116 protein-coding genes, 2 tRNA genes, 1 pseudogene and 1 other annotated feature are annotated in these 113,197 nt (G+C 55.5%); of the genes and pseudogenes, 53 read left to right on the top strand and 66 right to left on the bottom strand.

What is annotated here, in order from left to right:
- Positions 1-463 precede the first annotated feature (463 nt).
- Positions 464-712 (top strand): DUF1158 domain-containing protein, encoded by a 249-nt coding sequence (locus B498_RS20570; protein WP_008499390.1) that lies wholly within the window; start codon positions 464-466, stop codon positions 710-712.
- A 54-nt stretch (positions 713-766) separates the two neighbouring features.
- Here B498_RS20570 and B498_RS20575 read toward each other — a convergent pair whose 3' ends face one another.
- Both B498_RS20575 and B498_RS20580 read right to left on the bottom strand, forming a co-directional pair.
- Complete coding sequence (locus tag B498_RS20575; RefSeq protein WP_010428317.1) at positions 767-1,108, bottom strand: RamA family antibiotic efflux transcriptional regulator; 342 nt, start codon at positions 1,106-1,108, stop codon at positions 767-769.
- Between the two features lie 32 nt (positions 1,109-1,140).
- The gene (locus tag B498_RS20580) at positions 1,141-2,244 is read right to left on the bottom strand and encodes an MBL fold metallo-hydrolase (protein WP_032622650.1); all 1,104 of its coding nucleotides are present in this window, start codon (positions 2,242-2,244) and stop codon (positions 1,141-1,143) included.
- 190 nt (positions 2,245-2,434) lie between these two features.
- On the opposite strand from B498_RS20580, the gene B498_RS20585 reads away from it, so the two are divergent.
- The 3 genes from B498_RS20585 (at position 2,435) to nfsB (ending at position 4,157) form a co-directional block, all read left to right on the top strand.
- Entirely contained in the window at positions 2,435-3,025 is a 591-nt protein-coding gene (locus tag B498_RS20585; protein WP_008499387.1) for a TetR/AcrR family transcriptional regulator, read from the top strand.
- Complete coding sequence (locus B498_RS20590) at positions 3,015-3,383, top strand: MmcQ/YjbR family DNA-binding protein (protein ID WP_008499386.1); 369 nt, start codon at positions 3,015-3,017, stop codon at positions 3,381-3,383. Before B498_RS20585 ends, B498_RS20590 begins: the two co-directional genes overlap by 11 nt.
- 120 nt (positions 3,384-3,503) lie before the next feature.
- Positions 3,504-4,157: an oxygen-insensitive NAD(P)H nitroreductase gene (gene nfsB / locus B498_RS20595; protein WP_008499385.1), complete on the top strand. Its 654-nt coding sequence runs from the start codon at positions 3,504-3,506 to the stop codon at positions 4,155-4,157.
- 27 nt (positions 4,158-4,184) lie between these two features.
- Here the strand turns inward: nfsB and B498_RS20600 are convergent, their stop codons facing one another.
- The gene (locus tag B498_RS20600; RefSeq protein ID WP_008499384.1) at positions 4,185-4,787 is read right to left on the bottom strand and encodes a hypothetical protein; all 603 of its coding nucleotides are present in this window, start codon (positions 4,785-4,787) and stop codon (positions 4,185-4,187) included.
- A 149-nt stretch (positions 4,788-4,936) separates the two neighbouring features.
- Entirely contained in the window at positions 4,937-5,806 is an 870-nt protein-coding gene (locus B498_RS20605; protein WP_008499383.1) for a helix-turn-helix transcriptional regulator, read from the bottom strand.
- A 107-nt stretch (positions 5,807-5,913) separates the two neighbouring features.
- Between B498_RS20605 and B498_RS20610 the strand changes: the two genes are divergently transcribed.
- A complete protein-coding gene (locus B498_RS20610; RefSeq protein ID WP_008499382.1) occupies positions 5,914-7,350 on the top strand; it encodes an MFS transporter in 1,437 nt (478 codons plus the stop codon).
- Between the two features lie 65 nt (positions 7,351-7,415).
- Positions 7,416-8,660: a mechanosensitive ion channel family protein gene (locus B498_RS20615; protein ID WP_008499381.1), complete on the top strand. Its 1,245-nt coding sequence runs from the start codon at positions 7,416-7,418 to the stop codon at positions 8,658-8,660.
- Here the strand turns inward: B498_RS20615 and B498_RS20620 are convergent, their stop codons facing one another.
- The 14 genes from B498_RS20620 to xisR form a co-directional block, all read right to left on the bottom strand.
- Entirely contained in the window at positions 8,661-9,632 is a 972-nt protein-coding gene (locus B498_RS20620; protein WP_008499380.1) for a LacI family DNA-binding transcriptional regulator, read from the bottom strand.
- Positions 9,633-9,707: 75 nt separating this feature from the next.
- Complete coding sequence (locus B498_RS20625) at positions 9,708-10,850, bottom strand: Gfo/Idh/MocA family protein (RefSeq protein ID WP_008499379.1); 1,143 nt, start codon at positions 10,848-10,850, stop codon at positions 9,708-9,710.
- On the bottom strand, positions 10,843-11,868 hold the full coding sequence (locus tag B498_RS20630; protein WP_008499378.1) for a sugar phosphate isomerase/epimerase family protein: 1,026 nt from the start codon (positions 11,866-11,868) through the stop codon (positions 10,843-10,845). The genes B498_RS20625 and B498_RS20630 overlap by 8 nt, the downstream gene beginning before the upstream one ends.
- 15 nt (positions 11,869-11,883) lie before the next feature.
- The gene (locus B498_RS20635) at positions 11,884-13,119 is read right to left on the bottom strand and encodes an MFS transporter (RefSeq protein ID WP_008499377.1); all 1,236 of its coding nucleotides are present in this window, start codon (positions 13,117-13,119) and stop codon (positions 11,884-11,886) included.
- Between the two features lie 246 nt (positions 13,120-13,365).
- Complete coding sequence (gene pheP / locus B498_RS20640) at positions 13,366-14,754, bottom strand: phenylalanine transporter (protein WP_008499375.1); 1,389 nt, start codon at positions 14,752-14,754, stop codon at positions 13,366-13,368.
- A gap of 103 nt (positions 14,755-14,857) precedes the next feature.
- Positions 14,858-16,831, bottom strand: a complete 1,974-nt coding sequence (locus B498_RS20645) for a PhoX family protein (RefSeq protein WP_008499374.1) — start codon at positions 16,829-16,831, stop codon at positions 14,858-14,860.
- Between the two features lie 126 nt (positions 16,832-16,957).
- Positions 16,958-19,141, bottom strand: coding sequence for a TonB-dependent receptor (locus tag B498_RS20650; RefSeq protein ID WP_008499373.1), 2,184 nt, complete (start codon positions 19,139-19,141; stop codon positions 16,958-16,960).
- 185 nt (positions 19,142-19,326) lie between these two features.
- Positions 19,327-19,602 carry a DUF1471 family periplasmic protein YahO gene (yahO, locus tag B498_RS20655; protein WP_008499372.1) on the bottom strand — a complete coding sequence of 92 codons (276 nt, stop codon included), beginning with the start codon at positions 19,600-19,602 and terminating at the stop codon, positions 19,327-19,329.
- A gap of 149 nt (positions 19,603-19,751) precedes the next feature.
- The gene (locus B498_RS20660) at positions 19,752-20,783 is read right to left on the bottom strand and encodes an ABC transporter ATP-binding protein (protein WP_008499371.1); all 1,032 of its coding nucleotides are present in this window, start codon (positions 20,781-20,783) and stop codon (positions 19,752-19,754) included.
- 1 nt (position 20,784) lies between these two features.
- Entirely contained in the window at positions 20,785-22,359 is a 1,575-nt protein-coding gene (locus tag B498_RS20665) for an ABC transporter permease (protein ID WP_008499370.1), read from the bottom strand.
- 24 nt (positions 22,360-22,383) lie between these two features.
- Positions 22,384-23,400, bottom strand: coding sequence for an iron ABC transporter substrate-binding protein (locus B498_RS20670; protein ID WP_008499369.1), 1,017 nt, complete (start codon positions 23,398-23,400; stop codon positions 22,384-22,386).
- 356 nt (positions 23,401-23,756) lie between these two features.
- A complete protein-coding gene (locus tag B498_RS20675; protein WP_008499368.1) occupies positions 23,757-24,587 on the bottom strand; it encodes a CPBP family intramembrane glutamic endopeptidase in 831 nt (276 codons plus the stop codon).
- A 238-nt stretch (positions 24,588-24,825) separates the two neighbouring features.
- Entirely contained in the window at positions 24,826-25,137 is a 312-nt protein-coding gene (locus tag B498_RS0121140) for an excisionase family DNA-binding protein (protein ID WP_032622647.1), read from the bottom strand.
- A gap of 8 nt (positions 25,138-25,145) precedes the next feature.
- Positions 25,146-25,397 (bottom strand): excisionase family protein, encoded by a 252-nt coding sequence (gene xisR, locus B498_RS0121135; protein ID WP_032622646.1) that lies wholly within the window; start codon positions 25,395-25,397, stop codon positions 25,146-25,148.
- Between the two features lie 28 nt (positions 25,398-25,425).
- Between xisR and B498_RS23475 the strand changes: the two genes are divergently transcribed.
- Together B498_RS23475 and B498_RS23310 are read left to right on the top strand one after the other, a co-directional pair.
- A complete protein-coding gene (locus tag B498_RS23475; protein WP_202801667.1) occupies positions 25,426-25,623 on the top strand; it encodes a helix-turn-helix transcriptional regulator in 198 nt (65 codons plus the stop codon).
- 62 nt (positions 25,624-25,685) lie between these two features.
- On the top strand, positions 25,686-25,913 hold the full coding sequence (locus tag B498_RS23310) for a helix-turn-helix transcriptional regulator (RefSeq protein ID WP_071530925.1): 228 nt from the start codon (positions 25,686-25,688) through the stop codon (positions 25,911-25,913).
- Between the two features lie 85 nt (positions 25,914-25,998).
- On the opposite strand, the gene B498_RS23460 is transcribed toward B498_RS23310, so the two are convergent.
- From B498_RS23460 to B498_RS20690, 4 genes are all read right to left on the bottom strand, one after another.
- Positions 25,999-26,313, bottom strand: a complete 315-nt coding sequence (locus B498_RS23460) for a tail fiber assembly protein (RefSeq protein WP_008499366.1) — start codon at positions 26,311-26,313, stop codon at positions 25,999-26,001.
- A 296-nt stretch (positions 26,314-26,609) separates the two neighbouring features.
- Complete coding sequence (locus tag B498_RS20680; RefSeq protein ID WP_008499365.1) at positions 26,610-27,128, bottom strand: hypothetical protein; 519 nt, start codon at positions 27,126-27,128, stop codon at positions 26,610-26,612.
- Positions 27,125-27,664, bottom strand: coding sequence for a lysozyme (locus B498_RS20685; RefSeq protein ID WP_008499364.1), 540 nt, complete (start codon positions 27,662-27,664; stop codon positions 27,125-27,127). Before B498_RS20685 ends, B498_RS20680 begins: the two co-directional genes overlap by 4 nt.
- A gap of 1 nt (position 27,665) precedes the next feature.
- A complete protein-coding gene (locus tag B498_RS20690; RefSeq protein ID WP_008499363.1) occupies positions 27,666-27,914 on the bottom strand; it encodes a class II holin family protein in 249 nt (82 codons plus the stop codon).
- Between the two features lie 827 nt (positions 27,915-28,741).
- Here B498_RS20690 and B498_RS23025 point away from each other — a divergent pair.
- The gene (locus tag B498_RS23025; RefSeq protein ID WP_129343773.1) at positions 28,742-29,008 is read left to right on the top strand and encodes a hypothetical protein; all 267 of its coding nucleotides are present in this window, start codon (positions 28,742-28,744) and stop codon (positions 29,006-29,008) included.
- A 426-nt stretch (positions 29,009-29,434) separates the two neighbouring features.
- On the opposite strand, the gene B498_RS20695 is transcribed toward B498_RS23025, so the two are convergent.
- Positions 29,435-29,511: transfer RNA gene (locus B498_RS20695), tRNA-Ile, on the bottom strand.
- A 119-nt stretch (positions 29,512-29,630) separates the two neighbouring features.
- Here B498_RS20695 and B498_RS23230 point away from each other — a divergent pair.
- Positions 29,631-29,792 carry a hypothetical protein gene (locus tag B498_RS23230; protein WP_171863022.1) on the top strand — a complete coding sequence of 54 codons (162 nt, stop codon included), beginning with the start codon at positions 29,631-29,633 and terminating at the stop codon, positions 29,790-29,792.
- Here the strand turns inward: B498_RS23230 and B498_RS20700 are convergent.
- From B498_RS20700 to B498_RS21905, 6 genes are all read right to left on the bottom strand, one after another.
- The gene (locus tag B498_RS20700) at positions 29,761-30,330 is read right to left on the bottom strand and encodes a hypothetical protein (protein ID WP_008499361.1); all 570 of its coding nucleotides are present in this window, start codon (positions 30,328-30,330) and stop codon (positions 29,761-29,763) included. The two genes, B498_RS23230 and B498_RS20700, sit on opposite strands and share 32 nt — an antisense overlap.
- A gap of 179 nt (positions 30,331-30,509) precedes the next feature.
- Positions 30,510-30,911, bottom strand: coding sequence for an antiterminator Q family protein (locus B498_RS20705; protein WP_008499360.1), 402 nt, complete (start codon positions 30,909-30,911; stop codon positions 30,510-30,512).
- Positions 30,912-31,014: 103 nt separating this feature from the next.
- Positions 31,015-32,394, bottom strand: coding sequence for a replicative DNA helicase (locus B498_RS20710; RefSeq protein ID WP_008499359.1), 1,380 nt, complete (start codon positions 32,392-32,394; stop codon positions 31,015-31,017).
- Positions 32,391-33,272: an ATP-binding protein gene (locus B498_RS20715; RefSeq protein WP_008499358.1), complete on the bottom strand. Its 882-nt coding sequence runs from the start codon at positions 33,270-33,272 to the stop codon at positions 32,391-32,393. Before B498_RS20715 ends, B498_RS20710 begins: the two co-directional genes overlap by 4 nt.
- Before the next feature lie 15 nt (positions 33,273-33,287).
- Complete coding sequence (locus B498_RS21910) at positions 33,288-34,100, bottom strand: helix-turn-helix domain-containing protein (protein WP_032622644.1); 813 nt, start codon at positions 34,098-34,100, stop codon at positions 33,288-33,290.
- 78 nt (positions 34,101-34,178) lie between these two features.
- Positions 34,179-34,391, bottom strand: a complete 213-nt coding sequence (locus B498_RS21905; RefSeq protein WP_008499355.1) for a helix-turn-helix transcriptional regulator — start codon at positions 34,389-34,391, stop codon at positions 34,179-34,181.
- 107 nt (positions 34,392-34,498) lie between these two features.
- On the opposite strand from B498_RS21905, the gene B498_RS21900 reads away from it, so the two are divergent.
- The 7 genes from B498_RS21900 to B498_RS20765 all read left to right on the top strand — a co-directional run bounded on the left by B498_RS21900 (position 34,499) and on the right by B498_RS20765 (position 38,500).
- The gene (locus B498_RS21900) at positions 34,499-35,161 is read left to right on the top strand and encodes a LexA family protein (RefSeq protein ID WP_008499354.1); all 663 of its coding nucleotides are present in this window, start codon (positions 34,499-34,501) and stop codon (positions 35,159-35,161) included.
- A 196-nt stretch (positions 35,162-35,357) separates the two neighbouring features.
- Positions 35,358-35,663, top strand: a complete 306-nt coding sequence (locus tag B498_RS20735) for a hypothetical protein (RefSeq protein WP_008499353.1) — start codon at positions 35,358-35,360, stop codon at positions 35,661-35,663.
- Between the two features lie 64 nt (positions 35,664-35,727).
- A complete protein-coding gene (locus B498_RS20740; RefSeq protein ID WP_008499352.1) occupies positions 35,728-36,114 on the top strand; it encodes a helix-turn-helix transcriptional regulator in 387 nt (128 codons plus the stop codon).
- Between the two features lie 106 nt (positions 36,115-36,220).
- A complete protein-coding gene (locus B498_RS20745; protein WP_008499351.1) occupies positions 36,221-36,571 on the top strand; it encodes a hypothetical protein in 351 nt (116 codons plus the stop codon).
- 2 nt (positions 36,572-36,573) lie between these two features.
- Positions 36,574-36,996: a hypothetical protein gene (locus B498_RS20750; protein ID WP_008499350.1), complete on the top strand. Its 423-nt coding sequence runs from the start codon at positions 36,574-36,576 to the stop codon at positions 36,994-36,996.
- Positions 36,997-37,215: 219 nt separating this feature from the next.
- Positions 37,216-38,076 carry an ORF6N domain-containing protein gene (locus tag B498_RS20760; protein ID WP_008499348.1) on the top strand — a complete coding sequence of 287 codons (861 nt, stop codon included), beginning with the start codon at positions 37,216-37,218 and terminating at the stop codon, positions 38,074-38,076.
- A gap of 1 nt (position 38,077) precedes the next feature.
- A complete protein-coding gene (locus B498_RS20765; RefSeq protein WP_008499347.1) occupies positions 38,078-38,500 on the top strand; it encodes a hypothetical protein in 423 nt (140 codons plus the stop codon).
- A 38-nt stretch (positions 38,501-38,538) separates the two neighbouring features.
- Here the strand turns inward: B498_RS20765 and B498_RS23225 are convergent, their stop codons facing one another.
- The 6 genes from B498_RS23225 to B498_RS20790 all read right to left on the bottom strand — a co-directional run bounded on the left by B498_RS23225 (position 38,539) and on the right by B498_RS20790 (position 42,359).
- Positions 38,539-38,712, bottom strand: a complete 174-nt coding sequence (locus B498_RS23225; RefSeq protein ID WP_008499346.1) for a hypothetical protein — start codon at positions 38,710-38,712, stop codon at positions 38,539-38,541.
- Positions 38,712-39,308, bottom strand: a complete 597-nt coding sequence (locus B498_RS20770; RefSeq protein WP_008499345.1) for a Rha family transcriptional regulator — start codon at positions 39,306-39,308, stop codon at positions 38,712-38,714. Before B498_RS20770 ends, B498_RS23225 begins: the two co-directional genes overlap by 1 nt.
- 103 nt (positions 39,309-39,411) lie before the next feature.
- Entirely contained in the window at positions 39,412-39,609 is a 198-nt protein-coding gene (locus B498_RS20775; RefSeq protein WP_008499344.1) for a helix-turn-helix transcriptional regulator, read from the bottom strand.
- Positions 39,610-39,825: 216 nt separating this feature from the next.
- The gene (locus tag B498_RS20780) at positions 39,826-40,608 is read right to left on the bottom strand and encodes a hypothetical protein (protein WP_008499343.1); all 783 of its coding nucleotides are present in this window, start codon (positions 40,606-40,608) and stop codon (positions 39,826-39,828) included.
- Between the two features lie 322 nt (positions 40,609-40,930).
- Positions 40,931-42,118 (bottom strand): tyrosine-type recombinase/integrase, encoded by a 1,188-nt coding sequence (locus B498_RS20785; RefSeq protein WP_008499342.1) that lies wholly within the window; start codon positions 42,116-42,118, stop codon positions 40,931-40,933.
- Positions 42,119-42,282: 164 nt separating this feature from the next.
- Positions 42,283-42,359: transfer RNA gene (locus B498_RS20790), tRNA-Arg, on the bottom strand.
- A 278-nt stretch (positions 42,360-42,637) separates the two neighbouring features.
- Between B498_RS20790 and B498_RS20795 the strand changes: the two genes are divergently transcribed.
- The 3 genes from B498_RS20795 (at position 42,638) to fimZ (ending at position 45,522) form a co-directional block, all read left to right on the top strand.
- On the top strand, positions 42,638-43,336 hold the full coding sequence (locus B498_RS20795) for an EAL domain-containing protein (RefSeq protein ID WP_008499341.1): 699 nt from the start codon (positions 42,638-42,640) through the stop codon (positions 43,334-43,336).
- Between the two features lie 24 nt (positions 43,337-43,360).
- Entirely contained in the window at positions 43,361-44,089 is a 729-nt protein-coding gene (locus B498_RS20800) for a helix-turn-helix transcriptional regulator (protein ID WP_008499340.1), read from the top strand.
- A gap of 800 nt (positions 44,090-44,889) precedes the next feature.
- Positions 44,890-45,522: a fimbria biosynthesis transcriptional regulator FimZ gene (gene fimZ, locus B498_RS20805; protein WP_008499339.1), complete on the top strand. Its 633-nt coding sequence runs from the start codon at positions 44,890-44,892 to the stop codon at positions 45,520-45,522.
- A 51-nt stretch (positions 45,523-45,573) separates the two neighbouring features.
- Here the strand turns inward: fimZ and sfmF are convergent, their stop codons facing one another.
- From sfmF to fimA, 6 genes are all read right to left on the bottom strand, one after another.
- Complete coding sequence (gene sfmF / locus B498_RS20810; RefSeq protein ID WP_008499338.1) at positions 45,574-46,095, bottom strand: fimbria assembly protein; 522 nt, start codon at positions 46,093-46,095, stop codon at positions 45,574-45,576.
- A 9-nt stretch (positions 46,096-46,104) separates the two neighbouring features.
- Entirely contained in the window at positions 46,105-47,112 is a 1,008-nt protein-coding gene (fimH, locus tag B498_RS20815; protein ID WP_008499337.1) for a type 1 fimbria D-mannose specific adhesin FimH, read from the bottom strand.
- Entirely contained in the window at positions 47,105-49,666 is a 2,562-nt protein-coding gene (locus B498_RS20820; RefSeq protein ID WP_008499336.1) for a fimbrial biogenesis usher protein, read from the bottom strand. Before B498_RS20820 ends, fimH begins: the two co-directional genes overlap by 8 nt.
- 14 nt (positions 49,667-49,680) lie before the next feature.
- Positions 49,681-50,373: a type 1 fimbria chaperone FimC gene (gene fimC / locus B498_RS20825; RefSeq protein ID WP_008499335.1), complete on the bottom strand. Its 693-nt coding sequence runs from the start codon at positions 50,371-50,373 to the stop codon at positions 49,681-49,683.
- Between the two features lie 34 nt (positions 50,374-50,407).
- Entirely contained in the window at positions 50,408-50,953 is a 546-nt protein-coding gene (gene fimI / locus B498_RS20830) for a type 1 fimbrial protein subunit FimI (RefSeq protein ID WP_008499334.1), read from the bottom strand.
- Positions 50,954-51,021: 68 nt separating this feature from the next.
- Entirely contained in the window at positions 51,022-51,585 is a 564-nt protein-coding gene (gene fimA / locus B498_RS20835; protein ID WP_008499333.1) for a type 1 fimbrial major subunit FimA, read from the bottom strand.
- Between the two features lie 309 nt (positions 51,586-51,894).
- Here fimA and folD point away from each other — a divergent pair, with 309 nt between their 5' ends.
- The 5 genes from folD (at position 51,895) to B498_RS20860 (ending at position 56,453) form a co-directional block, all read left to right on the top strand.
- A complete protein-coding gene (gene folD / locus B498_RS20840) occupies positions 51,895-52,761 on the top strand; it encodes a bifunctional methylenetetrahydrofolate dehydrogenase/methenyltetrahydrofolate cyclohydrolase FolD (RefSeq protein WP_008499332.1) in 867 nt (288 codons plus the stop codon).
- 1 nt (position 52,762) lies between these two features.
- Entirely contained in the window at positions 52,763-52,975 is a 213-nt protein-coding gene (gene ybcJ / locus B498_RS20845) for a ribosome-associated protein YbcJ (RefSeq protein WP_004143016.1), read from the top strand.
- A 283-nt stretch (positions 52,976-53,258) separates the two neighbouring features.
- Positions 53,259-54,758: a PTS transporter subunit EIIC gene (locus B498_RS20850; RefSeq protein WP_008499331.1), complete on the top strand. Its 1,500-nt coding sequence runs from the start codon at positions 53,259-53,261 to the stop codon at positions 54,756-54,758.
- Between the two features lie 83 nt (positions 54,759-54,841).
- The gene (malI, locus tag B498_RS20855) at positions 54,842-55,858 is read left to right on the top strand and encodes a Mal regulon transcriptional regulator MalI (protein WP_008499330.1); all 1,017 of its coding nucleotides are present in this window, start codon (positions 54,842-54,844) and stop codon (positions 55,856-55,858) included.
- A gap of 73 nt (positions 55,859-55,931) precedes the next feature.
- Positions 55,932-56,453, top strand: coding sequence for a metal-dependent hydrolase (locus B498_RS20860; protein WP_008499329.1), 522 nt, complete (start codon positions 55,932-55,934; stop codon positions 56,451-56,453).
- 86 nt (positions 56,454-56,539) lie between these two features.
- On the opposite strand, the gene cysS is transcribed toward B498_RS20860, so the two are convergent.
- Complete coding sequence (gene cysS / locus B498_RS20865) at positions 56,540-57,925, bottom strand: cysteine--tRNA ligase (protein ID WP_008499328.1); 1,386 nt, start codon at positions 57,923-57,925, stop codon at positions 56,540-56,542.
- Between the two features lie 174 nt (positions 57,926-58,099).
- Between cysS and ppiB the strand changes: the two genes are divergently transcribed.
- The 6 genes from ppiB to mnmH all read left to right on the top strand — a co-directional run bounded on the left by ppiB (position 58,100) and on the right by mnmH (position 62,567).
- A complete protein-coding gene (gene ppiB / locus B498_RS20870) occupies positions 58,100-58,594 on the top strand; it encodes a peptidylprolyl isomerase B (RefSeq protein ID WP_008499327.1) in 495 nt (164 codons plus the stop codon).
- A gap of 3 nt (positions 58,595-58,597) precedes the next feature.
- The gene (gene lpxH / locus B498_RS20875; RefSeq protein WP_008499326.1) at positions 58,598-59,320 is read left to right on the top strand and encodes a UDP-2,3-diacylglucosamine diphosphatase; all 723 of its coding nucleotides are present in this window, start codon (positions 58,598-58,600) and stop codon (positions 59,318-59,320) included.
- Positions 59,321-59,456: 136 nt separating this feature from the next.
- A complete protein-coding gene (locus B498_RS20880) occupies positions 59,457-59,666 on the top strand; it encodes a YdgH/BhsA/McbA-like domain containing protein (RefSeq protein ID WP_008499325.1) in 210 nt (69 codons plus the stop codon).
- Between the two features lie 171 nt (positions 59,667-59,837).
- Entirely contained in the window at positions 59,838-60,347 is a 510-nt protein-coding gene (purE, locus tag B498_RS20885; RefSeq protein ID WP_008499324.1) for a 5-(carboxyamino)imidazole ribonucleotide mutase, read from the top strand.
- Positions 60,344-61,411, top strand: a complete 1,068-nt coding sequence (gene purK / locus B498_RS20890; protein WP_008499323.1) for a 5-(carboxyamino)imidazole ribonucleotide synthase — start codon at positions 60,344-60,346, stop codon at positions 61,409-61,411. The genes purE and purK overlap by 4 nt, the downstream gene beginning before the upstream one ends.
- An 85-nt stretch (positions 61,412-61,496) precedes the next feature.
- The gene (mnmH, locus tag B498_RS20895; RefSeq protein WP_008499322.1) at positions 61,497-62,567 is read left to right on the top strand and encodes a tRNA 2-selenouridine(34) synthase MnmH; all 1,071 of its coding nucleotides are present in this window, start codon (positions 61,497-61,499) and stop codon (positions 62,565-62,567) included.
- Between the two features lie 87 nt (positions 62,568-62,654).
- Here mnmH and B498_RS20900 read toward each other — a convergent pair whose 3' ends face one another.
- The 3 genes from B498_RS20900 to ybbA all read right to left on the bottom strand — a co-directional run bounded on the left by B498_RS20900 (position 62,655) and on the right by ybbA (position 67,081).
- A complete protein-coding gene (locus B498_RS20900; RefSeq protein ID WP_008499321.1) occupies positions 62,655-63,800 on the bottom strand; it encodes a porin in 1,146 nt (381 codons plus the stop codon).
- A 183-nt stretch (positions 63,801-63,983) separates the two neighbouring features.
- Positions 63,984-66,398, bottom strand: coding sequence for a putative ABC transporter permease subunit YbbP (gene ybbP / locus B498_RS20905; RefSeq protein WP_008499320.1), 2,415 nt, complete (start codon positions 66,396-66,398; stop codon positions 63,984-63,986).
- The gene (gene ybbA, locus B498_RS20910; protein ID WP_008499319.1) at positions 66,395-67,081 is read right to left on the bottom strand and encodes a putative ABC transporter ATP-binding protein YbbA; all 687 of its coding nucleotides are present in this window, start codon (positions 67,079-67,081) and stop codon (positions 66,395-66,397) included. Before ybbA ends, ybbP begins: the two co-directional genes overlap by 4 nt.
- On the opposite strand from ybbA, the gene tesA reads away from it, so the two are divergent.
- From tesA to B498_RS20925, 3 genes are read left to right on the top strand one after another with little or no spacing between them, the layout of a single operon-like run.
- A complete protein-coding gene (gene tesA / locus B498_RS20915; protein ID WP_122008371.1) occupies positions 67,049-67,675 on the top strand; it encodes a multifunctional acyl-CoA thioesterase I/protease I/lysophospholipase L1 in 627 nt (208 codons plus the stop codon). The two genes, ybbA and tesA, sit on opposite strands and share 33 nt — an antisense overlap.
- A gap of 28 nt (positions 67,676-67,703) precedes the next feature.
- Positions 67,704-68,474 carry an SDR family oxidoreductase gene (locus B498_RS20920; RefSeq protein ID WP_008499317.1) on the top strand — a complete coding sequence of 257 codons (771 nt, stop codon included), beginning with the start codon at positions 67,704-67,706 and terminating at the stop codon, positions 68,472-68,474.
- 58 nt (positions 68,475-68,532) lie between these two features.
- Complete coding sequence (locus B498_RS20925) at positions 68,533-69,387, top strand: co-chaperone YbbN (RefSeq protein WP_008499316.1); 855 nt, start codon at positions 68,533-68,535, stop codon at positions 69,385-69,387.
- A gap of 49 nt (positions 69,388-69,436) precedes the next feature.
- Here the strand turns inward: B498_RS20925 and fetB are convergent, their stop codons facing one another.
- Positions 69,437-70,219, bottom strand: a complete 783-nt coding sequence (fetB, locus tag B498_RS20930) for an iron efflux ABC transporter permease subunit FetB (protein ID WP_008499315.1) — start codon at positions 70,217-70,219, stop codon at positions 69,437-69,439.
- Positions 70,212-70,883, bottom strand: coding sequence for an iron efflux ABC transporter ATP-binding subunit FetA (fetA, locus tag B498_RS20935; protein WP_008499314.1), 672 nt, complete (start codon positions 70,881-70,883; stop codon positions 70,212-70,214). The genes fetB and fetA overlap by 8 nt, the downstream gene beginning before the upstream one ends.
- Positions 70,884-71,026: 143 nt before the next feature.
- On the opposite strand from fetA, the gene B498_RS20940 reads away from it, so the two are divergent.
- From B498_RS20940 to B498_RS20950, 3 genes are read left to right on the top strand one after another with little or no spacing between them, the layout of a single operon-like run.
- On the top strand, positions 71,027-71,878 hold the full coding sequence (locus B498_RS20940; RefSeq protein ID WP_008499313.1) for a hypothetical protein: 852 nt from the start codon (positions 71,027-71,029) through the stop codon (positions 71,876-71,878).
- Positions 71,879-71,922: 44 nt separating this feature from the next.
- On the top strand, positions 71,923-72,837 hold the full coding sequence (locus B498_RS20945) for an SPFH domain-containing protein (protein WP_008499312.1): 915 nt from the start codon (positions 71,923-71,925) through the stop codon (positions 72,835-72,837).
- A complete protein-coding gene (locus B498_RS20950; RefSeq protein WP_008499311.1) occupies positions 72,834-73,286 on the top strand; it encodes an NfeD family protein in 453 nt (150 codons plus the stop codon). Before B498_RS20945 ends, B498_RS20950 begins: the two co-directional genes overlap by 4 nt.
- Here B498_RS20950 and cueR read toward each other — a convergent pair.
- The gene (gene cueR / locus B498_RS20955) at positions 73,283-73,693 is read right to left on the bottom strand and encodes a Cu(I)-responsive transcriptional regulator (RefSeq protein WP_008499310.1); all 411 of its coding nucleotides are present in this window, start codon (positions 73,691-73,693) and stop codon (positions 73,283-73,285) included. The genes B498_RS20950 and cueR overlap by 4 nt on opposite strands.
- 108 nt (positions 73,694-73,801) lie before the next feature.
- Between cueR and copA the strand changes: the two genes are divergently transcribed.
- The 3 genes from copA to ybaK all read left to right on the top strand — a co-directional run bounded on the left by copA (position 73,802) and on the right by ybaK (position 77,823).
- Positions 73,802-76,300: a copper-exporting P-type ATPase CopA gene (gene copA / locus B498_RS20960; RefSeq protein WP_008499309.1), complete on the top strand. Its 2,499-nt coding sequence runs from the start codon at positions 73,802-73,804 to the stop codon at positions 76,298-76,300.
- A 50-nt stretch (positions 76,301-76,350) separates the two neighbouring features.
- Positions 76,351-77,145 (top strand): TraB/GumN family protein, encoded by a 795-nt coding sequence (locus B498_RS20965; RefSeq protein WP_008499308.1) that lies wholly within the window; start codon positions 76,351-76,353, stop codon positions 77,143-77,145.
- A 198-nt stretch (positions 77,146-77,343) separates the two neighbouring features.
- Positions 77,344-77,823: a Cys-tRNA(Pro)/Cys-tRNA(Cys) deacylase YbaK gene (ybaK, locus tag B498_RS20970; protein ID WP_008499307.1), complete on the top strand. Its 480-nt coding sequence runs from the start codon at positions 77,344-77,346 to the stop codon at positions 77,821-77,823.
- Positions 77,824-77,913: 90 nt separating this feature from the next.
- Here the strand turns inward: ybaK and ushA are convergent, their stop codons facing one another.
- The gene (ushA, locus tag B498_RS20975; protein WP_008499306.1) at positions 77,914-79,566 is read right to left on the bottom strand and encodes a bifunctional UDP-sugar hydrolase/5'-nucleotidase UshA; all 1,653 of its coding nucleotides are present in this window, start codon (positions 79,564-79,566) and stop codon (positions 77,914-77,916) included.
- Between the two features lie 169 nt (positions 79,567-79,735).
- Between ushA and B498_RS20980 the strand changes: the two genes are divergently transcribed.
- Positions 79,736-80,944, top strand: a complete 1,209-nt coding sequence (locus B498_RS20980) for an MFS transporter (protein ID WP_008499304.1) — start codon at positions 79,736-79,738, stop codon at positions 80,942-80,944.
- A 232-nt stretch (positions 80,945-81,176) separates the two neighbouring features.
- A complete protein-coding gene (ybaL, locus tag B498_RS20985) occupies positions 81,177-82,853 on the top strand; it encodes a YbaL family putative K(+) efflux transporter (protein ID WP_008499303.1) in 1,677 nt (558 codons plus the stop codon).
- Positions 82,854-82,946: 93 nt separating this feature from the next.
- Here ybaL and B498_RS20990 read toward each other — a convergent pair whose 3' ends face one another.
- The 9 genes from B498_RS20990 to B498_RS21030 all read right to left on the bottom strand — a co-directional run bounded on the left by B498_RS20990 (position 82,947) and on the right by B498_RS21030 (position 92,312).
- Positions 82,947-84,251: an inosine/guanosine kinase gene (locus tag B498_RS20990; RefSeq protein WP_008499302.1), complete on the bottom strand. Its 1,305-nt coding sequence runs from the start codon at positions 84,249-84,251 to the stop codon at positions 82,947-82,949.
- Between the two features lie 62 nt (positions 84,252-84,313).
- Positions 84,314-85,276, bottom strand: a complete 963-nt coding sequence (gene hemH / locus B498_RS20995) for a ferrochelatase (protein WP_008499301.1) — start codon at positions 85,274-85,276, stop codon at positions 84,314-84,316.
- Between the two features lie 124 nt (positions 85,277-85,400).
- The gene (gene adk, locus B498_RS21000) at positions 85,401-86,045 is read right to left on the bottom strand and encodes an adenylate kinase (RefSeq protein ID WP_006809841.1); all 645 of its coding nucleotides are present in this window, start codon (positions 86,043-86,045) and stop codon (positions 85,401-85,403) included.
- 195 nt (positions 86,046-86,240) lie between these two features.
- Complete coding sequence (gene htpG, locus B498_RS21005; protein ID WP_008499299.1) at positions 86,241-88,115, bottom strand: molecular chaperone HtpG; 1,875 nt, start codon at positions 88,113-88,115, stop codon at positions 86,241-86,243.
- A 110-nt stretch (positions 88,116-88,225) separates the two neighbouring features.
- Positions 88,226-88,831, bottom strand: a complete 606-nt coding sequence (gene recR, locus B498_RS21010) for a recombination mediator RecR (protein WP_008499298.1) — start codon at positions 88,829-88,831, stop codon at positions 88,226-88,228.
- A complete protein-coding gene (locus B498_RS21015) occupies positions 88,831-89,163 on the bottom strand; it encodes a YbaB/EbfC family nucleoid-associated protein (protein WP_003858972.1) in 333 nt (110 codons plus the stop codon). The genes recR and B498_RS21015 overlap by 1 nt, the downstream gene beginning before the upstream one ends.
- Before the next feature lie 54 nt (positions 89,164-89,217).
- Positions 89,218-91,143, bottom strand: coding sequence for a DNA polymerase III subunit gamma/tau (dnaX, locus tag B498_RS21020; protein WP_008499297.1), 1,926 nt, complete (start codon positions 91,141-91,143; stop codon positions 89,218-89,220).
- Positions 89,824-89,888, bottom strand: a sequence feature (DnaX frameshifting element). Its footprint overlaps the gene before it by 65 nt.
- 88 nt (positions 91,144-91,231) lie before the next feature.
- The gene (apt, locus tag B498_RS21025) at positions 91,232-91,783 is read right to left on the bottom strand and encodes an adenine phosphoribosyltransferase (protein ID WP_000127359.1); all 552 of its coding nucleotides are present in this window, start codon (positions 91,781-91,783) and stop codon (positions 91,232-91,234) included.
- A 151-nt stretch (positions 91,784-91,934) separates the two neighbouring features.
- A complete protein-coding gene (locus B498_RS21030; RefSeq protein WP_008499296.1) occupies positions 91,935-92,312 on the bottom strand; it encodes a DUF454 family protein in 378 nt (125 codons plus the stop codon).
- A 50-nt stretch (positions 92,313-92,362) separates the two neighbouring features.
- Between B498_RS21030 and priC the strand changes: the two genes are divergently transcribed.
- Both priC and rsmS read left to right on the top strand, forming a co-directional pair.
- Complete coding sequence (priC, locus tag B498_RS21035; RefSeq protein ID WP_008499295.1) at positions 92,363-92,890, top strand: primosomal replication protein N''; 528 nt, start codon at positions 92,363-92,365, stop codon at positions 92,888-92,890.
- Positions 92,891-92,904: 14 nt separating this feature from the next.
- Positions 92,905-93,087, top strand: a complete 183-nt coding sequence (gene rsmS / locus B498_RS21040) for a pleiotropic regulatory protein RsmS (protein WP_008499294.1) — start codon at positions 92,905-92,907, stop codon at positions 93,085-93,087.
- Here the strand turns inward: rsmS and mscK are convergent.
- Both mscK and acrR read right to left on the bottom strand, forming a co-directional pair.
- Positions 93,084-96,431, bottom strand: coding sequence for a mechanosensitive channel MscK (gene mscK, locus B498_RS21045; RefSeq protein ID WP_008499293.1), 3,348 nt, complete (start codon positions 96,429-96,431; stop codon positions 93,084-93,086). The two genes, rsmS and mscK, sit on opposite strands and share 4 nt — an antisense overlap.
- Before the next feature lie 113 nt (positions 96,432-96,544).
- Entirely contained in the window at positions 96,545-97,198 is a 654-nt protein-coding gene (gene acrR, locus B498_RS21050; RefSeq protein ID WP_008499291.1) for a multidrug efflux transporter transcriptional repressor AcrR, read from the bottom strand.
- A 140-nt stretch (positions 97,199-97,338) separates the two neighbouring features.
- Between acrR and acrA the strand changes: the two genes are divergently transcribed.
- The 6 genes from acrA to B498_RS21080 all read left to right on the top strand — a co-directional run bounded on the left by acrA (position 97,339) and on the right by B498_RS21080 (position 104,174).
- Positions 97,339-98,532: a multidrug efflux RND transporter periplasmic adaptor subunit AcrA gene (gene acrA / locus B498_RS21055; protein ID WP_008499290.1), complete on the top strand. Its 1,194-nt coding sequence runs from the start codon at positions 97,339-97,341 to the stop codon at positions 98,530-98,532.
- Positions 98,533-98,554: 22 nt separating this feature from the next.
- Positions 98,555-101,701, top strand: coding sequence for a multidrug efflux RND transporter permease subunit AcrB (gene acrB, locus B498_RS21060; protein WP_008499289.1), 3,147 nt, complete (start codon positions 98,555-98,557; stop codon positions 101,699-101,701).
- 509 nt (positions 101,702-102,210) lie between these two features.
- Complete coding sequence (gene tomB, locus B498_RS21065; RefSeq protein WP_008499288.1) at positions 102,211-102,585, top strand: Hha toxicity modulator TomB; 375 nt, start codon at positions 102,211-102,213, stop codon at positions 102,583-102,585.
- A 27-nt stretch (positions 102,586-102,612) separates the two neighbouring features.
- Positions 102,613-102,831, top strand: a complete 219-nt coding sequence (locus tag B498_RS21070) for an HHA domain-containing protein (RefSeq protein ID WP_008499287.1) — start codon at positions 102,613-102,615, stop codon at positions 102,829-102,831.
- A 206-nt stretch (positions 102,832-103,037) separates the two neighbouring features.
- Positions 103,038-103,589 (top strand): maltose O-acetyltransferase, encoded by a 552-nt coding sequence (gene maa / locus B498_RS21075; RefSeq protein WP_008499286.1) that lies wholly within the window; start codon positions 103,038-103,040, stop codon positions 103,587-103,589.
- Between the two features lie 117 nt (positions 103,590-103,706).
- Positions 103,707-104,174: a YlaC family protein gene (locus tag B498_RS21080; protein WP_008499285.1), complete on the top strand. Its 468-nt coding sequence runs from the start codon at positions 103,707-103,709 to the stop codon at positions 104,172-104,174.
- Here the strand turns inward: B498_RS21080 and B498_RS21085 are convergent.
- Positions 104,146-105,606, bottom strand: coding sequence for a PLP-dependent aminotransferase family protein (locus B498_RS21085; RefSeq protein ID WP_008499284.1), 1,461 nt, complete (start codon positions 105,604-105,606; stop codon positions 104,146-104,148). The two genes, B498_RS21080 and B498_RS21085, sit on opposite strands and share 29 nt — an antisense overlap.
- 101 nt (positions 105,607-105,707) lie before the next feature.
- Between B498_RS21085 and B498_RS21090 the strand changes: the two genes are divergently transcribed.
- Complete coding sequence (locus tag B498_RS21090; RefSeq protein ID WP_008499283.1) at positions 105,708-106,418, top strand: GNAT family N-acetyltransferase; 711 nt, start codon at positions 105,708-105,710, stop codon at positions 106,416-106,418.
- Here B498_RS21090 and ykgO read toward each other — a convergent pair.
- On the bottom strand, positions 106,415-106,555 hold the full coding sequence (ykgO, locus tag B498_RS0121120; RefSeq protein WP_003859006.1) for a type B 50S ribosomal protein L36: 141 nt from the start codon (positions 106,553-106,555) through the stop codon (positions 106,415-106,417). The genes B498_RS21090 and ykgO overlap by 4 nt on opposite strands.
- 2 nt (positions 106,556-106,557) lie before the next feature.
- Positions 106,558-106,818 (bottom strand): type B 50S ribosomal protein L31, encoded by a 261-nt coding sequence (locus B498_RS21095; RefSeq protein ID WP_006176933.1) that lies wholly within the window; start codon positions 106,816-106,818, stop codon positions 106,558-106,560.
- Positions 106,819-107,037: 219 nt separating this feature from the next.
- Between B498_RS21095 and B498_RS21100 the strand changes: the two genes are divergently transcribed.
- The gene (locus B498_RS21100) at positions 107,038-108,603 is read left to right on the top strand and encodes an EAL domain-containing protein (RefSeq protein ID WP_008499281.1); all 1,566 of its coding nucleotides are present in this window, start codon (positions 107,038-107,040) and stop codon (positions 108,601-108,603) included.
- Here the strand turns inward: B498_RS21100 and B498_RS21105 are convergent.
- On the bottom strand, positions 108,596-108,868 hold the full coding sequence (locus B498_RS21105; protein WP_008499280.1) for a metal-sensing transcriptional repressor: 273 nt from the start codon (positions 108,866-108,868) through the stop codon (positions 108,596-108,598). The genes B498_RS21100 and B498_RS21105 overlap by 8 nt on opposite strands.
- A 132-nt stretch (positions 108,869-109,000) precedes the next feature.
- Between B498_RS21105 and B498_RS21110 the strand changes: the two genes are divergently transcribed.
- Positions 109,001-109,828: a nickel/cobalt efflux protein RcnA gene (locus B498_RS21110; RefSeq protein ID WP_008499279.1), complete on the top strand. Its 828-nt coding sequence runs from the start codon at positions 109,001-109,003 to the stop codon at positions 109,826-109,828.
- Between the two features lie 39 nt (positions 109,829-109,867).
- On the opposite strand, the gene B498_RS21115 is transcribed toward B498_RS21110, so the two are convergent.
- On the bottom strand, positions 109,868-112,957 hold the full coding sequence (locus B498_RS21115; RefSeq protein ID WP_008499278.1) for a beta-galactosidase: 3,090 nt from the start codon (positions 112,955-112,957) through the stop codon (positions 109,868-109,870).
- A gap of 103 nt (positions 112,958-113,060) precedes the next feature.
- A pseudogene (gene lacI / locus B498_RS23020) lies at positions 113,061-113,197 on the bottom strand (lac repressor); the annotation flags it as partial.

Below are 113,197 nucleotides of genomic sequence, written 5' to 3'. Positions count from 1 at the left end.
GAACAGAAGCCTGAATTCCTTTCGGGCTTAAATAAATCATTTTAAAGTCTTGCGGGTAAAATTGATCTACCGCAATATAATGACTTCTCGGTTATTCAAAACTGATTAAAACTATTTCGACGATCTGATTTTTACAAAATATTTCTAAACCAAAACTAAACGAGGGGGAACCATGTGGGGTATTTATCGCGGGCGCAGGCTGGTGTTATACGTTATCGCGGCCATTGTTATTGCCACGTTAATTGGTTATAGCACCTATACATTTGTAAAATTATTTTCCTGATGCGGACGTTTATTTACACTACGCGATAATTATTTAATCGCGTCTGGGATATTTATCTATTTCTGTTAATTATTCACAGAATAGCGCATTCGTTTTATCCGTAAACGTGCGCCGGGTTTATATTGCTTTACGTTCCGGGATGCCGGACAATGACATTTTTAACTGACGATTAACATTACGATGAAACACCCGCTAGAGTCGCTGCTCACCGCAGGCGGCATTTTATTGCTGGCACTGCTTTCATGCCTGCTGCTCCCTGCGCCTTCGCTTGGGCTGGTACTGGCGCAGAAGCTGGTTCAGACCTTTCACATGGTCGATCTTAACCAGCTCTATACCATTCTGTTCTGCGTGTGGTTTTTACTGCTCGGGGCGATTGAATTCTTTGTGCTGCGTTTCATCTGGCGACGCTGGTTTTCACTGGCGTCGTGAGCCCATAAAAAGGCCGGGTGGCGGCTACGCCTTACCCGGCCTACACGCGACAGGTTAATGTGTCTGGCTATGGTTCTCTTTACGGTACGCGCCAGGCGGCTGGTTGAACGTGCGGGTAAAGATGCGGGTAAACGTCTGCTGCGAGTCAAACCCGTAACGCAGGCAGATGTCGTACACCCGGGCGTCGGATTCACGGAGATCGCGCGCCGCCAGCAGCAGCTTGCGTTCACGGATATAGCGCCCCAGACTCTCCCCTTTGTACTGCATAAACAACCGCTGCAGGTGCCACTTCGAGTAACCCGCGTGGCGGGCAATCTCTTCTATTCGTAATGGCTGGTGCAGATTGTCGTCGATCCATTCGACGATAGTGTCGATGACTTGAGCGGAAATGGTCATACTGCTGTCCCCCTCTGCTTCTCGCTTAAACATTATTCCCACCACGCACGAAAGGTTTGCGCGGTGTCGCTTACCCGGACGGGCTCGCCCAGTTCCGGCGTCAGCAACCGATAATTTTTATCCTGGCTGGCTTTTGCCAGCTGGATCAGCGGATCGTTCCAGGCGTGTTTCGCCAGCACGAAGCGTCCGTTATGACCGGGCACCACGGCTTTCGCGTTCAGATCCGCCGAGGCCTGCGCCGTTTCCTCCGGCAGCATGTGGATGTACTTCCAGTCCTGGTCGTACTGGCCGTTTTCCATGATGGCGACGTCCACTTCGCCAAACTGTTCACCGATGGCCCTGAAGTGCGGGCCGTAACCGGAATCCCCGCTGTAGTAAACCTTCTGCTCTGGCGTGACGAACATGAAGCTGCCCCACAAGGTGCGATCGCGTTTGATGCCGCGGCCGGAGAAGTGACGTGCCGGCAGAACGTGCACCGTCAACGCATCGCTGATGCGCACCGACTGGTTCCAGTCACGCTCGTCAATAATCTCGGGCTTCATCCCCCAGTAACGCAGGTGGGAGCCGACGCCCAGCGGCGTCACCACCCGCTTCACCTTCGGCAGTAGCGCCCTGATGGTGGCGTAATCCAGATGATCGTAGTGATCGTGCGAGATAATCAGCAGGTCGATCGCCGGCATAATTTCTGCCCGCCACGGATACTCGCCGGCAAAGGCCTTATTGAGGAACGAAAACGGCGCGGCATAGTTGCCAAGAACCGGGTCAATCAGGATGCGTTTGCCCGCGAGCTGCAGATACCACGAGGAGTGACCAAGCCACACCAGGGTGTCCTGCTCCAGCGGCAGGTTCGCAAGATCGGTTTTCACCAGCGGCAGGGGCTGGGCCGGGCGGGCGTTTTCGGTTTTTTTGGTCAGAAACTCCCACATCGCGACCAGCATATTTTTGTCACCGTTATAACCCGGCGTCGGCAGCGTATTGTGGAATTTCCCCTCGCGATACTGTGGAGAGGCCTCCACTTCAGTAAGCCGTTCACCCTGCGGCGGCTGGCCGAATCCGGCATTCAGAACAAACGGTAAACTCGCGGCTGAAGCAATAATCATGATTAACACCACGCAGATGAAGAGAGGTTTTTTCATATCCTGACCCGAAAACGCGCCCCATCCGATAGCGTGCGCAGGGTAAACTTGATTATGAGTGAGTAAGCACTCATTATAGATGTGATGATAAAGTCGTCAAGACGTTTTCGATCTTTGACATTCCGCGTTGCAGCGTGTCAAAGCACGTGTTTCAATCAGGGTTTTTATAATTGACAGGAGGAAAAATTTAGTGGCACGTCCGAAGAGTGAAGATAAAAAACAGGCCTTACTGGACGCCGCAACCACGGCGTTTGCACAGTCAGGTATTGCCGCCTCAACGGCGCTCATTGCCCGTAAGGCGGGCGTCGCCGAAGGCACCCTGTTCCGCTACTTTGCTACGAAAGACGATCTGCTGAATGCCCTCTATCTGCACCTGAAGCAGGATCTCTGCCAGACCATGCTGGCGAACCTCGATCGTACCATCACGCTGCCCAAAGAACATACCCGCAATATCTGGAACAGCTATGTGGACTGGGGTATTCGTAACCCCGTTGCCCATGCGGCGATCCGCCAGATTGGCGTCAGTGAAAAGCTGAGCGCCGAAACGGAACAGGCGGTGAAAGAGATGTTCCCGGAGCTGCATGAGCTCTGCCGCCGCTCGGTGCGTCAGGTGTTTATGTCTGATGAATTTAAAACGTTTGGCGATGCGCTTTTCTTATCGCTGGCCGAAAGCACGATGGAATTTGCCACCCGCGATCCGTCCCGCGCCGTTGAGTTTAAAGCGCTCGGCTTTGAGGTAATGTGGCGCGGACTTGCCCAGGAAGAGAGTGATGGACAGTAAAACGTTGCAGGAACACGCAAAACGCGTGGCGCTGGAGCTGCCGTTCACCGAACACTGCTGGCCGTTTGGGCCGGAGTTTGACGTGTTTAAAGTGGGCGGGAAAATTTTCATGATTGTGGCCGTCGCCCACGGGCGGCCGCACGTTAGCCTGAAGTCAGACCCGGAAAAATCGCTGTTAAATCAGCAGATTTATCGCGGCGTTGAACCGGGCTATCACCTCAACAAAAAGCACTGGATTTCCCTTTACGGTACGGACGACGTGACGCCGGAACTGGTTACCGATCTCATCAATGATTCCTGGCATCTGGTGGTGGATAAACTGCCGAAAAAAGACCAGGAGTGGATCCGGCCGGTCTGATTGTTCGTCTGAGACGAACAGATTAAGCGCTCGAATTGCCCTTATCTTTTTCCGCGTCCCGCTGTAATCTGCTCACCTTTCGCGCCCGCACGCGGGCGAATTTCATCATCAGGAGTTGTTATGGATATCATTTCTGTTGCGCTGAAACGCCACTCCACCAAGGCGTTCGACGCAAGCAAAAAACTGACCGCTGAAGAAGCGGAAAAAATCAAAACCCTGCTGCAGTACAGCCCGTCCAGCACCAACTCCCAGCCGTGGCACTTTATTGTCGCCAGCACCGAGGAAGGAAAAGCGCGCGTGGCGAAATCCGCGGCGGGCACCTATGTGTTCAACGAACGCAAAATGCTGGATGCTTCTCACGTGGTGGTGTTCTGCGCGAAAACCGCGATGGACGACGCCTGGCTGGAGCGCGTTGTCGATCAGGAAGAGGCCGATGGTCGCTTTAATACCCCGGAAGCGAAAGCGGCAAACCATAAGGGCCGTACCTACTTTGCCGACATGCACCGCGTGGATCTGAAAGATGACGACCAGTGGATGGCGAAGCAGGTTTACCTGAACGTCGGTAACTTCCTGCTGGGCGTGGCTGCGCTGGGCCTGGACGCGGTACCGATTGAAGGTTTCGACGCCGCGATCCTCGACGAAGAGTTTGGCCTGAAAGAGAAAGGCTTCACCAGCCTGGTGGTGGTGCCGGTTGGGCATCACAGCGTGGAAGATTTCAACGCCACGCTGCCGAAATCTCGCCTGCCGCTGAGCACGACTGTGACCGAGTGCTAAACAAAACGGGCCGCTCTGTGCGGCCCGTTACGCTTTACTGATGACTAACCTGCGATGTGGGTGCACATCACGATCGTGTCCCCAGGCAAACGCAATCCAGCGCTCTTCCAGCTCGGCATATGAGCTCACCGGCGTTAAGTGCCACTCTTCTCCTACCGTACCGTCAGCCACGCTTATCCGATAATTCATGCTGAACGCCCAGTCTATCATGCGTAACCAAAACCGCTGTCCGTCGCCGGTTTGTTCGCTGTCAGACACAACAATGTCGTATTCGCTTAGCACCCATTGAAAGAAGGATTGTGGTAAACCACTTATAACCCGCTGATGGACAGCGCGTGGCGTACGCCACACCATGACCTGTGTCGCAGCACCGTGGGGGAACGTAATTTCTTTATGAAACGTCAGCTTGACCGCATACGCCGTATAGGGTTTTCCGTCCTCGGTAGTCACGAGACGGTATTCATCGCCGTAGCGCGATTTTAACAAGCGATATCCCACAGGCAGCATAAATCCGGGCAGATGAAAATCCACCGTACCCCGCGCAAGAAACGCTTCGGTATGTTCGACGTTTCGGGAGATAAGGCCTAATTTTTGGCTGAAATCTGCGGAATCAATCATCAGTGGCGACATGGTGGTTTCTCATGGCGTGAGTATAGACGACTTAACACCCCGTCGAAATGATGTCGATTCAGTGATGGGTTTAAGTTAACCCCCACATTACGCCAGTCTTCTCCACTTAGCAGAGACGGCTCTTATTCCCTGAAAGCCCCTCGCAAAAATTATTTCCCCTGCGCCGCCAGCCACGCCATCGCCCGCTCTCCCGCCTCATCCACCGGCAGATACACCAGAAGCCGCGATCCGTTTCGCGGCGCGGAATACCAGTACATCTGCTGCAGCGTAAAATCCCCCAGCTCGGGATGAGTAAACAGCTTGAGCTGGTTCTCCACGCCGCGCACGTCGTTGCGCTGGTGCCACAGGGTTTTAAACTCTTCGGACACTGCAAAGAAGCGCGCCAGCTTGGCCTCCCACAGCGGATCGCCCCGGTGTTCGGCCATCGCCGCGCGAAAATAGGAGACAAAGATGGGCAGCACGTCGTCGCGTCTGCCGAGGCGCGCGCGCCACGCCGGATGCGTGAGGAACAGATAAATACAGTTGCGATCTTCGGGAGGGATGTCATTGAAATCGACGCCCATCAGATGCCCGAAGCTGTCGTTCCACGCCACGATATCGAAGTTCGGTTTCTGAATGCTGGCGGGTTTCGGCATCAGCGTATCCAGCAGGCGGCGCGTGCCTTCGCTAATGCCCTCGCAGCAGACCGCCTGCGGCGCTTCACCCGGCGGTAAACCTGCTAACACAAACAGGTGCCGGGCCTCGGTCGGGGTACATTGCAGCGCTTTTGCCACGGCCGCCATCACCGCGCTGGACGGATTGACGTCCCTGCCCTGCTCAAGCCAGGTGTACCAGGTGACGCCTACATCAGCGAGCATCGCCACCTCTTCCCGGCGCAGGCCCGGCGTGCGGCGGCGACCGCTGCGCGGCAAACCTAAGCGCTGCGGATCGAGACTTTCCCGCCGGGCGCGTAAAAATGCCCCGAGCTGTTTTCGGGTGTCATCCTGACGTGAAACGACCGGTTCAGACATCAGCGCCATAAATCCCCCTGCATGGTAGTGCCAGTACCAGTATAAGCAAGAACTGGTACCCGTTTATCTGATGGTAGATGCTACGACCATCTGTTGAATGACGCAATGGAGTTACCATGAATACGTCAGTTGTTTCACCGGGTCGCGCTGGCTTGATATTGCTGTTAACCGGCCAGATGCTGCCCATGATTGATACCTCAATCACTAACGTGGCGCTGGATGCCATCACCCATTCACTGCATGCGACCGCTACCGAACTGGAGCTGATCGTCGCCCTCTACGGCGTGGCCTTTGCCGTCTGCCTCGCGCTCGGCAGCAAGCTGGGGGATAACTTTGGCCGTCGTCGTCTGTTCATGTGGGGTGTGGCGAGCTTTGGCCTGGCCTCGCTGCTGTGCGGAATGGCGGGGAACATTGAACAGCTGCTCGCCGCGCGCATCGTTCAGGGCGCGGGGGCCGCACTGATCGTGCCGCAAATTCTTGCCACGCTGCACGTCACGCTGAAAGGCACCGCCCACGCCAAAGCCATCAGCCTGTTCGGCGGCATCGGCGGGATTGCGTTTATCGTGGGACAAATGGGCGGCGGCTGGCTGGTATCGGCGGATATCGCCGGGCTGGGCTGGCGTAACGCCTTCTTTATCAACGTGCCGATTTGTCTGGTGGTGCTGGCGCTGAGCCGCCGCTTCGTACCGGAAACCCGTCGCGAGACGCCGTCACGCATCGACTGGCCGGGTACCGCGCTGCTGGCGGTCATGCTTTGCTGCCTGCTGTTCCCGATGGCGCTCGGCCCCCAGTGGCACTGGTCCTGGCCGCTGAAGGCGATGCTGCTCGCCCTTGTCCCGCTGGCCTGGCTGATGGCGCTGAACGCGCGCAAAAAAGAGCGTGAGAATGCCCACCCGCTGATCCCGCCGCGCCTGCTTGCGCTTCGCAGTGTGCGCTTTGGTGTCCTGATTGCGATGCTCTTTTTCAGCGCCTGGTCCGGGTTTATGTTCTGTATGGCGCTGACCATGCAAACCGGTCTGGGGATGGCGCCGTGGCAGTCCGGGAACAGTTTTATCGCCCTTGGCGTGACCTACTTTGTTTCGGCCTGGTTCGCGCCGCGGCTGATTGCCCGCTACAGCACCAGCACAATCCTGCTGACGGGTCTGGCGATCCAGATTACCGGCCTGCTGGCGCTGATCGCCACGTTCCGCGTTTGGGGCATGGAGAATACCACCCTGACGCTGGCACCCGCGACCGGACTGGTGGGCTACGGGCAGGCGCTGATCGTGAACAGCTTCTATCGCATCGGGATGCGCGACATTCAGCCTGACGACGCGGGAGCCGCGAGCGCCATTTTAAGCACCCTGCAGCAGGCCGCGCTGGGCCTTGGCCCGGCCATTTTTGGCGCCATTTTGCTGCACGCGCTTCAAAACCATCACGGGGATTACACCCAGGCGGTGAACGTCTTCCTGATGGTGGAAACGACCATGATGGTGGTGCTGGCCCTGGCGACGCTGCGTATCCGCCATAGCCTGTGCCTGCCGGTGGCGAAGATCTGTCAGGCCGCCAAATAAGTTCGTGAATTTGCATAATAGATCCGCAGCCGCCATTATGGGGCTGCAAAAATACAGGAGACGTTATGCAGGAATTGATTGCTCAGGTTGAAGAGTTAGGCATTGAAATTAATCACACCACCTCTTTAGTGATTATCTTTGGTATTATTTTTCTTACCGCCATCATCGTTCATTTTATTCTGCACAAAGGGGTACTTCGCGCATTCGAAAAGCGCGCGCAGGCCAGCAGCCATTTATGGCTGCAGATCATCACCCAGAATAAATTATTTCACCGTCTGGCCTTTACCCTACAGGGGATAATCGTCAACGTCCAGGCGGTACTGTGGCTGCAAAAAGGCAGCGAAGCGGCGGAAATACTCACCACCTGCGCGAAGCTGTGGGTGATGGTCTATGCCCTGCTCTCCTTCTTCTCGCTGCTGGACGTGATTTTCAATCTGTCGCAGAAAATGGCCACCGCGTCGCAGCTGCCGCTGAAGGGGATTTTCCAGGGCATCAAGCTGGTGAGCGCCATTCTGGTGGGGATATTGATTATCTCCCTGCTGATTGGCCAGTCTCCGGCGATTCTGATCAGCGGTCTGGGCGCCATGGCCGCCGTGCTGATGCTGGTGTTTAAAGATCCGATACTTGGACTTGTAGCGGGTATCCAGCTTTCCGCCAACGATATGCTCAAGCTCGGCGACTGGCTGGAGATGCCGAAATACGGTGCCAACGGCACGGTGACGGATATCGGCCTGACCACCGTGAAAGTGCGCAATTTCGATAATACGATTACGACCATTCCGACGTGGGCGCTGGTCTCCGACGCCTTTATCAACTGGAGCGGCATGTCGGCCTCCGGCGGACGACGCATTAAGCGCAGCCTGAACATTGATACCACCAGCATTCATTTTCTCGACGAGCAGGAGCAGCAGAAACTCATTCAGGCGAAACTGCTGAAGCCTTATCTGGCCGCACGCCATGAGGAAATTAGCCTCTGGAATCAGAAAAACGGTGAAGGGGAATCGGTATTAAACCTGCGCAAGTTGACTAATATTGGCACCTTCCGCGCCTACCTGAACGAATATCTGCGCAACCACCCGCGCATTCGTAAAGATATGACGCTGATGGTGCGTCAGCTCGCGCCTGACGCGAATGGCCTGCCGATTGAAATATATGCCTTCACCAACACGGTGGTCTGGGCAGAATATGAGGAGATTCAGGCCGACATCTTCGACCATATTTTCGCGGTGGTGGATGAATTTGGTCTGCGCATTCACCAGTCGCCAACCGGGAACGATATTCGCTCCCTGGCTGGCGTCATCGCGCAATAATCAGGTGCTGGCGCGGGAAATAAAGCGCCAGTCCATCATCACCCTTTCCGTGGGCGCGTCCGGGTTGTCGATCTTATTTAAGAGAAGATCGACCGCCTTGCGCCCGATATCCCGCGACGGCTGTTCGATGGTGGTGAGCGAAATCATGTCCGCCAGCTCCGTACCGTCAAAGCCGACCACGGCAATATCCTCCGGCACCCGAAGACCTGCCTGCTGAATGGCGCGCAGCGCGCCCGCCGCCAGCGTATCGGAAACGGCAAATACCGCATCCGGCGGATTATTTTTTAACAGGTTTTGCATCGCCGCCATGCCCGCCCCGGAGCTGAGATCGCTGGCATACTCCACCGCCTGATAGTCCAGATCGCGCAGGTGGATCACGCTCTTGTAGCCGCGTTCGCGCAGGCGGGCATATTTGTAGCTGAGATCGTGGTTGATCATCGCGATACGCTTGCGGCCGCCGTCGGCCAGCTGGCTGACGGCATGCTGTGAAGCGTCCACATCATTGATGCCGACGCAGGAGACCGCGCCCGCATCGGCATATTCGGCGCACTGCACCCACGGTGCAGAACCAATCAGCGCGGCAAGTTCCGGCAGCTTCGAGAAGGCGTCCATGGTGATAATGCCGTCGACGATTTTGCCGGAGAGCAGGCTTAAGCCCGAGCGGGAGCGCTCGATGTCCGAGCCGGAGTTGCACAGCAGAATGCGGTAGCCGTTTTTCTCCGCCTCGGCTTCGATGCCCTTCACCACTTCGGCGCAGAACGGGTTGGCAATGTTGGACACCATCACCAGGATCATATAGCTGCGAGCGGTGCGCAGCTGACGGGCGAGCAGGTTTGGCTGGTAGTTGCTCTCCTGAATCGCCCGCAGAACGCGCTCGCGGTTTTTCGCCTTCACGGTGTCGCTGTTATTCAGCACGCGGGAGACCGTCGCCACGGAGACCCCGGCCAGCTGAGCGATTTTCTGAATTGACATAGCGACGACACATCCTGCGGTTAGCGTTTTGTGCAGGCTACCATAAATTTATTGCCCGGCGAACCGGGCAACGCGTTATTGTTCCACGCGCACCCAGCGCTGCTGCTGATGGCTTTTCACAATAGCATCAATGATATACATCACGTTTGCGCCATCGTGAAACGTCGCAAACTGCGGCGTATCCGGCATCGCGCCCGCCTGCACGGCGCGGTAGAACTGCGCCATCATATTTTTGAAGGCGTCCGGCCAGCCCTCGATATGTCCGCCGGGGAAGTGGGCGCTGTCGGCCACGTCAGGGTTCATCAGCCCCGGATCGTCGGTGAGCGTCTGGTTGGCCTGCGCGCGATGGCCGATCCACAGCTGCTGCGGCACCTCCTGGTCCCACGCCAGCGAGCGCTCGCTGCCGTTGATCTCAAACGTCAGGCGGTTTTTACGCCCGGCGCTCACCTGCGAGATGCTAAAGCAGCCCTTGCTGCCGTCGTCAAAGCGGAACAGCACCGAGCCGAAGTCTTCGGTCGTGACCGGTTTGTCTACATACTCCGCCTGCTCGTCGTGGGAGAAGGTTTGATTCCCGACCTTGCTGGCCCTGCGCGTCGGCCAGACGATGGATAAATCAGCCATCACCTCGGTAATGCGCCGCCCGGTAACGAACTGCACCGTGTCGCACCAGTGGGAGCCGATATCCGCCACCGCGCGCGATGCGCCGCCGAGCGCGGCATCCACCCGCCAGTTGTAGTCGGTTTCCAGCAGCATCCAGTCCTGTAGGTAGCTGCCGTGTGAGGCAAAAATCCGCCCGAGGCTGCTTGCGCGCATCATGCTCGCCGCCTGACGCACCATCGCAAACTGGCGATAGACAAAGCTCACGCCATGCACCACGCCCGTCTGCTCCGCCAGCGCCACCAGCTCGCGCGCCTCGTCCGGCGTCATGCACAGCGGCTTTTCGGAAAACACGTGCTTGCCCGCGCGCAGGATCTGGCGGTTAATCTGTGCGTGCAGGTGGTTCGGCGTGCAGTTGTGCACCACGTGCAAATCAGGGTGCGCGAGCAGCTCCTCAACGCTACCGTACGCGTGCGGTACGTTTAGCAGGCGCGCCTTTTCCTGCGCCTTAACGAGCGAGCCGTCGCACAGCGCGACCACCTGAACAAACCCAAGGCGCCTGAGCGCCTCGATATGCGCCGGGCCGATAAACCCGCTGCCGATAATTCCGACGTTAATCATGCTTGCCTCCAGCGGCGAAATCATCAAACGCGCGTCCGGAGACCGGAATGATGTGGCGGCGGATAAACTCGCTGCCTTCACTCGCCCCGGTATCGCCATCCTTCAGGCAGCACTCCCACTCCAGCACCGCCCAGCCGTCGTAGTCGTACTGGGTCAGCTTGCTGAAAATGCCCTTAAAGTCGATCTGCCCGTCGCCGAGCGACCGGAAGCGTCCGGCGCGGTTGATCCACGGCTGGTAGCCGCCGTACACGCCGCTGCGCCCGTTCGGGCGGAACTCCGCATCCTTCACGTGGAACGCCCTGATGCGCGCGTGGTAGATGTCGATAAAGGCCAGGTAGTCCATCTGCTGCAGCAGCATGTGGCTCGGATCAAAGAGAATGTTGCAGCGCGGGTGGTTATCCACCAGCGCCAGAAAACGCTCGAAGGTCACGCCGTCGTGCAGATCTTCCCCCGGATGCAGCTCAAAGCAGACGTCCACCCCCTGCTCGTCGAAGGTATCCAGAATCGGCCGCCAGCGGTTTGCCAGCTCCCCGAACGCTTCCTGAAAACGCTGTTCGTTATGCGGCGGCCACGGGTAGAAAAACGGCCAGGCCAGCGAGCCGGAGAAGGTGGCGTGCGCTTTCAGGCCTAATCTGGCCGAGGCGACCGCCGCCTGTTTCAGCTTCTCCGTGGCCCACGCCCGGCGCGCCGCATCGTTACCGCGCACGGACGTGGGCGCGAAGTGATCAAACGCGTCGCTGTAAATCGGGTTTACCGCGACAAGCTGCCCTTCCAGATGGGTCGACAGTTCGCTGATAACCAGCCCGTGCGCGGCCAGCTTAGCGGTGATGTCATCGCAGTAGGCCTGGCTCTCAGCCGCTTTCTCGACGTCAAAAATATGCGGATGGTTGCAGGGGATCTGCACCGCTTTATAGCCCTTTGAAGCCGCCCACCCTGCAAGCCCGTCGAGCGTGTTGAACGGTGCTTCCTCGCCGATAAACTGCGAGAGAAAAATGCCGGGTCCTTTTATCGTCCTCATACCACCTCCTGAACATTACGCCTTGTCATCGTCATACTTAAACGTGAGAAGGAAAATCAGCGCGATCGCCGCGGCCGCTACCGCCGGGATCCACCAGAATGTCACCCACGCCTGCGGCACGGTCTGCCCGGCCACCAGGCGGTTATAGAGCGCGCCGGAAATCTGCGAGCCGAGCAGCATGCCGATGCCGTAGGTGAACATGACGATCATGCTCTGGGCCTGGCCTTTCACCTTCTCGCCCGCCACGCGGTCGGTGTATATAAAGCCGACGACAAAGAAGAAATCGTAGCAGACGCCGTGGAGCAGGATGCCGAGATACAGCAGGATGCGCCCCTCCTCGCTGACGCCCAGCGCGAACATGGTGTAACGCACAAACCACGCCAGCATGCCAATCAACAGCATGACCTTCACGCCCAGACGGCGGAACAGCAGCGGAATAACCAGCATGAAGACGATCTCGGACATCTGCCCGAAGGACATGGCGGTGCTGACGTCGGCAATTCCCGCATCCGCCAGATACGAGGCGGTGTAGGCGTAATAGGTGCCGAGCGGGACGGAGATCAGCATCGCGCAGACGGAGAAGACGAAAAAGTGGCGGGTTTTGAGCAGCGCAAAGGCATCCGCGCAGAAAAGATCGCGCACCTTCACCGGCAGGCCTTTCGCCGGAGCAGGCGTGTGCGGCAGCGTCAGGCTGTAAAGCGCCAGCAGCACGGAGCTGGCCGCCGCCACCTGAAAGATGGTAACGCTGGACGCCACGCCGGTGACGCCGATGAAAATGCCCGCCGCGATCCAGCCGATGGTGCCGAACACGCGCACCACCGGGAAGGTTTTATCCACGTTTGCCAGGCTGTGAAACGCGATGTTGTTGGTCAGCGCCAGCGTCGGCATGTAGCAGAGCGTGTAGCCAAACAGCAGGCCAATCAGCAGCGCGCCGTTCTCGGCAATCAGCGCCCCCGGCACGAACCAGAGGATCGCCGCGCCCGCCAGGTGCATCACCGCCATCACCTTCTGCGAGGCGAAGAAGCGGTCCACCAGCATGCCGAGCACGAACGGCGAGAGAATGGAGGCGATAGGCCCGGCGGAGAACGCATCGCCAATCAGCAGAGACATGTTGTGCTGGGTCATCACCAGGCCGAGCGTAACCGACCAGCTACCCCAGATAAAAAACTGCAGAAACATCATCAGCGACAGCCGCGGCACCAGCAGCCGATGCTGCGCTATCGTCTTTTCACTACTTTCAGTTGACACCATAATAAGCCTCACCCGGAAAAAAGTAATCGATTACAAATCAATTCAAATGAAAAAGTAATCGATTACAAAATAAAGATCCTGTGGATCGAAACAGATTTGGGAGGGGGGTCACGATAAAGATGAAGCAGTGTTTTGTAGGCCCGGTAAGCGCAGCGCCACCGGGCGTGAAGGCAGGTGCGGTCTGGTTTGGTGCGGTCTGTTGCCCTCACTCCGGCCCTCTCCCACAGGGAGAGGGAGAAAAACGGGCTACTTTTTACGTGAGAGCTTAAACGCGATAAACAGGAACACCACCCACACCGGCAGCAGCATCGCCGAGAGTCGCATCTCATCCATGGTGCACATCAGCACCAGAATCAACGCCAGGAACGCGATACAGAGGTAGTTCCCCGCCGGATAGAGCAGCGCTTTGAACTGCGTTTCGCGCCCCTTGCGGCGCATCGCGGCGCGGAATCGCAGGTGCGCGAGGCAGATCATGATCCAGTTCAGCAGCAGCGTAGCGACAACCAGCGCCATCAGCAGGCCGAAGGCCTCTTTCGGCAGCAGATAGTTGATCAGCACCACCAGCGAGGTAATCGCCCCGGAAAGGAACAGCGAGTTCACCGGCACGCCGCGACGGCTGACGCGGGTGAGGAATTTCGGCGCGTTACCCTGCACGGAGAGACCAAACAGCATGCGGCTGTTGGAGTAAACGCCGCTGTTATAGACCGACAGCGACGCCACCAGAATGACGAAGTTCAGCGCAGAAGCCACCACGTTGCTGTTCAGATCGTGGAAAATCATCACGAACGGGCTGCTGTCTGACTTCACTTCCACCCACGGGTAGAGCGCCAGCAGCACCACCAGCGAGCCGATGTAGAACAGCAGGATACGGTACACCACCTGGTTAACCGCTTTCGGAATGCTTTTATGCGGGTCGCGCGCTTCCGCGGCGGTGATGCCAATCAGCTCCAGCCCGCCGAAGGAGAACATAATCACCGCCAACGAGAGGATGAGCCCTTTCCAGCCGGTCGCCAGGAAGCCGCCGTGCTGCCACAGATTGTCGATAGTGGCCCGCTCGCCGCCGTGACCAGAGAACAGCAGCCACAGGCCGAAGCCGATCATGCCGATAATCGCCAGCACCTTGATCAGCGCAAACCAGAACTCGGTTTCACCATACAGGCGCACGTTGACGAGGTTAACGGCGTTAATGATGATGAAGAAGGCCGCCGCCCAGATCCACGTCGGGACATCCGGCAGCCAGTACTGCATATAGATGCCTGCGGCGGTCAGCTCCGCCATCCCCACCAGCACGAACATCACCCAGTAGTTCCAGCCGGAGAGGAAGCCTGCGAACGGGCCCCAGTATTTATAGGCAAAATGCGCGAAGGAGCCTGACACCGGCTCTTCAACGACCATCTCGCCAAGCTGGCGCATGATCAGGAAGGCGATAATCCCGGCGATACCGTAACCCAGCAGCACCGCCGGACCGGCCATCTGAATAGCGGGGCCGATGCCGAGAAAGAGCCCGGTACCGATTGCGCCGCCAAGGGCAATTAACTGAATATGTCGATTTTGCAAACCACGTTGCAGCGTCGGATTCTGATCCGACGAGGCTTCAGCGCGACCATGGCCTGAAGCGGATGACGCGTCTTTCACGTCCTACCCCTGTCTCTTTTTTAGAAGGGGCACGTTTTAACACTTCATGCTGGCGGTAGCAAGTTTAACGCCGGGGGCACGGCATGCCCCCGGCGATGCAAGGTTATGAGCCGATGATCCCGCCGTCCGCTTTGACGATGACCACCGTTGAGGAACGCGGGCGTCCGTTCGGATTCGCGTCTGGCCAGTTGGAAACAGCGCGAGGGTTAGCAGGGTCGGTGATATCATCCCCGCCCTCCCCCGGATGCTGAATGTTGATGAACAGCGTCCGGTTATCCGGCGTAAACGCAATCCCGGTAATTTCACACCCGCGCGGTCCGGTCAGGAAACGGCGGTACTCGTTGGTGCCCGGAATGGTGGCCACCATCTGGTTATTGCCCATCCCCTCGTAGGCTTTCTTATTGATGGTGCTGGAAGAGACGTCGGTCTGGATCCACAGCACGCCCTGATGATCGAACGACAGGCCATCGGGGCTGCCGAAGGCCGCCCCCTGCATGGAACCTTTAGCCTTCGGATCGTCGCTGTCGGTCCGCCCGCCCATCACCAGAATATCCCACTTAAAGCGAGCGGCAGCAGGATCGGCCCCCTCTTCGTGCCAGTGCATAATATGACCAAACACGTTATTAGCGCGCGGGTTGGCGGCATCAACCGGTGCCTTACCCTCCTTCCCGCGATCGCTGTTGTTGGTGAGCGTACAGTAGACGCTGCCGCTGGCGTGCGGGTCGACCGCTATCCACTCGGGGCGATCCATCTTCGTTGCCCCCACCGCGTCTGCCGCCAGGCGGGTTTTAATCAGCAGATCGCCCTGGTTTTCAAACCCGTTGCTCTTATCCAGGCCATTTTGCCCGAAGATCAGCGGCAGCCAGTCGCCGCTCCCGTCTTCGTTGAAGCGGGCAACGTACAGCGTGCCGGACGTCAGCAGCTGCATATTGGCTTCGCGGTTCGCGGGATCGTATTTTTTGTCCGAGACAAACTTATAGATGTACTCGAACTTCTGGTCGTCCCCCATATAGACCACCACGCGGTTATCGGCGGCAAGCGTGACGGCCGCCCCCTCATGCTTGAAGCGGCCCAGGGCGGTGTGCTTGCGCGGCGTGGAGGTCGGGTTGTAGGGATCGATCTCCACGACCCAGCCGAAACGGTTGGGTTCGTTAGGGGTTTTATCAACGCTGAACCGCTCGTCCACCTCGTTCCAGCGGTAGGATTCATCGCTGTCGCTGATCCCGTAGCGTTTTTCCAGCGGGTTGAGATCGGTTTTTTTGACAAAAATATCCGACCAGTTCTCCTCGCAGGTGAGATAGGTGCCCCACGGCGTGTGGCCGTTGGCGCAGTTCTGCATGGTGCCCAGCACGCGCTCCCCCTGCGGGTCGGCGGCGGTTTTCATTAAGTCCTGATGCCGCGCCGGGCCGGTAAGCTGCATCGGCGTATTGACGGTAATGCGGCGGGCATACGAAGACGGGCGAACCACCTGCCAGTCGCTGCCCGATTTTTTCACTTCCACCACCGACACGCCCATCGCGTTCTGCCCCTTGCGGGCCTTGTCGAGGCTCCAGTTCGCCGTACCGTCGGTAAACAGCATCCCGTTGTCGATGTACTCATGGTTCATTGCCAGCAGGCCATGCTCCGGGTTTTGCTCCCCCTGCGGCAGGCTAAACCACGCCATGCCGTCATGATGCATGCCCGCCTGCGCAGCCTGTTCGTCCGCGGTGTTGCTGGCGTCCGGCTTAAAGGCCGGCATGTTGTTTTTGATCCCCGTCGGGTCACCCCAGCGATAGAACGGGCGGGCGATATAGCCTTCCGGCACCCTCACCGTATCTTCCGTGGAGACGTCGATGCTGGTAAAGCCCAGGGAAACCGCTTTTGCCAGTGCAGAAGGCTTTGATACCGCGGCAATCGCATTTTCGGGTTTGATCAGAAAGGGGAATGAAACGGCAGCGCCCGCCACGGCGCCCATCTGGAGAAAACGACGGCGGGAGAGGAACACCTCTGCCACCTCGGAGAATACCGGGTTCGCGCTGCGGTTAGCGATGTCGTCGCGATGTTCTTTTTTAAAAACGGATTTGAGGGGTCTGCCCATAGCGGCTTCCTGTCATTGGCCAAGAGGTAAGGAGTCGGCGACCAGTCTAAGAAGCTTTTATTACAATTTTATAACACAACGGCGGAGGTGTGGGGCGTCCCTGCCCCGGATAACGAGGTGGAACGCTTAGAACTCGTAGCCAAGCGAGACCTTAAAGGTACGCGGCTCGCCCTGCGTGATGTAGGTGCCGGAATCGTCCACGCTGGCCCAGTAGTTTTCATTGGTCACGTTGTCGATGCCCGCGCGCACCGTCATCTGGTTTGCATTGTGGTTCACCGCGAAGCGATAGCGCATCCCCAGATCCAGCGTGGTGTAGCTGTCGATCTTTTTGGTGTTGGCAAGATCGGCGTACTGCGCGCCAGAGTGGTTGACGCGGGCGGTCGCCGTCAGGCCATCAATCGGCTTGATGTCATACTCTGCCCCCAGCACGGCGTAGACGTTCGGGACACCAATGGCATCGTTGCCCTGATTTACGCCGTTTTTGGTTTTGGTCAGCTCCGCCTGCAGCCAGGTGGCGCTGGCGTTGAGGCGCATCCCGAGCATCGGCTCGCCGAAGACGTTTAGCTCCACGCCGCGGTTACGCTGCTCGGCATCCAGGCCATAGTGATTGTTGCTGTCGAGGATCGCCGACGGCATCTTGATCTCAAACAGCGCAAGCGATCCGCCCACGCGGCCAAAGTCCGCCTTCACGCCCACTTCGTTCTGCTTAGAGTGAACAATGCCGGTGCTCTGGCCGTAGTTGGTGGCGGTGTTAGGTGCGGTTTTGCCCGGCTGCAGCGCTTCGGTGTGGTTGGCGTAGAGGGAAATTTCCTCCCACGGTTTGTAGACCACGCCGTAGGTTGGCATCCAGCGGCTGCCGTCGAAACCGTCCGCGTCGTTCTCTGCGCCAGTAATTTTGTTATACCCGCGAACGACCACTTTCTGATGGCGCGCGCCTGCGGTTAACAGCAGCTTGTCGTCAAGCACGCCCAGGGTATCGCTCAGCAGCCAGCCCTGGGTGCGGGTGCGCCCGCTGGTCAGCGGATCGCTGTACTTCCCGCCTGAGCCGTTGAGGTTGGTGCTGTCCGGCATATCGACGCCGGTGTTGTGGTAGATGTTGGTGGTCGGGTTATCCTTCGTCGCCGACATTTTCCACGCGATCTTTTCGTTTTTAGTCATCGCAGAATAGCCAACGTTGACCTTGTGCGAGACGAAGCCGGTATTGAAATTACCGCGAATGCCCGCCATGCCGCTGACGGAATCGCTGATGCGGTTGGTATCAAGGCGGCTGACCGTTGCTTTACCGCTTTTATCCAGCAGCTTCGGCGCGCTGTAGATCCCTTCCTCGTGCGCGTGCTGCGCGCCCAGGCCGGTATAGGCGGTCCAGCCGTCGGTGATGTCGTACTCGCTGCGCCACATCCCAAATTCGTTTTCGATGTTGCTGTAGGCCCACTTCTGCGAGAAGTTACGATCGTTTTTCGGCGGCTCGGGCACGAAATCCACCGCCGAAATATTGACGCTGGTCGGGCTGCCGTGGAATGTTTTCTTCTGATAACCCAGATCCAGCGAGGTGCGGAAACGGTCGCCTTTGTAATCCAGACCGGTGGAGAGCAGCGTGGTGCGGCGGCGGTCGTTCGGTATGCCGGTTTCCCCTTCGCGGTGGACCAGGTTCACCCGCGCGCCAAACTGGTCGCTGTCGCCGTAGCGACGGCCCGCATCCAGCGTGGTGCCAATCTGGGAGTCCGAGGTGTAGTCGACGCCCACTTTCGCCTGCGGGAGTTCGCCCGCGTGTTTTGGCTCAAGGTTGATCATCCCGCCCACGCCCGAGCTCGCCGCGCCGTTCATCAGGGCGTTTGCCCCTTTGAAGATCTCAATGCGCTCAACCATCTGCGTATCCACCACCTGACGCGGCAGCACGCCGGACAGACCGCCAAAGGTCATGTCGTCGCCGTCAAACTTCAGACCACGGATGCGGTAGGTTTCCGCGCTGTTGCCGTACCCCTGAACGAACTGTACGCCCGCGTCGTTGGCGATCACATCAGCAATGGTTTTCGCCTGCTGATCTTCCACCAGCTTCGAGGTATAGCTGATGATGTTGAACGGCACGTCCATGGCGTTCTGCTGACCGAGCATCCCCATACGCCCGCCGTTCGCCACCTGTCCGTCAAGGAAGGCCGGTACCAGCTGGTCCCCACCGGGTTTGAAATCGCTGACCGGTGCAGAGTGCACAACGAGGGTATCTTCTTTTTGATCGTCCGCCGCGAAGGCGGAATGCGTTACCGCGCCAACGGCGAGCGCCAGCAGCGTTTTGTGTATTCTGGTGTTGTTCATCGTTAACTCATTTGAAAGTGCGCGCAAAAATAGCCCGTTGTCAGGCCTTAGAATGTATTGATAGCAATGCAAATGAGAACTATACGCATTATCCATGAGTTAGCAAGCGTAACCGCGAACAACAGGAAGAGGTGGGGAGACAGGATGAGGAACAACCACCCCAAAATGGGGTGGCTGCAATGACGTTATTTTTTCTTGTAGATATTGGCCGTACCGTGAATTTTATTGTTGGTGTTCCCTGAGGTGAGCACCAGAACATCCGCGCCTTGCTTATCGGCTTTCTCAATCAGTTCTTTTTTTGCATCATCAACCGATACTTCATTTGAGGTGCTTACCGTACCGATTTTTTGATACTGAGACTCGACTTTCTTGAACTCATTTTTAGTCAGCAGTTGGGCAGCAAAAGCATTGGTCGTAAACACTAACGCCGTTCCCAACAAAATAGCAGTCGTCTTTTTCATAACCTTTTTCCTTGAGATTAATCAGCAACTACGAAAAACCTCACGCATGATGGTGAGGTTTTATGAGCATGGTAGAGAATCTCAGGAAATGCCATATATTCTGGAAAATTCTTTTATAACAACCCATTGCATGAAATTATTAATGAATATTAAGAATAGTCGAATACACGCGCGGTGCCAGCAATATCAATGCGAACCGCCGTGCCCGGGTTCCATCCAGGCTGGCTGACGGTCTTGAGGGTGACGGGCTGCGGCTGTCCGGTAAGCCCAAGGGTGAGCGTCGACAGGTGACCGGTAAAATCCACATCAAGAATGGAGATCGGGCTTTCATGTGAGGCGCATGCCGTCACGCTCAGCTGCTCCGGGCGCAGCATCACTCTGCCCTGCCCTGTCGCCAGCGGGTTGTCTGTGGGCACCTTACCCAGCGCGCAGAGGGCGTAGCCCGCGGTGAGCTGCGCAGGCAGGATCAGCGCATCACCAAGAAACAGCGCCGTCTCTTCGTCAACGGGACGGGTGTAAACCTCATAAGGCGTCCCGACCTGCGTGAAGCGTCCGGAACGCATGACGGCAACCTGCGTGGCAAAGGAGAGCGCTTCGTTCTGATCGTGGGTAACCAGAATCGAGGCCACGCCCGCTTCGGCCAGCAGATCGGCCGTGGCCTTTCGCGTCATGGCGCGCAGGCCAGTATCCAGCGCCGAGAACGGTTCATCCAGCAGCATCAGTGAAGGACGCTGGGCCAGCGCACGGGCAAGGGCCACGCGCTGCTGCTGTCCGCCGGAAATCTCGTGAGGCCAGTGCGTGGCGAGCTGCCTGTCCAGCGAAACCATCTCCATCAGCGCCTCAACGCGCTGGCGTTTTTCGTGGCGGGTCCCGTCCAGCCCCCAGGCAATGTTGTCTGCCACGTTGAGGTGGGTGAACAGCGCGCCCTCCTGCGGCACAAAACCGATCCCGCGCTGGTGGGCAGGGACAAAACGGTTTTCATCAAACAGGGTTCTCCCCTGCATAACAATACGACCGGTGTCGGGCGTCTCAAACCCGGCAAGAATACGCAGCAGCGTGGTTTTCCCTGACCCCGACGGCCCGACAATGGCCGTTCTGCTCCCCGGCGCAACGCTCAGGTTTAAGCTGTCGAGCACCTGCACATCAGCAAACGATTTAGAAATGGCGGTTAATTCAAGCATGTCATAGCCCTGCAATTTTCTTCGACTGCATATAGAGAATGGCGGTCAGCGGGAGGGAAATCAGGATCATCAGCATCGCGTAAGGCGCGGCGGCGACATAGTCAATTTCGCTGGTCAGCGCCCAGAATCCGGTAGAGAGCGTGCGCGTGCCCAGGGGAGAGAGTAACAGCGTGGCGGTCAACTCGTTGCTGACGCCGAGGAAGACCAGCGCGGCTCCCGCCGCCGCACCCGGCGCGGCCAGCCGCATCGTGACGCTCCAGAGCGCCTTCGCGGGCGTGCTGCCAAGGCTGCGCGCCACGTTTTCCAGCTCAACCGGCGCCTGCGCTATCCCCGCCCGCAGGTTGATGAGCGCACGGGGCATAAACATCAGCAGATAGGCAAGGAACAGGGTAATTTCCGTCTGGTAAATGGGACGGGCGTAGTGAATGGTGACGGTGACCAGGGCCAGCGCCGTGACAATGCCCGGCAGCGAACTGGTGATATAGATGCACCCTTCAAGCATCCGGAAGATACGATGCGGATAGCGGATACCGAGCCACGCAATGGGGATCACGCACGTCGTCGTCAGCAGCGCGCCGCCCACGCCGAGCATCAGCGTCTGGCGCAGCGAATGCCAGAGATCGGCGCTTATCCAGTTTTCCACACCGCCGAGCCAAATCCAGCGACACAGAACAGCTAACGGCACGCCCAGCGCCAGCACGATCAGCACGATGAAAAACAGCTGCCCCAACGCGGCAGCCGCAGGCTTCAGAGGCCAGCGTTTCTGTTCGCGCGCGGCACCGGCGCCAATGCGCGCGTAGCGTGCCTTTCCACGCGTCACGCCTTCCAGCACTAAGATAGCCAGGCAGCATAACGCCAGCACGCCCGCCAGCATGTTTGCCGCCGGGCCGCTGAAGGTAGACTGAAACTGGTCATAAATGGCCGTGGTGAAGGTATCAAAGCGGATCATCACGTACAGGCCATATTCCGCCAGCAGGTGCAGCGCCACCAGCAGCGCGCCGCCGCAGATAGCTAGCTTGAGCTGGGGTAGCACCACACGGAAAAAGACCTTCCACGGCGGGGTGCCGAGCGACGCGGCGACATCTTCGAGCGTCGGGTCAAGGCGGCGCAGCACCGCCGCAACCGGCATGTAGATAAACGGATAGTAGGCCAGAACGGAGAGAAACACGCCCGCGGAGAGCCCGTGCATCGACGGAACCACGCTCACCCAGGCATAGCTTTGCACAAACGCGGGAATGGCCAGCGGGGCGACCGCCAGCGCGGACCAAATGCCCCGTCCGGCAAGCTGGGTGCGCTCTGTGAGCCAGGCAATCGCCACGCCCGTCACGATACACAGCGGAACCGCCAGTGCCGTCAGCCACAGCGTATTACTGAGCAGCTCAGCCACACGCGGGCGAAACACCAGCGCCTTAATGGTTTCCCAGCCCGTCTCAATACCAATGGCAATGATAAAACCCAAAGGCAGAAGCGCCAGTAATGAAAACAAGACAGCTAACGCAACCATCGGCAGTGCAGGACGCCTGCGGGCAGGCTCCTGCACTCTGTTTTTTCCGATGTCGAGACTCAGACCAGACATAAGACCTTCACTTCACTCTCAGGATCACAGCAGGCCGGCTTGCGTCATCAGCTCGATAACTTTTTTACTGTTGAGCGTTGAAGGTTCAACTTTCGGCGCATCAAGATCTTTCAGCGGGACCAGTTTCGGGTTTGAGGCCGCGTTCACGCCCACGGCGTATTCAAAGGCGTTGTTGGTACGCAGGCTTTCCTGACCTTCTTTGCCGGTAATGTATTTGATGAAGGCCTGCGCCTGCGCTTTGTGCTTGCTGGACGCCAGCACGCCACCGCCGGAGAGGCTCACAAACGCGCCCGGGTCCTGGTGCTTAAAGTAGTAGAGCTGGGTATTTTTGCTGTTTTCACCGGTTTTGGACTGATCGACAAAGCGGTAATAGTGATAAATCACCCCGCCATCAATCTGACCGGCATTGACCGCTTTCATCACGGTGCTGTTGCCTTTATAGGCCACGAAGTTGGCTTTCATCGCCTTGAGCCATTCCAGGGTGGCCTGCTCGCCCTTCAGGGCCAGCATCGCGCTCACGATAGCCTGGAAATCCGCGCCTGACGGTGATGCCGCCCAGCGGCCTTTCCACTCGGGTTTCGCCAGATCCATCAGCGACTTAGGCAGCTGCTGTTCGCTCAGTTTCGCCGGGTTATAGACGAACACCGTGCTGCGGGCAGCAATGCCGATCCAGCGGCCATGCGCCGGACGATACTCTGCCGGTACCTGCTTCAGGGTGTCTGAATCCAGCGGGGCAAACAGGTTGGCGTTATCCACCAGCACCATGGACGGCGAGTTTTCCGTCAGGAATACGTCTGCCGGCGATGCGCTGCCTTCCTGCACCAGCTGGTTACCCAGCTCGCTGTCATCACCATTACGCAAAGTGACTTTAATCCCGGTTTCTTTGGTAAAACCGTCAACCCACGACTTCACCAGGTTTTCATGCTGCGCGTTATAAACAACAATACCTTCGTTGTTATCGGCGGCAACAGACTGTGTGGAAAGGAAAAGGGATGAGGACAACAAGGCAAGCGAGAAGCAGGACAGCAGGCGAGAATTCATGAACATATCCTTAATAGACCAACGGGAGTAACCACTCATAGCTTTGTGGGACAGGATTAAAGCATACAACAACGCTAATGATAATTAGTATCAATCCAGTTTACGCGTAAAAGTGTAAAATTTCTTTTTAGCCGATTTTGTAATGATAAAAATCCAAATTTTATTGCGAGATAATTTCTAGATTAAGAAAACCTTAAGCCTGCCAACAACGAAATTCATTAGCCTTCTATTCATTATAGCGCGAAGGTAAAACTGTTATTCGCGCCCGGCAGATATAAAAAAGCCCCGATAGTGCGGGGGCTTTTTATGCTTATCCGGAGGTAGCTAAATTTATTAGGCTACTCATTTAAAAAGCCTCACATAGCCGCATGAGGGGCATACACAGGATAGGTGAAGAACAATAAATGCACGCAGTTCAGCCCAAAATGGAATAACGTTGCAACCCAGAGCCTGCCGCTCCACATCCACGCCAGGCCGTAAATAATGCCGGAGAGGCTGGCAAAAATAATCAGCAGTAAACCGCCGCTATAATGCATCAGCCCAAAGAGGACTGAGGCCATCAACAACGCGACAACAGGATGAACGATCCGGGACAAGCGCTGCTGCAGGTAGCCTCTGAACAGGGCTTCCTCGGCCAAAGAGACGAAGAAAATATTCGCAAGGGCAAATTGCGCGAACCATTCTGGCGCATGTGGCTCAATTCTCAGCCCGCCCAACGCCACAGCCAGAAGTAACAGCGCGGGTACCGCAAGTACCAATATTACCCAGCCGAGCTTGCCAATTTTATAGAGGGGTTTTGCTACGAATAGCGTTGGCATGCACGTAATTAAAAAGAACGGCACCACCGCCTTGTCCATATTAAAGTACATACTGAACGGTATGCTTTGCGGACCAACGACGACAGCATCCAGCACTTTGGGATTATGGAAGCCCGGGAGCACATGCATAACCAGGGCAACGGCGATGATCACGCACAGGCCTTCAATCAGATAAGTATATTTATCATCCTTATTACGTAGCCATTCAACAGCAGACCAGCCAATAACGATTGACGCAATAACCAGCAACGCCGGGGCGTCAAGAATGCTCTGGTTCCAGCCGAGAAATGCCGTTAATCCCAGCAGCAGGTAAGCCAGGCTTTTATTAAGGGAAAGTGCGGCAAGCGAAATTGCGAGTAGATACCACATAAATGTCCTTCATGACCGATAAATTTTAGGGTCGATGTCCCAAATATGTCCCACAACGGAAATCAGGAGGATGTGAGTGAGGCGTAACTCTATGAAATGAAATGGCACCCCTGTAGGATTCGATAACTTAAAATAACCCACTGATAGTTATAATTAATATACAATTCAATATACTCACATACCCCCTAAAGCACCCCCATATTTGTTTGCATGGATACCGCACCGGGTTTTGTTTTGTTCACTCCTTCGGTCTTCCTTTCGTTCTTGTCTTCAGTAATTCATTTAATTCCTTATCGAGCCTTTCGTGTTTAAGCGCCTCTGGCTCGTACGTAGAGGCAGAAGGGGATAAATGACGTTCGGCACGAGACTGAACTTGAACAGCAGAAATTGCTACTTGGCAATCCTCGCGCGTAAACAGATATGGTGATTTAGGCCTGTCGCTAACCCGGTAAGCCTTGAGTCTGCCCTCCTGAACCCACTGAGTGACAGTTGCGATTGAGATACCGAGAAGTTCAGCAGCTTCCTTTCTAGTCAGTGTTAGCTTTTCCATGACTTTGCTTAGCTTTTTCTTTGACGCGGGATTGCTACCTTTTGCCTTTCAACCCAGGCATCTACTTCAAATCGGTTATACATTATCGGACTGTTATCCTTAGGCTGGCAATCGCCTGAATAGTGTCGATACTCCCTTCCCTCCATCCATGATTTTTCCCGTGCAGATCTGATAGCGTTCTTTGTGAGGCCCGTGATCGCCATCAGTAAAGACTCTGTAACCCATTTATTAGGCTCTATTCGAACTGTTTGATATTCCATAACCTACACACAATTTTTAACGAGGAGGATGATAGTTGAACATATATTTGATGGACCTGAAAGAGGTTTGCCGCACTGTTGGGTTCAAAAAACGGCCATTTACAAGTGCATGAACGCGGGTGAGTTCCCAAACTCTATCAAGATTGGTAGTTCCGTAAGGTGGGTATCAACAGAAGTGGAAGCATGGATCACTGAAAAAGTTCGAGCATCTAGGGAGGATAAGTAGCGATAAAGTGAATTTTTAACTTCGCACATTTCAACAAGTCCACGACTAAAGGAAATATATGCATGATGCCAAAAGCTCGCACTAACCTTTCTGATGATTCACTCATTGACCTGAAATATATAACTAACGATTCGGGATTCACTGCTAAATATTTTTACTCGCTGATAAAGCGGGGTGAGTTCCCTGTCCCGATAAAGCTAGGCAGAAGTTCGAGATGGTTACTAAAAGATTATTCTAAATGGAAAGTCAGACATATTAGGAGAAGAGACGCAAGAGAACGCCTCAGGTAAACCTTAGCTCAGAGGCTTGGTATGAATACTGAAAAACTAGCCGTAGCCCGATCCTGAACTTGATGGGCTGCGGCTGTTTATTTCCTTAGTCTGGAAGTGGCGGCCAGCCTGGTTTTTCAGCGCGCAGATCGACACGGCTAAGCAGCACACGATAACGCTTCCAGGCCAGCAATCTGGCTTTTTCATCATCACTGGCCAGATCAACATCTACCGCTTCCTGCAGAGATTCGATAATGGCATCAGCTTTTGTTCTCTGTTCTTGTTGCACGGAGAGGTTGTCCAGATATGGGATAACCGGGCGTGCCCCTTCTACAAGAGTTTCACCGTCTACCAGACTTTCAGGCCCACTCACCGCTCGGTAACTTGTTTCTGTAACAGCCCAGTATTCTTTATCTGGCATAGGTATAGCCTCCAATATCGAGAAATAGTCCACCACCAGACACGGCGGACAGGTATTGATAAAAAATGTTAGGGTATCCAAGACTCTGATGCAGGAGAATGCCAACTCCAGGGAAACATCGATAAAAAGAGCATGTGAAACTGAGAATCCGGTAGCCCTCCTTGTGGGGGCTTTTTTTTGGGATTGATGCGCTTCGCTTGTTAAATATTGAGTCTTTTCTAGAATTTAAAGGTGCTTTGCTATGTCAGGTAAAGCCGTCGTTCAGAAATACCCGTGTGCTCAAGGATGAGCCATCCCTAGTTTTTCCTTTCCAGCTCTATCTGCCTAATGCCTGCGAAGTTATTGTTGCCCTTCTCAATCACCGCCAGTAGCGGCTTAATCCACAAAACAGCCTGGCAGTACGTCATTGAGCTGGCGGCAGGGGCACGATCATCGGTTTCGTCAGATCTGCCGGTATCGGTGTGCATTGCGCTGGAACGTAAACGGTGCGCGTATTCGAGCAGCCCACCAGCAATGTCAGCAGGAATAGGCAGATCACAGGTCTTTTCACGGCGGAGAATCTCCCGGTATTCGATTACGGCTTCTTCGGTGCTGGTATCAATCATGGAGTTAAGCCTGTTGGCATGCTCTGCAACCTGATTGAACCGATTGAAGTTGAATGCCTGAGTGGCGATCACCTGCCCCTGCAAAGTGTTGTCACTTCTCAGAACGTCGTTATCACTCTGCAGGCTGCTGGCGTCTGAACAGCTTTTAACGAGTGCGACTGACAGGCCAGCAATGATTACAATCGCGACTGGGAAAAGATTAAGTTTCACTGGTCTATCCCCCAGCACGCCAGCGCGCTTTCCTGATCGCGCCGCTCGACCTGCCCATAGCAGCCATTCTTTTGGCCTTTGGTTAGCCGGCAATCACGGCCGCCATCTTTAATCCACCAGCGGATAGCTTCACAGGCCCCTTTCCGGTCACCGGCGTTGATTCGCTGGTAAAAGGTGGATGGATAGCATTTTCCGGGGCCGATGTTGTACGGACAGAACGATGCGATGCCAACTTTCTGCGGCGCGGTCAGTGGAGCCTTGATATTCCGGTCGACCCAGGCAAGCGCTTTATCACGCTCAATGGCGTTGACCTTCTTGCATTGCGCCTCGGTGGCGGTCATGCCCTTCACTACACGCTTGCCGTCAATAACTGTAACGCCATGGCAAAGCGACCAGACTCCACCAGGATCCATGACGGCCACGAGAGCATTGCCTTCCTTCTCACTAATGAACTGGTCAAACAGCACTGGCGCTGATGCTCCAGCGGCGATCAGGGATAGCATAGCGGCGCTGAGTTTTGCTCTTGTCGATGCCATGTTAATTATCCTGTGGTGGAGCGGTAATGTAGCCCTTCTTGAGGGCCTTCTCGTATGCCTTGGTCTGGCGTCTTTTGAAGTAGAGGTTGGTAAGGTAAGTGGCTATACCAATAAGAAAACCGCCAATCACTGCAACCTTGTTCCAGTCGAGGTCGTGCAACCATTGCAAAATGCCGCCTCCACAAATAAGACTGCCAGACACGCAATACGAGACTGCGGATGCGATTTTGTCAGGCATATATCGGATCATCTCTATCTCCTCGCGTAATGGCGGGAGCTGTGTGTAAGGGGTCAGGCCCTCGGGACTATTTAACAATTAGGCATGTCGATGATGGTCCCCGGAGCCTGAAATAAAAAAAGCCCGCTTTTGATAGCGGGCCAATGAGTTGACTATTTGTAAGGTAGGTGTGAGTAAGAACTATGCTCAGAAGTGAAGCTGTATCGGCTGATTCACTATCGGTCCAGGAGAACCACAGGGCATTCAGTTACTTCCCACAACTCAAAGAGTAGCAGCAGTTTGCGAAACCATAAAAAAAGGCCTGCGTTTTATGGCAGGCTCTCAAGGAATTTGAAACTTGTATTGTTGTTGTCATGGTGCCGGGTGCCTCCCGGTGACTCTACCCCAGTCAGCAAAGCCGCGCGCATACCTGCAGATAGAAGTTGACTGGAACGCCCTTTCGCATAGAAAGGATTCACCACAAACACACTGTACTAACCACTTAACAGTTAGGTCAAATTAAACAGGGAGAGAATAGACTATTCATTTTCAGCGACTTAAAGTAAATTTTAAATTTTCCGTTGATTTTTAAGTTGCTAATATCCTAAATTCACTACCCGTTCTCGTCTAATCAAGAAGTAGAAGGGAATCTTTTGTCGAGGGATGTGATGTCGCCTGTAAAGTCCCTCGTCTTTTTTCTCATTTTAATTTCCCTTACCTAGCATGCCAAAGCCACTACATATCCAGGGATGGCCTTCCAAGCTAGGTATCAAGCACCAGAATCGCTAAACTGGATGAATTTGAGGCACCTCATCCAACAAACCACCCGAGGTTAACTGGATTTCACGAGATGCTTTTGGATGAGCGCTGAACCCAAAGGTCAGTATTTTCACACAGCAATTTTGCAAAAAGCAGCGCTCACGCAAAAACATCTAAGGAAGGTGAAGGAAATTGGCATCGGCAATGAAATCCGAGATAACATCAATGTAAATAACAACTCCAGCTATAAGGCTGGCAGTCAGTATCAGGGCAATCTTCCAGATGCCCATAGGTCACCTCTTCTGCGGTATTCCCAATACAATCCTTATTCATCACTACATAGAGATGAAAGTACATTGCACAGCTAACCACAAAACAGATCACTAAAGCCAGTATTTTGAGAGTCTTTAACAACACAATTACCCTGCTAGTTAATTGCAAGCAGGTTAACTTAAAGCGGCTCAACAAATTCTCAACACAAGACATAAGCCAGGTCCGTATCACAGCGACCTTCATATAAGATGTCGGGATTGAATAAATCAGGTGAACTCGACGATATTGCAGGGGGACTACTGGTGCAATGCACCTTCGTGAAAGCCCAGTTGCGAAGCCAAACATGCTGGCCCCGTCAGTCCACCATCAACTACCGTAGTGCCAGAAACAGGATAGGACATACTGATTACAAGTCAGTTGCTCTACCTACTGAGCTAAGTCGGCATTGGTCCGCCACCGGGGCCTCGAACCTCGTACTACAACATTAAGTTGCCGCTCTTCCCGATGAGCTAGTGGCGGTCTGGTGGCCCTTGCTGGACTTGAACCAGCGACCGGGCGATTATGAGTCACACTCTCTAACCAACTGAGCTAAAGGGCCGGGAGCGAGATGATACATAAGTCAAACTAACCACGCAATATTCATGGTTTTTATGGTTGCCTTATGTCCTATCTGATATCGTTAAATCGCCAAAAGTAACCACTCAGAAAAGGATGATTATGTCTCAACAAAACAAGCCCCAAGGTGAAAGCAAACCTCAGCAACCAGCAGATCCAAAGCCAGTACCATCTCAAAGTACTGCTGACTTTGCCACACAACGTGTATTCGTTGGAGATTCTGCCGATTCAGTCAAAGAATACTTAAAAAAACAGCAGAAATAAGCATTGCCACTACCGGGGCGAGGATAGTAAACATTCTCGCCCTATCTAAGCAATTGCGAATTTTTTCATTCTCTAAAAGCAATTCATTGGCAGTATCATTAAGATTAACAAGCCGGTATCGCCGAATTAGAGGTAAGGGATTTTCTGCCCCCTCATATCCAGCATCAAAGAACATTTGATAACTGTCTTTCTCAATTTTTTTATAATTCTGAGTATACAGAGCTTGAGGTGGGGCATAAATCAAGCCTCTCATTTTTACAGATAAGCCTGAGTGAACTAAGTAAATAGCGCACCAGGCCCATAGAACGGTAAAAGTCGCTATACCCGCTGTCAGAAAATCAAAATTCGTTTTTTGTGTAAGAAGAAGAAAAGAAGATCCAATACCAACAATCTGAATGCTCAAAAGCTTGTAACCATTTTCAACGTTGATTTTATTGGAGGTTTGAATCTCACGAATTACCTCCTCTCCCTGCTTCTCCAGAAAGTCTACGAGTTTATCGTCAGCACTCAAAAAGTAATCCGAAGGTAAATTTGCCACTTCCCCGTCCTTACATCTCTCGATGCAAATTATCTTACCTGAATATCCTTACCAAACGAACTATCTATGCCAGAAGCGAGAAAACCCCGCCATTGCTGGCAGGGTTTCGATGATTAAGCTGTGTGTCGAAGTGACCACTCTTAACACAATAGCGAGTAAAATTCGTAACGAAAAGCATTTTATGCGACTTTTTTCACGTTGCTGTGATGGGTCCAGTCGTCCATTTCAAGTCGGGCTCCGGACATGATAATGCAAGCGTCGATGAAAGTTTCAGCTATCATCATCTTTTGCCTGATTTTACCTTCCGAACACCGCTTCCATCTGGAGATGGTAGACTTAGATACACCGAACATGTAATGAAGCATCACCAACTCTAATTCATCATGCCTGCCAGTCTTTCTCAGCATCCCTACGGCTGTATCAACAATGATGCCGTCGTTGTCACAACATGAAGGGCGTGATTTTCCCTCCTGCGGCAACAGACCTTTAAAGCCCGCGCCAATCGGTGACCAGTCAACCTGAGAGCCTTCGTTGGATGCCCATCCCCCCCATCTTTCCAGTACAAGCTGAATATCACGCATTATCGTTCACTCCCATACTATCGTTGATGTGCATTCCCTGAGGACTAAAATGTTTAAGTGATGCTTCCAGTTTCATGCGCTTGCCCCCGCTGTTTTAATGGTTTTAATAGTCTGCATTGCTGGATTGCCTATCTTTTGCGTATCGTCTGGTTTGAGTTTTCTGCTGTGGCGCCGAACGCTGCTTTGCTAACTCCTGGTCAATTGGCAGGAAGTGCCCGTTATAGAATCGACGGTAAATCGTGCCTAGTTCACCGTTTCGCTGTTTGGTCACGTTAATTTCCGCGATCCCTTTCGCTGGAGACTCAGGGTTATAAACTTCGTCGCGGTAAAGCATCATGATCAGATCAGCATCTGCCTCGATCTCACCCGAGTTTTTGAGGTCTGAGTTCATCGGTCGCTTATTGGGCCGCGACTCAACGCCACGAGAAAGCTGGCTCAGGGCAAGCACCGGCGTTTTATTAGATTTAGCCAGACGTTTGAGTCCTTTTGATACCTCACCGACGGCAAGGTCATATCGTGCAGTGCTTTCAATTTTGATAAGTGCCAGATAATCAACGACCACCAGCGCTATTTCAGGATGCGCCAGCTGCAGGCGGGTAGCTATCTGTTGAATCTGATCTACTGTCAGATCGGTGGAATCAACCATCCAGATGCTACGACCAGTCAGGCGCTCTACACCGTTTGTCAGTCTGGCCCAGTCCTCATCTTCAAATTCAGCAGCCTTTTTCAGGCGTGAAACCGACATGCCACCGGCAGCAGATACCATACGCTCTCCGATCTGGATGTTTGGCATTTCCATGCTGAAGAACAGCACGCCACGGCCCTGCTCAGAAACTTTGTCGATGATATCCAGCGCCAATTCAGTTTTACCCATCGACGGCCGCGCTGCGATAAACACCAGGTCTGTAGGTTCAATGCCGCCAGTCTTTGCATCAAGCTCTTCAATACCCGTCATGAGGCTTCTGGCTTCTTCGAGCCCGCGGTTGCGTGCATCTACCCGATCCACTACAGCAGGAAGAATGTCGTCGATATGAACTGGCTGAACGGTCTTTTCTTCGAGAGAAATTGCGGCAATGCTGTTCTGTGCAGCCCTGAATGCCGATAAAGCCGCATCACCATTGTGAGCACTCCGGAGATCAGCCAGCGCCCTTTCAATCACAGCTTCGGCATCACGAACAGCTGAATTACGCTCCAGCGTGGAAACGTAGGACACAAGCGCCGACTTCGCCCATGCGACACGGCTCGAGTCCATAATGATTGCGCTGTGCTTTGGCATGTTTTCGCAGAGCAGTACAGGGTCAATAACGCCAGCTCCACGCGCCTGACGGCATATCCCAGTATATATTTCCCGATACTGCGGTACCGAGAAAGCGGTGGCAGGCACTCTGGAAAGAATATCCAGTACCTCAGGGTCGGCACCACGCAGAAAGATTGCGCCGATAACCGCACCTTCCAGATCTTCATTTTTCCAGACAGGCGTCATGCTACAACTCCTGACGCGATAGCGCGGAAACTTCCCCAGCCAAATGCCAGACGGTTGCGGCCACCATCGGTAACCCGGTCCACGATTCGCTCACCAATAGTCTCTTTCAGCTGGTCGAATGTAAGATTGCTGATCAGGATTGTTGGCAAAATGCTTTCGTACCGAGCATTGATAATTTCCTGCAGGATGGTCATTTCAGTCGGGCTGCCGAACTGAACGCCTACTTCGTCGATAATCAGCAGATCTAGTGAAGCAAAGCGCTCAATGACATCTTCCTCCGTCATTTCAGCATTGTGGCGCCACGTGCTTTTCACCGCTCGGGTTAGCCGCATAACATCAGTGATTTCCACTTTAGCGAGATGATCGCGGATGATGCTTTTCGCCATAGACACTGCCAGGTGGTTTTTGCCGGTACCGCAGTTGCCAGTCATCACAAGTCCGGTTCCAGCCTTCAGGCGTTCAGGCCAGCTGCTGGCGTAACGCTGACAGGAAGAGAGATTTTTGGCGGCATCCTGATTGATGGCCTGGTAGTTATCGAATTCACATGCTTCGAAACGTCGTGCGATCCCCGCATTGTCAATCAGGTCTGCCACTCGTAATGCACGCAGACTAGATTCAATGCCCGCCAGTTCCGCTTTCACACACTCCGGGCACTGGGAATGCTTAATATTTTCAACACCCCGGAACGCTTTTCCAATAAGGGAAATACACTCATAGCCGCCATGTTTCTCGCAGGAAACAGTATGGCATTCACCAGACTCCCAACTTCTCCACTGCCACGGTTTTTGATGTTCTACAGCGAGCGCCAGTTCTTCACGAAGCCCTTCTCGCTTCGCCATCAGAGCTTCCCTCTCTTCGCGTTGTTTAATACTCAGCATTGTGATTTCTCCTGCTTACCAGTTGCAGTCTGATTGGCCATAGTCTTGTTCACTAAACCCCGAAACCGGCAGTCCTCCAGGTCGACCGCTTACCGCGCCAGAAGGCGCCTGCCATGATTCTTCGAAATGCCGATCGGGCCCAAAGAACGTCGCCGCCTGTTTCACGTACTGCGTTCCGGCGCTACCTGTAGCACGGACATATCCGGCATAACGGTTTACACCAGCCAGCATTGCCTCAGTGTTAACACCGTCTTTGATTCGAGCTCTCCACGCTTTCCAGGCAGCAGCTTTAGAATTACCGCCAGCACGTTTTGGGTATGCCTGCCATGCCTGCTCGAACTCTTTGGAATAGTTCTCTTTGGAAGAGCGATATTTTTCAGAATCGTTGTCAGATGAACCGTTATATTTAGGCTCTATGACTGATTCATTGACTGGTTCAAAAGAGTGACTGATTCTGGGTGCAGCTCCTGCACTACCCCCTGGTGAATCTCCTGCACTAGGTAGTGAACGATTTGCACTAGGTAGTGAACGATTTGCACTCCTCTCTAGTGAATCTCCTGCACTACTAAAATCAAGGCGATAGACATTGCTTGAGTTGCCTTTTGGCCCTGGGCGAAGTTCTTTTTTTACCAGGCCGCATTCACACAAAGCATCAATGTGATTCATCACAGATCGCTTACTGATTTCGCACTGATCAGCGATGTGTTGATAGCTCGGCCAGCACTCGCCATGGTCACTAGCGTTATCTGCAAGCTTCAGTAGCACGAGCTTACGCAGTGGATTTCCCACCTTGACCTTCATTGCTTTAACCATCAGTTCCATGCTCATGCGACACCCGCCAACTCATCTTCGTTACTGAATTCAACCACCAGTAAAGGTTCGCTAACGCAACAATGTCGTGGCATGTCACTCTCCAATGATTGGGGGAAAAATATCCTCGATAGAGAACTTTTTCCCATTTTTACTTAATGCCTCTACCAACTGATGGCATGTTTTTATATCAGGAGTTCGCCTTCCAGATTCGTAATGGCCAATAGAACTAATCGTTTGACCAATTTCATTAGCCAAGCTCCGCTGGGTAAGATGAAGCGATCGCCTTAATTCTCTAAGGTTGTTCATGATTCCTCCTTATGGAGAATTAAATGTACATTATGTAGTTTACACAATCAAACAAATTGTACATATTGTGCATTGAGGTAAACTACACAAGGTGTATCATTTAGACCATGAAAAAACACTGGAACGAACTGGCTAAAGCCAGACTAGCTGTGCTTGGTATGACCCAAGCAGAACTCTCTGAGAAGATGGGTGTAACTCAGGGAGCAATGGGGCATTGGCTTAACGGGAGGAGAAGCCCTTCGTTAGCAGAGGTAGGTACAATATTCAAAATACTGGAAATTTCTGGAGCCACTTTAAATCCTGACGGGACATTTACAGTTGCAGACGATCTAACTCATCCTCCAGTGAAGCAGCAATATGAGTATCCTCTTTTCACAACATTGCAGGCTGGTCAGTTTGCTCAAGGTACAGCGCTAACTGAGCGTGATTCTTTGCAATGGGTTGCTTCGACCAAGAAAGCAGGCCCCAGTTCGTTTTGGCTTGAAGTTAGCGGACATTCAATGACTGCTCCTCAAGGAACAAGGCCTAGTTTTCCTGAAGGAATGCTCATTTTAGTTGATCCTTCAGAGGTTGTTGATCATGGTGATTTTTGCGTGGCGGCTATTCACAACGATTCAGAAGTTACATTCAAGCGATATGTTCGTGAAGATGGTCAGCCATGGCTGGAGCCTCTCAATCCAAACCCTCGCTATCAAAGCATTCCTTGCAACGAGGACTGCAGAATCATCGGAAGGGTTATAACAGCCCAGTGGCCTGAAGATACTTTCTAATAACACCATTTTTACTATAAGACCGCTTTAATTGCGGTCTTTTTTGTTTCCCCGCAAAACCTCACATCATGTAATTTATTTCCTTTTAATATTCATACACTTTGTACAAACCGCTCAAATAAATGTACGATTTGTATAGACATAAATATGTACGTTTTGTAGTATTCATTCATCGGCAAACAACGGAGCCAATGAGATGAACACAACTTCCCTACCAAAACCAAACAGCATGGAATTTGATATTCACGCCAAGCTCAAAGCAGCAAATTCGCACTGGTCTTATTGCTATGCTGTGCAGCCTTGTGAGAAAGGATTTAATTATCAATTTAATACAACGTTTGTTGGTGAGATGGAGTTCGCCGTTTACGAACGCATCGATAACTATTTCGTCCTGGTTGATTTTTTTAAGTCATACGATGAAGCCTGTGATGACGCTAAAAAAATCATTGATGCTTATCCTGACATTAAAAAGATGTTCGAAGCCAAACAAGCAACATATTAATTAACTCACCTTAATATAAACAACACCTTTCCGGGTGGGAACAAACACACCCTGAGGAAATGAAATGCAAAATTCTCTCGCAATTAATCAACCAATAAAAACGCCTCAAATGCTGTTTGGCTCTGACAATATTAATGACTTTGGTAACCGCGTACAGAGCTGCAGGATGGAGGGAGACTCAATGCAGCCGACCATCGAACCCTGTGAGGTAGTGGCTTTCGTTGATTGCGGTGGCCGTGCGCTTACCCCTGGCATTTATGTTTATACGATGGATGTATTTGGTCGTCCTTGCCTTTTTATTAAGAGAGTAGAGCCATTGGTTTGTGGTTCATTGAAAATTATTTCGGACAACCATCATTACGAAACCTTCACCCTTAACACCGATGAACAGAAAGAAATAAAAATTCATGGTCGGGTAGTCGCTTCTTTGGCTGTGAGGCGCTTCGTATGACTTTTATCAAAGACCAATCAGCATACAGATCAGCATGCCTCTATGCGGTGTGTGGTTACGAGGTAATCGCTCGTCTTTATCTTAAGAAAGCTTATGGGTACTAACTATGAATATTATCGATACCTACCGGCGCAGAGTTGCTAACGCGGCATTGGCGCGACTCAAACGTAAGACTGGTGGAAACCTACTGATTATAAAACTGCCCGAAAACAAAATTGAAACCTTAGAAGTAAATGAGAACTTCATGAATCAGCTGTTATTACGCTTTGAAGGAATAACACGCGGTGGGCTTAGCAGATATGAGGGTGACGCAACTATCAAAACCGCATATCAAAATGCCATAGGAATTAATAAACACACCGAATATCTGACAGATTCAGGGAAATTAATTATCGACGAACTTCTGAACGAGGTTGTTGATTACGTGAAAAAGAAGAATGTAAGTGAGGAAAATTAATTATGTTCGATAACCGCACCGCCAGCACGATTGACCTGGCATTACAGAAACACTATACGCCAGTTGGCCCGCTGTTCGTGGCAGTACGCCACGGACGAATTAAAAAATGCTTCTCCCGAGACACGGCGATCCGGTATCTGGCGTTCTTCATGACTTCAGAAGCATTTGAGCGCTCCGGATTTGAGCAGCGTCACCCGGATGTGCAGGCAGTCCATCCTCTTAAGCCAGAACTTAACTGTTGGCAGCGGGGCGGCATAACCCATGAGTATTTCATGGCCCACCAACGTTGCATTCGCCGTCTAGGTCGAATCCTGGCGCGTAAGCGCGAGGCTCAAAAGTGGCTGGCGAAGTGGGACTCCATGCACGACCGCTACGTGAAAGAGCAGGCAGAGCTGCAGGCCAGCAAACCAGAGGGGGTGCGCTGATGGTAAAGAGACGTAGCAGCAAAACTCGACAAGGGCTATGTGGGCTGACGCTGGCACAAGGGCACCGGCTAACACGGGAACCAGTTCGCGAAAATGCGCAATGTGAGCAGTTTGTATCGCAGTTCAGTACCGGGGACGGCAACGTACTGATACCACTGAATCGCAGTATGCGCCGTTACGCAAAACACATCGGGATCGAATTGAAGAAGGATAAGTAACATGGCAATGAAAACTGAATTAACGCCAGTCGCGGCTCGTGACTTGCAGATCATTGAGTATCGCGGTCAACGTGTAGTAACCACTGAACAGCTGGCAGCGGGATACGGAACCGATATGGAGAATATTCGCCGCAATTTCAACCGCAATAAATCACGTTTCGTGGAAGGTAAGCATTACTTCCAAATCTCAGGAACGGAACTGGAAAATTTGCGAGTCTCTTTTAGTCCCGCACAAATTTCGAACAAAACGCGTAGCCTGACTCTGTGGACAGAACGCGGTGCGGCCAACCACGCAAAAATGCTGGAAACCGATCAAGCCTGGGGATATCACGAAGACCTGGTGGAATTTTACTTTACTCAGCGTGATGCCATAGCGGCACCGTCAACACAGGTGGCTCTCAGCCGTAAACAGCTGGCGCTGATGGTTATCGAGGCCGAAGAACGAGCCGAAGCCGCTGCGCTGGAAAATAAAACGCTCAGCGCCACCGTTGAGAGTCTGGAGAAACACTTCACCAAAGGCATGACGATCCCTGCATTCTGTAAGGCTCTTAATGGCGTCAATATCAACAAAATGATGTGGTGGGTATTCGAGCGTGACTGGGTGTTCAACGAACAACGTGATCCTGAGAAAGATCCTCGCTGGCGTGTCGCCTCATATGCACGCGACAAATATCTCACAGAAGACCAGACGCAGATAACCCCGCACGGCAAGGATGCTTTCACAAAGTTTACACCTGTGCTTCTGGAGAAAGGATGTCATCGCCTGTACCAGCTGTATATGAAAGGTGAACTGCCGATGAAAAAGACATGGAACGGCGAATACAGTCACGATAAAGCGATTTATACACCCGAGGGTATGTGAGATGAAAAGGGACATCTGCGATCATGTCAGCTCAATTCAGCAGGCCCACCAGCAAGCTCTTACATGGCTGTCTGATGCCTATCTGTTCCATTTGGTCAGCGTACATCATCGACCTGTGTATCGTCATGTGCATGGTGATATTTCATTAAACCAACCCTCGCTTCAGGGATTCATCGACTCATATCTTGAAGACAAGGGATGGAATTTAGAACGTCGCAGGGCGCATTACACCAACATGCTCAATCTTATTGGCTATATGGATCGAAAAAACTCTGACTTTATTGACTGGGGAACAGTGCCATCACTAACACCTCGCGGTCTGCGCTGGATGAATGCCTGTTTCTCAAGGCTGGGTGAAATGGTTAACACCTGTGGTGGTTGGGATAATGTTGAAACATTGGCAGACATGAAAGTGGACGGATGAAAATATGGGGTGGCGTAGGCCACCCATAGTAACGAAACCTATAATACGCCTTCATGCTCGAGTGCTTTGCGGGCGATTTCCCCCACTAAATCTACAAGTTCATACAACAGTGTTGCCTCTTTCCCTGTAGTGGATAAATAGCCGGCAGCAACTGCAAGCGCCCTGATTCTCTCAAGCTCATTAACCGGATTAAGTGTTTGCTCATCACACATTAATGAATCTCCTTATCACATTCGCTACCGATAAAATCGAGCTTCAACTGACTGAGGCTTTCAACCAGCGATTCCGCTTTCTCGAGCAGTACCAGATCGTCCTGACGTTTACGTAAACGGCGGCCAGCATCACTTGAGTCTTCATCTGATACCTTACGAGCTCCAGCCACAATTGCCTGTAGTTCTTGGACTGAATAATTGAGGTAGCCATGAGCCTGGCGATCTAACTCTTCCATGTAGTCGTAAACCTTGGCCTGCAGCTCATAGCTATAGCTCATCGCCATCAGGCAAGCTTCGCGCTTAGGGTACTGGTAGCAGGGAAGCTCACGCCCAGTGCTATCACTATACTGAGCCAAAAATTTGGCTGAGTGTCCCTCACCCAAAACCTTCGGCGACTTGGCAAGTATGTGTTTGTGTAGAATCTTCGTATAGCGCTTGCATGGGAAAGTTAATCCTTCTGCTTCGGCTTTCGCTTTACGCTCGGCATTGATGTAATCGACCATTTCCAGACTACTCATGGTTGGCGTAGAAATGCCGTGCTGGCCGATTTTAGGTTGAGCAATTCCCTCCCCGGTAGGGGCATAAAATTTAGTCATGATGATTTACCTGTCGTTAATTAGTTGGTAGCTGTCGCGACATAACGATCCTGCCAAAGGGTTATCGCAATTTCACGCAAGTTATTCGTAAAAGTATGCGTAGTCAGGCAACCTCCTTACGTGAGTCTTCGATGCGCTGGTTAATCCAGTCATCAACTTCACTTTCAACGAAGGCAATGGAGCGCGAGCCAATTTTGATGGAAGACGGGAATTTACCCTGACTCATCAGGCGGTAGAGCCAGGCCTTGCTATAGCCAGTACGGCGCTGGACTTCGGAAAGGCGAATGAATGAGTGAGACATATTTACCTCGTAACGTCTTTTGTGGTTTACGAGATAAATGATGACATAGAAGTAATGCAATTCATCGCAACATTAGGGCTAATAGTAATAAGAGAGAAGTAACTATGAGGGTAAGGGGATTTTGGGTTAGTTTAACCATCATAGTAACTTTATTTTACCCTCAGGGTAAGGGTGCGAATGCCACATAGACTATGTATTTACCCTAAGGGTCGCCAGTCATTTTCTCTTAATAGGGCATGCTACCTTTTCGATTGCACGAGCCTGAGCATCAGGCATGTTTTCATATTCCAACTTTAGCTGGGCAACTAGCGCATCCTGTGACGGTATAGTCCTGCGGTCATCCACGTCGTAGTTTGACCACTCAGAATTACGAAGTTGAATTGCGATCAAGAGAGGATCATCGTCTCTAAACTCACCCAATTGTGAAGGTAGTGCGCCCTTCAGTGTTGTTATCTCAGCACGCAAGAGCTCGATCTCTTTTTCAAGTTCATCTCGTGATACTACTATTTGGCCTTCCTTTTCTTTTTTCTTTGCTAAACGGTCTTTCTTATCCTTTAACAATTTCTCGGCACGCACACGAAATTTCTCTAAACAGGGCGGAATATTTACATTACTATCAATAAAGGCCATAGTAATCTCTGTCCCTCTAAAATAAAATTCACGATACCATCCATTCCCCCCATCACATCTAGAATAAACACCTTTCAAATCAGGGCTGGATTCCTCAGAAAACACCCCTCCAAGAGCCATATCCTTTAAGAAGCTTAAAGATTGTTTTGAAAAGCCATCACTTTTCTTAAAGCCACTGATGACATCATAATCATATAAATAAAACGGCTCACCAAATGGGATGTCATCCATATGCCAATATGCTTCCCTAGCTATAATTGCGCAAGCATCTGAGAAACTAATATTTTCTTGTTTGGCTATTTCTGATAATAAAGTTTCAAAATGTATTAGTTCATTTTTTTCATTGTTTATTTGTTGAAACAAGCCCATTACGTCACCTCTCGTCCTCTGATTTTGGCGGCCATGCCAGCCCGCAGAGGTGTACGGGTTTTCGGGGATCAACCTAGACATAGCCATTTTCTTTTGTGGAATTATCATCTACTGAAGTATACATGTCTAGCTTCACTGTATACCTAACCAGTAAATTGTAGGGTATGCCACATTAGTTCTGATATTTGTTCCAAACATGGCATAAGTAGCTCCATCATCAAAAATTTTATATAAATAAAAACAATAACTTATATTCATATCAACATATATGGGGCACTGGAACGATTGGAACAACTACTTTCATCTCACATAAGTAAAGCTCCTATCTGGTGGTTTTATCAGCCAACTCATCCAGATAGTCTGCATACCACTGAAGCATCTCGCGCCGCCCATCAATGTACTGAGCATGATTATAGGTGCCACGTATCGTGTTTCTGTCAGAATGTGCCAACTGCGCCTCTATCCAGGCAGAATTGAATCCCTGTTCATGTAATACAGTGCTCATGGTGTGTCTGAAGCCATGGCCAGTTGCTTGACCGGCATAGCCAATACGTTTAATCACCTGGTTAATGCTGGCTTCGCTCATCGGCTTCCCTGCGTCATTACGTCCCGGGAAAACATACTTTCCTCTACCGGTAATCTCTTTGAGTTCGAGCAACAGCTCCTTGGCTTGTCTCGGAATAGGAACTAGGTGTGGTCGGCGCATCTTCATGCGCTCTTTTGGGATTAGCCAGAGATCTTTGCTCAGATCAAATTCATGCCACTCAGCAGCACGAAGTTCGATGGTTCGGACACTGAGGTACATGAGCAGTAATGTCGCGATGCGGGTAATTTTACTGCCACTATATGCATCGACAGCTTGTCTGAAGGGTCCAAGTTGAGCTGGTGAGAGATGAGGGAAATGTTGCTGTTTGGGGGATTTCAGAGCACCTGCCAAATCCGTGACTGGATTGTACTCTGCCCTTCCAGTGATAACTGCATAAGTGAATATCTGGCGGCAAGCCTGTCTCGTTTTCTTGAGCTTATCCAGGACACCCCGTTCTTCCATCTTCTTCAGAACTGAAAGCATGTCCATTGGTTTAATATCGGTAATAGCTTTTCTACCGATATAAGGGAAAATATCTTTTCGCAGATATTCGAGTATGTCGTCAGAATAACCGGAAGACCAATTCGGTTTCTTATGTTCATGCCATTCAAGTGCAAGAGACTCAAAACTGTTATTCACAGCGAGTATTCTGGCTTGTTTCTCCGCCCGCTTAACCTCAGACGGATCTTCACCATTAGCGAGTAATCGCTTGGCTTCATTTCGCTTATCTCTTGCCTCAGCGAGGGTTACATCAGGGAAAACACCAATAGACAGGAGCTTTTCCTTTCCAGCGAGGCGGTACTTCAGTCGCCAGTATCTGGACCCATTTGGGTTAACTAGCAGGTACAGCCCACCGCCATCCGCCAGTTTGTAGGGCTTGTCCTGAGGCTTAGCTGTGCTTATCTGGCGTGCCGTTAACTTCATTGGGGGTATCTCTTTCCATTGAACCTGTATATACCCCCGAATGTACCCCCACTTTGGTGTGGATTTCAATACAATTTAGTAGACGTAGGGAGAGCGAGATTAAGCTGAATGGCTTGGTATTACTGGATTTAGTAGACTTTGAGAGACGTTAGTGGAAGTGATAATGGCACGCCCTGTAGGATTCGAACCTACGACCTACGGCTTAGAAGGCCGTTGCTCTATCCAACTGAGCTAAGGGCGCACTGAGAAGCGTGTACTTCGCGGTGGTGAAACGCGAAGAATTATACGGTCAATGGCAGGTGAGTCAATGCCTTTTCCGTTTTCAGGGCCAATTACCGCTAGCCGATTGTAAATACGGCTATTTTCTCAACATTCCTCCCTGTTTTACCGTAAAATTTAGCGCTGCGAAAAGGCTTAGTTGCATTTAAGTAACGCCTGCTGTTTTCCTGAACGTCAGCTCGTCACACTAGAGCCAGGTATCCCGGCCGCCTGGAGGCTGACAGACAACAGGACAATGGAGTGACAGCGCAAAACCTGATCGATACGCCCCCCCGGTTACAGTACCTCTCTCAGGACATCGTCGGCATTAAGCTTGAGCCTATCGTCGCCCTCGCCTCTTTGCGTCAGGTTGGCGTCGAGGTCCTTAGCGTCCTGGCCGATACGCGGCACAGTGAGGATTTTTTTTGCGATCGGTCCGCTGGCTGGTCGCTAACGCTGCTTGAGGCGCAGCTTGCTGCGTTAAAAAATACGCCGCACGGTCATAACCTTTTTATTAATCTGCCGATAACCGTCCTGACAGAGCCTGCGTCCTTCCAGCGGCTCATCAGACTCCCCTGCGTGCCGCTCAATATTGAGCTTGTCGACCTTGCGGCTTTTTTGGCGCTGTCCGTCGCGCAGAAGCAGCGCGTGGTTCAGAATCTGCAGCAGCTGAGCAGACAGGGGCACGCTATCTGGCTGGATGACATTGATGATGTCTTAGTGCAGTCGTTTTTATCCTGTCGACTTCCGTTAAGCGGCATCAAAATAGATAAGGAAGCATTCTGGCGTTTACGCGACACCCCTGCGCTGAGGCAACTGGTTTCCCTTTGCTTTCAGCTTGCCGGGAAAGTGCTTATCGAAGGTATTGAGACTGAACGCGATCGTACCTGGGCACTGCAGGCAGGCGCAGACTTCGGCCAGGGATATTACTGGCCGTCCTGGACATGGCCGGAGGATTAAAACGCCATTTCCACGAGGGAGACCATGCGAATGACAGTGCGCCGTTACCGGCGGCGGCGTACAGGAAGTGATGCACTGGGATTTACGCGCTCACCTTTTGCTCCCCCCTTTTTCGACCGGCTCGAATTTTTGAGCCAGTCCATCAGCCAGCCCCGCAAAACAGACGCCCCGTTTATTCTCCTGGTGACGGAGGATCATTTCCTGCGCACCGGTTTTCTCAACGGACAGTTTCCCCTGAGCAGCTGCTGCGATTACGCCACGCTGGACGACGCCCTTGTCGCGCAGACGCAATGGCCCTCCGCCCGTCTGGTCGTGGATATTGAAAGCCGGTCAACGGGGCTTCTGGAGAAACTGGATCAGTTGAGAAGGCATAGCCTGTTTCCTCCGTTCCTGACGCCCTGGCTGTTAGTCCGGGCCGATAATTACGACACCCGCCTTTTCTGCAAAGCGGCAGGTCCCTTTCATGTGCTCGAGCGCCAGCTGAACGCCGCGGCACTCCAGCACAGCCTGCTGGATGCCCGCCCGCCACAGGGCTCCGACAAAGACTGGTTCAACCGCAATGAATGGCCGATCCTGCAGGAACTCTCCCGGGGCAAGACGTTACGTCAGATTGCCCTTATGCAGAATCGTCCGTATAGCCGCATTATCTATCGTCTTAGCTGCATCCTGGTGAAGCTGGGGCTGAGTCATCGACAGGAATTGTTGCATCTTCTTAATAACCTCTCAGACTGCACGTTTTCACTCACGTCCTAACCCCTTATTTCCTAAAGCGCTTTAAGAATTTACTTACCATTCGTGTTTCAAAAATGTTAATTTTTAACAATAAAGTCGAAATTATAACTATTCCTAATTTATGGGCGAGAACCTTGTGAAATGCCACAAATTGAACGAACGGCAGCACTTTCCTCCATCCGTTAAGTGAATGCAGACAGCGTTAACAAGATGATAATGATGTAAAAACAAGCAGCTTAGCGACTGCGCCCTGGAGGGAAAAGCGAAGCAGATAGCATGTTCTCCTGTGCAGGAGTTGCGGAGCTGAAGGTCAACCTTCACGCTTTCAGATGAAGGTCTGACGGCCTGCGAGGGCAATTGCTCACCTCATCAGACCGGGCGAGTCCCCCAAAATGATGCGTATTTTTGTTAACAATTGATCAACATACAGAGATATCTGTTATATTTTGTTATTACATAAAGATGAAAATATGCGGTAAATGGGATAACAGGATATTTCCGCTAAATTTAAAAAAATAGCGATTCAGATCCAGAAGATAATACAAACCAATATCCTGTGATTAATTTACAGGGTTTTCGGAAAAAACTTACCCTGTATAATAAGAAGCGTACCAAATCTGAATAAGAAAAACCTTTTTGCCAACACCAGCCAAATGAGATGACCGCGCTGAGGCATAGTTCTTTTCATTACGTAAACAAGGATGCTTTCGCTCTTTCCAGGGAAATACTACGGTATAGGGATCTGCACATTATATCCTTCCGGCATTTCGAGAGTTTTACCAAACTCTGCATAACGCTTTTAACAATCTGAGGCATTAAAAATGAAACCGGCATCCGTTATCATTATGGACGAACATCCTATCGTCAGAATGTCGATAGAAGTCCTGCTACAGAAAAATAAGAATATCACAGTCAAGCTCAAGTCTGGCGATAGCCATGAAGTCCTTGACTGTATCCGTAATCACCCTATCGATCTGGTGATCCTTGACATTGAACTCACGGGCACGGATGCTTTCGCTTTACTTAAGAGAATCAGAAACTTAAACAAAGACATTAAGGTTCTGTTCCTCTCATCTAAATCAGAGTTATTTTACGCGGGTCGCGCCATTCGCGCCGGGGCAAATGGTTTCGTCAGTAAACGAAAAGATTTGGGTGAGATCTACAACGCCGTAGAAATGATCCTGATGGGCTATTCCTTTTTCCCATCGGAAACGCTGAACTTTATAAACCATTTGGGTTCAGGGAAAGGGATGGCAGTCGATATGCCATTATCAAATCGCGAGGTCACGGTATTACGCTATCTGGCGAATGGATTATCCAATAAGGAAATTGCTGAACAGCTACTATTAAGCAACAAAACCATTAGCGCGCATAAATCCAATATTTATTCCAAGCTGGGCGTGCAAAGCATCGTGGAATTAATTGATTACGCCAAAGCGCACGAGCTGCTTTAACCTGAATTCACTCCCTGCAGCTTATCTGAGCTGCAGGGAGTGCGGTCAGTGCTAATTATAGTTAATCATAAAGGTGGCATCCGCATCGGCTCGTCCGGGCTGAGGGTTATCTGCAGTGGCAATATAATTGGCATAAAACGACAATGTTGCATTCCCCTGCGCATCAACCGAGACCGGCTGGCTGGCCTGCTGGAGAGCCAGACGCGTTTTATCCGCATCCCTGATCTCTACCGCGACACGGCTCGCTGTACTGGCGTCGTTCAGCGCCAGCAAACCGTTATTGCTCCCGTCGGCTTTGCCCGAAAACGTAATCGACGCGGCGCCCGGCGGACAGCCGGTCAGCTTCAGCGTAAACGGCATGGGCTGCGTGCGGCTCCCGGTGGTGCTGAGCTGTTTCGTGGGCCAGGTGCCCAGCGTGACGGTCTTGTCGCTGTCGCTGCCTTCCGCAACGCAGGTAAAATCGACAATATTGCCGTAGAGCCGAATGTTAATTTCACCCAACGCGGTGTCCGCCTGAGCCTGTGTGCAAAGCGCAAAGAGCGCCACGGTGAGAAAACGGATCCCGTTTCGCATATCGGCTCCTTAGTCGTAATCCACGCGCAAATGCCCGCGCGAGGTGAAACGCCCTTCCGCTGGCTTGTTGCCCGTCACGCTCACCGGCCAGACGCGGATCCCCACCTTTGCCTGCGCGCTGTCGTCGAGGCGGAACGGAATTTTGCTTGTCAGGTTGTTAGGCGTTAGCGGCGCACCGCTCTCGTTGGCAATGATGAACCCGACGTCCGGGTTATCCGACACCAGCACATTATCAGAGACTTTCTCCGCCTCTACGCGCATCGTCAGCATGGCGTTCGCCTCGACGTTGGTGCATTTGATCGCAATGGTTTTGCTTTGCGATGAGACGCCCTCCGGTTTGTTACCTACGCCCGCCTTGCTGAACAAGGAGGCACCAATGTCGCCGAAATCAAACTCCACCACGTTCCCGGCGTTGATAGCGCAGCTTTGCGGTACCTGAATGGTACCGCTGTAGCTGATGGTATAGACCGGCGTGGTGAGCGGATCCGAGGAGGTGGTGGTGACGTAAACGCGGAACATGGTGGCGCGCGGGATCACGACCATATTAATAAAACGTCGGGTTACCTTAAGGCGGAAGACAAGGCTGGAGTCCTGAACGCCAAACGGTCTGTTTTTGGAGACGTTAGGATGGCTCCCCATCTGGATATAGTTTTTTGGCGGATAAAACACGCCAGCATAGCTGTCCGTGATTTTCATGGCCCCGTCCAGATAGTCATTCAGCTTCAGATACTGATAGCCATCGCTCGTTCCCGTAACCTGATAATCGGTCACATAGCTACGCTTGGTGGTATTCCCGACCGTGCCCTTCGGGCAGACGGCATTCACCCCTACCCACTGCGACTTCTCGCTGAGCGTCACGACCTGTCCAATCTGGTTATTCGAGCTATTGAATTTGTCCGTCAGGTCGTAATGCACTTCCGTCGGCACGCCTTTTTCATTGACGCACACGGTGGCGAATGCATTTGCCGCAGGCAGTAGCGCCAGAAGCGACAAGCCTAAAATGTGGGTTTTATTCACAGCGAATCCCCTTCATTGTGATTGCCTGTTGCAGGCTCTTTTCAGGCAAGCTGTAAGGCGCGCGACACTGGGACTGCGCCCCGTCGCCCCACTGGATCAGCAGCTCGCCCTCCAGCGGCAGCCCGCTCAGGTAAATTTGCCCGTCGTCCCCCACCATGCTGGTGACACCGCTCCGGGTCTCACGGACCACCGCACCAAACGGCACGGGCTGGTTGCCGCGCGTTACCGTCAGCAGGGCGCGCACGCCAATGCGGGTATCAAAGCTGGCGCGCACCAGCGCGCCTTTGGTCGGCACCACGCTGCTCACGTTGTTTTCGATGTCGGTGTTGTTGCTCATGGTGTTGGTATCCAGCGCCACGCGGTTGTAGCGGTAGACGGTGGCATACGGCATCACCGCATAGCCTCGCCAGTCGGTTCTCACGCCGGTCTGGTTTTCCACGCTGACGCCGGATGCCCCCGGCGCTTTGATCAGCACGTTGGTGTCACCCAGCGGCTGGCTGAAGGTCACGCCGTCGGCATGACCGACGACCCCGCCGGAGAGCTGCCAGTTGAGATCGTGCTGATCGTCGCTGTAGTTGTAACCCACGCCCAACGTGCCGTAGGTCGCCTGCCAGTTGGCGCTGGCGCTTCCGCTTGACCCGTTGGTGCTGGTGTGTCCCTGAGTCACGCTGTAGTTCAGGTTGCGGTCCTCCAGCAGCGTGCCGCTGACGCCGGTTTGCCAGCTTGTGTCGCCATCGCTGTTCCGGCTGGCGGATGCCGTGGCGTAGGCACGGTCAATCGCGCTGTCCCGGCGATAGCCCTGACGGGTAAAGATACTGAACGGCACGGAGACGTTAAACGACGCGATCCGGTCGGTGCCGTCGATCCCGACGGATTTGTTCCACGACCACGAAACGGAGTAGTTGATCCCCTTCATGCCCCCCGCATACCCCAGCTGGTACCAGAGGTTCGACTCGTCGGTACCCCAGTAGGTCTGCTCGCTGCCGGAGATATAGACCGAGCCGTAATCCCCCAGCGACTGAGAAACGTTAAGCTGGAAGCGGCCTTTTTTATTCCACGTCAGGTTGTGATAGCTCTGCACGTCCGGCACATCGTTATCGTCCTGGCTGTCGGCATACTGATAGCCTTCCATTGAGCGCCATGCCACATCGTCCAGGGTGTAAAACCCTTTTGTGGAGTAGCGGTAGCCCAGCAGCTGGAAGTTGGTGCCGAAACCGTTAAGGGATTTCGCATAGAGGAAGCGCAGGGACTGTCCTTCATGCTTGCTGTCGTCCGCGAGCTGGCTGCGGGCGTGGGTGATATCGAGCGAAACCGCGCCCCAGTCGCCCAGGTTTTTTCCGGCCCCGACGGCAACCGCGGTATAGCGTGACGCCAGCTGCGTTCCGCCGTAGAGCGTAAAGCCGTTGGCAAGTCCGGTAATCAGGGTGCCCTGGGTGAAGAACGGCGTATCCTGATCGCTGTTACCGCTGCGGTAATCCCCCGCGACGAGGTCATACTTCCAGCGCCCTTCACGCTGCAGAAGCGGCACGGTGGAGTACGGCACGGTATAGCGCTGCTGGGTACCGTCTTTCTCTTCTACCGTCACTTCCAGGTCACCGCTTGAGGAGGTGGGGTTGAGATCGGTAATCGCAAATGCGCCCGGCTGCACATAGCTTTGATAGATCACGTAGCCATTCTGACGCACCACCACTTTGGCGGGCGTCCGGGCGATCCCGCGCACGGTGGGCGCGTAGCCCTGCAGGCTGTCCGGATACATGCTGTCAGACGAGAAGAGCCTTCCGCCGCGGAACCCCATGCTGTCGAAGACGTCATTGCCGGTATTGCTGTCGCCCAGGACCAGTTCGCTTTTCAGCGGGATCACGGTGCGCTGCGCCCAGGTGCCAATATTCTGCCACTCGCTGTGCCGCTGCCCGTTGGTCTGCGTGTATCGCCATGCGCCGTTGTTACGTAAACGCCAGGCGCCGTAGTTCAGCCCGCTCTGCAGGTTGAGGTAATAGCTGTCGTCTTCGCTGCCCCGGTTGCCCGTAAAGCTGTAGTTCAGCAGCGCGGCGGGAATGCCTTCATCCCACTGTTCCGGCGGAATGTAGCCCCGGGCGCTGTTCTGCAATGCCACCTGCGGCAGGCTGACGTTCAGGCGCTGTGAGGCAAAGTTGAATACCGTTTCGCTACCGGGAATGGCCGTGGTCAACGGGACGCAGGCCTCACCCTGGACCTGAGCCAGCTCGGGAAACGCCGCGACGTTGACGCCAAAGCGGTCGAGCATCGCCCGCGTAATACACGGCGATAGCCCGCCCGCCACCGGCGGCGTGTTCTCTGCCTGCTCAAAACGCACGTCCTGAGTCCCGATAAATTCATCGTTACGCCAGATATCCACGCGATAAACGCCGGGTGCCTGCTGGTGTCCTTGTTCAAAACGCGACAAATCCGCCACGCTGGCGGTGTCGTCGGACAGGAAGGCCGGGTTGAAATAGCTTTCGCTCCAGCCAGCCTGCGGCCAGAGCGCAGCCATCAGCGCCAGTGCAACCGGGCAGTAACGTCCCTGATGGTTTTTCATCGCCCTGACTCTGCTCACAGGTTGACGCTACGCGCCGGCGTGATGGCACCGTAGTCATTCACGCTCTGCCAGGAGAGCGTGCCGCCGACACCGGCTGGCAGCACCTGCTGTGCCGCGCTTTTCGGCGCCACCATCAGGTTATCCAGCGTCTTCCCGCCCAGCTTCAGATTGACGAGGGTGATGTAATACGGAGACGCGTTGCTGACTTTGAGATGGTTACCCGCGCGCTCAAACCGCAGCTGGGAAAGCGCCTCTTCCGGCTGCATTGCCAGGTTGTTCGGGCGCACAAACAGCTTGATGCGCGAGAGGATAGCCAGCTGCAGCACGTTATTGTTTTCCGTTTTGGCTTTGTTCACTGACGGGATCGCTTTCACGTTCATGTAAAACAGCGATTCGCGGTCGGCAGGCAGCGCAGGCCCGGCGTAAATAATGCGCAGCGTGTTTTCACTGTCCGGCTCGCTAACAAACAGGGGCGGCGTGACGGCAAACGTTTTTTCTTTTTGCCCGTTCGCATTTTCGATCCACGCGTTAATTAAATAGCGTTCCTGTTTATTGCTGTTGGTGATCGCCAGCGACGTTTGCTTCGCGTCCGCCGGGTAAATAACGCGGGTGGCTCCCAGCGCAATACCGCCGGATGCATTCGCGCAGGCAGAAACCATCATTAAAATAAACGATAAAAAAAGTCCTGGTTTAATTAGGGTATTCATCACAACCGTACCTTTAATAATGTGTTCGCAGGTGTTATGGATAAATCAACGTAAACCAGACATCCGACTGAATTTTGCCTGGCTCGAGGTGTTCGGAAATAGCCCGATAGCGGGCGCTAAAATGGAACGCCAGCTCGCGGGTATCGATCGGCAGCCAGCTGACGGCCGTGGCATTTGGGATAATCTGACGCTGCTGCTCGTCAAAGAGCGCCAGCCCAACGCCGCTGCTGACAGGCGTTTCACCTGGTCGCGATGTCGCCAGAAAGACCTGAGGATCTTCTGCGGGTGTGGCCCCCTGAAACTGGATCCCCACGGTGCGCGAAACATCAACGCTGCAGTCCAGCAGCCGTACGGTGAAAGGCACATTCACCGTGGAAAAACTGCCCACGCCGGAAAATGAATTGGTTCGGTACTGCCCCATATCGATGCGCATATTCTGGCTGTCGGGCGCCACGGCGCAGCCGCCGTTCACCAGTTCACCTCTGAGATGAACCTTGCCGCCTTCGATCACCACGGTATGCGCCGATGCCGGGCAAGCCATCGCAAGGGTTAACAGCAGTAGTGTTCCTGTCCTTGTCATCCTTTGTTCCTGGCAATAGCGTATGACGGGCCTCGTCCCTGAGGCCTGAACATCCCTGTGCGGAGGAATTATTCGTATTTCATAACGAAGGTGGCGTCAGCGTTCGCCTGGCCTGGCTCGGTAGTCGCAGCCGTGGATTTATAACGCGCGGTGAACTTCAGGGTGTTCGTCCCTTCGATCAGCGTCTGCGCAGCAGAGAAGGTCGCACCGTCTGGGGTCAGAACGCTGGATTTGCTGTCGAGGATCTCAATACCCACGCCTTTCGCGGTGTTGTCGTTGCTGCCGGAGGTGACGGCCAGCAGGGTTTTGTCGGTTGGGTCGATCTGACCGGTGAACGCAACAGCGGCAGTTTTGGCCACCAGCGGATCGCAATCGTTCAGTTCAATGTTGAACGGAATATTAGAGGTGGTGTCGCCCACTTTGGTGAATTTCGCGGTACGATACTGACCCAGATTAACGGTCTGCTCGGAAGAATCAGTATTTACTGAACAAGCCGCATTAACCAGCTCACCTTTAAAATGTACGGTACCGCCATTTACGGAAACCGGCGCAGCAGGATCCGCTGCATTTGCGGCACCCGCAACCAGGGCCAAAGTTGCAATAACAGTAGAAGCAATGTTGCTGAGTTTCATGTCTATTCCTTTAAAATGTAAATAACCCTTCCCGCGAAAAATCGGGAATAAGAAATACGTTCAATTGAGTAATTGAAAGCTTATTTCGGAGGAGACAAAGTAGCTCAGGAGGTGATTTTTAAATATGTCAAAACGCTGCCATTTTACCAGGTCACATCCTAATCCCGCCTAAGAAATTGACCATCCCTTAAGAAGGGTTTTTGCGTCTTGCGGATAAAAACGCGCAAAGGGTGACTGACAGCGGGGCTCGCTTCTGACAAAATACACGCATCCCCCCTTTCGAACGTTACAGACGGAATCTTCTCTCTGATGGCAGCAAAGATTATTGACGGTAAAACGATTGCGCAGCAGGTGCGCTCTGAGGTCGCGGAAAAAGTGAAGGCGCGTAAAGCGGCCGGAAAACGCGCCCCCGGGCTGGCCGTTGTGCTGGTTGGCAGTAACCCGGCATCGCAGATTTATGTCGGCAGCAAGCGCAAAGCGTGTGAAGAGGTGGGGTTCGTCTCCCGCTCTTACGATTTGCCGGAAACTACCAGCGAAGCAGAACTGCTGGAACTTATTGACACTCTGAATGCCGATAAAGAGATCGACGGTATTCTGGTTCAGCTGCCGCTGCCCGCCGGTATCGACAACGTGAAGGTGCTGGAGCGTATTGCACCGGATAAAGACGTGGACGGCTTCCATCCTTACAACGTTGGCCGCCTGTGCCAGCGCGCGCCGCGCCTGCGTCCGTGCACGCCGCGCGGTATCGTGACGCTGCTGGAGCGTTATAACATCGATACTTACGGCCTGAACGCCGTGGTCATCGGCGCGTCCAACATCGTGGGCCGCCCGATGAGCATGGAGCTGCTGCTGGCTGGCTGCACCACCACCGTTACCCACCGCTTCACCAAAAACCTGCGTCACCACGTTGAGAACGCCGATCTGCTGATCGTCGCGGTCGGTAAGCCGGGCTTTATTCCGGGCGAGTGGATTAAAGAGGGCGCAATTGTCGTGGACGTCGGGATTAACCGTCTGGAAAACGGCAAAGTGGTCGGCGACGTGGTGTATGAAGATGCCGCCGCGCGCGCCTCTTACATTACCCCCGTACCGGGCGGCGTAGGCCCGATGACCGTCGCAACGCTGATTCAGAATACCCTGCAGGCATGCGAAGAATATCACGACGTAGAGGACGCGTAAGATGGCCACATTTTCATTAGGCAAACACCCGCACGTTGAGCTGTGCGATCTGCTCAAGCTGGAAGGCTGGAGCGAAAGCGGCGCGCAGGCGAAAATTGCCATTGCCGACGGGCTTGTCAAAGTGGACGGTGCGGTGGAAACCCGCAAGCGCTGCAAGATTGTCGCGGGCCAGACCGTGAGCTTTGAAGGCCAGAGCGTGACCGTGACGGCGTAAGCCGTTTGATGCCCGGTGGCGCTGCGCTTACCGGGCCTACGTACTGTCTCCGTTTGTAGGCCGGGTAAGGCGAAGCCGCCACCCGGCAATTTCTATCTCTATCCCCTCACATCCATCAAGGTTATTTATCGATCCACTTCAAATAATCAATATTTCGTCTGTTGAAAAGTGAAAATTCAGTTGCGCGTTTTTCACGCTTTGCCCACGATAAGTAGAACGTTCTACTAAAACGTTCTACTTACAATAACAGCGCCAAAAAAAGCGCTACTCGGGGGAAATCAGCATGAGTCTGATATCAGGGTTTGTTAAATCGCTGTCTAAGTTATCGATGATTGGTCGCGCCTTAATGCTGCCAATTTCACTGCTTCCCGCTGCGGGCCTGCTGCTGGCCTTCGGCGATAAGTTCCATCTGCCGCTGATGATGAACGCGGGCGGGGTTATCTTTGATAACCTGCCGATGCTGTTTGCCATTGGTTCTGCCGTGGGCCTGGCGTCAGAATCCGGCATTGCGGCGCTGTCCGCGGCGGTGTCGGTGTTTGTCACCAATATCACCATCAGCACCGTGCTGAGCATCACGCCGGAAATGGCCTCCCAGGGCGGGAAATACGCCATGGTGGTGGGCATTCCGACGCTGCAGATGGGCGTCTTCGGCGGCCTGATCTGCGGTATTCTCGCGGCCTGGTGCTATAACCGCTTCCACACCATGCAGCTTCCGGAATTCCTTGGCTTCTTCTCCGGCAAGCGCTTCGTGGCGATTGCAACGGCATTCCTCTCGTTCCTGATGGGGCTGCTGCTGCCGTACGTGTGGCAGCATATCCAGGCCGGTATCGACGCCCTCTCCGTGGTCGTTAACGGCGACAACCAGGCGGCCTCGACCTTTATCTTCGGTCTGGTGGAGCGCGCGCTGATCCCGCTCGGTCTGCACCATATCTGGTATCCGTCGTTCTGGTATTCGTTTGGGGATTACACCACCCAGGCAGGCCAGGTGATCCACGGCGACCAGACCATCTGGTTCAAGATGCTGGAAGAAGGGGTGAAATCCTTCAGCAGCGATACCTACCAGAACGCCGGTAAGTTCATGCAGGGTGAATTCCCGCTGATGCTGTTCGCGCTGCCTGCGGCGTGCCTGGCGATGTATCACGAAGCCCATACGAAGAATAAGAAAATCGCGGCCGGTATTCTGTTCTCCGCGGCGCTGACCTGCTTCCTGACGGGGATCACCGAACCGGTTGAGTTTACCTTTATCTTCGTGGCGCCGATTCTGTACGTCTTTAACGCCATCATGGCGGGTCTGGCCTACATGACCATGTACCTGCTGCATGCGCATATCGCCAAGTCGTTCTCTGCAGGCTTTATCGACTATCTGTCATTCGGGATCCTGCCGTCGTTTAACGGCTACCAGACCCACTTCCTGAGCGCCATTATCATCGGCATTCCAATGGGCCTGATTTATTACTTCACGTTCCGCTTTGTGATCCGTCGTTTCGACGTGAAAACGCCGGGCCGCACCGAAGTAACCGCCAACGCGGATGAAAAATCGGATTCCGAGCTCGCGACCGAGATCATCACCCTGCTGGGCGGCGCGCATAACATCGACTCCGTCGGCGCCTGTATCACCCGCCTGCGTCTGGAAGTGGCAAAAAGCGACGCGGTGGATAAAGACGGTCTTAACGGACTCGGCGCGCGCGGCGTGGTGTTTGTCGGCGACAACGGCATTCAGGTGATTTTCGGTGCCAGAGCACAGTTTATCGCCCAGACCATGTCCACCATGATCGGCAAATAATAAGATGCCTGAACGACACGTCTCCTGTACGCTGGGAGGCGTGTTTTATCTGGCTGATAATCGGTAAATTTCAGGGAGCGGTTTTGAAGAAAGTCAGCATTATTGATGTCGCGAAGCACGCGGGCGTGTCGGTTTCCACCGTATCGCTGGTGCTGCGCCAGAAAGGGAAAATCTCAGAGGCAACGATCGAGAAGGTCAACGCTGCCATCAATACCCTGGGCTATGTTCATAACGTTGCCGCTGCCAACCTTCGCGCCAATACCTCCAACCTGATTGGCCTGATCCTCCGCGACTTTAGCGACAGCTTCTCCATCAAGGTGATGGCGAGCATTGTTCAGGATCTTGAAAAACAGGGATATATGGTTTTTCTCGGTCAGCCCCAGAACGACCATGACCAGCTTGAGCGCTGCCTGCTGTCGTTTAAGCAGCAGGGCGTCGCCGGGGTGATCTATCTGGCCTCGGATACCCGCACCTCTACCCTGCCGGAAAAGATTCGCCACTGCCCGCTGCCGCTGGTGGTGGTTTCTCAGTCGCTGCTGGATGAAAAATGCAATCTGGTGATGCGCGATAACCGGCAGGCGGCCAGTCTGGCGGTGCGTTATCTTATCGAGCGCGGTCATCGTAATATCGCCTACATAGGCGGACGGGAAGGCTGCCTTATCCGCGAGCAGCGCCTGCTCGGCTTTCGCAGCGCGATGGCGCAAAACGGGCTGGTCTGGCGCGATGAATACTCGCCGGCCTGCAGCGATGACACGCTGGCAGCGGGTTTTGCCACCCGCCAGCTGCTGGAAAAAAACAACACCATCACCGCCCTGCTCTGCCACTCGCCGGATGCCATGATCGGCTCCATCTCCGGTATTCATCAGGTCGGGCGTACGGTGGGTAAAGATGTGTTTCTGACGCAGCAGGTCGCCCTGGTCGGTTTCGAAGATATGCTCCACGTGAACCTCACTTCGCCCTCGTTTACCTACGTCTCGTCCGCCAGCGAAGAGACGGGGCGTCAGGCGGCCGGGCTGATTATTCGCACGCTGAAGGAGCCGACGCTGCAAACCCAGCGTATTACGCTTTCCGGACAGCTTATCGCACGCGAGTCGGCGTAAAATCAGAATTTCGCACAGGTTTTTTAGCGCGGAATGACTGCTATATTTCCATGATTTGCCATGGATAATCACAATGCCTACCGTTATTACGCACGCTGCTGTTCCGCTTTGCCTGGGCTTAGGCCTGGGGACAAAAGTTATCCCACCCCGCCTGCTGTTTGCCGGTATTGTCCTCGCCATGCTGCCGGACGCCGACGTGCTGGCGTTTAAGTTCGGCGTCGCGTACGGCAACGTTTTCGGCCATCGCGGCTTTACCCACTCCCTGCTTTTTGCCTTCGTGGTGCCGATACTTTGCGTACTGACTGGACGACGATGGTTCCGGGCCAGCCTGACGCGGTGCTGGCTGTTTTTAACCGTGTCACTGCTGTCGCACAGCCTGCTGGATTCGATTACCACAGGCGGGAAAGGCGTCGGCTGGCTGTGGCCGTGGTCGGATGAACGCTTCTTTGCGCCGTGGCAGGTGATTAAGGTCGCGCCGTTTGCGCTCTCACGCTATACCACGCCGTACGGGCATCAGGTGATTATTTCAGAACTGCTGTGGGTGTGGCTGCCGGGTGTGGTGCTGATGGGGTTGCTGTGGTGGAAAAGAAGGTAAAAAAAAGCCGGGTGGCGGCTGCGCCTTACCCGGCCTACTTTTGCCCGTAGGCCCGGCAAGCGTAAGCGCCACCGGACGTTACAGACTTACTTACGGCGCCAGGTCGTTCCCTGCGGGCCGTCTTCCAGAATGATGCCCATCTCGGTCAGACGGTTACGCGCCGCATCGGCCGCCGCCCAGTCCTTCGCCTGACGCGCTTCCAGACGCGCCTTGATCAACGCTTCAATCTCCGCCACTTCACCGTCGTCCGCCTGCGCACCGCTCTGCAGGAACGCGTCCGGCTCCTGCTCCAGCAGGCCGAGCACGGCAGAGAGCTTACGCAGATGGGACGCCAGCGCATTCGCGGCCGCCATATCCTCGGACTTCAGGCGGTTCACTTCGCGCGCCATGTCGAACAGCACGGAGTAGGCTTCCGGGGTGTTGAAGTCGTCGTTCATCACCTCAACGAAGCGCGCTTCGAACGCTTCGCCGCCTGCCGCCGGAACAGACCTGTCGGTTCCGCGCAGCGCGGTGTACAGACGCTCCAGCGCCGAGCGCGCCTGCTTCAGGTTCTCTTCGCTGTAGTTCAGCTGGCTGCGATAGTGGCCAGACATCAGGAAGTAGCGCACGGTTTCCGCGTCGTAATACTTCAGCACGTCGCGCACGGTAAAGAAGTTACCCAGCGATTTCGACATCTTCTCGCGGTCAACCATTACCATCCCGGAGTGCATCCAGTAGTTCACGTACTCGCCGCCGTGGGCGCAGGTGGACTGCGCGATTTCGTTTTCGTGGTGCGGGAACATCAGGTCTGAACCGCCGCCGTGAATGTCGAAGTGCTTGCCCAGCTGCTTGCAGTTCATCGCCGAACACTCAATGTGCCAGCCCGGACGGCCGTCGCCCCACGGGGATGGCCAGCTTGGTTCACCCTCTTTGGACATCTTCCACAGCACGAAGTCCATCGGGTTACGCTTCACGTCAACCACGTCAACGCGGGCACCGGCCTGGAGCTGGTCCAGATCCTGACGGGAAAGCGCACCGTAGGTTGGGTCCGTCGGCACGGAGAACATCACGTCGCCGTTGTCGGCAACATACGCGTGACCGCGGGCGATCAGCTTTTCGGTGATCTCGATGATTTCGTGAATATGGTGGGTCGCGCGCGGCTCGCTGTCCGGACGCAGAATATTCAGGGCGTCGAAGTCTTTGTGCATCTCAGCGATCATGCGATCCACCAGCGCGACAAAGCTTTCGCCGTTTTCATTCGCGCGCTTGATGATCTTATCGTCGATGTCGGTGATGTTGCGCACATATTTCAGCTTGTACCCCAGAAAACGCAGGTAGCGTGACACCACGTCGAAGGCGACAAAGGTACGGCCATGGCCAATGTGACAGAGATCGTAAACCGTAATACCACACACGTACATGCCGACTTCCCCGGCATGGATAGGTTTAAATTCCTCTTTTTGGCGCGTCATTGTATTAAAGATTTTTAACATCGAAGATTCCATGTAAACACGTGTGTGGTTGAAAACCGGCTATTCTACCCGTAATTCAAACCCGAAGCAGCACACAATGCAAGGTGATCGCATCCTGTGGTTATGCTATAACAAGCCCCTATAGATGACCCGAAGGCGGGTCGACGTACCACAATAACGGAACAGGATGCAAAAATGGTTACTTTCCACACTAATCATGGCGATATCGTAATCAAAACCTTTGATGACAAAGCGCCTGAAACAGTTAAAAACTTCCTGGACTACTGCCGCGAAGGTTTCTACAACAACACCATTTTCCACCGCGTGATCAACGGTTTCATGATCCAGGGCGGCGGTTTCGAACCTGGCATGAACCAGAAAGCCACTAAAGAGCCGATCAAGAACGAAGCGAACAACGGCCTGAAAAACACCCGCGGCACGCTGGCGATGGCACGTACTCAGGCGCCTCACTCTGCTACTGCACAGTTCTTCATTAACGTGGCGGACAACGACTTCCTGAACTTCTCCGGCGAAAGCCTGCAGGGTTGGGGCTACTGCGTATTCGCAGAAGTGGTTGAAGGTATGGACGTGGTTGACAAGATCAAAGCCGTCTCTACTGGCCGCAGCGGTATGCACCAGGACGTTCCAAAAGAAGACGTTGTGATTACCAGCGTGACCGTCAGCGAGTAATTGGTGGCGACACTCTTTATTGCGGATCTTCATCTGCAAACAGAAGAACCGGCGATAACCGCCGGTTTTCTGCGTTTTTTACGCGGTGAAGCGAAAAGCGCTGATGCGCTGTACATCCTGGGCGACCTCTTTGAAGCCTGGATTGGCGACGACGATCCTAACCCGCTGCACCGTGAAATGGCCGCCGCCATTCACGCGCTGGTGGATTCGGGCGTCCCCTGCTACTTCATTCACGGCAACCGTGATTTCCTGATCGGCAAGCGCTACGCCCGTGAAAGCGGCATGACGCTGCTGCCGGAAGAACAGGTGCTCGACCTCTACGGCCGCAAGGTCCTGATCATGCACGGCGACACGCTCTGCACCGACGATACCGGCTACCTGGCGTTTCGCGCCAAAGTCCACACCCCGTGGATCCAGAAGGTGTTCCTTGCCCTGCCGCTCTTTATCCGCAACCGCATCGCCGCCAGAATGCGCGCAGGCAGTAAAGCCGCCAACAGCAGCAAATCCATGACCATCATGGACGTCAATCCACTGGCGGTCGTGCGGGTAATGGAAAAGCATGACGTTCAGTGGCTGATCCACGGTCATACCCATCGTCCTGACGTGCATTCCCTTATCGCCAACGGCCAGCCCGCACACCGCGTTGTATTGGGTGCCTGGCACACCGAAGGTTCTATGGTCAAAGTCACGCCTGAGGGCGTGGAGCTGATCGCGTTTCCGTTTTAACCCCCTCAACATCATTCTATTTTTTTGAACAATATCGGCAAATTGTTTCGATTTTAATCCGCCCGTGGTCGGCCTATTATTTATCACATCAGGGCAACACGCCCTATCCCAGACAAAACACTTAAGGAATACGACGATGAAATCCATCAAAACTTTCGTTGCAGTTGCGGCTCTCTCCCTGGTTTCTTTTGGTTCTTTCGCGCAGAGCGTGAGCGCAACCGCCTCTACCCTTGACCGCGCAGAAGCGAAAATCGCTGCACAGGCTGCTGAACAGGGTGCGTCTTATAAAATCACCAGCGCGAAGGTCGATAATCGCGTGTATATGACCGCAGAACTGACGAAATAATGATTGCCCCTCGACGAAAACAGACCGCCAGAAAGCGGTCTGTTTTGTTATGAACTGATGGCAACAACGGCTCAAGATTTAACCGCGCAACCGTTTTCCTTGCCCGTATAACATGCTATCCTCTGTGCCCTCGAAAGCAGTGTGTTTCGCACCACAGGAGTTTTAAGACGCATGTCTTCCCGCAATAATCCGGCGCGTGTCGCCATCGTGATGGGGTCCAAAAGCGACTGGGCTACCATGCAGTTCGCCGCCGAAATCTTTGACATCCTGAATGTTCCGCACCACGTTGAAGTGGTCTCTGCACACCGTACGCCGGACAAACTGTTCAGCTTCGCCGAAAGCGCCGAAGAGAACGGTTATGAGGTGATCATCGCCGGTGCGGGCGGCGCAGCACATCTGCCGGGCATGATTGCCGCCAAAACCCTGGTGCCGGTTCTGGGCGTACCGGTTCAGAGCGCCGCGTTAAGCGGTGTGGACAGCCTCTACTCCATCGTTCAGATGCCGCGCGGTATTCCTGTCGGCACGCTGGCGATTGGCAAAGCGGGTGCCGCAAACGCCGCCCTGCTGGCCGCGCAGATCCTGGCGACGCACGATAAAGACTTACATAAGCGTCTGGCGGCGTGGCGTAAAGCCCAGACCGACGAAGTGCTGGACAACCCGGACCCGCGGGGTGCGGCATGAAGCAGGTTTGCGTCCTTGGTAACGGCCAGTTAGGCCGCATGCTGCGTCAGGCCGGTGAGCCGCTGGGTATTGCCGTCTGGCCCGTCGGGCTGGACGCCGAGCCAGAAGCCGTCCCATTCCACCAGAGCGTGATCACCGCCGAGATTGAACGCTGGCCGGAGACCGCTCTGACCCGCGAGCTGGCGCGTCATAACGCCTTCGTTAACCGCGACGTGTTTCCGATCGTTGCCGACCGCCTGACGCAAAAGCAGCTGTTCGACAAGCTCGGCCTCGCGACCGCGCCGTGGCAGCTCCTGTCCGATAAAAGCGAGTGGAACGACGTCTTCGCCATGCTGGGCGAGCTGGCGATCGTGAAGCGCCGCGTGGGTGGCTACGACGGCCGCGGCCAGTGGCGCCTGCGCGCAGGCGACACCGCCGAGCTGCCGAATGACTGCTACGGCGAGTGCATCGTTGAGCAGGGCATTAACTTCAGCGGTGAAGTCTCGCTGGTTGGCGCGCGCGGGCATGACGGCCGCACGGTGTTTTATCCGCTGACGCATAACCTGCATCAGGACGGCATTCTGCGCACCAGCGTCGCCTTCCCGCACGCCAATGCCGACCAGCAGGCGCAGGCGGAAGAGATGCTCTCTGCCATCATGCACGAACTCGGTTATGTCGGCGTCATGGCGATGGAGTGCTTTATCACCCCGTCCGGTCTGCTGATCAATGAACTTGCGCCGCGCGTGCACAACAGCGGCCACTGGACGCAAAACGGCGCCTCCATCAGCCAGTTTGAGCTGCACCTGCGCGCCATTACCGACCTGCCTCTGCCGCAGCCGGTGGTGAACAGCCCGTCGGTGATGATCAACCTGATCGGCACCGATCTGAACTACGACTGGCTGAAGCTGCCGCTGGTGCATCTGCACTGGTATGACAAAGAGGTCCGCGAGGGTCGTAAAGTCGGCCACCTGAACCTGAACGACAGCGACACGGGCCGTCTGAGCGCCACGCTCGAAGCCATGATCCCGCTCCTGCCGCCGGAATACGCGAGCGGTATTGTCTGGGCACAATCTAAGCTTAAATAGTTCTCCCTCCGCCGGGGAGTTGACCTCCTCTTTCCCCGGCGTACAATTCCCGCCCATTGCTGCTTAGCTTTCTTCTGGAATAACCATGAACGATGGAACGGACTATCGCGCGATCCTCGCGTCCGATACCCCTTTAATCGACGTTCGCGCGCCGATCGAATTTGCCCAGGGCGCGATGCCAGCGGCAGTCAACCTGCCTTTAATGAACGATGACGAGCGCGCCGCCGTCGGCACCTGTTATAAACGTCAGGGACCGGACGCCGCGCTGGCGCTCGGCCATCGCCTGGTGAGTGGCGACACGCGTGAGGCCCGCATCAACGCCTGGCGCGAAGCCAGCCTTGCCCATCCTGAGGGCTTTCTCTGCTGCGCGCGCGGCGGCCAGCGCTCGCATATCTCGCAGGCCTGGCTGAAAGAGGCGGGTATCGACTATCCGCTGATCCGCGGTGGCTATAAGGCCCTGCACCAGACGGCGATTCAGGTGACCATCGAGCAGTCGCAAAAGCCGATGGTGCTTATCGGCGGCTGTACCGGGAACGGTAAAACCCTGCTGGTGAAGCAGCACGCGCAGGGTATCGATCTGGAAGGGCTGGCGCACCATCGCGGCTCGTCATTTGGCCGCACGCTCACGCCGCAGCTTTCTCAGGCCAGCTTTGAAAATCACCTTGCGGTTGAGCTATTGAAAAAAGACGCCGCGCGCTGGGTGCTGGAAGATGAAGGCCGGATGATTGGCTCCAACCACCTGCCGGCCTGCCTGCGCGACCGCATGGTTGAAGCCCCTATCGTGGTGGTCGAGGATCCGTTTGAGATCCGTCTTGAACGCCTGCGCGAAGAGTATTTCGACCATATGTGGGCGGACTTTTCTGCCGCCTACGGCGAGGATGCGGGCTGGAAAGAATACAGCGAGTACCTGCATCACGGCCTGTTTGCCATACGCCGCCGTCTTGGGCTGCAGCGCTTTGCGGAATTTACCGCGCTGTTAGACTCCGCGCTGCTGGAACAGCAACGCTCTGGCCGCACTGACGCGCACTTCAGCTGGCTTGTACCGCTCCTGAACGACTATTACGACCCGATGTACGGCTATCAGCTGGAGAAAAAGGCGGAAAAGATTGTGTATCGCGGGACGTACGAAGAAATTGCTGAGTGGCTTGATCGCTGAAAAAAGCCGGGTGGCGGCTACGCCTTACCCGGCCTACGCGTACTGTTGTAGCCCCGGTAAGCGCAGCGCCACCGGGGAACAGACGGCTTAGAAGTCGTAACGCAGACGCACCAGGTTCATGTCGCCCAGGTTGTCGGTGCTGGAGGTGAACACGTGTTCGTAATCCACGCGGAAACCGTAATCCAGCTGGAAGCTGATCCCCACGCCGTTGTCGATGCGCTGGTAGTTACGGCCGTTCACGTACTCAATGCGGTCACCCATGAAGTAAGGCTGGATGGATTTCACCGCGTACTGACCGACTGGGAACTTGTACCCTGCGAAGTACTCAATACCCCACGCGTCGCCCGCAAAGTAGTCGTTAACAGACACTTTTTTGGTGGTCAGGAAGTTCTGGTACCAGCCGCCGCCTGCGGAGAAGGTCCAGTTGTCCGGGGTCCAGCTCAGCGCGGTACCGAGAATGTTCTGGTCGTAGGTTTTGCTGTCGCCGTTGTCCGGGTTACGCATGTCGGCGCGGGTGTAGTTCCACGCGGCGCCCCAGGTCAGGTCGGTAGTCAGGTGGTAATCCAGGCCCAGCGAGCCGCCGCCTTTACGCTTGTAGCGCAGGCCGTTGCCCGGCAGGTATTCGCTGTCTTCAAACAGGTAGGATGCATAAATGTCCGCATCGCCCACGGTTTTCTTATATTTCAGCATCTGGCGTGAACGGTAAGAGCCGTCGTAATCGCCGTTGATCCCGTTACCCGGTGCCTGAGCGATCATGTCGTAGTCCCAGATATCGGTTTTCGCGCCCACCACATCATAGTAAACGCTGTTCTGTTGACCGAAGGTCAGCGTACCCCAGGTGTCGCTCTTCAGACCGGTATAGAGCATACGACGCGTGGTGTCGTGTGCGCCTTCGGCGTAGTGATGATCCCAGTTAAACTGCGCAGGAATATTCACACCCAGCTCGTAGTAGCTGATCCAGCTGATGTCATCAAACAGGTAGTAATCTGCTGCGAAACGGAAGCGAGTGCCGCCGTCAAAGCCGTTACGCTTGTAGCTGTTTTTACCATCGTCGCCGGTCATGTTCTGGAACTGAGGACGAATACTGCCGCCAACGGTGAAGTTCAGGCGGCTCAGCGGGTTACCCGCCTGAGGATCCTGCTTAAGAACGGTGATTTCCGCCTGAGAAGCGAAGGTCGTTAATGCCACTGCCGCGCCAATCGTTGCCGCCAGCGCTGATTTTTTTATAGTCATTATTTTTCCTTAATAGACACGCTGCTAAATATTTAGCGGGTGAATATTAACTGGAAACAATCGGGCTGTGTGGACGGGTTTTTAATGTTTTGTGCTACTAAATGAGTGGGTATTATCACTTTGTGCTATTCAAACACTACGCACCGGCATAAAAATCCGGTGCGTAATTATCACTATACTAAATCAACTCGCAAACTGACGGAACAGGGCTTTGCCCTTTAACAGCCGCGTGCCGAGCCAGCCTCCGCAGAGAGAAAGCAGCCCCGCGCCGCACAGAGGCAGAGTCAACCAAAGACGCCAGTCAGGCTCCCACGGGAAGTCGAAGACCTTTGTCTGCAGCACCGCCAGCGCCGTCTCTGCGCCAATGGCGGCCACCAGACCGGCCACCAGCCCCAGCAGCGCAAACTCGCTCCAGAGCGTCATTCGCAGCAGCCGCTTACCCGCCCCCAGCGTGCGGTAAACCACCAGTTCCTGATGGCGCTGGCGCATGCCCACCTGCACCTGGGCCAGCAGCAACAGCACGCCGCAGATCGTCACCAGCACCACCATGACCTCCAGCGCGCGGCTCACCTGCTCCAGCACCTGCCCCACCTGTTTGAGGATCGCGCCGATATCCAGCAGGCTGACCGTCGGAAACTCCCGGTTGAGCTGGGTCAGCATGCCGTTGCCGTTTTCCCAGCGGAAGCTGGTCAGCCAGCTCTGTGGCTGCCCGTCCAGCGCCCCCGGCGGGAAGATAAAGAAGAAGTTGGGCCGCAGGCTTTCCCAGTCCACTTTACGCAGGCTGGTGACTTTCGCGGTGAAATCCTGGGTATCGCCGGTGAAGGTCACGCTGTCTCCCAGCTTCACGTTCAGCCGCGTCGCCAGCCCCTCCTCCATCGACACCTCTCCCGCTTTTGGCGGCCAGGTGCCGGCGGTTATCGGGTTGTGATCAGGGCGTTTATCCTGCCATGTCAGATTCAGCTCGCGGTTAAGCGACTCGTCCTTATTCCCCTCCGTTGGCTGGCCGTTGATCTGCGTCAGACGCGCGCGAACGATGGGATAGAACGATTCGGGGATGATGTGATGCTCCGCCAGGAAGCCCTTCAGCGGCGTAACCTGCTCAGGGGCGATATTGATCAGGAAATAGTTCGGGCTTTCCGGCGGAAGCTGCTGCTGCCAGCGGTCGAGCAGATCGCCGCGCAACACCAGCAGCAGCGCCAGCAGCATAAACGACAGCGAGAACGCCGACAGCTGGCTGAGCGTAGACCAGGGCTGGTGCAGCAGACGGTTGACCGCCAGGCGCACGGGCAGGGATTTTACCGTCACCCTTTTCAGGAGGTTGAGCAGTATCCAGCCCAGCACGCCGCACAGCAGCGCCAGCACAACCGCCCCGGCCAGCACCGCCCACAGCAGCGTGCTGCCGCCCATCAGCCACGCCAGCAGCCCCACCGCCACCGCAATAATCACCGGAAGGTAGAACTTCAGCGGCCAGACGTTCGCCACCACATCGTTGCGAAGCACGCGCAGCGGCTGCGTGGCGAGCAGCAGGCGGTAGGGCCGGAGCCCCACCAGCACCGAGATCACCGTCATCGCGCCCATCGCCCACAGCCACGGCCAGAGGCTGGCCGGCGGCAAGGCGGCCGGAAGCACCGGCTTCAGCATCACCATCAGCAGCTTTTCAAACAGCATCCCGATTATTCCGCCGGTCAGCGCCGACAGGACCAGCAGCATCAGCCACTGGCCGACGATCAGCTTGCGCAGCTGCGCCCGGCCCGCCCCGAGGGTTTTGAGGATCGCCACCAGGTCGTAGCGGCTGCGGCAGTAGTGCCCCATCGCCACGGCCACCGCCGCCACCGCCAGCAGCAGGGTCAACAGGGCCGACAGCAGCAGGAACTGCTGAGAGCGCTCCAGAGATTTACCGAGCGCCCCCTCGTCCTGCTCCAGCCCGTACCAGCGGTGTTCCGGTTTGAGCTGCGGCAGAAGCCATTTTTCATACGCGTCAAGCTGGGCGGGCGTGCCGCCAAATTTATAGCGCCAGGTAACGCGGCTGCCCGGCTGTACCGCATGGGTGGCCGCGACATCCGCGGTGTTCATCAGCAGGCGCGGCGCAAGCTGGAACGGGTTAAAACCGCCGTCGGGCTCCTGCACCACTTCCCCGGCGATTTTCAGCGTGGCGTCGCCGACGTCGATACTGTCGCCGGGTTTGAGGTTCAGCAGCGCCATCAGACGCGATGCCAGCAGCACCGTACCGGGCGTCGGCTTTAACCCCGGCGGACTGGTCTGTAAGTCACCGTACATCGGGTAGATATCATCGACGGCCTTGACGCTCGCCAGCTGCGGCATGTCGCCCGCGAAGGTCATGGTCTGGAAGGTGAGCTGCTCTCCCACCTTCAGCCCTTCTTTGCGCGCTGCTTCAATCCAGCCCGGCGGCACGGGGCGGGAGCTTTCCAGCGCCCTGTCCCCCGCCATAAACTCCCGGCTCTGCTGGCTGAGCCCTTTTTCCATGCGGTCGCTGACGCTGCCGAGCGCCAGCACGCAGGCCACCGCCAGGCTGAGCGCCAGCCAGACAATCAGCAGCGAGGGCGACCGCCACTCGCGCCAGAACCAGCGGGTAATCATGCTTCCTCCTGCAGAACACCGTTCACCAGCCGCAGGCGACGGTCGCAGCGCGCCGCGAGCTGCGGATCGTGGGTGACGAGGATCAACGTGGTGCCGTGCTCGCGGTTGAGCGAAAACAGCAGGTCGGCAATCCTGTCGCCGGTTTTACGGTCAAGGTTGCCGGTAGGCTCATCGGCAAACAGCACCTCAGGGCGGCCGTTAAACGCGCGGGCCAGCGCCACGCGCTGCTGCTCACCGCCGGAAAGCTGGGCGGGAAGATGGTCGAGACGTTTCCCCAGACCGAGCTGTTCCAGCAGCGCCTTCGCATGCGCGCGGCTTTCACGGCTGTTTTCACCGCGCAACAGCGCCGGAAGCTCGACGTTTTCCAGGGCGTTCAGGGTTGGGATCAGCATAAAGGACTGAAAGACAAAACCAACGTGACGCGCGCGCAGCGCGGCCCGCGCCTCTTCATCAAGCTGATGCAGCGGCTGCCCGACAAGGTGGACCTCGCCGCTGCTGCCGTCGTCCAGACCGGCTAAAATCGCCAGCAGCGTGGACTTGCCGGAACCGGATTCGCCAATCAGCGCGATGGTTTCAGCGCGTTTGACAACGAGTTCAACTCCAGTAAGGATGGAAAGCTCGTGTTCCCCCTGACCGACGGACTTCTTAAGATGATGAACTTCAACACTGTTTTCCGCTGGCATTTGCCCTTCCTGTTTTTGATTCTGATGACCTTCCGCGCGGCGGCAGCGGACACGTTACTGGTTCTCGGCGACAGCCTGAGCGCAGGCTATCGCATGGCGGCTGGCGCGGCCTGGCCCGCTCTGCTCAATGACAAATGGCAGAGCAAAACGCCTGTAATCAACGCCAGCATCAGCGGCGATACCTCACAGCAAGGTTTATCGCGCCTGCCTGCGCTGCTCAAACAGCATCAGCCGCGCTGGGTGCTGGTTGAGCTCGGCGGTAATGATGGCCTGCGCGGTTTCCAGCCACAGCAAACGGAGGATACGCTGCGCACCATTTTGCAGGAGATCAAGGCGGCAAACGCCCAGCCGCTGCTGATGCAAATTCGCCTGCCCGCCAACTACGGTCGTCGGTATAATGAGGCCTTTAGCGCGATCTACCCCAAGCTTGCCAAAGAGTTTGATATTCCGCTGCTGCCATTTTTCATGGAAGAGGTCTATCTCAAACCCCAGTGGATGCAAGACGACGGGATCCACCCCAATCGCGATGCGCAGCCGTTTATTGCCGACTGGATGGCAACGCGGCTGGCTCCTTTAGTTAAACATGACTCCTGATTAAGCGGAGATCCTGACAGGTAAAGTTATGCAAAAATCGGTCTTAATTACAGGATGTTCCAGTGGAATCGGTCTGGAAAGCGCGCTCGAATTGAAGCGCCAGGGGTTTCGGGTTCTGGCGGCCTGTCGCAAACCTGACGATGTCGAACGCATGAACGGGCTGGGCTTTACCGGCGTGCTGCTGGATATGGACTCGCCGGAGAGCGTTGACCGCGCCGCCGATGAGGTGATCGCCCTGACCGGTAATCGTCTTTACGGCCTGTTTAATAATGCCGGTTACGGCGTGTATGGCCCGCTGGATACCCTCTCCCGCGAAACGCTGGAGAAGCAGTTTTCGACCAACTTTTTCGGCGTACATCAGCTCACCATGCGTCTGCTCCCCGCGATGCTGCCGCACGGTGAAGGGCGCATCGTGATGACGTCGTCGGTGATGGGGCTGATTTCCACCCCGGGCCGCGGCGCCTACGCCGCCAGTAAATATGCGCTGGAGGCCTGGTCCGACGCCCTGCGCATGGAGCTACGCCACAGCGGCATTAAGGTCAGCCTGATTGAACCCGGCCCGATCCGCACCCGCTTTACCGAAAACGTTAACCAGACGCAGGCGGATAAACCGGTTGAGAACCCCGGCATCGCCGCACGTTTTACCCTCGGGCCCGAGGCGGTGGTGGCCAAAGTGCGCCATGCTTTTGAGAGTGAACATCCCAAAATGCGCTATCCGGTGACGCTGGTCACCCACGCCGTCGGCTGGTTAAAACGCCTGCTGCCGGGCCGGATAATGGACAAAATTTTACACGGTTGAGTTGAAGCGACGACGCGCATCCCCATGTAAAGAACAAACCGACAAAAGAGAAAGCCGCATGTCCGTACAGAATATCGTCAATATCACAGAAGCTAACCTGCAACAGACCCTTGAACAGTCGATGACCAAACCGGTCCTGTTCTACTTCTGGTCTGAACGTAGCCAACACTGTCTGCAGCTGACGCCGGTGCTGGAAAGCCTTGCCGCCCAGTACAACGGCCAGTTCATTCTCGCGAAGCTGGATTGTGACGCCGAGCCGATGGTCGCGTCTCAGTTTGGTCTGCGCGCCATTCCTACCGTCTATTTGTTCCAGAACGGCCAGCCTGTTGATGGCTTCCAGGGGCCGCAGCCGGAAGAGGCTATCCGCGCCCTGCTGGATAAGGTGCTGCCGCGCGAAGAAGAGCTGAAAGCGCAGGAAGGCATGGCGCTGATGCAGGAAGGCAAATACGACGAGGCGCTGCCGCTGCTGAAAGAGGCGTGGCAGCTGTCAAAACAGAACAGCCAGATTGGCCTGCTGCTGGCGGAGACGCAGATCGCCCTGCACCGCTCAGAGGACGCGGAGGCCGTACTTAAGACGGTTCCGCTGCAGGATCAGGACACCCGCTATCAGGGGCTGGTTGCACAAATTGAGCTGCTGAAGCAGGCGGCGGATACCCCGGAAATTCAGCAGCTGCAGCAGCAGGTTGCCGACAACCCGGCGGACGCCGCGCTGGCAAGCCAGCTTGCACTACAGCTGCATCAGGTGGGGCGTAACGAAGAGGCGCTTGAGCTGCTCTTCGGCCATCTGCAAAAAGATTTAGCCGCCGCAGACGGTCAGGCGCGCAAAATGTTCCAGGAGATCCTGGCCGCGCTGGGCACCGGCGACGCGCTGGCGTCGAAGTATCGTCGTCAGCTTTACGCGCTGTTGTATTGATAAAAAAGCCCGGTGGCGGCTTCGCCTTACCGGGCCTACAAAGACGATGTTACCCCGTCTTTTTCAACTGCGTCACCACCAGCTGGTGGCGCGCGTTGTAGAACTTCCGATAGGTCAGGTAGCAGGCAATGATGGTGGACAGGCTTGCCGTGGAAAGCAGCATAAACGTCACCATGATCTGATACTTAATCGCTTTTACCGGATCGATACCGGCAAAAATCAGCCCCGACATCATGCCCGGCAGGCTCACCAGCCCCACCGTTTTGGCGGAATCTACCGTAGGGATCAGCGATGAGCGAATGCTCTCGCGAATCAGCCGCGCCGAGGCCACCTTTGGCGTTGCCCCCAGGCTTAGTTTCTCCTGCAGCTGCTGCTGTTCGCTGCTGAAACGCTGGCCGAGGTTGTTATAACAGAGCCCAACGGCCACCATCGCGTTCCCCGCGATCATCCCCGAGATAGGGATGACCTGCATCGGCGTAAACTCAATCGAGCCGGAGAGCACCAGCACCCCCAGCGTGAGCGCCGTTCCGGTGGTAATCGCAATAAACGATGAGACAAACGCCTTATCAATGTATTTACTGCGCTTTTGCGCATTCCACGCCGCGTTAAAGCAGATAAACAGCACCATCAGCAGCGTCAGCACCGCGTGGTTAACGTTGAAGATATACTTCAGCACATAGCCAACGATGATGAGCTGAATCACCGCGCGGCAGATACTCCACACGATATCTTTTTCCAGCCCCAGCTTTTCCCGATAGCTGACCACAATCGCAATCAGCACCAGCACCATCGAAAAGGCCAGCGATTCGTTCGTAATGTTATGCTCACCCACGGTTTGCCTCCTGCATTTTCCCGCCGTGCGGCTGGAGCGTGATTACGTCATCCGCATGGGTTATTTCGTTAGCGTCGTGCGTCACCCACAGCACGGCAATGTTCTGCTCCCGGGCGTAACGATGAATAATCTCGTTAACGTTGCGCTTGTTGACGTCATCGAGCGCGCTGGTGATTTCGTCCAGCAACAACACCTTCGGTAAAAACTGCAGGTTGCGGATCAGCGAGACCCGCTGCTTTTCTCCGCCCGACAGCGCGTTGATGGATTTGCTCAGCGTCTCCTGCGCCAGGCCAAAGCGGGCCAGATCGTGGATAAACTTTTCCGGCTCCGGCGTTTTATTGCGGATTTGCCACGGAAAAATCAGGTTGTCATAGACCGTATCGCCAAAAAGCACGGGCGTTTGCACACAGTACGAGACCTGCTGGCGATAGCTTTCCGGGGAAAGCGAGGCGATATCTTCGCCTTCAAACAGAATGGCGCCCTCCGTCGGGCTGAGGAGTGACGCCACAATCTTCAGCAGCGTGCTTTTCCCACAGCCTGAGGGGCCCGTGATTAATTTAAACTCGCCCGGCGACAGGCTAAACCCGACGTGCTGCAGGATCGTGTTTTCCCCGACTCGAAATCCGACATCCCTGAGAAGTAATACGTTTTTTTTATCGTTCATTGCGCTTCCGTTGACCGCTTTTTGTCATAACCGTCTGTAGCATAATCCTTTCGCCCGCGCAGCGCGAATAGCCTCACGCTGAAGCAAGTGTTAAGCTTTTTGTTTGTAAATTGTCACCACCATCACTACAGGAAGTATGCAGCATGGCACATATTTTTTATGAGTTTCCCTCCCTGAAGCCTGGTGTTCCTGATGTCGAAACATTAATGGACGTCATCAAATCGTCGAAACGCACGCGTTTTGTGATGGGTGAAGAGGTGGTCGATTTTGTTAAGAAGGCGCTCATCGTGAACACCACGATCGGCAGCTTCAAAAATTGCTATTTTGCCTTCGACAACGGGACACACTTCCTTGAATTTGACGGTAAAGGCAAATCAAAACGCTTCAATGAGGTGCCGGACTGGTTCGTCTCTCCGGCGGAATTTTCGCGCACCCAGTGGCTTATCAACCACAATCTTGCGGATGTGAAAGCCACACAGTTCATTGACGTCCTGATGTCCTACCCGCTGAAAGCGCGCCGCGCGCACTGCAATTTGCTGTTCGGACTGGAGCTGGAAAAGGTGAACGCGGTTCCGGTCACGGCGTCAGCGGCAGGTAAAATCGGCAATAAAAACGGTAAAACCACCAAGCCCCGCGTCACCGATCTGGGCTCGTTCGAGCTGTTCAGCCAGTTCTTTGCGCGTATGAAAACTGCCGTGCAGGCCGATGAGTTCCCTACTCTGCAGATCCTGACGGGCATGGATAACCTGGCAAAAGCGCCGCATAATTTAAAGCAGGGCATCAGAACCTGGTTTAAAGCCATCGCGGGGGACCTTCCACCGAATAACAAACGCGTTGAGGCGGGAAATGCCGTTCTGTTCTGCGCCCCCCTTCGCGAACAGATCCAGCGTATCGAAGCGCGGGGGCTGGAGAATTACTACCAGGGATTATCCAAAGCCATTGCCGAAGCGGGTAATGGCTTCATCTCTGACTTTACCTATACTTACGAGCAATAAACACACACTTTCACTCATCACGGCATGCAAAACAGGAGGTTTTTATGCTTATCGTTGTTCCCGTCCTTATTTTCGTTGCGCTGGTTATCGTGGGCGCTGGCGTCAAAATTGTCCCTCAGGGTTATCAGTGGACCGTCGAGCGTTTCGGCCGTTACACCAACACGCTCCAGCCCGGCTTAAGCCTGATTGTCCCGTTCATGGACAGAATCGGCCGCAAGATCAACATGATGGAGCAGGTTCTGGACATTCCGTCCCAGGAAGTGATCTCCAAGGATAACGCCAACGTCACCATCGACGCCGTGTGCTTTATTCAGGTGATTGATGCGCCAAAAGCGGCCTATGAGGTCAGCAACCTGGAGCTGGCGATCGTCAACCTGACGATGACCAACATCCGTACCGTACTCGGCTCGATGGAGCTGGACGAGATGCTTTCCCAGCGCGACAGCATCAACACCCGCCTGCTGCACATTGTCGATGAGGCCACCAACCCGTGGGGGATCAAAGTTACCCGCATCGAGATCCGCGACGTGCGCCCGCCGGCGGAGCTGATTGCCTCCATGAACGCCCAGATGAAAGCTGAGCGAACCAAGCGCGCCTACATTCTGGAAGCCGAAGGGGTACGCCAGGCGGAGATCCTCAAAGCGGAAGGGGAAAAACAGTCGCAGATCCTGAAAGCGGAAGGCGACCGTCAGTCCGCGTTCTTACAGGCGGAAGCGCGTGAACGTTCCGCCGAAGCGGAAGCCCGCGCGACCCAGATGGTGTCCGAGGCAATTGCCGCCGGTGATATTCAGGCCGTGAACTACTTCGTTGCGCAAAAATATACCGACGCGCTGAAAGAGATCGGCTCGGCGAACAACAGCAAAGTGGTGATGATGCCGCTGGATGCCAGCAGCCTGATGGGCTCTATCGCGGGGATCGCCGAACTGATCAAGGACAGCGGAAACGAGCGTAAAAAATGATTGAGCTCATCGTTGCACATCCTCATGCCTTCTGGCTAAGTCTCGGTGGCTTATTGCTGGCGGCGGAGATGCTGGGCGGCAACGGCTACCTGCTCTGGAGCGGTGTGGCCGCCGTCATTACCGGTCTTCTGGTCTGGATCCTTCCCCTGGACTGGGCGTGGCAGGGAGCGCTGTTTGCCGCGCTGACGCTGGTGGCCGCCTGGCTGTGGTGGCGCTGGCTTAACCGGCGGGTTAACGAGCAGAAACCGGTGGACGCCCACCTTAACCAGCGCGGACAGCAGATTGTCGGCAAGCGTTTTACCCTCGACACCGCGCTGGTGAACGGACGCGGGCACATGCGCGTAGGCGACAGCTCGTGGCCGGTGGTGGCCGACGATGACCTCAGCGCCGGCACGCGGGTTGAAGTCATTGCGGTGGAAGGCATTACCCTGCGGGTAAAAGCCTGTTAAGCGTGGGTTTTGCGGTGGCAGCAGCCGGCAAGATTATCAATAATCGGGCAGTCGGCGCTGTCATCCCCCGGACAGGAGTCCGCGAGCTGCAGCAGCTGTTCGCGCATCGACTGTAGCTCGACGATGTGGCGTTCAATTTCGGCCACCTTTTCCAGGGTGCGTTTTTTCACGTCCGCGCTGTGACGCTTAGGATCGTTGAACAGGTTAACCAGCTCGCCGCACTCTTCCAGATTAAACCCGACCTGTCTTGCCTGGCGCAGCAGCGTCAGCTCATCGAGATGCAGCTGCGTGTAGCTGCGGTAGCCATTTTCACTGCGCAGCGGCGGCGTTACCAGCCCCTTCTCTTCATAAAAGCGGATCGCTTTGCTGGTTAAGCCGGTTTTTTTTGCCACGTCACTGATATTCACATTTCCCCCTTGACCTTCCCCTTGATGGAAGGTTTAACCTTCATAACAGTTAGCGAAAAGCGTTACTCCGGTCAACAACTGACCAATATATTATACGGGAGTTTTGTTATGTCTCACACTATCGACCTGACGCTGGACGGCCTCTCCTGCGGCCACTGCGTCAAACGCGTTAAAGAAAGCCTGGAACAGCGTCCTGACGTTGAAAGCGCTGAAGTGACTATCGACCATGCCGCCGTGACCGGCAGCGCCAGCGCGGACGCGCTGATTGATACCATTAAACAGGCCGGTTACGGGGCGGAGTTAAGCCACCCAAAGGCTAAACCGCTGGCAGAGTCATCATCCCCGTCGGAAGCACTGACAGCGGCCACTCCTGAGCTTCCGGCAGCGGATGATATTGATGACAGCCAACAGCTGCTGATCAACGGCATGAGCTGCGCCAGCTGCGTCTCCCGGGTACAAAACGCCCTGCAGGCGGTACCGGGCGTCGCGCAGGCACGGGTGAATCTTGCGGAGCGTACTGCGCTGGTGATGGGCAGCGCCTCCGCCGCAGAGTTAGTGCAGGCCGTTGAAAAAGCGGGCTACGGCGCGGAGGCCATCGAAGATGATGCCGAGCGCCGCGAGCGCCAGCAGGAAACGGCTATCGCCACCATGAAGCGCTTCCGCTGGCAGGCGATTGTCGCCCTGCTGGTGGGTATTCCGGTGATGGTGTGGGGCATGATGGGTGACAACATGATGGTCACCGACGACAACCGCACGCTGTGGCTGGTGATTGGTCTGATTACCCTTGCGGTGATGGTGTTTGCAGGCGGGCATTTCTATACCAGCGCCTGGAAGAGCCTGAAAAACCGCACCGCGACGATGGATACGCTGGTCGCCCTCGGGACCGGCGCGGCGTGGCTCTATTCCATGAGCGTGAACGTCTGGCCACAGTGGTTCCCGATGGAAGCGCGGCATCTCTATTATGAAGCGAGTGCGATGATTATCGGCCTCATTAACTTAGGCCATATGCTGGAAGCCCGCGCCCGTCAGCGTTCCTCGAAAGCGCTGGAAAGATTGCTTGATTTAACCCCGCCGACGGCCCGCGTGGTCACGGACGAGGGGGAAAAGAGCGTCCCGCTGGCCGAGGTTCAGCCCGGCATGACGCTGCGTCTGACCACCGGCGACCGCGTTCCCGTTGACGGCAAAATAACCCAGGGCGAAGCCTGGCTGGATGAAGCGATGCTGACCGGGGAACCGATCCCCCAGCAGAAATCCGACGGCGACGCCGTGCATGCCGGTACGGTGGTGCAGGACGGCAGCGTGCTGTTCACCGCCAGCGCCGTCGGCTGCCACACCACGCTGTCGCGTATTATCCGCATGGTGCGCCAGGCGCAGAGCAGCAAGCCGGAGATTGGCCAGCTTGCTGACAAAATCTCGGCCATTTTTGTACCGGTGGTGGTCGGCATTGCCCTGCTGAGCGCGGCGATCTGGTACTTCTTCGGCCCCGCGCCGCAGATTGTTTACACCCTTGTGATCGCTACCACGGTGCTGATCATCGCCTGTCCTTGCGCCCTTGGCCTGGCGACGCCGATGTCGATTATCTCCGGCGTAGGGCGCGCGGCCGAATTTGGCGTACTGGTACGGGACGCGGACGCGCTGCAGCGGGCCAGCACGCTCGACACGCTGGTGTTTGATAAAACCGGCACGCTGACGGAAGGTAAACCGCAGGTGGTCGCCGTCACGACCGCAGGCATTGCCGAAGAGGAGGCGCTGCGTCTCGCCGCCGCGCTGGAGCAAGGCTCAAGCCATCCGCTGGCGCGCGCTATTCTCGATAAAGCCAATGCGTCTGCCCTGCCGCAGGTGAGCAACTTCCGCACCCTGCGCGGGCTCGGCGTGAGCGGTGAGGCAGAAGGCCATGCGCTACTGCTGGGCAACCAGGCGTTGCTCAATGAAAACGGTATTGATACCGCCGCGCTGGAAAACGAGCTGAAGGCGCAGGCGTCTCAGGGCGCTACCCCGGTTCTGCTGGCGGTGGACGGCAAAGCCGCCGCGCTGCTGGCCGTGCGCGATCCGCTTCGCCAGGACAGCGTGGATGCCTTACAGCGCCTGCACCGTGCGGGCTACCGTCTGGTGATGCTGACCGGCGATAACCCGACCACCGCCAACGCCATCGCGAAAGAAGCCGGTATTGATGAGGTGATTGCGGGCGTACTGCCGGACGGCAAAGCGGACGCCATTAAAAAACTGCAACGTCAGGGCCGTCAGGTGGCAATGGTCGGCGACGGCATCAACGATGCCCCGGCGCTGGCCCAGGCGGATGTGGGGATCGCGATGGGCGGCGGCAGCGACGTGGCCATCGAAACCGCCGCCATTACGCTGATGCGCCACAGCCTGATGGGCGTGGCCGATGCGCTGGCCATTTCGAAAGCCACGCTGCGCAACATGAAGCAGAACCTGCTGGGGGCGTTCGTCTATAACACCCTCGGGATCCCAATCGCGGCCGGTATTTTGTGGCCGCTGACCGGTACGCTGCTGAACCCGGTGGTCGCGGGCGCGGCGATGGCGCTCTCCTCCATCACCGTGGTCAGCAACGCCAACCGGCTGTTGCGGTTTAAACCGAAGGATTGAACCTTGTACCCGTACGCGCTAGCATGAACCTTTCCGTTTATGGAGCGCGTATGGGTCTGTTTCATCGTATAAAAACATCGTTTCGCGCCCTTTTCCCTCGCCGTTACGCCTGGCCCGGTCTGGATATCTCGCTTCCCGGCGGGCAACACCTGCACCTGGTCGGCAGTATCCATATGGGCACGCAGGGTATGTCACCTCTGCCGCCCGGTCTGATAAAGCGCCTGAAGCGCGCCGACGCGCTGGTCGTCGAGGCGGACATCTCGGGCCATGAGTCACCGTTTGCCGGGCTTGAAAGCGATCTCCCGCTGGCGGAACGTCTGAATGAGGCCCAGCTCGCGGAACTGACGCGCGTCGCCGAGGAAACCGGCGTATCGCTCTCCATGATTGACACCCTGCCGCTGTGGCAAATCGCAATGGTATTACAGGCCACGCAGGCCCAGCGTCTGGGGCTGCGGGGTGATTACGGCATTGATTACCAGCTGCTGAACGTGGCGCGGGCGCGCCGTATGCCGATCATCGAACTGGAAGGTACGGACAGCCAGATTGCGCTCCTGCGACAGCTTCCGGACGACGGTCTGATGCTGCTGGATGATACCCTCACCCACTGGCACACCAACGCACGCCTGCTGCAGACCATGATTGGCTGGTGGCTGGATGCACCGCCCGCGGACGGCAGGCTGGCGTTACCGTCGACGTTCAGTGAATCGCTGTATGATGTGCTGATGAATGCGCGTAACAAAGCCTGGCGAGAGACGCTGCATGCTCTGCCTGCGGGGGAATACGTGGTGGCGGTTGGGGCATTACATTTATACGGCGAAGGGAATTTGCCGTCGTTGCTGAAATAAAAAAATGGCCAATATCTCTATTGGCCCGTCAAAGAGGAATTTCATCGTTTTTATTATACCGAAGTGACCTTCGGCTGAGCCGATTGTCGCTCAAAGTGACCATCACTGCCAACACTATTGCGCAAGATGGTGCTATTTTTTAGACAAACGTCAGGCGTATGCTGGCTGCATGAATTGTCTGTCGTAAGAAGGATAGCTATGACTCCCGCCGTTAAATTACTCGAAAAAAACAACATTTCTTTCCGGATCCACACCTACGATCACGATCCGAATGAAACCAACTTTGGTGATGAAGTGGTGCGTAAGCTGGGGCTGAACGCGGACCAGGTCTATAAAACGCTGCTGGTGGCGGTGAATGGCGATATGAAGCATCTCGCCGTGGCGGTGACTCCCGTGGCGGGACAGCTGGATCTGAAGAAGGTCGCCAAAGCGCTGGGGGCGAAGAAGGTGGATATGGCGGATCCGATGGTGGCGCAGCGCACCACGGGCTACCTGGTGGGCGGCATCAGCCCGCTCGGGCAGAAAAAACGCCTGCCGACGCTGATCGATGCCCCTTCACAGGAATTTGAGACCATCTATATTTCCGGCGGCAAGCGCGGGCTGGATATTGAGCTGGCCGCGGGCGACCTGGCGAAAATGCTGGACGCGAAGTTTGCGGATATTGCGCGCAGGGAGTAAAAAAAGCCGGGTGGCGGCTACGCCTTACCCGGCCTACATTTTGCACCCGTAGGCCCGGTAAGCGCAGCGCCACCGGGCAACACAGCTGCACTACTGCCAGCTCACCTCGCCTTTCGGCTCATACGCATTCACGTCAATCGGCGAATTCTGCTCGATATACTGCTTCAGCACTTCTGCATCGATAAAGCCGGTATTCACGTAGCCCGGTTTATTATCAATATGCGGATAGCCGTCGCCGCCGGTAGCGTTAAAGCTTAACGTCGCCAGACGGTACGTTTTCGCCGGGTCAACCGGTTCGCCTTTGATCTTCAGGTCGTTAAGCTTGCCGTCTTTCGCTACGAAGCTCACGTTGGCAAACTGCGGATAGGCCCCGGAATCCGGCTTCATCTGCGCCACGGCGGTCAGGTACTCAACAACCTCTTTCCCGCTCATGTCGGCATAAACCACCACGTTACCGAACGGCTGCACCTTCAGAACGTCTTTATAGGTGATGTTTCCACCTTCGATGGAATCACGAATGCCGCCGCCGCTCATCACGCCAAAATCAGCCCCGGTGCGCGCCATTTGCGCCGCCAGCACCAGGTGGCCCATGTTGGTCTGCACGAAGCGAACTTTGCTGCGGTCCCCCTCCAGACGACCGTTCAGCGTACCGATTTTCACGTCCAGCTGCGCCTTGCCTTTGTTCTGGAACGGCGTCAGCAGGGAGAGCATCTGCTGGTTTTCTGGAATCTCTGGGGTGTAAAGTACGCGCTCGCTTTTCCCGTCCGGGTAGGTGACCTTCTTCTTCAGGTTGACCGGAATGAGCTGATAGTGCACCAGCTTCATCTCGCCGTTACGGAACTCGAAGTCCGCCCGGCCTACGTATTTCCCCCACTCGTGCGCCTGCACAATCCAGATACCGTTCTGACGATCTGGCGCACACGGCGTGCCCGGCAAGTAGTCCACCTGCTTTTTATTCTCGGATGCCATGCAGACCGGATCCTGTGAGTGACCACCCACAATCATCGCCAGCGAGCCCGCCGGCAGGCTGCGCGCCATCTCCACGTCGCCCGGCGCATTGGAGCCGTGCTCACCGTTGTCGTAGTGCCCCATGTGGGTGGTGGCGATAATCACGTCCGGCTTTTCGTTTTGCTGCAGCTCCTGAATCACCAGCTTCGCTTCGTCTGCCGGTTTGCGGAATTCGATATCGGTGAAGAACTCAGGGTTGCCAATTTTCGCCGTGTCGTCGGTGGTTAAGCCGATGACCGCGATCTTCAGATCCTGACGCTTAAACAGCGCCCACGGCTTGAACAGGCGTTCGCCGGTGCTTTTCTGGTAAATGTTGGCAGAGAGGAACGGGAATTTGGCCCACTTCTCCTGCTGACGCAGGACGCTCAGCGGATTATCAAACTCATGGTTACCGACGGCCATCGCGTCGTAGCCAATCAGGTTCATGCCGCGAAAATCGGGCTCGGCGTCCTGCAAATCGGATTCCGGCACGCCGGTATTGATATCGCCTCCCGACAGCAGCAGCACGCTGCCGCCCTGGGCTGCCACCTCTTTACGAATGCCGTCCACCAGCGTTTTTTGCGCCGACAGGCCATATTCGCCGTATTCACTGCGCCAGAAATGACCGTGGTGATCGTTGGTATGCAGAATGGTGATTTTATAGGTTTTGTCTTTTTCATACGCCTGCACGGGCAGGCTTACCAGCCCCCACGCCGCGATGAGCGCCAGCGCGACGCCCCGCTTCATTAACTTCATCTTCTCTCTCCCTGACCAATAGACAAAGGCAGAAATTACAGTGACTAATAAGAATAGACAAATAAGTTTTCAGAATTGCGACTTTCTTCAAATGTCCCGGGCGGGTATGTTAGTCGGATAATAATTACACCCTGCATCGCTAATAACTCAAGACGTGGTAATTCTCTCTATGGCAATCAGTGACTCAACCCAGCCCGTTCCGGGTGCGCCGACGTCGCGCACCTCCTTTAAAGTCTTAGGCGCAATCAGTCTCTCGCACCTGCTCAACGACATGATCCAGTCGTTGATTCTGGCTATTTATCCGCTGCTGCAGTCCGAGTTCTCACTCACCTTCGTGCAGATTGGGATGATCACCCTGACCTTCCAGCTGGCTTCCTCGCTGCTGCAGCCGGTGGTGGGCTACTGGACGGATAAATATCCTATGCCGTGGTCGCTGCCCATAGGCATGTGCTTTACCCTAAGCGGGCTGGTGCTGCTGGCCATTGCCGGAAGTTTTGAAGCCGTGCTGATTGCCGCGGCGCTGGTGGGAACCGGTTCATCGGTGTTCCATCCGGAATCGTCCCGCGTGGCGCGTATGGCCTCCGGCGGTCGTCATGGCCTGGCGCAGTCACTTTTCCAGGTGGGCGGTAATTTTGGTAGCTCTCTCGGCCCGCTGCTGGCCGCGGTGATCATCGCGCCGTACGGTAAGGGCAACGTGGCGTGGTTTGTGCTGGCCGCGCTGCTGGCGATTATCGTGCTGGCGCAGATTAGCCGCTGGTATGCCGCTCAGCATCGGGTGAATAAAGGAAAACCTAAAGCGAAGGTTATCAACCCCCTGCCGCGCAATAAGGTTATCCTCGCGGTTGCCGTCCTGCTGGTGCTGATTTTCTCGAAATACTTCTATATGGCGAGCATCAGCAGCTATTACACCTTTTATCTGATGCAAAAATTCGGATTATCGGTACAAAACGCGCAGATCCACCTGTTTGCCTTCCTGTTCGCGGTGGCCGCAGGGACGGTAATTGGCGGGCCGGTGGGCGATAAGATTGGCCGTAAATATGTCATTTGGGGCTCTATCCTCGGCGTAGCGCCTTTTACCCTCATTTTGCCGTACGCCAGCCTTGAATGGACGGGGATTTTGACCGTGATTATTGGTTTTATTCTCGCCTCCGCGTTTTCCGCCATTCTGGTCTATGCCCAGGAGCTGCTGCCTGGACGTATCGGTATGGTTTCCGGACTGTTTTTCGGTTTCGCCTTCGGCATGGGCGGGCTGGGTGCAGCGGTGTTAGGGATGGTTGCGGATCACACCAGCATCTTCCTGGTTTATAAAATCTGCGCTTTCCTGCCACTTCTTGGCATGTTGACCATATTCCTGCCTGATAACCGCCATAAAGCGTGAATTACGGGTAGCTAAAGTTATGCTTTAGCTACCTGATACCCTTATACCATAAGGGTTTCCTCTTCATCCCCGCGCTGAATTTATCAAAATGCGCTTTTTTACGTGCATATTGCTGTTTTATTCAAACTTCAACAATTATTCATAAACATAAGGGTAAAAATTGTCATAAACTATTACTTGGTTTTTTGGTATTCACGCCAAAAATGGAACACTCACCACGAAAGGAGACGGAATGCACCACGCCACACCGCTTATCACCACCATTGTTGGTGGACTTGTGCTCGCTTTTATTCTCGGCATGATTGCCAATAAGCTGCGTATTTCTCCTCTTGTCGGCTATCTGCTGGCAGGTGTGCTGGCGGGACCGTTTACGCCAGGTTTTGTTGCGGATACCAAACTGGCCCCTGAGCTGGCGGAATTGGGCGTGATTCTGCTGATGTTCGGCGTCGGCCTGCACTTCTCCCTGAAGGATTTGATGGCGGTAAAGTCGATTGCCATACCGGGAGCGATCGCCCAGATAGGGGTGGCGACGCTGCTTGGGATGGCGCTTTCGGCCGTGCTGGGCTGGTCGCTGATGACCGGTATCGTATTTGGGCTGTGTCTCTCAACCGCCAGTACCGTGGTGCTGCTGCGCGCGCTTGAGGAGAGACAGCTGATAGACAGCCAGCGCGGGCAGATCGCGATAGGCTGGCTGATTGTGGAAGATCTGGTGATGGTCCTGACGCTGGTGCTGCTGCCCGCCGTCGCCGGCATGATGGAAAAAGACAATATCGGCTTCGCCTCGCTGGCGCTGGATATGAGCATCACCATCGGGAAGGTGGTGGCGTTTATCGCCATCATGATGCTGGTGGGTCGCCGTCTGGTGCCGTGGATCATGTCCCGCAGCGCGGCGACCGGATCCCGCGAGCTGTTTACCCTCTCCGTGCTGGCGCTGGCGCTCGGTATCGCCTTTGGCGCCGTTGAGCTGTTTGATGTCTCCTTCGCGCTGGGCGCGTTCTTTGCCGGGATGGTGCTGAACGAATCCGAGCTGAGCCACCGCGCCGCACACGACACCCTGCCGCTGCGCGACGCCTTTGCCGTGCTGTTCTTCGTCTCCGTCGGGATGCTGTTTGACCCGCTTATTCTGATCCAGCAGCCGTTGGCCGTGCTGGGCACGCTGGCGATCATTATCTTTGGTAAGTCGCTTGCCGCCTTCTTCCTGGTGCGAATGTTCGGCCACTCTCCGCGGACGGCGCTGACCATTGCCGCCAGCCTGGCGCAGATTGGCGAGTTCGCCTTTATTCTGGCCGGTCTGGGCATGGCCCTGAATCTGCTGCCGCAGGCCGGACAAAACCTGGTGCTGGCGGGGGCGATCCTGTCAATTATGCTGAACCCGGTCCTGTTTGCCCTGCTGGAAAAATACCTCGATAAAACCGAAACGCTGGAAGAGCAGACGCTGGAAGAGGCCATCGAAGAAGAGAAGCAGATCCCGGTCGATATTTGCAATCACGCCCTGCTGGTCGGCTTTGGCCGCGTCGGCAGCCTGCTTGGCGAGAAGCTGATGGCGCAGGGCATTCCGCTGGTGGTAATTGAAACGTCACGCACCCGCGTTGACGAGCTGCGCGAGCGCGGTATTCGTGCGGTGCTGGGCAATGCGGCGAACGAAGAGATCATGGAGCTGGCGCATCTGGACTGCGCCCGCTGGCTGCTGCTGACCATTCCCAACGGCTATGAGGCGGGTGAGATTGTCGCCTCCGCGCGCGCGAAGTGTCCAAACATTGAGATTATCGCCCGGGCGCACTACGACGACGAGGTAGATTACATTACCGAGCGCGGTGCGGATAAGGTGGTGATGGGCGAGCGCGAGATTGCGAATACGATGCTGACGCTGCTGGAAAAACCGCCGGTTGAAGAGGCGGTGACGGGGTAAGTTTGGTGCGTCATGATGCCCTCACCCTGGCCCTCTCCCACAGGGAGAGGGAACAAACACTAAAAACGGCAACCACAGGTTGCCGTTTTGCTTTTACCTGTCCCAATACGCCTCTTCGAGGCTGTCTTCCCGTTCCGGCAGGCCACGCGTTAAGCGCGGGGAGTGCTGGTTCAGCACCTGATAGCTTACGCGGTTGGCGTACTTGCATACCTGCGCCAGCGACGAATAGGTCAGCCAGCTGAACTTGTGCTTGCTGGAATTTGGCACGTTGGTTTTGTGGTAGGCGTTAGCGGTGATGTCGTGCAGCAGCGCGGCCAGCGCGCCGTCGCCCGCGCCGTTGGTATTCATGATCTTCTCCGGCCCGCCCATATACGGGGCGATGTGCGAGTAGATACGCAGCGGATTAACACAGTCTTTAAAACGCATGCCGCGGCTGAACTCGTACTGGTTGAACTCGGCAATCGCGCCGGGCAGCAGCGGGTGCTGGGTTTTGCGTTTGCTCTCTTCTTCGGTGAAGCCAGCCATATACAGCCCAACCGGACCCGCGGTGCAGAGCACCAGATCCACCCAGTCCAGCGCTTTGTCAGACGCCAGCAGCGGATCGCTTTCACCGGTCAGCGCTTCGGCCTCCTCTTCGTTCATCGCCAGAATCGAGACGTGCTCTTTCAGGAACGCCTGCCACCATTCCGGGTTATCGGCAATCACGAATTTGGTGCCCAGCGTTAACACCACCGGCACATCGTACTTCTTCGCGTACTCAATCGCCTTCATGGTCGCGTCCGGCATCGGCTCGCCCGGCTTGCAGCGCACCAGGTAGGAGGTCAGCACCAGCGCCGAGGCGCCCGCGATCACCTCTTCGGGAATGCTGTCCGCGCGCAGCTTGTTCATGTGGCCCGGGCTGATGGCAAAGGTCCGCTCGCCGGATTCACCGATCAGCGTAAAGCAGCGGCCAATCGGGCCGTCGACGCCCTGGAGATAGTTCAGATCGGTACGGCTGGAGGTGTTGCACAGGTAGCGATAGGCGTAGCCACCGATTTCAATGTTGCTGCACATTACGCCGAGCAGGACAGAGCGGTCGTCCGCCAGCACGGAGTAGTTGTGCATGGTGTTGCCGATGGTGCCGCCGGCGAACTGATGGGTAATCAGGTTTTCGCGCACCAGCTCCTGGTACAGCGCTTCGGCAACGTCATCTTCAATCACCAGCGAGTGACCGGCGCTCAGACCGTAACGGGCGACAAACGCATCATCCACTTTCGCTTCAATGTCTACCAGCGTCTGGTCGATACCGACGACCCACGCCGCGCTGGTTTCATTTTCTGGCTGGATTTGCTGCAGGAGCGGATCGCGGGCATCCACGGGGAAGTAGTGTTTGGATTTGCGTTTACCGGGAAATTTCATGGTCTGAACTGTACGAAGAATATGGGCCGGGAATGGTAGCACAAACCCGGCCCGGAGTGCGATCAGCGACCGTTCGTTACCAGCGAGACCATCATGTCGATATGCTCAGGGGAGTCGTTAAGCGCCGGAATGTACTCGTACTTTTCGCCGCCAGCCTCCAGGAAAAATTCCCGGTTTTGCACCGCGATCTCCTCCAGCGTCTCCAGACAGTCTGCCGAGAAGCCCGGCGACATCACCTGAATGTGCTTCACGCCCTTCTCACCCAGCATTTTGAGGGTTTCATCGGTATACGGCGTCAGCCACGGCTCGCGGCCGAAGCGCGACTGGAAAGTCATCATCACCTTCTCCGGCGGCAGGCCGAGGGCGGAAACCAGCTCGCGGGTGGTATCGCGGCAGCGCTGCGGGTAATCATCCCCTTCATTGGCGAAACGCTGCGGGATGCCGTGATAGGAGAGCAGCAGCAGATCCGGCTCGCCGTGTTTTTCAAACGACGCGCGCGCGCTGTTGGCGAGCGCCTTGATGTACAGCTCGTTATCCGCGTAGTCGCGAATAAAGGTCACGCCCGGAATGCGGCGGCGGGTCGCCAGAATGCGCGCCAGCTCGTCCCAGACGGCAGCCACCGTCGAGCAGGAGTACTGCGGGTAGAGCGCCAGCACCACGATATGGTCCACGCCCTGCGCCAGCAGCGAGTCCACCGCGCTTTCCAGTGACGGTTTGCCGTAGCTCATGCCGAGCGCGACGGGCATATCCGGCAGGCGGGCGGCCAGCGCCTTCTCCTGACGACGGCTGTAGACCATCAGCGGCGAGCCCTCTTCCATCCACACGGACTGATAGAGTTTGGCGACGCGCGGAGAACGGATCGGCAGAATGACGCCACGCAGCAGCGGCCACCACAGCAGTCGCGGAAAATCCACGACGCGCGTGTCGCTTAAAAATTGTCGCAGGTAGCGTTTTACCGCGTCTGATGTAGGTGCTTCTGGAGTGCCCAGATTGGCAAGCAGGATGCCGGTTTTCGCCTGACTCATTCACGCCTCTTAACCATTTGAATGGTTGTCAATTGTAGCGGAAATGCGTTTAAACGAAACCCATTGCTGTAATAGGTAAGATGAGAATTTTTCTCACCCGGTGGCCCGGGTGAGAGAGATGCGATTAGCCGAGGATTTTTTCCAGCTCAGCACGCACGTCAGCCACGGCTTTGGTGCCGTCAACTTTGGCGTATTTGGTGTTACCCGCCTGCGCTTCTTTGGTGTAGTAGCCGATCAGCGGCGCAGTCATCTGATGGTATTCCACCAGGCGCTTACGCACGGTCTCTTCCTGATCGTCTTTACGGGTGGTCAGCTCTTCGCCGGTCACGTCGTCTTTGCCTTCAACCTTAGGTGGGTTGAATTTGATGTGGTAAACGCGGCCAGAGGCAGCGTGTACGCGACGGCCAACGATGCGGTCAACGATCAGCTCGTCCGGTACGTCGAACTCCAGAACGTAGTCCACGTTGATGCCCGCTTCCTTCATGGCGTCAGCCTGAGGAATGGTACGTGGGAAGCCGTCCAGCAGGAAACCGTTACGGCAGTCTTCCTGAGCAATGCGCTCTTTGACCAGAGCAATTACCAGCTCGTCGGTCACCAGCTTGCCTGCGTCCATGATGTCTTTCGCCTGTTTACCCAGCTCGGAGCCAGATTTAACAGCGGCGCGCAGCATATCACCGGTGGAGATTTGCGGAATACCGTATTTCTCCATGATGAACTGAGCCTGAGTTCCTTTACCCGCGCCCGGAGCGCCAAGCAGAATAATACGCATTGCGAAAATCCCCTCAAAAGTCGTTTCAATTTTTCAAAAGCGCTAAACAATACCACCAGAACGGGCATCGCTCAAGGAAGGCAGGAAGGCTGAAACGGTTAATGGGGGGAGATAATTTGGGATAGTGCGGTCTGGTGCCCTCACCCTGGCCCTCTCCCTCGGGGAGAGGGAGAAGACCAGGAGAGGCGTGGTCAGTTACGCCAGCAGCAGCGCATTCACACGTTTAATGAAGAGGTTAGGATCTTCCAGCGTGCCGCGCTCGGCCAGCAGGGACTGATCCAGCAGCAGTTCAACCCACTCGGCAAAGCGGGCGTCGTCCTGGGTGTCCGCCGCGCGTTTCACCAGCGGGTGATCCGGATTAAGCTCAAAGATATATTTCACTTCCGGTACCGCCTGGCCCGCCGCGGCGAACAGCTTCGCCATCTGGGTGCTCATTTCGTCGGCATCGGTGGTGACAATGGCCGGAGTGTCGGTCAGACGATGCGTGAAGCGCACCTCTTTCACGCGGTCGCCCAGCAGGGTTTTCACGCGCTCAATGAACGGCTCCAGCGCCTTCTCGGCTTCTTTCGCATTTTCATCCACTTCATCTGCCAGCTTGTCGATGGACTCATCGGCTTTGGCAACGGACTGGAACGCCTTCCCGTCGAACTCGGTCAGGTAGTTCATCATCCACTCGTCGATGCGGTCGGAAAGCAGCAGCACTTCGATGCCTTTCTTACGCAGCAGCTCCAGGTGCGGGCTGCTCTTCGCCGCGGCGTAGCTGTCGGCGGTGATGTAGTAGATCTTCTCCTGCCCTTCTTTCATGCGGGAGATGTACTCTTCCAGCGACACGGTCTGCGCGGAGGAGTCGGTGTGCGTAGAAGCAAAGCGCAGCAGTTTGGCGATGGTTTCAACGTTCGCCATGTCTTCAGCCGGGCCTTCTTTCAGCACCAGACCGAACTGTTTCCAGAAGGTCTGATATTTTTCGGCATCGTCTTTCGCCAGTTTTTCCAGCATCTGCAGCGCACGTTTGGTCAGGGCGTTGCGCAGGTTACGGGTGACGGTGCTGTCCTGCAGAATTTCGCGGGAGACGTTCAGCGGCAGATCGTTGGAATCGATCAGGCCGCGCACAAAGCGCAGATAGTTCGGCATGAACTGCTCGGCGTCGTCCATGATGAACACGCGCTGCACGTACAGCTTCAGGCCATGCTTGTGATCGCGGTTCCACATGTCCCACGGCGCCTGCGCCGGGATGTACAGCAGGCTGGTGTACTCCTGCTTACCTTCCACACGGTTGTGGCTCCAGGTCAGCGGGTCGGTAAAGTCGTGGGCGATGTGCTTGTAGAATTCGTTGTACTCGTCGTCTTTAATCTCAGACTTGTTGCGCGTCCACAGCGCCTGCGCCTTGTTGATTTTCTCCCAGGAAACCACGGTTTCACCGTCTTTCTCTTCCTGTTTTTCAATCTCGACCGGCAGCGCGATGTGATCGGAGTACTTGCTGATGATGGAGCGCACGCGCCAGTCGTTCAGGAAATCATCTTCCCCTACACGCAGGTGCAGGGTGATTTCGGTGCCGCGGTCCGCTTTGGTGATGTCATCAACGGTGTATTCGCCTTCCCCTTTGGATTCCCACAGCACGCCGTTCTCGGCGCTGTCGCCCGCCGCACGGGTGCGCACGGTGACTTTGTCCGCCACGATGAACGCCGAGTAGAAACCGACGCCGAACTGGCCGATCAGCTGGCTGTCTTTCGCCTGGTCAGAGCCCATGGACTCCAGGAACGCCTTGGTGCCGGATTTCGCGATGGTCCCGAGGTGGTCGATCACCTCGTCGCGGTTCATCCCGATGCCGTTATCGGCGATGGTCAGGGTGCGGTTCTCTTTATTAAACGAGACGCGCACGCGCAGCTCGCCGTCGCCTTCGTACAGATCCGGGTTAGACAGCGCGCGGAAGCGCAGCTTGTCCGCCGCATCCGAGGCGTTGGAAATCAGCTCACGCAGGAAAATTTCTTTGTTGGAATACAGGGAATGGATCATCAGGTGCAGAAGCTGTTTTACTTCTGACTGGAAACCACGGGTTTCTTGTCCTTTCATCTATGTCGACCTCAACAATGCCATTTAATGGGGTTTTAAAACGTTGAGGGAGAGATGGGGATACGGGGGGAAATTTTCAAGCGGAGGCGGCGCGCGCAGCCTCCGTTTGGTCAGAAAATAATCTTGTGACGTCCGGCCAGAGAGTGCGACAGCGTGGTGCCGTCGACCATCTCCAGCTCGCCGCCGACCGGCACGCCGTGGGCGATGCGGCTGGCGTCAACGCCATACTGCGAGCACAGTTCGGCGATGTAGTTGGCGGTTGCCTCCCCTTCCACCGTGGGGTTGGTGGCGAGGATCACCTCTTTGATGGTTTCAGACTCGAGACGCTGTTCAAGGCGGTCAAGACCGATATCGTCCGGGCCGATGCCGTCCAGCGGGGACAGATGCCCCATCAGCACGAAGTAGCGCCCGGAAAACTGCCCGGTTTGTTCGATGGCGTAGATGTCCGCCGGACTCTCCACCACGCAAATCTGACCGTTTTCCTGACGACGCGGGTTCGTACAGATGTTACACACGTCCTGCTCGGTAAAGGTGCGGCAATCCGCACAGTGACCAATTTCTGACATGGCGCGGGTCAGAGCCTGCGCCAGGCGCATCCCGCCGCTGCGGTCGCGCTGCAATAGCGTAAACGCCATGCGCTGCGCCGACTTCGGGCCAACGCCCGGCAGACAGCGCAGTGCTTCCATTAACTGCGTGAGCAGCGGACTGGTTTGCATCAGAATGGCATCTTGAAGCCAGGCGGCAGCTGCATGCCGCTGGAAACGGAGGCCATTTTCTCTTTCTGGGTTTCGTCGATACGGCGAGCGGCATCGTTAAACGCGGCTGCAACCAGATCTTCCAGCATCTCTTTGTCATCTTCGAGCAGGCTCGGGTCGATTTCCACGCGACGGCAGTTGTGCGCACCGTTGATGGTCACCTTGACCAGACCGGCACCGGATTCACCCGTGACTTCCAGCTGAGCGATCTCTTCCTGCATCTTCTGCATTTTTTCCTGCATCTGCTGAGCCTGCTTCATCAGGCCACCCAGACCGCCTTTTCCACCAAACATAGGCTTCTCTCTTCTTTCACGTTTAAGGATTACAACCGTAAGTCAGACTCACGATCAAATGGGGCGAATACTCTCTTCATCCAGATCGGCGTCGAAGAACCGGCGCAGGGTCTGAATGTTGTTATCCGCAATAATCGCCTCGCGCGCCTGCGCGAGCTTCTCTTCATAAATGGCCTGGCGCCACTCCAGCGGCGTTTTCACTGCCGGATTATCATCTTCAATGATAGTCAATTCAACCGGTGCACCCTGTAATGTGGCGAGCGCCTCGGCCAGCGCCTTTTGCGCGCCAGGGGAATTGAGGTGCCGCTGGCCCGGACGCAGGTGCAGACGCACCTGATTGCCGTCCTGCTCTTTCCAGGCGTTCAGCGCGACCTGCTCGACCAGCTTCGGCAGCTGGAGTTTGCTGACCTCGGCGGCCCAGGCGTCGCGCGCAATGGACTCTTCGGCAAGCTTCGCGGAAAGCTCCGGCGTTTTTTCATGCTCCAGCGCCTTTTTCAGCGCTTTCGGCGTGGCAACCTCTTCCTTCACCGTTTCGGTGATGGTGGTTGCCTTCCAGCGGTAAGCCTCTTCTTTCACCGGGGCTTTCTGCTCGAGCGCGGACGGTGCCGGACGCGACTGTACGCGCTCCGTTACCGAGGCCAGTCGTTCAAGCGCGGCGTTGTTCACCGGCCGCGCTCTTCCTGGCGCTGCCGGTTCACTCTTTTTTGGTTTGGTTACTCCCTGCGCACGCTGCAGCTGGCTGCGCGCGGCAAGCACCGAACTGGTAGCATCCGACAGCGGTACGTTCTGCGCCGGCGGCGTCGGCTGCGGCGGCACCTGCTGCGGTGACATCACCGCCGTCGGCGCAACCGGGGCGAAAGACTGTCGGGGCACGTCCGGCTCCGGCAGCGGCATGCGCGGGTGGAACGCCAGCGCACGCAGCAGCGTCATTTCAACGCCCATCCGCGGATCCGGCGCAAACGGTAGCTCTTTGCGACCAATCAACAGCGTCTGGTAATAAAGCTGCACGTCGGCAGGCGGCACGGTGCGGGCAAGCTCACGCATCCGCTGTTCAATGGCGGCCATATCCGCACCAATGGCGGAGGGAGAAAGCTGCAGCATTGCCACCCGGTGCAGCAGGCTGAGCATCTCAACCAGCAGCCCTTCCCACTCAATACCGCGGGCAGCGGCCGCGTTCACCAGCGACATCACGCGTTCGCCGTTAGCGGCAATCATCGCTTCGATAAGCGACAGCGCCTGATCGTCATCCAGCGTGCCGAGCATGGTGCTGACCGCCTCGGTGGAGAGTTTGCCGTCACCGCTGGCAATCGCCTGATCGGTCAGACTGAGCGCATCGCGCAGGCTGCCGTCCGCCGCGCGGGCCAGCAGCTGCAGGGCGCGCGGTTCGTGGACAATGTTCTCTTCATCGAGAATGTGCTCGAGCTGCGCGCGGATCTGCTCGACGTCCAGCGCCTTCAGGTGGAACTGCAGGCAGCGCGATAAAATCGTGACCGGCAGCTTTTGCGGATCGGTGGTCGCCAGCAGGAACTTCACGTGCGCGGGCGGCTCTTCCAGCGTCTTCAGCAGGGCGTTGAAGCTGTGGCGCGAGAGCATGTGCACTTCATCGATCAGGTAGACCTTGAAGCGGCCGCGCGCCGGGGCGTACTGGACGTTGTCCAGCAGGTCGCGGGTATCTTCCACTTTGGTGCGCGAAGCGGCGTCGATCTCGATCAGATCGACAAAACGCCCCTGTTCGATCTCCCGGCAGTTATCACACACGCCGCACGGCGTGGCGGTGATCCCGGTTTCGCAGTTGAGACCTTTTGCCAGCAAACGGGCAATAGAGGTCTTACCGACGCCGCGGGTGCCGGAAAAAAGATAGGCGTGATGGATGCGACCTAGCGACAAGCCGTTCGCCAGGGCCGTCAGCACATGTTCCTGACCGACAACGTCAGCAAAGGTTTGTGGTCGCCATTTACGGGCTAACACCTGATAACTCATGGGCAGGCTCTGCAACGCTGGAAGGTGAATTTATGGAGGGGAATGCTATCACAACCTCACCCATTGAGCGAGGTTGTGAAAACCGGGATTAGTGACCCGGGAAAGGCACCAGGCTGTAGCTGGTAATGCCCTGTTTTTCCAGGCGCTGTTCACCGCCGAGATCGAACAGGTTGATGATGAAGGCCGCGTCGGTCACTTCCCCACCCAGACGGCGGATCAGCTTCACGGTCGCTTCAATGGTGCCGCCGGTTGCCAGCAGATCGTCGACCACCAGCACTTTGTCGCCAGGCTTGATCGCGTCAACGTGGATCTCCAGCTGATCGGTGCCGTACTCCAGCTCGTAGCTTTCTGCGATGGTTTCACGCGGCAGTTTGCGCGGCTTACGCACCGGCACAAAACCCACGCCCATTGCCAGCGCAACCGGTGCGCCAAACAGGAAGCCACGGGCTTCGGTACCTACTACTTTGGTGATCCCGGCGTTTTTGTAACGCTCGACCAGCAGTTCAATGCTGAGTGCGTACGCTTTCGGGTCTTCCAGCAAGCTGGTGACATCACGGAAAAGAATGCCAGGCTTTGGGTAGTCCTGGATGCTTTTGATGCTGTTTTTCAGATATTCAAGCTGCTGTGCAGTTGCGGTCATCGGTTTGTGCCTAAATGAAACAGTGTTACTCACAGCGCGCAACGAGTCGGCCAAGGCAACAATTGTTTAACCTTTGACCAGGCGCACCTGTGCTCGAAAACGGTCGAATTTACTGGCTGCGCGTGATAATTGCAACAGCCATGATGAGGCTTCAGTGCTTTTGTTGCTTTTCATCAACCACGGGGATCCGCCACATAAAGATAAGCAGGCAGGAGAGAATGATCAGCAGCAGGATCCGCACCCACATCATTTTCACCAGCCATAATGAAATGGCGAAGGTGATGAGGATCACCGCGATCGCGCGCGGCTTCGCACCAGGCGGCATGGCACGGTGTTTTTGCCAGTGGCGTAAGTACCCGCCAAACCATGAGCGGTAGAGCAGCCAGTGGTGAAAACGCGGCGACGAGCGGGCGAAACACCAGGCCGCCAGCAGGATAAACGGCGTGGTCGGCAGCAGGGGTAATACTACACCCAGCGTGCCCAGCACTACCGCAAGCCAGCCAATGATGATTAAAATAGTACGCTGCATAATGCGAATCGTTATCAAACTGAACGGCTACTTTACCACTGGAGAGCGCCTTGAAAACAGCACTGCTTCTTGAGAGGCTGCAAAATCAGCTGATCGCTCTGCGGGCGCAGGCCACGCCGCTGATGGGGCACGCCACGCTGAAGCCGCGCTTTGACCGGCAGCTTTTTCGTACCCGCAGCACCGTCATTCAGGATTACCTGGCTGAAGCGCAGACGAACCTCGACGAGCTTCGCCATGCGGTTGAGAATGAACAACAGGAACAGGTGACGTGGCTTGCAGAGCATCTCACCGAGCAGATCACCGCACTGCATCGCGAAATCGCCGCCTGGCCGCTGCGCGCCTGGGACAGCGCCTCGCCGGGGCTCGGCAAATGGCAGCGCAAGCGGCTCGAGAACCAGGAGTTTGAGCGCCGGCTGTTTGAGATGAAGCGTGAACGCGAGGTGCGTCTGAACAACAGCGAAACGCTGGAAGAGCAGCAGCTATTGATGCGCGAGATTAGCGCGCTGGAAGGACGCATCGTCCGCTGCCGTCAGGCGCTGGATGACATTGAACGCGTCATAGAACGTTTGACCCGTTAACAGGAGCCACACCCATGTCACTGGAAAATGCACCCGATGAGGTCAAGCTGGCCGTCGATTTGATTATGCTGCTGGAGAATCATGAGATCCCCGCCGAGACGGTGCTTAAGGCGCTGGAGATTGTGCGGCGGGATTTTGAGGGGAAACTTCCCCCTCACCCTGCCCTCTCCCCAGAGGGGAGAGGGAAAATAGATTAAGCCGGAGTCGGGTCGTCGCCCTTAATGTCGCGCTTCACTTCCGTATGCTCATCACCTTTCTCGTTACGCAGGTGAACCTCAAGCTGGTTGAAGGCGATATTAATATCGTTTTCACGGCACAGACGATCGATAGAGCGGTTAAGCTCATCCACCGTGTAGCTGCGGTCACGCAGTTCACGCACGTATAAACGCAGCTCGTGATCCAGCGTACTCGGCCCAAAGGTGGTGAAGAAGACCGCCGGGGCCGGATCGTGCATCACTTTCGGATGCTCAGACGCCGCCTTCAGCAGCACCTCTTTCACCTTATCCAGATCCGATCCATAGGCCACGCCCAGGCGGATCACCACGCGCGTCACCGTATCGGAAAGCGACCAGTTGATCAGACGCTCGGTCACGAACGCTTTGTTCGGGATGATCACCTCTTTGCGATCGAAGTCGGTGATGGTGGTGGCACGAATGCGGATCTTGCTGACCGTTCCCGAGAACGTGCCGATGGTGACGGTATCCCCGATACGTACCGGACGTTCGAACAGGATGATCAGGCCGGACACAAAGTTACCGAAGATCTCCTGCAGGCCAAAACCAAGACCGACCGAGAGGGCCGCCGCCAGCCACTGCAGTTTATCCCACGAGACGCCAAGCGAGCCAAAGACCGTCATCGCTCCGACAATGATGATGACGTAGTTGAGGATCGTGGTAATGGCGTAGGACGCCCCCTGGCGAAGATTCAAACGTGACAGGAGCAGCACTTCGAGCAGGCCTGGCAGGTTGCGGATCAGCGCCCAGGCCACCACCGACGACACCAGCGCAAACAGCAGGCTGCCCATGGTCACGCTTTTCATGACCGCCGCGCCGGCTTCGGTTCCGTTGTATTGCCAGAGGGTAATACTGTCGAGATAGGCGAAAACGGTAATAAGATCGGACCAGATCGCCCAGAACATCACCGCAAACAGGGCGATCATCACCAGCATGGTGATACGCAGCGTCTGCTGGTTAACCTGCTCCAGCGCGATGGTCGGCTCTTCCTGCGGCTCAGCGCCTTCGGCCCCCTCTTTCACCTGATGCTGACGACGCGCGATGGCGCGGCGATAGGCAATGCGGCGCGCCGCCACGCTCAGGCCGCGCAGTACGGTCTGATAGAGCAGGTTCCAGACGATCACCAGATAGACCGTTTCAATCCAGCGCCCGGACAGGCGCAGCGTGGTATAGAAGTAGCCCGTCGCCGTCAGCACCATCAGCGCCAGCGGAATGATCGCCAACACCGTCACGGTGGCCAGACGAATATTGTGGGACTCTTTATCACGCCAGCTGTCGCGACACATCGGCCACATCAGGATCGCAATCAGCAGCAGGTTCAGCAGGATGACCAGCTGGCCCAGCACGTCATCCATCAGATGCAGCGGGGAAAGCTCAGAGACAACCGACCAGAAGTGCAGCGGCAGCAGCGCCAGGCTGATGCGCACGATCTGACGACGCCAGTGGCTGGTCAGCTGCGCTGGCATGTTGAAATGACGCACCGCCACGCCGTCTTTTTCCAGTACCTTCCAGCACAGGCCAAACACCAGCCAGAACAGCGCCAGTTTTTTACTGAACGCCCACAGCAGATCGCTGACGTTGAGCTGCATAGTGAGCAGAATCAGACCCACGGCCAGAATAATCAGGCACACCGGCAGGGCGCGAATAAGGTCAATCAGAATCGCTTTTGGCGTATGGAGCTGGCTATCGTTGCGCAGCTGCCCTACTTCGGAGGCCAGCTTCGCCTGGTATTTTTTCAGCCAGCCCAGACGCCAGCGGATGAGACCGGCAATCAGCAACAGCGGCAAACCGGCCAGAAAAGCAATCATTACCGCAGGCCAGGCTTTCTCCCAGTTTACGGTGACCTTCATGCTCTTAATCTGCGTTTTCAGCGTCTCAGGGAAGGATTTAACCCAGTCCCAGTCCATCGGCTTGTTGCTGTTTACCCAGAAAATCTGCTGGGTCAGGATCTCCTGCAGACTTTTCGAGACGCTCACCAGCTGCTGCTGGTTGATTTGCAGGTTAATGGCCATCATCAGCTGGTTACCCAGCTGTTTATTGAGCTGGTCCAGCAGCTCGCGACGCATATCCACGACCTGGAGCAGCGCGTCGTGCACTTCCGGGTTCACGTCGCTGGAATGCCCCTCTTCAATTTTGGCGACAAAGGTATCGCTCTGGAAAAGGGCATCGCGCTGCTGGTTGACGTCAAACTGCTCCAGACGTAAATCCGCAATGCGGTTGGTCATGTCCTCCAGCTCGTCGGCGGACGGAAGCGTCTGCTGCTGCTGGTAGAGAATACGCGACAGCAGGAGGCTGCCCTTCAGGACCGCGATCTGCTCTTTGATGTTGCGTTCCGCCTGCAGGGCGCGATCCAGCCAGTTCTTCACCTTGATATTTTGCTGAACCAGCGAGTTGCCGTTTTCCGTCGCCAGTATCAGGCGCTGGCTAAGCTGATGGTTAGCCTCAAGCTCCTGTTTTACCAGCGGGTTGGCCTGAATACGGGCGGTTTCGTCAGGGGATACGGCCTCCTGGGCGGTTTTTTCCGTCAGGGTCAGGCGTTTGCTGTTAACCGCCTCCTGCAAAAGCTGAAGCTGATGCTCCAGACGATTAATGTTCGCGGTGACGTAATCACGCTGTTTCTGCAGAGTGTCCTGCAGCACCGTATTCCCTTCCAGGCTTTTACGCTGCTGTTCGATCTGCGCATTGAGCAACGACTGCTGAACCAGCAGCAGGGTTTGCTGCGTCGGGCGCAGCGTGCCTTCGCCCACCGTCGTGCCGTTCAGGCGGTTGCGGATCTGCTGCAGCTGCTGAGACGCGGTATACATCGCATTTTGCACGCGCTCGGGCTGGGTTTGCAGGGAGACAAGCTGGCTGTTGTAGGTCGCGAGATCGGACTGCGCGGTTTGCAGATCGTCGAGCAACTGGGCGACGCGCGATTCCAGCTGGCGTAAGGAGAGCGTGGCGAGCGTTTTGCGCGTTTCGTTGTCGTTATCAACGTCACTCAGGGCATTCAGCGACTCCGTCGCTTTGCGCATGTTTTCAGGGGCCTGCGCCACCTTCTGACGAAGCTGGGCGGTTTCAGCCTTAACGCGTTCAATTTTATCCAGCGTTTCCAGCGTTTCCGTCAGGTCCTGCTGCGTCAGTTTTTCCTGAGGAGAGAGTTCTTTTTGTTTGTTCAGCGTGTCGAGCTGCGACTGAACGTCAGCACGCGTGGGAATATCGTTGCTGTTATCGGCGCGGGCCCAGGTCAGCGGCGCCGTGGCGAAGAAAAACAGCATCGCAAAGAGCAATGCAAAAACAGGATGTTGCGAGCGATTGATGGGCAGCATAGTTGTGAATGATGTCAGAAGATGACTGAAAATAGTCCGGCGTGAAGAATATCACGCTCGTCAGATGCAGAATAGCGCGAACGTAAGCCTCTGAGATAAATCCTGGAAAGGGGTCAGGCCGTTAGCGAAGGCGCGTCGCTGCGCAGCGTCGGGCTAAGCTGTAGCATTTCCAGTAAAATCGCCACGTAGCTGCGAGCTTCCGCTTTAAGATCAAACGATTGCGGTGCAAAAAGCCAGTTTTCCATCAGACCAGAAATGTAGCTGCGCATCAGAATCGCCGCCCGACGGGTCAACAGATTGGCCGGTAGCAGTTTTGCCTCCATACAGAGGTTCAGGTTGTGCTCAATACGGTCGTAGCTTTCCAGACTGAGGCTTCGTTGCGCCTGCTGCACGACCGCCATCTCGCCCACGAACTCGCATTTATGAAAAATAATCTCCATCATTAATCTGCGACGTTCTTCAACTACCGTTGCTTCAAGGATATATACTAATATTTCTCTCAATACTGAGAGTGGATCGTCTGGGAATTTTGCCCGATACTCACTCTCGAGATCGCTAATGCTGGACTCTGAAAGCTCCCAGATTTCACTGAACAGATCTGACTTGTTTTTAAAATGCCAGTAAATCGCTCCTCGCGTCACACCGGCGGCCTGAGCAATTTGCGCCAGCGAGGTTGCTGAAACACCTTGCTGCGAGAACAAACGTATCGCCACATCCAGAATATGTTGTCGGGTTTCCAGCGCTTGTTGTTTAGTTTTTCGTGCCATAGGTGAGTGAATTTACAGGAGTCAGATTTACATACATTTGTGAATGTATGTACCATAGCATGACGATAATATAAACGCAGCAATGGGTTTTAGACTCAGGACCCTTGATCAATTTGAAATCGGACACTCGAGGTTTACATATGAACAAAAACAGAGGGTTAACGCCTCTGGCGGTCGTTCTGATGCTTTCAGGCAGCTTAGCGCTAACAGGATGTGACGACAAACCGGCTCAACAAGGAGCTCAGCAGGCGCCAGAAGTAGGCGTTGTGACGCTCAAATCTGAACCTCTACAAATCACCACCGAATTACCCGGCCGTACAAATGCTTACCGCATTGCGGAAGTGCGTCCTCAGGTTAGCGGCATTATCCTGAAACGCAACTTCACCGAAGGCGGTGATGTGCAGGCCGGTGAGTCTCTGTATCAGATTGATCCCGCAACCTATCAGGCGTCTTATGAAAGCGCGAAAGGCGATCTGGCTAAAGCACAGGCCGCGGCTAAAATTGCCCAGCTGACGCTGAACCGCTATCAAAAACTGCTCGGTACCAAGTACATCAGTCAGCAGGATTACGATACCGCCCTGGCGGATGCCCAGCAGGCTAACGCCGCCGTGGTGGCAGCCAAAGCGGCCGTCGAAACCGCGCGCATTAACCTGGCCTATACCAAAGTGACCTCCCCTATCAGCGGTCGTATTGGTAAATCTTCCGTCACGGAAGGGGCTCTGGTGCAGAACGGTCAGACCACTGCGCTGGCGACCGTGCAGCAGCTCGATCCGATCTATGTTGACGTCACGCAGTCCAGCAATGATTTCCTGCGCCTGAAACAGGAGCTGGCTAACGGCACCCTGAAACAGGAAAACGGCAAAGCCAAAGTGGAGCTGATTACCAACGACGGTATCAAGTTCCCGCAGGAAGGGACGCTGGAATTCTCTGACGTGACGGTCGACCAGACCACCGGTTCCATCACCTTACGTGCGATTTTCCCGAACCCTGACAAAAATCTGCTGCCAGGTATGTTCGTTCGCGCACGTCTGGAAGAAGGAACGAATCCAACCGCCCTTCTGGTTCCACAGCAGGGTGTGACCCGTACGCCACGCGGCGATGCGAGCGCACTGGTTGTTGGGGCTGATAACAAAGTCGAAATGCGCAATATCACCGCCACCCAGGCGATTGGGGATAAATGGCTGGTGACGGAAGGTCTGAAAGATGGCGATCGCGTGATTGTTACTGGTTTGCAAAAAGTTCGTCCTGGCGCGCAGGTTAAAGCACAGGAAGTGACATCTGACGATAAACAACAAGCTTCGGCCGCTGGCCAGTCAGAACAAACCAAGTCTTAACTTAAACAGGAGCCGTTAAGACATGCCTAATTTCTTTATCGATCGCCCCATATTTGCGTGGGTGATCGCCATTATCATCATGCTGGCCGGGGGACTTGCGATCCTGAAGCTGCCTGTCGCGCAATATCCAACGATTGCGCCACCGGCGGTGACGATTTCCGCGACCTACCCAGGGGCTGATGCAAAAACGGTGCAGGACACCGTCACTCAGGTTATCGAACAGAACATGAACGGTATCGATAACCTGATGTACATGTCCTCAAACAGTGACTCTACCGGTACAGTTCAGATCACCCTGACCTTCGAGTCAGGTACGGATGCTGACATTGCGCAGGTTCAGGTGCAGAACAAACTGCAGCTGGCGATGCCGCTGCTGCCGCAGGAAGTACAACAGCAGGGCGTGAGCGTCGAGAAATCGTCCAGTAGCTTCCTGATGGTTGTCGGCGTTATCAACACCAACGGCACCATGACGCAGGAGGATATTTCCGACTACGTGGGCGCCAACATGAAGGACGCCATCAGCCGTACGTCCGGTGTGGGTGACGTGCAGCTGTTCGGTTCTCAGTACGCAATGCGTATCTGGATGGATCCGAACAAGCTGAACAACTTCCAGCTGACGCCGGTTGACGTGATTAACGCCATTAAAGCGCAGAACGCCCAGGTGGCAGCCGGTCAGTTAGGCGGTACGCCGCCGGTGAAGGGCCAGCAGCTTAACGCCTCGATCATCGCGCAAACCCGTCTGACCTCCGCGGATGAGTTCAGCAAAATTCTGCTGAAAGTGAATCAGGACGGCTCGCAGGTTCGCCTGCGCGACGTGGCGAAAGTCGAGCTGGGCGGTGAGAACTACGACATCATCGCGAAGTTCAACGGTAAACCGGCTTCCGGTCTGGGTATCAAACTGGCGACAGGCGCGAACGCCCTGGATACCGCCACGGCGATCCGTGCAGAACTGAAGAAAATGGAACCGTACTTCCCGTCAGGCCTGAAGATCGTTTATCCGTACGACACCACGCCATTCGTTAAAATTTCGATTCACGAAGTGGTTAAAACGCTGGCAGAAGCGATCATCCTGGTGTTCCTGGTCATGTATCTGTTCCTGCAAAACTTCCGCGCGACGCTGATCCCAACCATCGCCGTTCCGGTCGTTCTGCTGGGGACCTTTGCTATCCTCGCGGCCTTTGGCTTCTCGATAAACACCCTGACGATGTTCGGGATGGTGCTTGCCATCGGCCTGCTGGTGGATGATGCCATCGTCGTGGTAGAGAACGTCGAGCGCGTGATGGCGGAAGAGGGTCTGCCGCCGAAGGAAGCCACCCGTAAATCAATGGGTCAGATCCAGGGCGCGCTGGTTGGTATCGCGATGGTACTGTCTGCGGTATTTATCCCGATGGCCTTCTTCGGCGGCTCTACCGGTGCGATTTACCGTCAGTTCTCGATTACCATCGTTTCCGCGATGGCGCTGTCGGTACTGGTCGCATTGATCCTGACGCCTGCGCTGTGTGCCACCATGCTGAAGCCGATTCAGAAAGGCGGTCATGGCGAGCATAAAGGGTTCTTCGGCTGGTTTAACCGCATGTTTGATAAGAGCACGCACCACTACACCGACAGCGTGGGCAACATCCTGCGCAGCACCGGTCGTTACCTGCTGCTCTATATCATCATCGTGGCGGGGATGGCGATCCTGTTCGTTCGTCTGCCCAGCTCGTTCCTGCCGGATGAAGACCAGGGCGTGTTCCTGACGATGGCACAGCTTCCTGCGGGTGCGTCGCAAGAGCGTACCCAGAAAGTGCTGGACGAAGTGACGGACTACTACCTCACCAAAGAGAAAGACAACGTTGAATCCGTGTTTGCGGTTAACGGCTTTGGCTTTGCGGGTCGTGGTCAGAACACCGGTATCGCCTTCGTTTCTCTGAAAGACTGGTCTGAACGTCCGGGCAAAGAGAACAAGGTTGAAGCCATTACCGGCCGTGCGATGGGCACCTTCTCGCAGATTAAAGATGCGATGGTGTTCGCCTTCAACCTGCCGGCGATTGTTGAACTGGGTACCGCGACCGGCTTCGACTTCCAGCTGATTGACCAGGGCGGTCTGGGTCACGAAAAACTGACGCAGGCGCGTAACCAGCTGTTTGGCGAAGTGGCTAAGCACCCTGACCTGCTGGTCGGCGTGCGTCCAAATGGCCTGGAAGATACGCCGCAGTACAAAATCGACATCGACCAGGAGAAAGCTCAGGCGCTGGGCGTGTCCATCAGTGACATCAATACCACGCTGGGCGCCGCCTGGGGCGGTAGCTACGTTAACGACTTCATCGACCGCGGTCGCGTGAAGAAAGTGTACGTGATGTCCGAGGCGCAGTACCGTATGTTGCCAAACGATATCAACAGCTGGTTCGTGCGCGGCAGCAATGGTCAGATGGTACCGTTCTCGGCATTCTCAACGTCACGCTGGGAATACGGTTCGCCGCGTCTGGAACGCTATAACGGTCTGCCATCAATGGAGATCCTGGGTCAGGCTGCGCCGGGCCGAAGCACCGGTGAAGCCATGAACCTGATGGAAGAGCTGGCGAGTAAACTGCCTTCGGGTGTTGGCTACGACTGGACCGGGATGTCCTATCAGGAACGTCTGTCCGGTAACCAGGCCCCTGCCCTGTACGCGATTTCACTGATCGTCGTCTTCCTGTGTCTGGCAGCGCTGTACGAGAGCTGGTCAATTCCGTTCTCCGTTATGCTGGTGGTACCGCTCGGGGTTATCGGTGCGCTGCTTGCGGCAACGTTCCGCGGACTGACCAACGACGTGTACTTCCAGGTAGGCCTGCTGACAACCATTGGCTTGTCGGCGAAGAACGCGATACTTATCGTTGAATTCGCCAAAGATCTGATGGAGAAAGAAGGCAAAGGTCTTATTGAGGCGACGCTTGAGGCTGTTCGTATGCGTCTGCGCCCAATCCTGATGACGTCACTGGCGTTTATCCTCGGCGTACTGCCGCTGGTTATCAGCTCCGGTGCGGGCTCCGGTGCGCAGAACGCGGTCGGTACGGGCGTTATGGGGGGTATGATCACCGCAACCGTACTCGCTATCTTCTTCGTACCGGTGTTCTTCGTGGTGGTTCGCCGCCGCTTCAGCCGTAAGAATGAAGATGTTGAACACGCGCATTCGGTAGAACCTCACTGATACCGGTTTCACATGATAAAAAGGCCGCATTAGCGGCCTTTTTCATTTTCAGAAAAAATCATAAATTACGCTTATTGTGATTCAATTTATTTTCTGCCATCTTAATTAGACATATCATAATTAACTGATAACTTAATCGGTGAATTCAGGATTTTTTTAATTTCATTTCCCCGCTTAAGTTATTAGGAATATTCCTAATAAGAAGTTCTGACAACGTGAAGTTCGAATCTGAACTTTTCTCGCCATTTTTGCTAAGCCAATGAAACGTAAGGAAGCGATAAAACAGCGCGTTAATTTGGATAAAAAAGGGGTGTCCAGGGTGGAACATTGCGTACATGCTAGCAGTCTACGGTTTTATTTGTAATTTTTCGTAATAGCGCGATGAAATCCAGGAAGGAGTGGCTTATAGTTAGGTTATCAGGAACACAGCACTCATGTAGCTAAGTCAGTTGTATCCATCCCGACAATGATGTTCGGTGAGTAAGAAATCACTCAGAAGGGGATGCGCTATGGACGAGTACTCGCCAAAAAGGCATGATATCGCGCAGTTGAAATTTCTCTGCGAATCCTTGTACCATGACTGCCTTGCCAACCTTGATGAAAGCAACCATGGCTGGGTAAACGACCCAACGTCTGCCATCAATTTACAGTTGAATGAGCTGATAGAGCATATCGCAACCTTCGCACTTAATTATAAAATTAAGTACAATGAAGATAATAAGCTCATTGAGCAAATTGATGAATACCTGGACGACACCTTTATGTTGTTCAGTAGTTACGGCATTAACGCCCAGGATTTGCAAAAATGGCGTAAATCGGGAAACCGGCTATTCCGCTGTTTCGTCAACGTGAGCAGAGCTAACCCGGTTAGCCTTTCCTGTTAAAATTATTACAATTACTAAGGTGAATTTATGTCTGATAAACCACTCACAAAAATCGATTATTTGATGCGCTTACGACGTTGTCAGTCAATTGACACCCTCGAACGCGTGATTGAAAAGAATAAATACGAGCTTTCTGATAATGAACTGGCCGTATTTTATTCAGCCGCTGACCATCGTCTTGCTGAGCTGACCATGAATAAGTTGTATGACAAAATCCCTACTTCTGTATGGAAATTTGTCCGTTAATCTTTGAAGGGTGTCTGTAGAGTTCTACGCCACGTTCTGAGTTTTTTACCTATCCCGTTTTGTTCCCTGTGCCCAGGCCAGGTCTCCGTGTAAAACGTGTTCATCAGCAACAATGTTGTGACGACAGTCACATCGGCTTTTCGGGAACGTTCCCCTCTCGACCTGTTCCGATTACCCTGCGGTAATCATTTCCAGAGAGGTTTCCTATGAGCGTAGAAAAACAGAAGATGATTGCCGGTGAACATTATCGCCCCGGCGATGAGACGTTACGGGCCGACCGACTGCGGGCCCGCCATCTGGTTTACCGCTATAACCACACCGCGCCCGATGAAAAAACAGAACGCCAGAATATCCTGGCGGAACTTCTGGGGCAAAGCGAAGGCGCTTATATAGAACCGAGCTTCCGCTGCGACTACGGATACAATATTTATCTGGGCAAAAACTTTTACGCGAACTTCGACTGCGTGATGCTGGATGTCTGCCCTGTTCGTATCGGCGATAACTGTATGCTCGCGCCGGGTGTGCACATTTATACGGCCACCCACCCGCTGGATGCAGAGGAACGGAACAGCGGCGTGGAGTTTGGGAAACCGGTCAACATTGGGAATAATGTCTGGATTGGTGGCCGGGCGGTCATTAACCCTGGCGTCACGATCGGTGATAATGTGGTGGTGGCCTCCGGCGCCGTGGTGACAAAAGACGTCCCGGCTAACGTCGTCGTGGGCGGCAATCCGGCAAAAATCATCAAAACTTTATAAGGGCGCGGGGAGCCAACTGTTATGGTCTTTTAGCGCCTGACTGTTACTTTTTTCAGCCCGATGGCTCCCCTAAAATTGGCAGACACCCTGTATTGTCAACTCTTATGAAGGCAAAAAATGACCGAGATACAGCGCCTGCTTACCGCCACCATCGACGATCTTAACCTCCGCGAAAAGCGCGACAATCGCCCGCGCTTTAGCATTAGCTTTATTCGCAAACATCCTGGACTGTTTGTCGCCATGTATGCCGCCTGGCTGGCGACGCTGATTGTGATGCTGAAGTCCGAAACGCTGGTGGACTCCGTCTGGCTGCTGGTTGTGCTGTTTGTGGTCTTTAACGCCTTTTTCTTTTTCGACGTGAATCCGCGCTACCGTTACGAAGATATCGACGTTCTCGATTTCCGGGTCTGCTACAACGGTGAATGGTATAACACACGTTTCGTGCCTACGGAGCTGATCGACAGCATCATGCACTCTCCGGCCGTTGAAACAGCGCAAAAAGAGAAGCTGCAGAAAATGGTCTCCACCAAAGGCCAGCTCTCTTTCTATGATGTCTTTACCCTTTCGCGCCCTGCTGCTGCGTAATTAACGCCTGCAGACGCCGGATCCCCGGCGCAAACTGCGAAGCAGAGGTGTTACCGTAACCTAAAACCAGACCGGTTTGCCCCTGCTTCGCCTCCAGGTAATACCCGCTCAGTGCAGCGGGTGCCAGCTGAAACGCCCTCGCCTGCGCCACCAGCGTCTGATCGTCAATATCGTCTATCGCCAGCGTCAGATGCATCCCGCCTTCACCGGCCAGTATACGGTGCGGCGTGTGAAGCTCTGCCCCCAGCACCTCCCGCAGCTGGCGGTATCGCTTACGATAGAGCCGACGCATGGCGGCAAGATGACGGGCATAGTGGCCTTCTTCAATGAACAGCGCCAGCGTACGCTGTTCGGCACGATGCCCGCCCCGCAACAGCGAGCCGATGGCCGGGCGAGCCGCTTTCGCCAGCGCTGGCGGCAAGACCATGAACCCCATTCTGAGCGACGGAAACAGCGTTTTACTGAATGTTCCCAGATAAACCACGGGCGCGTTGTTGACCATCCCCAGCATCGCGGGCACAGGCTCACCGGCATAACGGAATTCGCTGTCGTAATCGTCTTCAATGATCCACGCGTTCTGCTGCCGGGCGAGCTCCAGCAGCGCCAGACGTCGCCGGGCACTGAGCACGCTTCCGTAGGGGAACTGGTGTGAAGGTGAGGTAAAAATCAGCGAGGGAGCAGGCGCATCCCGTCCTTCCCAGCACATTCCCTCGTCATCAACAGGGATTCCCGTCATGGTCAGGCCTGTTTTAACAAACGCGCTCTTTGCCCCGCTATAGCCGGGGTTTTCCACCCACGCGACATCGCCAGGCTCACTCAACAGCATGGTGCACAGGTTAACCCCCTCAAGCGCCCCTTCCGTTATCACTATCTGGCCGGCGTCGCAGTCGATACCGCGGGACAGGGCGAGGTGTCGGGCAATTGCTGCCCGCAGCGACGGTTCACCGGCCGGGTCGCCATACCCTAGCAGGGCACTTCCCTCCTCGCGCATCACGCGATCGTACAATCGCCGCCACAGCGGTAGCGGAAAATAGTTGATAGCCGGGGTTCCCGGGGTAAACGCCAGCACCGGCGTGTCCCGGGGCACGGGCGCTGGCAGCAGGCCGACCCGCCGGGCGAGCCTGATGGCAGGGTCCGGCAATGTACGGGCGACAGAGCGGTGAGCGAGCTGTGCCACCCGCGTTCCCTGGCGGTTACGCTGCAAATACCCTTCCAGCGTGAGCTGGTCCAGCGCCGCATTGACGGTATTGCGGGAAAGGGAGAGCTGCTGAGCCAGCGTTCGCGAACCGGGAAGCTGGCTGCCGGACAGTAGCCTTCCGCACAGTATGGCCTCCCTTAAAGCAAGATAAAGCGCGCGCTGGCGCGTCTCTTCCCCACGTTTTTGCAGGGCAGCATTGAGCAAGGTATAAAATTCATCACCCGGTATATTCATCTCGCCTCCTCGTGGCACCATCAAAACATAGCGCAGTGGTTCTTTTTAAGGAACCAGCAATTCACTAGTCTGGAACTCTTTTCAACGTCACGGAAATTAAGATGAAGACATTCAATCAGTTCGGACAGCCAGTAGGCGAAGCGCTTAGCGACTGGCAGCCTCGTCAGCACCCGTCCCGGGTCGTGCTTCATGGACGCTTTTGTCGGCTTGAACCGCTGCGCGTGGAGCATGCCTACGCGCTGTTTTCCGCCTATTCCCTGGCTGAAGATACGCGCAGCTGGACGTGGCTGCTGCGTGAACCCGACGCTACCGCAGAGGAATTTGCCGAATGGGTGGCGAGCGTAAGCGAGTTATCCGACCCCATACACTTTACCGTTATCGATAACCAGACCCGGTCTCCGGTCGGGACGCTGTCCCTGATGCGGATTGATCCTAAAAACGGGGTCGTGGAGGTGGGGCACGTTCACTTCTCGCCTCTTTTAAGCCGCACGCCCATGTCAACAGAGGCGCAATATCTGCTAATGCGATATGTGTTCGATACCCTGGGCTACCGGCGTTATGAGTGGAAGTGCAATAGTCTGAACGAGCCTTCCCGCAAAGCGGCACTGCGTCTGGGTTTTCAGTTTGAGGGGCGTTTTCGTCAGGCGCTGGTCATAAAAGGTCATAACCGGGATACCGACTGGTTTTCGATTCTCGACAAAGAGTGGCCGGCGCTGGCAAACGCCTTTGAAAGCTGGCTTGCCACCGACAATTTTACTGCCGATGGCAAACAGAAAAGATCCCTGGAAAGCTGGCGAGAAACGCGCGTTTAGCGTCTTTTTTTACGGCCCTGCACCGCCTTAAAGCGCGGATTGGATTTGCAAATCACGTACAGGCGTCCCTTGCGTTTGACTATCTGGCAATCCGGGTGACGCTGTTTTGCACTGCGCAATGAGTTAAGTACCTGCATGGTTAGCCCCGCTTCGCATTGAGAAAACCGCCAAAACGCTTGCGGAAGCGCGCTGCGCTGCCGTCCGTGGAGAACGTTTTCTGCTTACCGGTATAAAACGGGTGCGATTTTGAAGAAACCTCGATGGTGATGTATGGATACGTTTCACCGTCGAGTTCAATTTCGCGGTCGGTCTTAATGGTTGAGCCGACTTTGAAGTATTCATTCGCGCTGGTGTCGTGGAATACCACCGTGCGATACGCTGGATGGATGTTTGGTTTCATCGTAAATCCCTTATGTTTTGTTATAACATAACAAAATAATATCCAGGCCAGGTTAAAAAAACAACCCCTTCCTTCTGACGATATTTTCTGGTTTACCTGAGATAAAATGAAAACCACGCCACCCACGTGCTATAACTATATCATTTCGCGGTAAAATCTTTCTCTTCAGGCAGGGAACTCAGTGCTCAGGAACGGGTATACGAGGAAGGAAACGACAGCATGAAAACCCGACATCTGGTCAGTCTGGTGACTGGCATACTTATCTTTTCCGTGCTGGTCCCCATTTGCCTGAGCATCTGGCTGGCTCATCGTCAGGCGGAAGATAAATTTGTCGATGCGCTGGATAACTATGCCTCACGCGTGCTGATACGTACCGACAAGGTCGTGGATCAGGCGAAGGAAGCGCTCAATCATCTGCAGGCCTTTGAGGGCGTGCCGTGCAGCCCCCTGCAGTTAAGGGAGATGCGACGGGTCGCTTTCTCGTGGCGATATGTGCAGGAAGTGATTTATATCGACAACCTCAGGCCACTCTGCTCCTCTCTTGAACAAACCAGCCATGCCGCCCCTTTCCCCCCGCCGATGCGCGTTACCGAAGATGGTTACAGCGCATGGCTGACCACGCAAAACGATCTGGGGTTTCATCGCTACATGGCCGTACTGGGGCAAGGTCATTACCTGGTTCTGGTCGATCCGGCCTCGCTTGTGGATGTGATCCCCTTCGGCGAGATAGCGATTGATGCTGCCCTGGTAGGAAATACCACACGCCGCATCTTTGCCAGCAGCAATACGCTCGATCCGCATATCCGTGACATGATCATGGGTCAGGAGATGACCAGCATACAGTACGACGGTTCAATGTACGTTATGAAGCCCGTCCCTGAACTGGGGTTTACCGTCGTTGCATGGGCTACGCTCAAACCGCTGGCTGAAACCTGGCACCGGCAGCTGCTTTTGTGGCTGCCCTTCGGCATCCTGATAAGCCTGCTTGCCGCGCTCTTTGTCCTGCGGATACTGCGTCGCATCCAGTCGCCGCGCAACCGCCTGCTTGATGCCATTAACAGCCGCGATTTTGTGGTTCACTATCAGCCCATCGTGGCGCTGTGTAGCGGAAAAATTGTCGGCGCAGAGGCGCTGACGCGCTGGCCGCAGCCGGACGGAAGCAGCCTCTCACCTGATATTTTTATCCCTCTTGCTGAACAAACCGGGCTTATCTCCCAGCTGACGCAGCTCGTTATCGAAAAGGTGTTCGAGGATATGGGCAGCTGGCTGCATCTTCACCCCGATCAGCATATCTCCATCAACCTCGCGCCCGCCGATTTGACCTCCGGCACGCTGCCGCCGCTGCTGAGTCACTTGCTGAACAAATGGAAGGTCCACCCAGGCCAAATCGCCCTTGAGGTCACCGAGCGCGGCTTTGCCGATCCCAAAATCAGCGCGCCGGCTATCGCCGCATTCCGCCGTTCGGGGCACCCTGTCTATATTGATGATTTTGGTACGGGCTATTCCAGCCTGAGCTATCTGCAGGATCTGGATGTCGACACGCTAAAAATTGATAAATCGTTCGTGGATGCGCTGGAGTATAAAAACGTGACGCCGCACATTATTGAAATGGCGAAGTCGCTGAAGCTGGCAATGGTGGCGGAGGGCGTCGAGACCGCCGGGCAGCTCGCCTGGCTGCACCAGCACGGCGTGCAGTACGGACAGGGCTGGTACTACAGCAAAGCGCTACCAAAGACGGAATTTATTCTTTGGGCAGAGAATAACCTCGGCACGCACGCTACTTAAGGTAGGATTTCATCACCTGCAGCACCACGCCAAGATCGGCTTCACGCTGCGCCTCTTCGGGCTCTTTCACCACGTGATCGGTAAGGTGCCCTTCAATCACCTGCATCATCATGCCGTTGACCGCTCCACGGATCGCCGCCAGCTGCTGTAACACCTCGGCGCATTCGTGTTCGCTGTTGAGCATTTTTTCGAGCGCGGTGCTCTGCCCCTGAATTTTCTTCAGGCGAGTCAGTAACATCTTCTTGTCGCGAACGGTATGTGACATCTCTGTCTCCCTCAGTTTTGGCTTTTAGAGTATATCACGCTCTACTCCCCCTGAGTATTTTTCTACTGGGGGGTAGTATTAATCTACTGGGGGGGAGTACTATTTGCGCACGCTTCCACTCCGGAAATTTCAATGAACGATTTCGCCTCACTCCTGCAGCAGGGTAATGCCTGGCTGTTTGTTCCCAGCGCTATCCTGCTCGGTGCACTACATGGCCTGGAGCCGGGTCACTCAAAAACCATGATGGCCGCCTTTATCGTGGCTATCCGCGGCACGCTGAAACAGGCGGTCCTGCTCGGCCTGGCAGCCACGCTTTCGCATACGGCAGTAGTCTGGATTATCGCCATGGCGGGTTTATGGTTTGGTCGGGGATGGGATGCGCATACGTCTGAACCCTGGTTCCAGCTGATCTCAGGGGTATTGATCGTTGCGATCGCCCTGTGGATGGCGTGGCGAACCTGGAAAGAGAGCCAGCCACACGATCATCATCACGACCATGATCATCACCACCACCATGACCATGACCATGGCCATCATCATGAACATCACCACCACGAACACCCGCTGGTTGAAGAAGAGTGGCAGGACGCCCACCAGCGCGCGCATGCGCAGGATATTAACCGGCGCTTCAGCGGCCAAAACGTCACCACCGGACAGATCGTGATGTTTGGCCTGACCGGCGGGCTTATCCCCTGCCCGGCGTCCATTACCGTTCTGCTGATCTGCCTGCAGCTGAAGCATTTCGCCCTCGGCGCGACGCTGGTGTTCAGCTTTAGCATTGGTCTGGCGTTAACGCTTGTCGCTTCCGGCGCGATTGCCGCCTTGAGCCTCAAGCACGCGACCAAACGCTGGCCCGGGTTTAGCGAATTCTCCCGTAAAGCACCGTGGATCTCCGCTGCGCTGATTACCGTGGTAGGGATTTATATGAGCCTGCATGGCCTGAGCGGCATTCTGGCGTAAGCCTGCGGCCACACTCTGTGGCCGCATCTCCAGGACTAGTTAAGGGTTCTGCTGCCAGCTGAAGGTATAGCGAAGCTGGCGTGTCTGCAGGAGGAATTCCGGCGAGACGCTGGGGCTCCAGGAGTCGTCACCGCCCACGCCCATATGGAACGCATCGAGATTAAGCCAGCATCCAGGCTCTTCGCGCAGCAGATGGTGATGGGTTGTCTCCCGCAGCTGCTGCTGGCCGTAGCGGCTCACCGAGAAATGGAACCGGCCGTTCAGTTGATGCGTTCCCAGCGCCAGCTCCCGCGTATCACAGCGCAAACCATTTTCCGTCGGGAAGATATACGGCGTATGCATCTCCGCCAGGGGTAATGTCCAGCGCCCCTGCTGTGCCGCCAGCTTTCTGTCCGGATAGTTTTCATGCGGCCCCAGCCCCAGCCAGGACACGTTTTCCGGCGTTTCGGCGAGATGAACGCTCAGGCCAACGCGCGCGGGTTCCGGGATATCAGACGCAATATCCACCTGAATATCGCCGTGGAGTACTCCTCGATCGTCCACCCGCCAGGTTTTACGACTCAGAAACAGCGCGTTGCCGCGATACGCAAGGACGTGCTGGGTTGTGACCACCACCTCGTCTGCGTGCTGCGCTGCCTCACAGTACAGAACGCGCGAGGTAAGATCGTACATGCCCGCCGCTTTCCAGCGCTCAACCCAGGCATTCGGATCGATCTTCGTCGCTTCACTCACCCCAATATCATTGTCCAGCGGCGCACGGCTGACGTTATCCGTCAGAGGCGACATCAGCGTTTCCACGCCATTTCGCCACCATTGAGCCAGGTTTCCGGTTGCGCGATCGAACTGCCAGCGCTGTTGACCATGCGCGATCGCCAGGATGCGGTCGTTTTGCGTCAAAACCGGCGGCTCGCCCGCAGAGGCTGGCGGTGTGACAAACAGCGGAGACGGAAGCAGCCACTGTTCCCACGCGCAGCGATGGTCAGCCGGTGACCACGGTGTTGCCCGCGGCTGGCGCACTTCAACATTCAGCCAGACTTCTCCCGGCTCGGCTTTCAATTCCGGCAGAGCGATCTCCAGACGCTGAACACCTTCAGGGGCTATCGCCAGCGTCACCTCGCCCGAAGCCAGTACCTTCCCATCCCGGGCAACCGTCCAGCTCAGCACTTCGTTATCGGTATGGCGGAACAGGTACCCGCTTTGCACCTCAATCACCAGCGGAGAGGTGCTGACCCGCGTAAAGGTGAAGAACTGCTGCGCGCGCTGCGCCTCGAACAGCGCCGGGTGCGGCGTGCGATCGGGGAAGACCAGGCCGTTGAGGCAGAACTGTCGATCGTTTGGCTTATCGCCAAAGTCCCCGCCGTACGCCCAGAACGCGTTGCCATTTTCGTCTTTCTTCGTTAATGCCTGATCGACCCAGTCCCAGACAAATCCCCCCTGCAGGCGAGGATGGCTGCGAAACGCCTGCCAGTATTTCGCGAATCCGCCGAAGCTGTTTCCCATCGCGTGGGCGTATTCGCAGAGGATCAGCGGACGCGTTTCATCCGGCATGCCGATCCATTTCTTGATTGACCATTTAGGCACCGCCGGGAAGGGTTGATCCTGATCGACCCGGGCATACATCGGACAGACAATATCGGTCGCCGCCGTGTTCGCGCCGCCGCCTTCATACTGCACCGGACGCGTCGGATCCGTGGATTTCACCCAGCGGTAGAGTGCGTCGTGGTTTGCACCGTGCCCGGACTCATTGCCCAGCGACCAGATGATGATTGAGGGATGATTACGATCGCGCTGCACCATGCGGGTCACGCGCTCGCTCATGGCGGGCAGCCAGCGCGGATCGTCAGCAAGGCGGCTCATCGGCACCATGCCGTGGGTTTCGATATTGGCCTCGTCAACGACGTACAGCCCGTAGCGATCGCAAAGCCGGTACCACAGCGGATGGTTCGGGTAGTGCGAGCAGCGAACGGCGTTGAAGTTGTGCTGCTTCATGATCTCGATATCGCGGCGCATCGTCGCTTCGTCCATCACCTGGCCGTTTTCCGGGTGATGCTCGTGCCGGTTAACCCCACGGATCAGCAGCGGTTTACCGTTGAGCTTCAGCAGGCCGTTGCTGATTTCAATCCGGCGGAAGCCGACATCGCAGGCTTCCGTCTCCAGTACGTTGCCCTGCGCATCCAAAAGCGCGATCGTCAGACGATAGAGTTCCGGGGTTTCTGCACTCCATAACGCCGGGGCTGTAACCGGGATCGCCGCCGTTAACCGCTCGGCCCAGTTGCCGCGCTCGTCCACAATGGCAGATCCGGGCCGTTGGGTAGTACTGCCACACCGCTCACCGTTGCGCCACAGCGTGATCGCCACCTCGCATTCCGGGTAGTCTGCGCCTGCCAGCGCGACGTCGACTTTCAGCACCGCGCGGTCCAGCTCCGCATTCAGATCGGTGACCACGTGATAATCCGCAATGTGCGTCTCCGGCTTATGCAGCAGGGAGACATCGCGGAAAATGCCGCTCATGCGCCACATGTCCTGATCTTCCAGATAGCTGCCGTCGCACCAGCGCAAGACCATGACCGCCAGGCGGTTCTGCCCGGGGCGTAATGCCGCCGAGAGGTCAAACTCGGCGGGCAATCGACTGTCCTGGGAATAGCCTATCCACTGCCCGTTGCACCACAGATGGAATGCCGAGTTCACGCCGTCAAAAATAATTCGGGTTTGCCCGCGCTGAAGCCAGGCGTCATCCACGTCAAATGTGAGCGAGTAACAACCTGTCGGGTTTTCCTGCGGCACAAAAGGTGGGTTAACGGGGATGGGATAGGTGACATTGGTATAGATGGGCGTGTCGAACCCCTGCATCTGCCAGTTCGACGGCACGGGCATCGCGACGGCATCCGCGCCATCTTCAGTGACCCATGCCTCAGGAACCCGCTCGGGAGCAGAAAAGTAGCTAAACCGCCAGATTCCGTTGAGGGAGCGCCTGCTGAGGGAGCCAGCGTCATCCCTGGCGGAAGATTCATTACGCCAGCTGTGCAACGGCGCGTGTGCGGGCAGGCGGTTCCACTGGGTAACGCCGGGGCTTTCCCAGTCCCGACGGGCCAGGATGTCGCTGAGGGTCAGCGGGGATGTGTTGGACATAGTAACCTCTTTGCGAAGCGCTCACAATTTTGGTTAACATGCCCTAGCATTCTGCGACGGTAAAGCATTCAATCGCAGGGTAGCGAGTCCGATCACAAAAGTCTTATTTGCGGACAAGCTGCTCGGCCAGGAGAGCCAGGCTTCTGAGCTGCTGCGCCAGATCCTCGCGTTCGGCCTGCTGCGGCGCGCGGCGCGCGCTGGAATGGCGGGTAACCAGCGTCACCGGCAGCTGAACCTGCC

This window comes from Enterobacter sp. SST3 (assembly GCF_000286655.1).
Lineage (GTDB): Bacteria > Pseudomonadota > Gammaproteobacteria > Enterobacterales > Enterobacteriaceae > Enterobacter > Enterobacter roggenkampii.
This window is presented reverse-complemented; position numbering and strand designations above follow the sequence as displayed.

Excerpts from the sequence above, each read along its gene's own strand:
- B498_RS20675 (WP_008499368.1), bottom strand. The coding sequence starts at position 24,587 with ATGTGGTATCTACTCGCAATTTCGCTTGCCGCACTTTCCCTTAATAAA.
- yahO (WP_008499372.1), bottom strand. The coding sequence starts at position 19,602 with ATGAAAAAGACGACTGCTATTTTGTTGGGAACGGCGTTAGTGTTTACG.
- B498_RS20750 (WP_008499350.1), top strand. The coding sequence starts at position 36,574 with ATGTTCGATAACCGCACCGCCAGCACGATTGACCTGGCATTACAGAAA.
- B498_RS21030 (WP_008499296.1), bottom strand. The coding sequence starts at position 92,312 with ATGCAGCGTACTATTTTAATCATCATTGGCTGGCTTGCGGTAGTGCTG.
- B498_RS21090 (WP_008499283.1), top strand. The coding sequence starts at position 105,708 with ATGAAGACATTCAATCAGTTCGGACAGCCAGTAGGCGAAGCGCTTAGC.
- B498_RS21070 (WP_008499287.1), top strand. The coding sequence starts at position 102,613 with ATGTCTGATAAACCACTCACAAAAATCGATTATTTGATGCGCTTACGA.
- B498_RS21015 (WP_003858972.1), bottom strand. The coding sequence starts at position 89,163 with ATGTTTGGTGGAAAAGGCGGTCTGGGTGGCCTGATGAAGCAGGCTCAG.
- B498_RS20645 (WP_008499374.1), bottom strand. The coding sequence starts at position 16,831 with ATGGGCAGACCCCTCAAATCCGTTTTTAAAAAAGAACATCGCGACGAC.
- tomB (WP_008499288.1), top strand. The coding sequence starts at position 102,211 with ATGGACGAGTACTCGCCAAAAAGGCATGATATCGCGCAGTTGAAATTT.
- B498_RS20620 (WP_008499380.1), bottom strand. The coding sequence starts at position 9,632 with ATGTCAATTCAGAAAATCGCTCAGCTGGCCGGGGTCTCCGTGGCGACG.
- mscK (WP_008499293.1), bottom strand. The coding sequence starts at position 96,431 with ATGCTGCCCATCAATCGCTCGCAACATCCTGTTTTTGCATTGCTCTTT.
- B498_RS21085 (WP_008499284.1), bottom strand. The coding sequence starts at position 105,606 with ATGAATATACCGGGTGATGAATTTTATACCTTGCTCAATGCTGCCCTG.
- fimC (WP_008499335.1), bottom strand. The coding sequence starts at position 50,373 with ATGAATACCCTAATTAAACCAGGACTTTTTTTATCGTTTATTTTAATG.
- B498_RS21900 (WP_008499354.1), top strand. The coding sequence starts at position 34,499 with ATGAAAAAACACTGGAACGAACTGGCTAAAGCCAGACTAGCTGTGCTT.
- htpG (WP_008499299.1), bottom strand. The coding sequence starts at position 88,115 with ATGAAAGGACAAGAAACCCGTGGTTTCCAGTCAGAAGTAAAACAGCTT.
- B498_RS20625 (WP_008499379.1), bottom strand. The coding sequence starts at position 10,850 with ATGATTAACGTCGGAATTATCGGCAGCGGGTTTATCGGCCCGGCGCAT.
- B498_RS20740 (WP_008499352.1), top strand. The coding sequence starts at position 35,728 with ATGCAAAATTCTCTCGCAATTAATCAACCAATAAAAACGCCTCAAATG.
- hemH (WP_008499301.1), bottom strand. The coding sequence starts at position 85,276 with ATGAGTCAGGCGAAAACCGGCATCCTGCTTGCCAATCTGGGCACTCCA.
- B498_RS20785 (WP_008499342.1), bottom strand. The coding sequence starts at position 42,118 with ATGAAGTTAACGGCACGCCAGATAAGCACAGCTAAGCCTCAGGACAAG.
- maa (WP_008499286.1), top strand. The coding sequence starts at position 103,038 with ATGAGCGTAGAAAAACAGAAGATGATTGCCGGTGAACATTATCGCCCC.
- B498_RS23025 (WP_129343773.1), top strand. The coding sequence starts at position 28,742 with ATGAGCGCTGAACCCAAAGGTCAGTATTTTCACACAGCAATTTTGCAA.
- B498_RS20580 (WP_032622650.1), bottom strand. The coding sequence starts at position 2,244 with ATGAAAAAACCTCTCTTCATCTGCGTGGTGTTAATCATGATTATTGCT.
- B498_RS20670 (WP_008499369.1), bottom strand. The coding sequence starts at position 23,400 with ATGAATTCTCGCCTGCTGTCCTGCTTCTCGCTTGCCTTGTTGTCCTCA.
- B498_RS20665 (WP_008499370.1), bottom strand. The coding sequence starts at position 22,359 with ATGTCTGGTCTGAGTCTCGACATCGGAAAAAACAGAGTGCAGGAGCCT.
- acrB (WP_008499289.1), top strand. The coding sequence starts at position 98,555 with ATGCCTAATTTCTTTATCGATCGCCCCATATTTGCGTGGGTGATCGCC.
- B498_RS20940 (WP_008499313.1), top strand. The coding sequence starts at position 71,027 with ATGGCACATATTTTTTATGAGTTTCCCTCCCTGAAGCCTGGTGTTCCT.
- B498_RS20945 (WP_008499312.1), top strand. The coding sequence starts at position 71,923 with ATGCTTATCGTTGTTCCCGTCCTTATTTTCGTTGCGCTGGTTATCGTG.
- B498_RS20650 (WP_008499373.1), bottom strand. The coding sequence starts at position 19,141 with ATGAACAACACCAGAATACACAAAACGCTGCTGGCGCTCGCCGTTGGC.
- B498_RS20630 (WP_008499378.1), bottom strand. The coding sequence starts at position 11,868 with ATGAGGACGATAAAAGGACCCGGCATTTTTCTCTCGCAGTTTATCGGC.
- B498_RS23225 (WP_008499346.1), bottom strand. The coding sequence starts at position 38,712 with ATGTGTGATGAGCAAACACTTAATCCGGTTAATGAGCTTGAGAGAATC.
- mnmH (WP_008499322.1), top strand. The coding sequence starts at position 61,497 with ATGAACGATGGAACGGACTATCGCGCGATCCTCGCGTCCGATACCCCT.
- adk (WP_006809841.1), bottom strand. The coding sequence starts at position 86,045 with ATGCGTATTATTCTGCTTGGCGCTCCGGGCGCGGGTAAAGGAACTCAG.
- B498_RS20950 (WP_008499311.1), top strand. The coding sequence starts at position 72,834 with ATGATTGAGCTCATCGTTGCACATCCTCATGCCTTCTGGCTAAGTCTC.
- B498_RS0121140 (WP_032622647.1), bottom strand. The coding sequence starts at position 25,137 with ATGGAAAAGCTAACACTGACTAGAAAGGAAGCTGCTGAACTTCTCGGT.
- ppiB (WP_008499327.1), top strand. The coding sequence starts at position 58,100 with ATGGTTACTTTCCACACTAATCATGGCGATATCGTAATCAAAACCTTT.
- B498_RS23310 (WP_071530925.1), top strand. The coding sequence starts at position 25,686 with ATGATGCCAAAAGCTCGCACTAACCTTTCTGATGATTCACTCATTGAC.
- B498_RS20745 (WP_008499351.1), top strand. The coding sequence starts at position 36,221 with ATGAATATTATCGATACCTACCGGCGCAGAGTTGCTAACGCGGCATTG.
- B498_RS21110 (WP_008499279.1), top strand. The coding sequence starts at position 109,001 with ATGAACGATTTCGCCTCACTCCTGCAGCAGGGTAATGCCTGGCTGTTT.
- B498_RS20635 (WP_008499377.1), bottom strand. The coding sequence starts at position 13,119 with ATGGTGTCAACTGAAAGTAGTGAAAAGACGATAGCGCAGCATCGGCTG.
- purK (WP_008499323.1), top strand. The coding sequence starts at position 60,344 with ATGAAGCAGGTTTGCGTCCTTGGTAACGGCCAGTTAGGCCGCATGCTG.
- B498_RS23460 (WP_008499366.1), bottom strand. The coding sequence starts at position 26,313 with ATGCCAGATAAAGAATACTGGGCTGTTACAGAAACAAGTTACCGAGCG.
- B498_RS21080 (WP_008499285.1), top strand. The coding sequence starts at position 103,707 with ATGACCGAGATACAGCGCCTGCTTACCGCCACCATCGACGATCTTAAC.
- B498_RS23475 (WP_202801667.1), top strand. The coding sequence starts at position 25,426 with ATGATAGTTGAACATATATTTGATGGACCTGAAAGAGGTTTGCCGCAC.
- nfsB (WP_008499385.1), top strand. The coding sequence starts at position 3,504 with ATGGATATCATTTCTGTTGCGCTGAAACGCCACTCCACCAAGGCGTTC.
- B498_RS20600 (WP_008499384.1), bottom strand. The coding sequence starts at position 4,787 with ATGTCGCCACTGATGATTGATTCCGCAGATTTCAGCCAAAAATTAGGC.
- copA (WP_008499309.1), top strand. The coding sequence starts at position 73,802 with ATGTCTCACACTATCGACCTGACGCTGGACGGCCTCTCCTGCGGCCAC.
- ykgO (WP_003859006.1), bottom strand. The coding sequence starts at position 106,555 with ATGCAGGTACTTAACTCATTGCGCAGTGCAAAACAGCGTCACCCGGAT.
- folD (WP_008499332.1), top strand. The coding sequence starts at position 51,895 with ATGGCAGCAAAGATTATTGACGGTAAAACGATTGCGCAGCAGGTGCGC.
- B498_RS20765 (WP_008499347.1), top strand. The coding sequence starts at position 38,078 with ATGAAAAGGGACATCTGCGATCATGTCAGCTCAATTCAGCAGGCCCAC.
- cysS (WP_008499328.1), bottom strand. The coding sequence starts at position 57,925 with ATGTTAAAAATCTTTAATACAATGACGCGCCAAAAAGAGGAATTTAAA.
- B498_RS20760 (WP_008499348.1), top strand. The coding sequence starts at position 37,216 with ATGGCAATGAAAACTGAATTAACGCCAGTCGCGGCTCGTGACTTGCAG.
- ybaL (WP_008499303.1), top strand. The coding sequence starts at position 81,177 with ATGCACCACGCCACACCGCTTATCACCACCATTGTTGGTGGACTTGTG.
- rsmS (WP_008499294.1), top strand. The coding sequence starts at position 92,905 with ATGTCACTGGAAAATGCACCCGATGAGGTCAAGCTGGCCGTCGATTTG.
- apt (WP_000127359.1), bottom strand. The coding sequence starts at position 91,783 with ATGACCGCAACTGCACAGCAGCTTGAATATCTGAAAAACAGCATCAAA.
- B498_RS20570 (WP_008499390.1), top strand. The coding sequence starts at position 464 with ATGAAACACCCGCTAGAGTCGCTGCTCACCGCAGGCGGCATTTTATTG.
- B498_RS21115 (WP_008499278.1), bottom strand. The coding sequence starts at position 112,957 with ATGTCCAACACATCCCCGCTGACCCTCAGCGACATCCTGGCCCGTCGG.
- fimZ (WP_008499339.1), top strand. The coding sequence starts at position 44,890 with ATGAAACCGGCATCCGTTATCATTATGGACGAACATCCTATCGTCAGA.
- B498_RS21905 (WP_008499355.1), bottom strand. The coding sequence starts at position 34,391 with ATGAACAACCTTAGAGAATTAAGGCGATCGCTTCATCTTACCCAGCGG.
- acrA (WP_008499290.1), top strand. The coding sequence starts at position 97,339 with ATGAACAAAAACAGAGGGTTAACGCCTCTGGCGGTCGTTCTGATGCTT.
- fimI (WP_008499334.1), bottom strand. The coding sequence starts at position 50,953 with ATGACAAGGACAGGAACACTACTGCTGTTAACCCTTGCGATGGCTTGC.
- sfmF (WP_008499338.1), bottom strand. The coding sequence starts at position 46,095 with ATGCGAAACGGGATCCGTTTTCTCACCGTGGCGCTCTTTGCGCTTTGC.
- B498_RS21100 (WP_008499281.1), top strand. The coding sequence starts at position 107,038 with ATGAAAACCCGACATCTGGTCAGTCTGGTGACTGGCATACTTATCTTT.
- B498_RS20920 (WP_008499317.1), top strand. The coding sequence starts at position 67,704 with ATGCAAAAATCGGTCTTAATTACAGGATGTTCCAGTGGAATCGGTCTG.
- ybaK (WP_008499307.1), top strand. The coding sequence starts at position 77,344 with ATGACTCCCGCCGTTAAATTACTCGAAAAAAACAACATTTCTTTCCGG.
- B498_RS20690 (WP_008499363.1), bottom strand. The coding sequence starts at position 27,914 with ATGATCCGATATATGCCTGACAAAATCGCATCCGCAGTCTCGTATTGC.
- B498_RS20965 (WP_008499308.1), top strand. The coding sequence starts at position 76,351 with ATGGGTCTGTTTCATCGTATAAAAACATCGTTTCGCGCCCTTTTCCCT.
- B498_RS20735 (WP_008499353.1), top strand. The coding sequence starts at position 35,358 with ATGAACACAACTTCCCTACCAAAACCAAACAGCATGGAATTTGATATT.
- ybbP (WP_008499320.1), bottom strand. The coding sequence starts at position 66,398 with ATGATTACCCGCTGGTTCTGGCGCGAGTGGCGGTCGCCCTCGCTGCTG.
- fetA (WP_008499314.1), bottom strand. The coding sequence starts at position 70,883 with ATGAACGATAAAAAAAACGTATTACTTCTCAGGGATGTCGGATTTCGA.
- recR (WP_008499298.1), bottom strand. The coding sequence starts at position 88,831 with ATGCAAACCAGTCCGCTGCTCACGCAGTTAATGGAAGCACTGCGCTGT.
- B498_RS20710 (WP_008499359.1), bottom strand. The coding sequence starts at position 32,394 with ATGACGCCTGTCTGGAAAAATGAAGATCTGGAAGGTGCGGTTATCGGC.
- B498_RS20980 (WP_008499304.1), top strand. The coding sequence starts at position 79,736 with ATGGCAATCAGTGACTCAACCCAGCCCGTTCCGGGTGCGCCGACGTCG.
- dnaX (WP_008499297.1), bottom strand. The coding sequence starts at position 91,143 with ATGAGTTATCAGGTGTTAGCCCGTAAATGGCGACCACAAACCTTTGCT.
- purE (WP_008499324.1), top strand. The coding sequence starts at position 59,838 with ATGTCTTCCCGCAATAATCCGGCGCGTGTCGCCATCGTGATGGGGTCC.
- B498_RS20660 (WP_008499371.1), bottom strand. The coding sequence starts at position 20,783 with ATGCTTGAATTAACCGCCATTTCTAAATCGTTTGCTGATGTGCAGGTG.
- B498_RS20800 (WP_008499340.1), top strand. The coding sequence starts at position 43,361 with ATGCGAATGACAGTGCGCCGTTACCGGCGGCGGCGTACAGGAAGTGAT.
- B498_RS20775 (WP_008499344.1), bottom strand. The coding sequence starts at position 39,609 with ATGTCTCACTCATTCATTCGCCTTTCCGAAGTCCAGCGCCGTACTGGC.
- B498_RS20880 (WP_008499325.1), top strand. The coding sequence starts at position 59,457 with ATGAAATCCATCAAAACTTTCGTTGCAGTTGCGGCTCTCTCCCTGGTT.
- fimA (WP_008499333.1), bottom strand. The coding sequence starts at position 51,585 with ATGAAACTCAGCAACATTGCTTCTACTGTTATTGCAACTTTGGCCCTG.
- B498_RS20925 (WP_008499316.1), top strand. The coding sequence starts at position 68,533 with ATGTCCGTACAGAATATCGTCAATATCACAGAAGCTAACCTGCAACAG.
- B498_RS20860 (WP_008499329.1), top strand. The coding sequence starts at position 55,932 with ATGCCTACCGTTATTACGCACGCTGCTGTTCCGCTTTGCCTGGGCTTA.
- ushA (WP_008499306.1), bottom strand. The coding sequence starts at position 79,566 with ATGAAGTTAATGAAGCGGGGCGTCGCGCTGGCGCTCATCGCGGCGTGG.
- B498_RS20705 (WP_008499360.1), bottom strand. The coding sequence starts at position 30,911 with ATGCGTGATATTCAGCTTGTACTGGAAAGATGGGGGGGATGGGCATCC.
- B498_RS20990 (WP_008499302.1), bottom strand. The coding sequence starts at position 84,251 with ATGAAATTTCCCGGTAAACGCAAATCCAAACACTACTTCCCCGTGGAT.
- B498_RS20685 (WP_008499364.1), bottom strand. The coding sequence starts at position 27,664 with ATGGCATCGACAAGAGCAAAACTCAGCGCCGCTATGCTATCCCTGATC.
- tesA (WP_122008371.1), top strand. The coding sequence starts at position 67,049 with ATGATGAACTTCAACACTGTTTTCCGCTGGCATTTGCCCTTCCTGTTT.
- xisR (WP_032622646.1), bottom strand. The coding sequence starts at position 25,397 with ATGGAATATCAAACAGTTCGAATAGAGCCTAATAAATGGGTTACAGAG.
- B498_RS21910 (WP_032622644.1), bottom strand. The coding sequence starts at position 34,100 with ATGAGCATGGAACTGATGGTTAAAGCAATGAAGGTCAAGGTGGGAAAT.
- ybbA (WP_008499319.1), bottom strand. The coding sequence starts at position 67,081 with ATGCCAGCGGAAAACAGTGTTGAAGTTCATCATCTTAAGAAGTCCGTC.
- B498_RS20715 (WP_008499358.1), bottom strand. The coding sequence starts at position 33,272 with ATGCTGAGTATTAAACAACGCGAAGAGAGGGAAGCTCTGATGGCGAAG.
- B498_RS20820 (WP_008499336.1), bottom strand. The coding sequence starts at position 49,666 with ATGAAAAACCATCAGGGACGTTACTGCCCGGTTGCACTGGCGCTGATG.
- B498_RS20780 (WP_008499343.1), bottom strand. The coding sequence starts at position 40,608 with ATGGGCTTGTTTCAACAAATAAACAATGAAAAAAATGAACTAATACAT.
- B498_RS20575 (WP_010428317.1), bottom strand. The coding sequence starts at position 1,108 with ATGACCATTTCCGCTCAAGTCATCGACACTATCGTCGAATGGATCGAC.
- B498_RS23230 (WP_171863022.1), top strand. The coding sequence starts at position 29,631 with ATGTCTCAACAAAACAAGCCCCAAGGTGAAAGCAAACCTCAGCAACCA.
- B498_RS20610 (WP_008499382.1), top strand. The coding sequence starts at position 5,914 with ATGAATACGTCAGTTGTTTCACCGGGTCGCGCTGGCTTGATATTGCTG.
- B498_RS20850 (WP_008499331.1), top strand. The coding sequence starts at position 53,259 with ATGAGTCTGATATCAGGGTTTGTTAAATCGCTGTCTAAGTTATCGATG.
- acrR (WP_008499291.1), bottom strand. The coding sequence starts at position 97,198 with ATGGCACGAAAAACTAAACAACAAGCGCTGGAAACCCGACAACATATT.
- B498_RS20615 (WP_008499381.1), top strand. The coding sequence starts at position 7,416 with ATGCAGGAATTGATTGCTCAGGTTGAAGAGTTAGGCATTGAAATTAAT.
- B498_RS20770 (WP_008499345.1), bottom strand. The coding sequence starts at position 39,308 with ATGACTAAATTTTATGCCCCTACCGGGGAGGGAATTGCTCAACCTAAA.
- B498_RS21095 (WP_006176933.1), bottom strand. The coding sequence starts at position 106,818 with ATGAAACCAAACATCCATCCAGCGTATCGCACGGTGGTATTCCACGAC.
- B498_RS21105 (WP_008499280.1), bottom strand. The coding sequence starts at position 108,868 with ATGTCACATACCGTTCGCGACAAGAAGATGTTACTGACTCGCCTGAAG.
- B498_RS20590 (WP_008499386.1), top strand. The coding sequence starts at position 3,015 with ATGGACAGTAAAACGTTGCAGGAACACGCAAAACGCGTGGCGCTGGAG.
- B498_RS20900 (WP_008499321.1), bottom strand. The coding sequence starts at position 63,800 with ATGACTATAAAAAAATCAGCGCTGGCGGCAACGATTGGCGCGGCAGTG.
- ybcJ (WP_004143016.1), top strand. The coding sequence starts at position 52,763 with ATGGCCACATTTTCATTAGGCAAACACCCGCACGTTGAGCTGTGCGAT.
- B498_RS20605 (WP_008499383.1), bottom strand. The coding sequence starts at position 5,806 with ATGGCGCTGATGTCTGAACCGGTCGTTTCACGTCAGGATGACACCCGA.